Origin of the sequence: Sphingomonas mollis, assembly GCF_016427505.1 — a bacterium.
Classification (GTDB): Bacteria; Pseudomonadota; Alphaproteobacteria; order Sphingomonadales; family Sphingomonadaceae; genus Sphingomonas; species Sphingomonas mollis.
Genome location: NZ_JAELXS010000006.1, coordinates 168,316 through 278,188 on the forward strand (window position 1 = coordinate 168,316; position 109,873 = coordinate 278,188).

General features: G+C 67.1%; 113 protein-coding genes, 1 tRNA gene and 2 pseudogenes (2 of these 116 running past the window's edge). 58 read left to right on the top strand and 58 right to left on the bottom strand.

Annotated features, from left to right (window positions below):
• Both JAO74_RS12160 and JAO74_RS12165 read right to left on the bottom strand, forming a co-directional pair.
• A protein-coding gene (locus tag JAO74_RS12160; RefSeq protein ID WP_199038261.1) for a rhamnogalacturonan lyase crosses the window boundary here: on the bottom strand, nt 1–1,301 show its 5' portion. 577 nt of this gene lie to the left of the window's left edge; 1,301 of the gene's 1,878 nt are visible here — the first part of the coding sequence; the start codon lies at nt 1,299–1,301; its stop codon lies beyond the left edge, outside the window.
• Between the two features lie 106 nt (nt 1,302–1,407).
• Nucleotides 1,408–2,019: a flavin reductase family protein gene (locus JAO74_RS12165; RefSeq protein WP_199038263.1), complete on the bottom strand. Its 612-nt coding sequence runs from the start codon at nt 2,017–2,019 to the stop codon at nt 1,408–1,410.
• 26 nt (nt 2,020–2,045) lie between these two features.
• On the opposite strand from JAO74_RS12165, the gene JAO74_RS12170 reads away from it, so the two are divergent.
• From JAO74_RS12170 to JAO74_RS12185, 4 genes are all read left to right on the top strand, one after another.
• Nucleotides 2,046–2,771 (top strand): cytochrome b/b6 domain-containing protein, encoded by a 726-nt coding sequence (locus JAO74_RS12170; RefSeq protein ID WP_199038265.1) that lies wholly within the window; start codon nt 2,046–2,048, stop codon nt 2,769–2,771.
• Nucleotides 2,768–3,523 carry a molybdopterin-dependent oxidoreductase gene (locus JAO74_RS12175; protein WP_199038267.1) on the top strand — a complete coding sequence of 252 codons (756 nt, stop codon included), beginning with the start codon at nt 2,768–2,770 and terminating at the stop codon, nt 3,521–3,523. Before JAO74_RS12170 ends, JAO74_RS12175 begins: the two co-directional genes overlap by 4 nt.
• 44 nt (nt 3,524–3,567) lie before the next feature.
• Nucleotides 3,568–4,791: an SAM-dependent methyltransferase gene (locus JAO74_RS12180; protein ID WP_199038269.1), complete on the top strand. Its 1,224-nt coding sequence runs from the start codon at nt 3,568–3,570 to the stop codon at nt 4,789–4,791.
• Between the two features lie 160 nt (nt 4,792–4,951).
• On the top strand, nt 4,952–7,339 hold the full coding sequence (locus tag JAO74_RS12185) for a TonB-dependent receptor (protein ID WP_199038271.1): 2,388 nt from the start codon (nt 4,952–4,954) through the stop codon (nt 7,337–7,339).
• A gap of 42 nt (nt 7,340–7,381) precedes the next feature.
• Here JAO74_RS12185 and JAO74_RS12190 read toward each other — a convergent pair whose 3' ends face one another.
• Nucleotides 7,382–7,780, bottom strand: a complete 399-nt coding sequence (locus tag JAO74_RS12190) for an EF-hand domain-containing protein (protein WP_199038273.1) — start codon at nt 7,778–7,780, stop codon at nt 7,382–7,384.
• 109 nt (nt 7,781–7,889) lie between these two features.
• Between JAO74_RS12190 and JAO74_RS12195 the strand changes: the two genes are divergently transcribed.
• Complete coding sequence (locus JAO74_RS12195) at nt 7,890–9,113, top strand: argininosuccinate synthase (protein WP_199038275.1); 1,224 nt, start codon at nt 7,890–7,892, stop codon at nt 9,111–9,113.
• A gap of 92 nt (nt 9,114–9,205) precedes the next feature.
• On the top strand, nt 9,206–10,819 hold the full coding sequence (locus tag JAO74_RS12200; RefSeq protein ID WP_199038277.1) for a hypothetical protein: 1,614 nt from the start codon (nt 9,206–9,208) through the stop codon (nt 10,817–10,819).
• On the opposite strand, the gene JAO74_RS12205 is transcribed toward JAO74_RS12200, so the two are convergent.
• The 4 genes from JAO74_RS12205 to JAO74_RS12220 form a co-directional block, all read right to left on the bottom strand.
• Nucleotides 10,783–11,913 carry a GNAT family N-acetyltransferase gene (locus JAO74_RS12205; RefSeq protein WP_233150941.1) on the bottom strand — a complete coding sequence of 377 codons (1,131 nt, stop codon included), beginning with the start codon at nt 11,911–11,913 and terminating at the stop codon, nt 10,783–10,785. The genes JAO74_RS12200 and JAO74_RS12205 overlap by 37 nt on opposite strands.
• Nucleotides 11,914–12,147: 234 nt before the next feature.
• Nucleotides 12,148–12,621, bottom strand: a complete 474-nt coding sequence (locus tag JAO74_RS12210) for a RidA family protein (RefSeq protein WP_199038279.1) — start codon at nt 12,619–12,621, stop codon at nt 12,148–12,150.
• 56 nt (nt 12,622–12,677) lie between these two features.
• Complete coding sequence (locus JAO74_RS12215) at nt 12,678–13,313, bottom strand: HAD family hydrolase (protein WP_199038281.1); 636 nt, start codon at nt 13,311–13,313, stop codon at nt 12,678–12,680.
• The gene (locus tag JAO74_RS12220) at nt 13,310–13,582 is read right to left on the bottom strand and encodes a DUF3572 domain-containing protein (RefSeq protein WP_199038283.1); all 273 of its coding nucleotides are present in this window, start codon (nt 13,580–13,582) and stop codon (nt 13,310–13,312) included. The genes JAO74_RS12215 and JAO74_RS12220 overlap by 4 nt, the downstream gene beginning before the upstream one ends.
• A 36-nt stretch (nt 13,583–13,618) precedes the next feature.
• Between JAO74_RS12220 and JAO74_RS12225 the strand changes: the two genes are divergently transcribed.
• Entirely contained in the window at nt 13,619–13,993 is a 375-nt protein-coding gene (locus JAO74_RS12225; RefSeq protein WP_199038285.1) for a response regulator, read from the top strand.
• 139 nt (nt 13,994–14,132) lie between these two features.
• Here JAO74_RS12225 and rpmG read toward each other — a convergent pair whose 3' ends face one another.
• Nucleotides 14,133–14,300, bottom strand: coding sequence for a 50S ribosomal protein L33 (gene rpmG, locus JAO74_RS12230; RefSeq protein WP_017977469.1), 168 nt, complete (start codon nt 14,298–14,300; stop codon nt 14,133–14,135).
• Between the two features lie 200 nt (nt 14,301–14,500).
• On the opposite strand from rpmG, the gene JAO74_RS12235 reads away from it, so the two are divergent.
• The 3 genes from JAO74_RS12235 to JAO74_RS12245 all read left to right on the top strand — a co-directional run bounded on the left by JAO74_RS12235 (nt 14,501) and on the right by JAO74_RS12245 (nt 15,592).
• Complete coding sequence (locus JAO74_RS12235; protein ID WP_199038287.1) at nt 14,501–14,839, top strand: hypothetical protein; 339 nt, start codon at nt 14,501–14,503, stop codon at nt 14,837–14,839.
• A 66-nt stretch (nt 14,840–14,905) separates the two neighbouring features.
• On the top strand, nt 14,906–15,403 hold the full coding sequence (locus JAO74_RS12240) for a Dps family protein (protein WP_199038289.1): 498 nt from the start codon (nt 14,906–14,908) through the stop codon (nt 15,401–15,403).
• A 12-nt stretch (nt 15,404–15,415) separates the two neighbouring features.
• Nucleotides 15,416–15,592, top strand: coding sequence for a DUF1328 family protein (locus JAO74_RS12245; protein WP_199038290.1), 177 nt, complete (start codon nt 15,416–15,418; stop codon nt 15,590–15,592).
• Here JAO74_RS12245 and JAO74_RS12250 read toward each other — a convergent pair.
• On the bottom strand, nt 15,589–16,383 hold the full coding sequence (locus JAO74_RS12250; protein WP_233150943.1) for a metallophosphoesterase: 795 nt from the start codon (nt 16,381–16,383) through the stop codon (nt 15,589–15,591). The two genes, JAO74_RS12245 and JAO74_RS12250, sit on opposite strands and share 4 nt — an antisense overlap.
• A 92-nt stretch (nt 16,384–16,475) precedes the next feature.
• Between JAO74_RS12250 and JAO74_RS12255 the strand changes: the two genes are divergently transcribed.
• A complete protein-coding gene (locus JAO74_RS12255; RefSeq protein ID WP_199038293.1) occupies nt 16,476–18,050 on the top strand; it encodes a cisplatin damage response ATP-dependent DNA ligase in 1,575 nt (524 codons plus the stop codon).
• On the opposite strand, the gene JAO74_RS12260 is transcribed toward JAO74_RS12255, so the two are convergent.
• The 3 genes from JAO74_RS12260 to JAO74_RS19085 all read right to left on the bottom strand — a co-directional run bounded on the left by JAO74_RS12260 (nt 18,043) and on the right by JAO74_RS19085 (nt 20,877).
• Nucleotides 18,043–19,017, bottom strand: a complete 975-nt coding sequence (locus JAO74_RS12260; RefSeq protein WP_199038295.1) for a glutathione S-transferase family protein — start codon at nt 19,015–19,017, stop codon at nt 18,043–18,045. The two genes, JAO74_RS12255 and JAO74_RS12260, sit on opposite strands and share 8 nt — an antisense overlap.
• A gap of 67 nt (nt 19,018–19,084) precedes the next feature.
• Nucleotides 19,085–19,885, bottom strand: coding sequence for a glutaminyl-peptide cyclotransferase (locus JAO74_RS12265; RefSeq protein ID WP_233150944.1), 801 nt, complete (start codon nt 19,883–19,885; stop codon nt 19,085–19,087).
• Between the two features lie 128 nt (nt 19,886–20,013).
• A complete protein-coding gene (locus tag JAO74_RS19085) occupies nt 20,014–20,877 on the bottom strand; it encodes a cold-shock protein (protein ID WP_199038302.1) in 864 nt (287 codons plus the stop codon).
• A 332-nt stretch (nt 20,878–21,209) separates the two neighbouring features.
• Here JAO74_RS19085 and JAO74_RS12275 point away from each other — a divergent pair, with 332 nt between their 5' ends.
• From JAO74_RS12275 to JAO74_RS12300, 6 genes are all read left to right on the top strand, one after another.
• Nucleotides 21,210–21,830: a ribonuclease D gene (locus JAO74_RS12275; RefSeq protein ID WP_199038304.1), complete on the top strand. Its 621-nt coding sequence runs from the start codon at nt 21,210–21,212 to the stop codon at nt 21,828–21,830.
• Complete coding sequence (gene lptC, locus JAO74_RS12280; protein ID WP_199038306.1) at nt 21,823–22,461, top strand: LPS export ABC transporter periplasmic protein LptC; 639 nt, start codon at nt 21,823–21,825, stop codon at nt 22,459–22,461. The genes JAO74_RS12275 and lptC overlap by 8 nt, the downstream gene beginning before the upstream one ends.
• 6 nt (nt 22,462–22,467) lie before the next feature.
• Nucleotides 22,468–23,022: an LptA/OstA family protein gene (locus JAO74_RS12285; RefSeq protein ID WP_199038308.1), complete on the top strand. Its 555-nt coding sequence runs from the start codon at nt 22,468–22,470 to the stop codon at nt 23,020–23,022.
• Between the two features lie 162 nt (nt 23,023–23,184).
• Nucleotides 23,185–23,958, top strand: a complete 774-nt coding sequence (gene lptB, locus JAO74_RS12290; RefSeq protein WP_199038310.1) for an LPS export ABC transporter ATP-binding protein — start codon at nt 23,185–23,187, stop codon at nt 23,956–23,958.
• Nucleotides 23,959–23,973: 15 nt separating this feature from the next.
• Nucleotides 23,974–25,452 carry an RNA polymerase factor sigma-54 gene (gene rpoN, locus JAO74_RS12295; RefSeq protein ID WP_199038312.1) on the top strand — a complete coding sequence of 493 codons (1,479 nt, stop codon included), beginning with the start codon at nt 23,974–23,976 and terminating at the stop codon, nt 25,450–25,452.
• Nucleotides 25,449–26,285: an endonuclease/exonuclease/phosphatase family protein gene (locus tag JAO74_RS12300; protein ID WP_233150945.1), complete on the top strand. Its 837-nt coding sequence runs from the start codon at nt 25,449–25,451 to the stop codon at nt 26,283–26,285. Before rpoN ends, JAO74_RS12300 begins: the two co-directional genes overlap by 4 nt.
• 120 nt (nt 26,286–26,405) lie before the next feature.
• Here the strand turns inward: JAO74_RS12300 and JAO74_RS12305 are convergent, their stop codons facing one another.
• Nucleotides 26,406–28,049, bottom strand: a complete 1,644-nt coding sequence (locus JAO74_RS12305; RefSeq protein WP_199038314.1) for a S10 family peptidase — start codon at nt 28,047–28,049, stop codon at nt 26,406–26,408.
• Nucleotides 28,050–28,208: 159 nt separating this feature from the next.
• Between JAO74_RS12305 and JAO74_RS12310 the strand changes: the two genes are divergently transcribed.
• Nucleotides 28,209–29,042, top strand: coding sequence for an SPOR domain-containing protein (locus tag JAO74_RS12310; RefSeq protein WP_233150946.1), 834 nt, complete (start codon nt 28,209–28,211; stop codon nt 29,040–29,042).
• Nucleotides 29,043–29,176: 134 nt separating this feature from the next.
• Here JAO74_RS12310 and JAO74_RS12315 read toward each other — a convergent pair whose 3' ends face one another.
• The 3 genes from JAO74_RS12315 to JAO74_RS12325 form a co-directional block, all read right to left on the bottom strand.
• On the bottom strand, nt 29,177–29,416 hold the full coding sequence (locus tag JAO74_RS12315) for a hypothetical protein (RefSeq protein WP_199038316.1): 240 nt from the start codon (nt 29,414–29,416) through the stop codon (nt 29,177–29,179).
• Entirely contained in the window at nt 29,413–29,685 is a 273-nt protein-coding gene (locus JAO74_RS12320) for a DUF1488 family protein (protein ID WP_199038318.1), read from the bottom strand. Before JAO74_RS12320 ends, JAO74_RS12315 begins: the two co-directional genes overlap by 4 nt.
• 72 nt (nt 29,686–29,757) lie before the next feature.
• Entirely contained in the window at nt 29,758–30,756 is a 999-nt protein-coding gene (locus JAO74_RS12325) for a ligase-associated DNA damage response exonuclease (RefSeq protein WP_199038320.1), read from the bottom strand.
• Between the two features lie 79 nt (nt 30,757–30,835).
• On the opposite strand from JAO74_RS12325, the gene JAO74_RS12330 reads away from it, so the two are divergent.
• The 3 genes from JAO74_RS12330 to JAO74_RS12340 all read left to right on the top strand — a co-directional run bounded on the left by JAO74_RS12330 (nt 30,836) and on the right by JAO74_RS12340 (nt 34,681).
• The gene (locus tag JAO74_RS12330) at nt 30,836–31,189 is read left to right on the top strand and encodes a hypothetical protein (RefSeq protein WP_199038322.1); all 354 of its coding nucleotides are present in this window, start codon (nt 30,836–30,838) and stop codon (nt 31,187–31,189) included.
• A gap of 71 nt (nt 31,190–31,260) precedes the next feature.
• Nucleotides 31,261–33,666 carry a ligase-associated DNA damage response DEXH box helicase gene (locus tag JAO74_RS12335; RefSeq protein WP_199038324.1) on the top strand — a complete coding sequence of 802 codons (2,406 nt, stop codon included), beginning with the start codon at nt 31,261–31,263 and terminating at the stop codon, nt 33,664–33,666.
• Nucleotides 33,667–33,718: 52 nt separating this feature from the next.
• A complete protein-coding gene (locus tag JAO74_RS12340; protein WP_199038326.1) occupies nt 33,719–34,681 on the top strand; it encodes an aspartyl protease family protein in 963 nt (320 codons plus the stop codon).
• A gap of 301 nt (nt 34,682–34,982) precedes the next feature.
• Here the strand turns inward: JAO74_RS12340 and JAO74_RS12345 are convergent, their stop codons facing one another.
• On the bottom strand, nt 34,983–35,363 hold the full coding sequence (locus tag JAO74_RS12345) for a hypothetical protein (protein WP_199038330.1): 381 nt from the start codon (nt 35,361–35,363) through the stop codon (nt 34,983–34,985).
• A 146-nt stretch (nt 35,364–35,509) separates the two neighbouring features.
• On the opposite strand from JAO74_RS12345, the gene JAO74_RS12350 reads away from it, so the two are divergent.
• Nucleotides 35,510–36,904: a M20/M25/M40 family metallo-hydrolase gene (locus JAO74_RS12350; RefSeq protein ID WP_199038333.1), complete on the top strand. Its 1,395-nt coding sequence runs from the start codon at nt 35,510–35,512 to the stop codon at nt 36,902–36,904.
• Here JAO74_RS12350 and JAO74_RS12355 read toward each other — a convergent pair.
• Nucleotides 36,885–37,244, bottom strand: a complete 360-nt coding sequence (locus tag JAO74_RS12355) for a hypothetical protein (RefSeq protein ID WP_199038337.1) — start codon at nt 37,242–37,244, stop codon at nt 36,885–36,887. The genes JAO74_RS12350 and JAO74_RS12355 overlap by 20 nt on opposite strands.
• Nucleotides 37,245–37,377: 133 nt before the next feature.
• Here JAO74_RS12355 and pdeM point away from each other — a divergent pair, with 133 nt between their 5' ends.
• Complete coding sequence (gene pdeM / locus JAO74_RS12360) at nt 37,378–38,040, top strand: ligase-associated DNA damage response endonuclease PdeM (protein ID WP_199038340.1); 663 nt, start codon at nt 37,378–37,380, stop codon at nt 38,038–38,040.
• Between the two features lie 277 nt (nt 38,041–38,317).
• Here the strand turns inward: pdeM and msrA are convergent, their stop codons facing one another.
• From msrA to JAO74_RS12390, 6 genes are all read right to left on the bottom strand, one after another.
• On the bottom strand, nt 38,318–38,923 hold the full coding sequence (gene msrA, locus JAO74_RS12365; RefSeq protein WP_233150974.1) for a peptide-methionine (S)-S-oxide reductase MsrA: 606 nt from the start codon (nt 38,921–38,923) through the stop codon (nt 38,318–38,320).
• Between the two features lie 52 nt (nt 38,924–38,975).
• Complete coding sequence (locus tag JAO74_RS12370) at nt 38,976–39,119, bottom strand: hypothetical protein (protein WP_199038346.1); 144 nt, start codon at nt 39,117–39,119, stop codon at nt 38,976–38,978.
• A 332-nt stretch (nt 39,120–39,451) separates the two neighbouring features.
• The gene (locus JAO74_RS12375; protein ID WP_199038349.1) at nt 39,452–40,651 is read right to left on the bottom strand and encodes a pyridoxal phosphate-dependent aminotransferase; all 1,200 of its coding nucleotides are present in this window, start codon (nt 40,649–40,651) and stop codon (nt 39,452–39,454) included.
• 38 nt (nt 40,652–40,689) lie between these two features.
• Nucleotides 40,690–42,456, bottom strand: coding sequence for an aminodeoxychorismate synthase component I (gene pabB / locus JAO74_RS12380; protein WP_332908803.1), 1,767 nt, complete (start codon nt 42,454–42,456; stop codon nt 40,690–40,692).
• The gene (locus JAO74_RS12385; RefSeq protein ID WP_199038353.1) at nt 42,453–43,214 is read right to left on the bottom strand and encodes an SDR family NAD(P)-dependent oxidoreductase; all 762 of its coding nucleotides are present in this window, start codon (nt 43,212–43,214) and stop codon (nt 42,453–42,455) included. The genes pabB and JAO74_RS12385 overlap by 4 nt, the downstream gene beginning before the upstream one ends.
• A gap of 74 nt (nt 43,215–43,288) precedes the next feature.
• Nucleotides 43,289–44,695 (bottom strand): sigma-54-dependent transcriptional regulator, encoded by a 1,407-nt coding sequence (locus tag JAO74_RS12390; RefSeq protein ID WP_199038356.1) that lies wholly within the window; start codon nt 44,693–44,695, stop codon nt 43,289–43,291.
• Between the two features lie 143 nt (nt 44,696–44,838).
• Here JAO74_RS12390 and JAO74_RS12395 point away from each other — a divergent pair, with 143 nt between their 5' ends.
• The 7 genes from JAO74_RS12395 (at nt 44,839) to JAO74_RS12425 (ending at nt 49,409) form a co-directional block, all read left to right on the top strand.
• On the top strand, nt 44,839–44,976 hold the full coding sequence (locus tag JAO74_RS12395) for an aa3-type cytochrome c oxidase subunit IV (protein WP_233150947.1): 138 nt from the start codon (nt 44,839–44,841) through the stop codon (nt 44,974–44,976).
• A 7-nt stretch (nt 44,977–44,983) separates the two neighbouring features.
• Nucleotides 44,984–46,105 (top strand): NAD(P) transhydrogenase subunit alpha, encoded by a 1,122-nt coding sequence (locus tag JAO74_RS12400; protein ID WP_199038357.1) that lies wholly within the window; start codon nt 44,984–44,986, stop codon nt 46,103–46,105.
• A gap of 56 nt (nt 46,106–46,161) precedes the next feature.
• Complete coding sequence (locus tag JAO74_RS12405) at nt 46,162–46,569, top strand: endonuclease domain-containing protein (protein WP_199038358.1); 408 nt, start codon at nt 46,162–46,164, stop codon at nt 46,567–46,569.
• Nucleotides 46,566–46,877, top strand: a complete 312-nt coding sequence (locus JAO74_RS12410) for an NAD(P) transhydrogenase subunit alpha part 2 (RefSeq protein ID WP_199038359.1) — start codon at nt 46,566–46,568, stop codon at nt 46,875–46,877. Before JAO74_RS12405 ends, JAO74_RS12410 begins: the two co-directional genes overlap by 4 nt.
• A complete protein-coding gene (locus JAO74_RS12415) occupies nt 46,870–48,303 on the top strand; it encodes an NAD(P)(+) transhydrogenase (Re/Si-specific) subunit beta (protein ID WP_199038360.1) in 1,434 nt (477 codons plus the stop codon). The genes JAO74_RS12410 and JAO74_RS12415 overlap by 8 nt, the downstream gene beginning before the upstream one ends.
• Before the next feature lie 57 nt (nt 48,304–48,360).
• Entirely contained in the window at nt 48,361–49,263 is a 903-nt protein-coding gene (locus JAO74_RS12420; protein WP_233150975.1) for a MarR family transcriptional regulator, read from the top strand.
• 70 nt (nt 49,264–49,333) lie between these two features.
• A tRNA-Val gene (locus JAO74_RS12425) sits at nt 49,334–49,409 on the top strand.
• A gap of 12 nt (nt 49,410–49,421) precedes the next feature.
• Here JAO74_RS12425 and JAO74_RS12430 read toward each other — a convergent pair.
• The gene (locus tag JAO74_RS12430) at nt 49,422–49,979 is read right to left on the bottom strand and encodes a helix-turn-helix domain-containing protein (RefSeq protein ID WP_199038362.1); all 558 of its coding nucleotides are present in this window, start codon (nt 49,977–49,979) and stop codon (nt 49,422–49,424) included.
• Nucleotides 49,980–50,064: 85 nt separating this feature from the next.
• Between JAO74_RS12430 and JAO74_RS12435 the strand changes: the two genes are divergently transcribed.
• From JAO74_RS12435 to JAO74_RS12445, 3 genes are read left to right on the top strand one after another with little or no spacing between them, the layout of a single operon-like run.
• A complete protein-coding gene (locus JAO74_RS12435) occupies nt 50,065–50,514 on the top strand; it encodes a DUF6456 domain-containing protein (RefSeq protein WP_199038363.1) in 450 nt (149 codons plus the stop codon).
• Nucleotides 50,515–50,538: 24 nt separating this feature from the next.
• Entirely contained in the window at nt 50,539–51,486 is a 948-nt protein-coding gene (gene dapF, locus JAO74_RS12440) for a diaminopimelate epimerase (RefSeq protein WP_199038365.1), read from the top strand.
• 26 nt (nt 51,487–51,512) lie between these two features.
• Nucleotides 51,513–52,331, top strand: a complete 819-nt coding sequence (locus tag JAO74_RS12445; protein WP_233150948.1) for an oxygenase MpaB family protein — start codon at nt 51,513–51,515, stop codon at nt 52,329–52,331.
• A gap of 154 nt (nt 52,332–52,485) precedes the next feature.
• Here JAO74_RS12445 and JAO74_RS12450 read toward each other — a convergent pair whose 3' ends face one another.
• The 7 genes from JAO74_RS12450 to JAO74_RS12480 all read right to left on the bottom strand — a co-directional run bounded on the left by JAO74_RS12450 (nt 52,486) and on the right by JAO74_RS12480 (nt 59,058).
• A complete protein-coding gene (locus tag JAO74_RS12450) occupies nt 52,486–53,184 on the bottom strand; it encodes a GIN domain-containing protein (RefSeq protein ID WP_199038367.1) in 699 nt (232 codons plus the stop codon).
• 78 nt (nt 53,185–53,262) lie between these two features.
• A complete protein-coding gene (locus JAO74_RS12455) occupies nt 53,263–53,994 on the bottom strand; it encodes a head GIN domain-containing protein (RefSeq protein WP_199038369.1) in 732 nt (243 codons plus the stop codon).
• 117 nt (nt 53,995–54,111) lie between these two features.
• Nucleotides 54,112–54,645 carry a CarD family transcriptional regulator gene (locus tag JAO74_RS12460; RefSeq protein ID WP_199038371.1) on the bottom strand — a complete coding sequence of 178 codons (534 nt, stop codon included), beginning with the start codon at nt 54,643–54,645 and terminating at the stop codon, nt 54,112–54,114.
• 208 nt (nt 54,646–54,853) lie between these two features.
• Nucleotides 54,854–55,882, bottom strand: coding sequence for a proline iminopeptidase-family hydrolase (locus JAO74_RS12465; protein WP_199038373.1), 1,029 nt, complete (start codon nt 55,880–55,882; stop codon nt 54,854–54,856).
• Nucleotides 55,883–55,889: 7 nt separating this feature from the next.
• The gene (gene fdxA / locus JAO74_RS12470; protein ID WP_199038375.1) at nt 55,890–56,231 is read right to left on the bottom strand and encodes a ferredoxin FdxA; all 342 of its coding nucleotides are present in this window, start codon (nt 56,229–56,231) and stop codon (nt 55,890–55,892) included.
• A gap of 51 nt (nt 56,232–56,282) precedes the next feature.
• Nucleotides 56,283–56,594 carry a S4 domain-containing protein gene (locus tag JAO74_RS12475; RefSeq protein ID WP_199038377.1) on the bottom strand — a complete coding sequence of 104 codons (312 nt, stop codon included), beginning with the start codon at nt 56,592–56,594 and terminating at the stop codon, nt 56,283–56,285.
• Nucleotides 56,587–59,058 carry a helicase-related protein gene (locus JAO74_RS12480; RefSeq protein WP_199038380.1) on the bottom strand — a complete coding sequence of 824 codons (2,472 nt, stop codon included), beginning with the start codon at nt 59,056–59,058 and terminating at the stop codon, nt 56,587–56,589. Before JAO74_RS12480 ends, JAO74_RS12475 begins: the two co-directional genes overlap by 8 nt.
• Nucleotides 59,059–59,267: 209 nt before the next feature.
• On the opposite strand from JAO74_RS12480, the gene JAO74_RS12485 reads away from it, so the two are divergent.
• Nucleotides 59,268–60,740, top strand: coding sequence for a M23 family metallopeptidase (locus JAO74_RS12485; RefSeq protein ID WP_199038383.1), 1,473 nt, complete (start codon nt 59,268–59,270; stop codon nt 60,738–60,740).
• Between the two features lie 3 nt (nt 60,741–60,743).
• Here the strand turns inward: JAO74_RS12485 and JAO74_RS12490 are convergent, their stop codons facing one another.
• Nucleotides 60,744–61,874 (bottom strand): DUF1176 domain-containing protein, encoded by a 1,131-nt coding sequence (locus JAO74_RS12490; RefSeq protein WP_199038386.1) that lies wholly within the window; start codon nt 61,872–61,874, stop codon nt 60,744–60,746.
• A gap of 70 nt (nt 61,875–61,944) precedes the next feature.
• On the opposite strand from JAO74_RS12490, the gene JAO74_RS12495 reads away from it, so the two are divergent.
• Nucleotides 61,945–62,814, top strand: coding sequence for a 3-hydroxybutyryl-CoA dehydrogenase (locus JAO74_RS12495; RefSeq protein ID WP_199038587.1), 870 nt, complete (start codon nt 61,945–61,947; stop codon nt 62,812–62,814).
• 172 nt (nt 62,815–62,986) lie between these two features.
• Here the strand turns inward: JAO74_RS12495 and JAO74_RS12500 are convergent, their stop codons facing one another.
• The gene (locus JAO74_RS12500) at nt 62,987–63,685 is read right to left on the bottom strand and encodes an EF-hand domain-containing protein (protein WP_199038389.1); all 699 of its coding nucleotides are present in this window, start codon (nt 63,683–63,685) and stop codon (nt 62,987–62,989) included.
• Between the two features lie 188 nt (nt 63,686–63,873).
• Here JAO74_RS12500 and JAO74_RS12505 point away from each other — a divergent pair.
• The 3 genes and pseudogenes from JAO74_RS12505 to JAO74_RS12510 form a co-directional block, all read left to right on the top strand.
• A pseudogene (locus tag JAO74_RS12505) lies at nt 63,874–65,052 on the top strand (esterase-like activity of phytase family protein); the annotation flags it as partial.
• A 186-nt stretch (nt 65,053–65,238) separates the two neighbouring features.
• Nucleotides 65,239–65,340: pseudogene (locus JAO74_RS19270) on the top strand (PEPxxWA-CTERM sorting domain-containing protein); the annotation flags it as partial.
• Between the two features lie 89 nt (nt 65,341–65,429).
• Nucleotides 65,430–65,981, top strand: coding sequence for a fasciclin domain-containing protein (locus JAO74_RS12510; RefSeq protein WP_199038395.1), 552 nt, complete (start codon nt 65,430–65,432; stop codon nt 65,979–65,981).
• 37 nt (nt 65,982–66,018) lie between these two features.
• Here JAO74_RS12510 and JAO74_RS12515 read toward each other — a convergent pair whose 3' ends face one another.
• Nucleotides 66,019–66,783, bottom strand: coding sequence for a MerR family transcriptional regulator (locus JAO74_RS12515; protein ID WP_199038398.1), 765 nt, complete (start codon nt 66,781–66,783; stop codon nt 66,019–66,021).
• A 45-nt stretch (nt 66,784–66,828) separates the two neighbouring features.
• Nucleotides 66,829–68,088, bottom strand: a complete 1,260-nt coding sequence (locus tag JAO74_RS12520) for a NupC/NupG family nucleoside CNT transporter (protein WP_199038400.1) — start codon at nt 68,086–68,088, stop codon at nt 66,829–66,831.
• A 163-nt stretch (nt 68,089–68,251) separates the two neighbouring features.
• Between JAO74_RS12520 and JAO74_RS12525 the strand changes: the two genes are divergently transcribed.
• The 6 genes from JAO74_RS12525 (at nt 68,252) to JAO74_RS12550 (ending at nt 72,041) form a co-directional block, all read left to right on the top strand.
• Entirely contained in the window at nt 68,252–68,920 is a 669-nt protein-coding gene (locus JAO74_RS12525) for a queuosine precursor transporter (RefSeq protein WP_199038403.1), read from the top strand.
• Between the two features lie 51 nt (nt 68,921–68,971).
• Nucleotides 68,972–69,886 carry an acetylglutamate kinase gene (gene argB / locus JAO74_RS12530; RefSeq protein WP_199038406.1) on the top strand — a complete coding sequence of 305 codons (915 nt, stop codon included), beginning with the start codon at nt 68,972–68,974 and terminating at the stop codon, nt 69,884–69,886.
• A gap of 86 nt (nt 69,887–69,972) precedes the next feature.
• Nucleotides 69,973–70,275 (top strand): YggT family protein, encoded by a 303-nt coding sequence (locus tag JAO74_RS12535; RefSeq protein WP_056532381.1) that lies wholly within the window; start codon nt 69,973–69,975, stop codon nt 70,273–70,275.
• 7 nt (nt 70,276–70,282) lie between these two features.
• Nucleotides 70,283–70,564, top strand: a complete 282-nt coding sequence (locus JAO74_RS12540) for a DUF167 domain-containing protein (protein ID WP_332908804.1) — start codon at nt 70,283–70,285, stop codon at nt 70,562–70,564.
• Nucleotides 70,561–71,427, top strand: a complete 867-nt coding sequence (gene folD, locus JAO74_RS12545) for a bifunctional methylenetetrahydrofolate dehydrogenase/methenyltetrahydrofolate cyclohydrolase FolD (RefSeq protein WP_199038408.1) — start codon at nt 70,561–70,563, stop codon at nt 71,425–71,427. Before JAO74_RS12540 ends, folD begins: the two co-directional genes overlap by 4 nt.
• Complete coding sequence (locus tag JAO74_RS12550) at nt 71,424–72,041, top strand: MarC family protein (protein WP_199038411.1); 618 nt, start codon at nt 71,424–71,426, stop codon at nt 72,039–72,041. Before folD ends, JAO74_RS12550 begins: the two co-directional genes overlap by 4 nt.
• A gap of 18 nt (nt 72,042–72,059) precedes the next feature.
• On the opposite strand, the gene JAO74_RS12555 is transcribed toward JAO74_RS12550, so the two are convergent.
• From JAO74_RS12555 to JAO74_RS12565, 3 genes are all read right to left on the bottom strand, one after another.
• Nucleotides 72,060–72,239 carry a hypothetical protein gene (locus tag JAO74_RS12555; RefSeq protein ID WP_199038414.1) on the bottom strand — a complete coding sequence of 60 codons (180 nt, stop codon included), beginning with the start codon at nt 72,237–72,239 and terminating at the stop codon, nt 72,060–72,062.
• A 140-nt stretch (nt 72,240–72,379) separates the two neighbouring features.
• On the bottom strand, nt 72,380–73,171 hold the full coding sequence (locus JAO74_RS12560) for a sialate O-acetylesterase (protein ID WP_199038416.1): 792 nt from the start codon (nt 73,169–73,171) through the stop codon (nt 72,380–72,382).
• 101 nt (nt 73,172–73,272) lie between these two features.
• A complete protein-coding gene (locus JAO74_RS12565; RefSeq protein ID WP_416194309.1) occupies nt 73,273–75,054 on the bottom strand; it encodes an AcrB/AcrD/AcrF family protein in 1,782 nt (593 codons plus the stop codon).
• A 78-nt stretch (nt 75,055–75,132) separates the two neighbouring features.
• On the opposite strand from JAO74_RS12565, the gene JAO74_RS12570 reads away from it, so the two are divergent.
• Nucleotides 75,133–75,552: a GtrA family protein gene (locus JAO74_RS12570; protein WP_199038419.1), complete on the top strand. Its 420-nt coding sequence runs from the start codon at nt 75,133–75,135 to the stop codon at nt 75,550–75,552.
• Between the two features lie 3 nt (nt 75,553–75,555).
• On the top strand, nt 75,556–76,284 hold the full coding sequence (locus JAO74_RS12575; protein WP_199038422.1) for a class I SAM-dependent methyltransferase: 729 nt from the start codon (nt 75,556–75,558) through the stop codon (nt 76,282–76,284).
• Here JAO74_RS12575 and JAO74_RS12580 read toward each other — a convergent pair.
• From JAO74_RS12580 to JAO74_RS12595, 4 genes are all read right to left on the bottom strand, one after another.
• Nucleotides 76,186–77,274 (bottom strand): glycosyltransferase family 2 protein, encoded by a 1,089-nt coding sequence (locus JAO74_RS12580; RefSeq protein ID WP_199038425.1) that lies wholly within the window; start codon nt 77,272–77,274, stop codon nt 76,186–76,188. The two genes, JAO74_RS12575 and JAO74_RS12580, sit on opposite strands and share 99 nt — an antisense overlap.
• Nucleotides 77,275–77,319: 45 nt before the next feature.
• A complete protein-coding gene (locus JAO74_RS12585; protein ID WP_199038428.1) occupies nt 77,320–78,744 on the bottom strand; it encodes a M48 family metalloprotease in 1,425 nt (474 codons plus the stop codon).
• A 617-nt stretch (nt 78,745–79,361) separates the two neighbouring features.
• Nucleotides 79,362–80,273 (bottom strand): chymotrypsin family serine protease, encoded by a 912-nt coding sequence (locus JAO74_RS12590; protein WP_199038431.1) that lies wholly within the window; start codon nt 80,271–80,273, stop codon nt 79,362–79,364.
• Nucleotides 80,274–81,527: 1,254 nt separating this feature from the next.
• Entirely contained in the window at nt 81,528–81,686 is a 159-nt protein-coding gene (locus tag JAO74_RS12595) for a hypothetical protein (RefSeq protein WP_199038434.1), read from the bottom strand.
• A 261-nt stretch (nt 81,687–81,947) separates the two neighbouring features.
• On the opposite strand from JAO74_RS12595, the gene JAO74_RS12600 reads away from it, so the two are divergent.
• Nucleotides 81,948–83,360, top strand: a complete 1,413-nt coding sequence (locus JAO74_RS12600; protein WP_199038436.1) for a hypothetical protein — start codon at nt 81,948–81,950, stop codon at nt 83,358–83,360.
• A gap of 55 nt (nt 83,361–83,415) precedes the next feature.
• On the opposite strand, the gene JAO74_RS12605 is transcribed toward JAO74_RS12600, so the two are convergent.
• The 3 genes from JAO74_RS12605 to JAO74_RS12615 form a co-directional block, all read right to left on the bottom strand.
• Entirely contained in the window at nt 83,416–85,515 is a 2,100-nt protein-coding gene (locus tag JAO74_RS12605; RefSeq protein ID WP_199038439.1) for a RelA/SpoT family protein, read from the bottom strand.
• A 104-nt stretch (nt 85,516–85,619) separates the two neighbouring features.
• On the bottom strand, nt 85,620–85,889 hold the full coding sequence (locus tag JAO74_RS12610; RefSeq protein WP_199038443.1) for a DUF2061 domain-containing protein: 270 nt from the start codon (nt 85,887–85,889) through the stop codon (nt 85,620–85,622).
• A 124-nt stretch (nt 85,890–86,013) separates the two neighbouring features.
• Entirely contained in the window at nt 86,014–87,222 is a 1,209-nt protein-coding gene (locus tag JAO74_RS12615; protein ID WP_199038446.1) for an LL-diaminopimelate aminotransferase, read from the bottom strand.
• Nucleotides 87,223–87,360: 138 nt separating this feature from the next.
• Here JAO74_RS12615 and JAO74_RS12620 point away from each other — a divergent pair, with 138 nt between their 5' ends.
• From JAO74_RS12620 to clpS, 3 genes are all read left to right on the top strand, one after another.
• Nucleotides 87,361–89,088, top strand: a complete 1,728-nt coding sequence (locus JAO74_RS12620) for a PHA/PHB synthase family protein (protein WP_199038449.1) — start codon at nt 87,361–87,363, stop codon at nt 89,086–89,088.
• A gap of 85 nt (nt 89,089–89,173) precedes the next feature.
• Nucleotides 89,174–90,001 carry a phasin family protein gene (locus JAO74_RS12625; RefSeq protein WP_199038452.1) on the top strand — a complete coding sequence of 276 codons (828 nt, stop codon included), beginning with the start codon at nt 89,174–89,176 and terminating at the stop codon, nt 89,999–90,001.
• A 161-nt stretch (nt 90,002–90,162) separates the two neighbouring features.
• Nucleotides 90,163–90,495 carry an ATP-dependent Clp protease adapter ClpS gene (gene clpS, locus JAO74_RS12630; RefSeq protein WP_056532357.1) on the top strand — a complete coding sequence of 111 codons (333 nt, stop codon included), beginning with the start codon at nt 90,163–90,165 and terminating at the stop codon, nt 90,493–90,495.
• Nucleotides 90,496–90,660: 165 nt separating this feature from the next.
• Here clpS and JAO74_RS12635 read toward each other — a convergent pair whose 3' ends face one another.
• Nucleotides 90,661–91,410, bottom strand: coding sequence for a Crp/Fnr family transcriptional regulator (locus JAO74_RS12635; protein WP_332908805.1), 750 nt, complete (start codon nt 91,408–91,410; stop codon nt 90,661–90,663).
• A 127-nt stretch (nt 91,411–91,537) separates the two neighbouring features.
• Here JAO74_RS12635 and murA point away from each other — a divergent pair, with 127 nt between their 5' ends.
• The gene (gene murA / locus JAO74_RS12640; RefSeq protein WP_199038455.1) at nt 91,538–92,821 is read left to right on the top strand and encodes a UDP-N-acetylglucosamine 1-carboxyvinyltransferase; all 1,284 of its coding nucleotides are present in this window, start codon (nt 91,538–91,540) and stop codon (nt 92,819–92,821) included.
• Nucleotides 92,821–94,608, top strand: coding sequence for a bifunctional metallophosphatase/5'-nucleotidase (locus tag JAO74_RS12645; RefSeq protein ID WP_199038458.1), 1,788 nt, complete (start codon nt 92,821–92,823; stop codon nt 94,606–94,608). The genes murA and JAO74_RS12645 overlap by 1 nt, the downstream gene beginning before the upstream one ends.
• Nucleotides 94,609–94,707: 99 nt before the next feature.
• On the opposite strand, the gene JAO74_RS12650 is transcribed toward JAO74_RS12645, so the two are convergent.
• The 8 genes from JAO74_RS12650 to lgt are packed head-to-tail and all read right to left on the bottom strand — an operon-like array spanning nt 94,708 to nt 101,065.
• Nucleotides 94,708–95,247 carry a hypothetical protein gene (locus tag JAO74_RS12650; RefSeq protein WP_199038461.1) on the bottom strand — a complete coding sequence of 180 codons (540 nt, stop codon included), beginning with the start codon at nt 95,245–95,247 and terminating at the stop codon, nt 94,708–94,710.
• Nucleotides 95,244–95,759, bottom strand: a complete 516-nt coding sequence (locus JAO74_RS12655; protein WP_199038464.1) for a phosphoribosyltransferase — start codon at nt 95,757–95,759, stop codon at nt 95,244–95,246. Before JAO74_RS12655 ends, JAO74_RS12650 begins: the two co-directional genes overlap by 4 nt.
• Nucleotides 95,759–97,072 (bottom strand): cystathionine gamma-synthase family protein, encoded by a 1,314-nt coding sequence (locus JAO74_RS12660; RefSeq protein ID WP_199038466.1) that lies wholly within the window; start codon nt 97,070–97,072, stop codon nt 95,759–95,761. The genes JAO74_RS12655 and JAO74_RS12660 overlap by 1 nt, the downstream gene beginning before the upstream one ends.
• Before the next feature lie 58 nt (nt 97,073–97,130).
• Nucleotides 97,131–97,835, bottom strand: a complete 705-nt coding sequence (locus tag JAO74_RS12665) for an HPP family protein (RefSeq protein ID WP_199038469.1) — start codon at nt 97,833–97,835, stop codon at nt 97,131–97,133.
• A gap of 23 nt (nt 97,836–97,858) precedes the next feature.
• Nucleotides 97,859–98,632, bottom strand: coding sequence for a peptidoglycan editing factor PgeF (gene pgeF, locus JAO74_RS12670; RefSeq protein WP_199038472.1), 774 nt, complete (start codon nt 98,630–98,632; stop codon nt 97,859–97,861).
• A complete protein-coding gene (locus tag JAO74_RS12675) occupies nt 98,632–99,138 on the bottom strand; it encodes a GNAT family N-acetyltransferase (protein ID WP_199038475.1) in 507 nt (168 codons plus the stop codon). The genes pgeF and JAO74_RS12675 overlap by 1 nt, the downstream gene beginning before the upstream one ends.
• Complete coding sequence (locus JAO74_RS12680; protein WP_416194307.1) at nt 99,135–100,286, bottom strand: class I SAM-dependent methyltransferase; 1,152 nt, start codon at nt 100,284–100,286, stop codon at nt 99,135–99,137. The genes JAO74_RS12675 and JAO74_RS12680 overlap by 4 nt, the downstream gene beginning before the upstream one ends.
• A complete protein-coding gene (lgt, locus tag JAO74_RS12685; protein WP_233150951.1) occupies nt 100,187–101,065 on the bottom strand; it encodes a prolipoprotein diacylglyceryl transferase in 879 nt (292 codons plus the stop codon). Before lgt ends, JAO74_RS12680 begins: the two co-directional genes overlap by 100 nt.
• Nucleotides 101,066–101,130: 65 nt before the next feature.
• Here lgt and JAO74_RS12690 point away from each other — a divergent pair, with 65 nt between their 5' ends.
• From JAO74_RS12690 to phbB, 4 genes are all read left to right on the top strand, one after another.
• Entirely contained in the window at nt 101,131–102,825 is a 1,695-nt protein-coding gene (locus tag JAO74_RS12690; RefSeq protein ID WP_199038481.1) for a class I adenylate-forming enzyme family protein, read from the top strand.
• Between the two features lie 147 nt (nt 102,826–102,972).
• Entirely contained in the window at nt 102,973–105,180 is a 2,208-nt protein-coding gene (locus tag JAO74_RS12695; protein ID WP_199038484.1) for a xanthine dehydrogenase family protein molybdopterin-binding subunit, read from the top strand.
• A gap of 121 nt (nt 105,181–105,301) precedes the next feature.
• Complete coding sequence (gene hemH, locus JAO74_RS12700; protein WP_199038487.1) at nt 105,302–106,309, top strand: ferrochelatase; 1,008 nt, start codon at nt 105,302–105,304, stop codon at nt 106,307–106,309.
• 32 nt (nt 106,310–106,341) lie between these two features.
• Nucleotides 106,342–107,064 (top strand): acetoacetyl-CoA reductase, encoded by a 723-nt coding sequence (gene phbB, locus JAO74_RS12705; RefSeq protein WP_199038490.1) that lies wholly within the window; start codon nt 106,342–106,344, stop codon nt 107,062–107,064.
• A gap of 51 nt (nt 107,065–107,115) precedes the next feature.
• On the opposite strand, the gene JAO74_RS12710 is transcribed toward phbB, so the two are convergent.
• The gene (locus JAO74_RS12710) at nt 107,116–107,607 is read right to left on the bottom strand and encodes a hypothetical protein (RefSeq protein ID WP_199038493.1); all 492 of its coding nucleotides are present in this window, start codon (nt 107,605–107,607) and stop codon (nt 107,116–107,118) included.
• Nucleotides 107,608–107,803: 196 nt separating this feature from the next.
• Complete coding sequence (locus tag JAO74_RS12715; RefSeq protein ID WP_199038599.1) at nt 107,804–108,133, bottom strand: glycine zipper 2TM domain-containing protein; 330 nt, start codon at nt 108,131–108,133, stop codon at nt 107,804–107,806.
• 163 nt (nt 108,134–108,296) lie between these two features.
• On the opposite strand from JAO74_RS12715, the gene JAO74_RS12720 reads away from it, so the two are divergent.
• Nucleotides 108,297–109,307 carry an esterase-like activity of phytase family protein gene (locus JAO74_RS12720; RefSeq protein ID WP_199038496.1) on the top strand — a complete coding sequence of 337 codons (1,011 nt, stop codon included), beginning with the start codon at nt 108,297–108,299 and terminating at the stop codon, nt 109,305–109,307.
• Between the two features lie 38 nt (nt 109,308–109,345).
• Here the strand turns inward: JAO74_RS12720 and rpmB are convergent, their stop codons facing one another.
• Nucleotides 109,346–109,648, bottom strand: a complete 303-nt coding sequence (gene rpmB, locus JAO74_RS12725) for a 50S ribosomal protein L28 (RefSeq protein WP_056532328.1) — start codon at nt 109,646–109,648, stop codon at nt 109,346–109,348.
• Nucleotides 109,649–109,786: 138 nt separating this feature from the next.
• Here rpmB and JAO74_RS12730 point away from each other — a divergent pair, with 138 nt between their 5' ends.
• Nucleotides 109,787–109,873, top strand: the beginning of a protein-coding gene (locus JAO74_RS12730) for a hypothetical protein (protein WP_199038499.1). The gene runs 132 nt beyond the window's last position; only the first 87 of its 219 coding nucleotides appear in the window; it begins with the start codon at nt 109,787–109,789; its stop codon lies beyond the right edge, outside the window.

The following is a 109,873-nucleotide window of genomic DNA, read 5'->3' on the forward strand; positions in this document are numbered from 1 at the left end:
AAGTCCTCATGTACGCCGAACCGTTCCAGGCCGGGGCGATTGGGGTCGAGGTCGCCGACGTGGAGGGCGTCGCCATGGCCGACCTTGATGTTGTTGACCTTGGCGGTCCACAGCGCCGTGCCGTTGTCGTCGATCGCCATCGATCCGTAGATCACCTCGTCACGGCCGTCGCCATCGACATCGGCGATGCTGAGATTGTGGTTGCCCTGACCGGTATAGTTGCTGGGCACACCCTGCGCCGAGGAATCGAAGAACCAGCGTTGCACCAGCTGGCCGTTCCGGAAATCCCACGCGGCCACGGTCGAGCGGGTGTAATAGCCGCGACCCATCACGATGCTGGGGCGCGCGCCGTCGAAATAGGCGGTGCCGGCGAGGAAGCGATCGACGCGGTTGCCGTAATTGTCGCCCCAGATCGCGCTGAGCTGGGCGCCGGTCGGGTTCTCGGTATTGGGATGGCGGCCGGGGACATACTTCACCGTGCTGAGCGCGCGGCCGGTGGCGCCCTGAAACGCGGTCAGATATTCGGGGCCGGCCAGGACATAGCCGGCGCTGTTGCGGAAATCGGCGGCGGCGTTGCCGATCACCCGGCCCTCGCCATCGACGGTGCCGTCGGCGGTCTTCATCACCACCTCGGCGCGGCCGTCACCGTCGTAATCCTGCACCTGGAACTGCGTGTAGTGCGCGCCGGCGCGGATGTTGCGGCCGAGATCGATCCGCCACAGACGGCGACCGTCGAGCGTATAGGCGTCGAGCAGCACCGGACCGGTATAGCCGGACTGCGAATTGTCCTTCGAGTTGGTCGGGTCCCACTTCAGCACGATCTCGTACCGGCCATCACCGTCGAGGTCGCCGACGCTCGCGTCGTTGGCGGTGTAGGTATAGGCGACGCCGTCGGGCGTGGTGCCGCCGGCGGGTTGCTGGATGGGGATCGTGCCATATCCCGCCGCCCAGACGCGCGCGGTGAAGGCGCGGTCCTGCTCGCGGCCGTTCACGACCACCTTGATCGCATAGGTCGATGTCGCCGTGCCGCCGTCGTCGCGGAAATTGGTCGCGCCGGTCAGCGGTGCGGCGTTCAGCTTCACGCCGTCACGATACAGGTTGAAGCCGGTGGCGGCGGCGTCGGTCGACAGCAACCGCCAGCTGACCAGGATGCCGGTGCCGCCGATCGCCGGTACCGCCGTGACGCCGCGATCGAGCCGTTCGATCTGTCGCGCGCCGATCGCCGGGGCGGCGACCACCCATGTCGTTGCGATCGCGACGATCGATGCCCGTGCCGCGACTCTCCAAAGGCCTTTGCTCATGCTCATCCTCTCCCTGCCGCCGTGTTCGGTCGACCGGGCAATGATGCAGTCATATTCTGAGTCGATCAATAGATGATTTATTATTCCATATAGCGAGAACCGGTGTTCAGTCCGGTCGTCTCAGGCGGAACAGCGCATCCTCGCGCGTCTCGAAATAATCGGCCGGACCGCCGCCGCGCGAGATCGGCCGGGCACGGGCGGTCTGGTAGATGCCGTCTTCCAGCAGGGCGGCATCGATATGGATGCCGACCGCCTCGCCGATCACCAGCCATTGGTCGAGCGCGCGGCCTTCCTTCGTCTCCAGCCGGATCAACTGGGTCAGCCTGCATTCGAACGCGACCGGGCTGGCCGCGACGCGCGGCGGGGCGACGAGGCGGGAGGGGGTGGCCTCCAGTCCGGCCAGCGTGAATTCGTCGTCGTCGGTCGCCGCCGAACTGGCGTTCATCGCCTCCGCCAGATCGCGGGTGGCGAGGTTCCAGACGAACTCGCCCGTCGCCTCCGCATTGGCGACCGAATCCTTCCAGCCCATCGAGGAAAAGCCGATCAGCGGCGGCCGGTAATTGAACAGGTTGAAGAAACTGTAGGGCGCGAGGTTGCGCTTGCCCGTTGCGGACACGGTGGAGATCCAGCCGATCGGTCGCGGCGCGACGATCGCGTTGAGGGGGTCGTGCGGCAGGCGATGGCCCGCCGCAGGTTCGTAGAAATGCCACTCGATCATGGCGGCATAACTGCTAAGGCGCGGATATGGTTACAGAGCCAGTCGACGATATTGCTGCCCCCGGCACCCTGATCCGCCGCCACGGGCTGGTCACGCGGATATGGCATTGGGTGAATGCGGTGGCGATCTTCGTGCTGCTCGGCTCGGGACTGGGGATCTCGAACGCGCATCCGCGCCTGTACTGGGGGCGGTATGGCGCCAATTTCGATCATGCGTGGCTGCAACTGCCGCGCTTTCCGGCGTGGATCACGATTCCGGCGAGCTATAACCTCGCCATCTCGCGGCGGTGGCACCTGTTCTTTGCGCTGGTGCTGGGGTTCGGGTTGCTGGCGTATATGATCGGCAGCCTGCTGAACCGCCATTTCCGGCGCGACCTGACGCTGCGGCGCACCGAGTTGACGCGTCGGCATCTATGGGCGGATTTCCGCGCGCACCTGAATTTCCGGTTCCACGATCCCGAACGGCCGCGCGACTATAATATCTTCCAGAAGCTGTCGTACATCGTCGTGCTGTTCGTGATGCTGCCGCTGGTGATCCTGACCGGCATCGCGCTGTCGCCCGGCATGGATGCGGCATGGCCGTGGGTGCTGGATGTGCTGGGCGGCCGGCAATCGGCGCGGTCGGTGCATTTCATGATGGCGACGCTGATCGGGCTTTTCACGATCGTGCATCTGGTGCTCGTCATCCTGGCGGGGGCGGGCAATGAGGTGCGGTCGATGATTACCGGGCGCTGGCGGGTGCCGGCGGAATGATCCGGCCGGATTTTTCGCGACGGTCGCTGCTGGCCGGGGGGGCGGGATTGCTGCTGGCCGGGTGCGACCGGGTGATCCAGATCCCCGCGGCCCGGAAGATCCTGTTCGCGGGCGAGGATATGCAGCGCGGCCTGCACCGCGCGCTGCAGAACCGCGGTGCGCTGGCGCCCGAGTTCACGCCGGCCCAGATGTCGCCGGTGTTCCGGTCGAACGGCACGCGCGACCCGAATACGCCGGCGTACAAGGCGATGGTCGCGAACCGCTTCGCCGACTGGCGGCTGGCGGTGGGCGGGCTGGTCGATCGGCCGCTGTCACTGTCGCTCGCCGACCTGCGCGCACTGCCCAACCGCAGCCAGATCACCCGGCATGACTGCGTCGAGGGATGGAGCGCGATCGGGCAGTGGACCGGGCCGATGCTGGGCAATGTGCTGAAGGCGGCGGGGGTGCGCGAGAGCGCGCGTTATGTCGTGTTCACCTGCGCCGACCTGTACGGCGGCGCGCCATATTATGAATCGATCGATATGATCGATGCCTTCCACCCGCAGACGATCCTGGCCTGGGCGATGAACGGCCGTCCGCTCGACATCCCGCACGGCGCGCCGGTGCGGCTGCGCGTGGAGCGGCAACTGGGGTACAAGCACGCCAAATATCTGATGCGGATCGACGCGGTCGCCAGCCTGGACGGGATCGGCAAGGGCAAGGGCGGCTTTTGGGAAGATACCGTTGATTACGACTGGTACGCCGGAATCTGACGCGGGTGTTGGCAAGGATCGCCTGGCGACGTTAATAGCCCGGCATGGCGCTGATCGATCGTTTCTTCACTGCCCAGGTCAAGCGTGGGCAGCTTACCGTTACCCATGCCGATGGCATCACGCGAACCTTCGGGACCCCCGATCCCAAGCTGCCCGACGTGGCGATCCGCTTCACCGACCGGGCCGTGGTGGGCCGCATCGTCCGCCATCCGGCGCTGGGCGCGGCGGAGGCGTTCATGGACGGCCGGCTGGTGATCGATCGCGGCGACATCCGCGATCTGGTCAACCTGTTGAAGGGTAACTCGCCGTGGGAGCGGGGGAGCAGCCTGCGCCCTGCGGCGCCGATCCGCTTGCTGGGGCAGGTGGTCCACCGGCTCGACCGCATCAACATGGCACGCCGGTCGAAAAGGAACGTCGCGCATCATTACGACCTGTCCGACCGGCTGTACGACCTCTTCCTCGACGCCGATCGCCAGTATAGCTGCGCGTACTTCACCGATGCCGCCAACACGCTGGAACGGGCGCAGGCGGACAAGAAGGCACATATCGCCGCCAAATTGCTGCTGAAACCGGGGATGAAGGTGCTGGACATCGGGTGCGGCTGGGGCGGCATGGCGCTGTATCTGCATGCCAAGACCGGCGCCGAGGTGCTGGGCGTCACCCTGTCCGAAGAACAGTTGAAGGTCGCGCGGCGCCGGGCCGAGGACGCGGGCGTCGCCGACAAGGTGAAGTTCGAGCTGATCGATTACCGCGCCGTCACCGGCACATTCGACCGGATCGTGTCGGTCGGTATGTTCGAGCATGTCGGGCCGGCGCATTACGGCGCGTTCTTTCGCCAGTGCCGGGCGTTGCTGGCCGATGACGGCGTGATGCTGCTCCACACGATCGGGCGGATGGGCGGACCGGGCGTCACCGATACCTTTACCACCAAGTACATCTTTCCCGGCGGGTATAACCCCGCCCTGTCGGAGATCGTACGCGGGTATGAGGGCACCAAGCTGATCCCCACGGACATCGAGGTGCTGCGCCTGCATTACGCGCTGACCATCGACCAGTGGTACGACCGCACCGTCGCCGCGAGGGAGCAGATCGTGGCGCTGTACGACGAGCGTTTCTATCGGCTGTGGACCTTCTATCTCGCGGGCGCGGCGGCGGCGTTCCGGACGGGTGGCATGGTCAATTATCAGGTGCAGCTGTCGAAGAGCCGCCTGACGGTGCCGCTGACCCGCGATTACATCGCCGGGGCGGAGCGCCTGTTGCGCGAATGACACGGGCGTGGCGGCATTGTCGCGGCTGCCACAAACCGGTCACATATCGGGATTAGCCATCCGGTCTGGGGTATCCGCTTCTTCGCAGGGAGTGTGCCTTTGCCATCCGGCACGCGAAACGCGGCCGGGACGGCGGGACACGGGGTGACGGACGCCACCGATGACACCTGTTGGGGGATATACCGTGCCATTCCGTTACCTGAAGCCCGCCCTGTCGCTGGGCGCGGGGCTTTCCGCGCTGGCGTTCGCATCGGCTGCCGTCGCACAGACGCCGCCTGCCGCCGGGGCGCCCGATCCCGCGTCGACCCAGTCCGCCGCGCCCGCCGCAAGCGACGATGCGGGTCTGGAAGAGATCACCGTCACCGCCGAGCGTCGTTCGGAAAACCTGCAGCGCGTGCCGGTGTCGGTCGCGGTCGTCGCCGGTCAGGAACTGCGCGATTTCCAGTCGGGTGGTGAGGACATCCTGGCGCTCGCCGGTCGCGTGCCGGGCCTGTATGCGGAAACGACGACGGGGCGCATCTTCCCGCGCTTCTATATCCGTGGCCTCGGCAACATCGATTTCTATCTCGGCGCGTCGCAGCCCGTGTCGATCATTCAGGACGATGTCGTCCTCGAACATGTCGTTCTGAAATCGAACCCGGTGTTCGACGTCGATCAGGTCGAGGTGCTGCGCGGGCCGCAGGGTTCGCTGTTCGGCCGCAACACGACGGCGGGCATCATCAAGTTCGACACGATCCGCCCGAGCCAGACATGGCAGGGCCGCGCGCAGGCGTCGGTCGGCAGTTACTATACGACCAGCTTCGACATGGGCGTGGGCGGGCCGCTGGTCCGCGATCTCGTCGCGGTGCGGCTGTCGGCGCTGATCCAGCACCGCGCCGACTGGGTCGACAACGCCTTTGCCGGCACCAGCCCGGACGGCACTGCCACCCCGCGCAAGGATGCGATGGGCGGTTTCGACGAGCGTGACGTGCGCCTGCAATTCCTGCTGACGCCCACCGATCGCGCCTCGGTCCTCGTGTCCGGTCATGCCCGCTGGTATGACGGCACGTCGACGCTGTTCCACCGTGGGGCGCTGAAGCGGGGGTCGAACGACGCGTCTGCCGAACCGCGTGGGCGAGTGGCGTATGACGAGGGGCAGGACAATCCGCAGTCCTACGACACGCAGGGCGCGTCGGTGAATGCCAGCTATGATTTCGGCGGCGTCACGCTGACTTCGATCAGCGCGTGGGAGACGACCAGCGGGTATAGCCGCGGCGATACCGATGGCGGCGCGGCGGTGCTGTATCCGTTCAACGGCCGCGCCAACGGGTTCGGCCAGAGTCAGGGCCAGGTCCGCGATCTCGACCAGTATACGCAGGAGGTTCGCCTCGCGAGCGCGGCCGGCAATCGCTTCACGTGGCAGTTGGGCGGGTTCTATTTCAACTCGGCCGACACCACCGATTTCTATCAGCGCACGTTCTTCCTGCGCCAGCCCGACGCGCTTGGCACGGGCCGCAATCCGAACAACTGGGTGCGGTTGTTCAACACGAACCGCAGCTATGCGGGCTTCGCGCAGGCCAGTTACAAGCTGACCCCCGATTTCACGATCACCGCCGGCGGCCGCGTGACCGAGGACAGGAAGCGTACCCGCCTGCTGAAGAACGCCGGATCGGCCACCAATCCCTATCGCGGCCGCACCGACGTGACGCTGAAGGATACCAAGCCCAGCTGGGACGTCAGCGCGCTGTATCAGGTCGATCCCGACAACAGCATCTATGCCCGCGTCGCGCGTGGTTTCCGGGGGCCGACGATCCAGGGTCGCTCCGCCGTGTTCAACGCCGATTTCACGACGGCGGACAGCGAGACGGTGACGTCGTACGAGGTGGGCACCAAATCCAGCCTGTTCGACAACACCGTCCGCTTCAACACGTCGGTGTTCACCTACACCGTCAACGACATTCAGTTGAACGGCAATGATTCGAACGGCAATGGCGTGCTGTTCAACGCCGACAAGGTGCGGGCATATGGCATGGAGGCCGAACTGGAATGGCGGCCGGTGCGCGATCTGGCGTTCAGCCTGGGCGCCAGTGCGCTGTCGTCGAAGATCAGGGACAAGCGGGTGTTCGCGCAGACGTGCAGCCTGAACGGGGTGCAGACCTGCACCGTGTCCGATCCGTTCTTCACGCGCGGCACCGGCACCGGCCGGACCTACTTCGCGCAGATCGACGGCAATCCGTTGCCCAACGCGCCGCGCTGGAACCTCGACGCGGCGGTGCGGTACGACGTGCCGCTCGCCAATGACGGCAAGGTGTTTTTCGGCGCCGATGGCAATATCCAGGGCTACACCAACTTCGTCCTGTACCGGACGCGCGAATTTTACGCCGACGGCAATTTCGAGATCGGGTTGAAGGCCGGCTATGCCGCGCCGGACGACGCGTGGGAAATCGCCGCCTTCGCGCGCAACGTGACGAACGAGAAGAACCTGAAGGGCGTGATCGAGAACTACAACGCCGCCGTGTTCAACGAACCACGGATCATCGGCGTGTCGCTCAGCGGTCGTTTCAGGTAATTGCCGGACCCGGTGGCGCCGATCGCGCCACCGGGTTTCGCCTTATCGACCCTTGCTGATCCCGGCCTTCGCCGCCGCGCGTTCGTCGGTGCCGACCTTGCCGTCGCGATTCGCGTCATAGGCGTCGAAGGTCGCGGTCAGCAGCGCCTGCGCCTCTGCTTGCGTCACTTTCCCGTCCTTGTTGGCATCGGCGCGCGTGAACCACAGGTCGGACAGGCGTTTGGTGTGGACGGGATCGAGCTTCTTGTTGCCCGCCGCCATCGTGCCGATCCGTGCCTGCACCTCGGCGCGGGTCAGCACGCCGTCCTTGTTGGTGTCGGACGCCGCGAATTCGCGGGAGAATTTGGCGGCGGCCGATGCGCGGGTTTCCTGTGCCGACAGGGGAGCGGCGACGGCGATAATAACCAGGGCAGGGGTAAGGGCGGCGAAGACGAAACGCATGCAAATGATCTCCTGACGGGTGGCGCCGTCATAGCGACGGCGACTGCATCGGCGCTGAACGCATCACCGGACGGTTGCGCCCCGCGCGCCCAGCGCATAGGGGCGCGGCATGACCGACACGCCCGCGATCAACAAAGTCGTCCTCGCCTATTCCGGCGGCCTGGACACCAGCGTCATCCTGAAATGGCTGCAGCAGAATTACGGGTGCGAGGTCGTGACCTTCACCGCCGATCTAGGGCAGGGCGAGGAGCTGGAACCGGCCCGCGCCAAGGCCGAGTTGATGGGCGTGAAGCCGGAGAACATCTTCATCGACGACCTGCGCGAGGAGTTCGTGAAGGATTACGTCTTCCCGATGATGCGCGCCAATGCGCTGTACGAGGGGACGTATCTGCTCGGCACGTCGATCGCCCGGCCGCTGATCGCCAAGCGCCAGATCGAGATCGCACGTCAGGTCGGCGCCGATGCGGTCAGCCATGGCGCGACGGGCAAGGGCAACGACCAGGTCCGTTTCGAGCTGGGCTATTATGCGCTGGCGCCCGACATCAAGGTCATCGCGCCGTGGCGCGAGTGGGATCTGACCAGCCGTACCCGCCTGATCGAGTTCGCCGAATCGCACCAGATCCCGGTCAGCAAGGACAAGCGCGGCGAAGCACCGTTCTCGACCGACGCGAACCTGCTCCACACCTCGTCCGAGGGCAAGGTGCTGGAAGATCCGTGGGACGAGGTGCCGGAATATGTCTATTCGCGCACGGTGAATCCGGAAGATGCACCGGACGTGCCCGAGGTCATCACGATCGATTTCGAGCGGGGCGACGGTGTCGCGCTGAACGGCGAGGGGATGAGCCCGGCGACGCTGCTCGCGCGCCTGAACGACCTGGGTCGCGCGCACGGCATCGGCCGGCTCGATCTGGTCGAGAACCGCTTCGTGGGCATGAAGAGCCGCGGCATGTACGAGACGCCGGGCGGCACCATCTATGCGATGGCACACCGGGGGATCGAGCAGATCACGCTCGACCGCGGTGCCGCGCATCTGAAGGACGAGCTGGCGCCGCGTTATGCCGAGCTGGTCTATAACGGCTTCTGGTTCTCGCCGGAGCGCGAGATGTTGCAGGCCGCGGTCAACTACAGCCAGGAGAAGGTGACGGGCACCGTCCGGCTGAAGCTGTACAAGGGATCGTGCATCGTCACCGGCCGCAAGTCGCCGCATTCGCTGTACAGCGAAAAGGTCGTGACGTTCGAGGACGATCAGGGTGCGTACGACCAGCGCGACGCCGCCGGCTTCATCAAACTGAACGCGCTGCGCCTGCGTCTGCTCGGCCGGCGCGATCGCTGATTACGTCCGGGCGGACAGGTATGGAGTCCCCGGCCATGCCATATACCGCAACCACGTTGCGCGGATGAGTCGCGGCGCTTAAGGCATTCGTGATGGGGGAAAAGCTGCACTGGTGGCAGACGCGGTGGTTCGTGGCGGCGATGGCGATCGCGGTCACGATTCCGTTGTGGTGGCCGGAGATTCCACCGCTGGTCGATCTGCCCGGCCATATGGCCCGGTATCGCGTGCAGCTCGCGATCGGCGGCAATCCGTGGCTGAACCAATGGTATGATTTCCGCTGGTCGCTGATCGGCAATCTCGGCATCGACCTGCTCATCATCCCGCTCGCGCCGATCTTAGGGCTGGAACTGACGGTGAAGCTGATCGTGATGGCGATCCCCGCGCTGACCGTCACCGGCCTGTTATGGATATCGCGGGAGGTGCATGGCCGCATCCCGGCGACCGCGCTGTTCGCGCTGCCGCTGGCGTACAGCTATCCGTTTCAGTTCGGGTTCGTGAATTTCGCGCTGTCGATGGCGCTGGCGCTGAACATGTTCGCGTGGTGGCTCCGGCTCGCGCGGCTAGGCAGGTTGCAGTTGCGCGCGGTTCTCTTCCTGCCGCTGTCATGCGCGTTGTGGGTCTGCCACACCTTCGGCTGGGGTGTGCTCGGCGTCCTCGCGTTTTCGGCCGAGCTGATCCGCCAGCACGACCTGCGCAAGGACGGCCGCGGTGGCCATTGGCTGGAGGCGCTGGTGCGCGCCGGTCTCGGCTGCCTGCCGCTGGCGTTGCCAATGGCGCTGATGATCTTCTGGCGATCGGGCGACCATGTCACCGGCCAGACCGCCGACTGGTTCAACTGGCAGGCCAAGTTCAGCTGGGTCACGATGGTCCTGCGCGACCGCTGGCAGGTGTGGGACGTCGCCTCCGCCACGGTGCTGTTCCTGATCCTGGTGAAGGGCATGCGCGACCGGCGGATCGAACATTCGCGCAATCTCGCCCTCTCGGCGATCTTCCTGCTGGTCGTGTTCCTGATCCTGCCGCGGATCGTGTTCGGTTCGGCCTATGCCGATATGCGCCTCGCCCCGTTCGCGCTGGCGATCGCGGTGATCGGCCTGCGCCCGCGTGGTGGCCTGTCGTTCCGGGGGGCCGCGACCTTCGCGACGCTGGGCCTGATCTTCTTCGGCGCGCGGCTGGTGGGGACGACGTGGAGCTACTGGCTGTACGACCGCAGTTACGACCGGGCGCTGACTGCGTTGCAGTATATTCCCGATCGGGCGCGCGTCGTCAGCTTCGTCGGCCGGCGCTGTCGCGACGACTGGGCGTATAGCCGGCTGGAACATGTCCCCGGCCTGCTGCTGGAACGCAAGTTCGCCTATACCAACGATCAATGGTCGATGGCCGGCGCGCAACAGCTTACGACGCGGTATTATGCGGCGAAGGGCTTCGCGCATGATCCGTCACAGGTGGTGACCGACCGCCGCTGTCGCGGCGAGTGGTGGCGGCCGCTGAGCATGGCGCTGGCGACCTTCCCGCGCGATGCGTTCGATTATGTCTGGCTGCTCAACCCGCCACGGTACGACCCGGCGCTGGTGCGCGGGTTGACGCCGATCTGGCGCGATGGCCGCAACATACTGTTCCGCATCGACGACCGGCGTCCGCCGGCGGATATACCCCCCGCCCTGGTACAGCCTCAGCCGCGCTTGAACGGCGCCATCTCGGCCAGATAACCCGCCTCTGCCGCGACGCCTTCGCGCTCGCGGGTCAGGAAATCGGCGACCGCGCGGCGGAAATTCGGATCGGGGATATAATGCGCCGACCAGGTCGGCACCGGCACGTAACCGCGCGCCAGCTTGTGTTCGCCCTGCGCCCCCGCCTCGACCCGCGCTAGGCCACGCGCGATGGCAGCGTCGATCGCCTGATAATAGCATAGCTCGAAATGGAGGAACGGCACCTCCTCCGTCGAACCCCAGTACCGGCCGTACAGCGCATCGTCGCCGACCAGATTGAGCGCCCCCGCGATCGGCACACCGTCCCGTTCCGCCAGGATCAGCAGCACCCGGTCGCCCAGCGCCTCGCCCAGCAGCGGGAAGAACGACCGCTTCAGATAGGGTGTCCCCCATTTGCGGCTGCCGGTGTCCTGATAGAAGGCCCAGAACGCATCCCAATGTTCGGGCCGGATTGCATCGCCCGACAGATGCCGGATCGTCAGCCCCTCGACCGCCGCGGCGCGTTCCTTGCGGATCGCCTTGCGCTTACGAGACGCCAGCGCGGCGAGAAAATCGTCGAAGGTCGCATAACCATCATTCGCCCAGTGGAACTGCGTCCCCTGCCGGATCAGCCAGCCCGCCGCCTCGAACGCCGGCAACTGGTCGTCGGTGACGAAGGTGGCGTGGGCGGAGGACAGGCCGTTCTGGTCGACCACCGTCTCCAGCGCGGCGATCAGCGCCGGGGCTACTGCCGGATCGCGCAGCAGCAGCCGGGGACCGGGCACCGGGCTGAACGGCGCGGCGATCTGCAGCTTGGGGTAATAGTCGCCGCCCGCCCGTTGCCATGCATCCGCCCAGCCATGGTCGAACACATATTCGCCCTGGCTGTGCGACTTGGCATAGGCGGGGACGATGCCGGCGGGGCGGCCATCGGGGCCGTCGATGACGATCGGCAGCGGTTGCCACCCCGATCGCCCGCCGACGCTGCCCGATTCTTCCAACGCGGCGAGGAAGCCGTGGCTGACGAACGGGTTGCCGGCGCCGGCGCATGCATCCCAGTCCGCCGCCGCGATGGCACGGACCCCTTCGCACAGGCGCGCGGCGACGCCGGTCAAGATGTCGCCTCGGGGTCGCGGGTCGGGAAAGGTGGGCTGGCGGTGAACGTCATCGTCGCCTCATATAGGGGCGACGAGACGGACGGGCAGGGGTTCCTGCGGTGATCTTCAAAACCAGTCCAGTTCATCGGCGAAGGCCGGGGTCCAGTCGGGATGGCTGTATTGATCATTACGATCACTCACCCAACTGGACCGCGGCTTCCGCCGGGGAACGGAAGCTTGGAATGGTGTGCGTCAGGCGAGCGGTTCGCCGATCTCGACGATCGCGTCGATCTCCACCGCCGCGCCCAGCGGCAATACCGGCACGCCGACGGCGGAGCGGGCGTGGCGACCGGCATCGCCGAACAGCGCCACCATCAGTTCCGACGCGCCGTTGGCGACCTTGGGCTGGTCGGTGAAGTCGCTGGTCGAATTGACGAACACGCCCAGCTTCACGATCCGACGTACCCGCGACAGGTCGCCGAGGTGCTTCTTCAACTGGGCGACGATCATCAGGCCGCACAGGCGAGCGGCTTCCTGACCCTGTTCCAGCGACAGCGAGTCGCCCAGCCGGCCGGTGACCAGCGCGCCGTCCTTGAACGGCAACTGGCCGGACAGATGGACGAGGCCGTTCACCTCGACGACGGGGACATAGGCGGCGACGGGGGCCGCGGCCTCTGGGAGGGAGAGGCCGAGGTCGGCGAGCGTGCGGTCGATATGGTCGGTCATGGCACGGGGCGTGCCTCCACCGCCCCCGCCAGTCAAGCCGCCAGTCGACCCGCGTTTCAGGCGGCGGCCGGCCCCCCGGCGAATCGCGCCGCGATCCAGTCGCCGGCCGGTCGCCAGTCGTCGATCCGTGCGTGCGCCGCCGGTGCGGGGGGCATCGCCGCGGCGAGTTCGGGGTCGGAGATCATGTGCAACCGGTGGACGCCGGGGGCCGCCCGCGCGACCGAGTCGTGATGCACCGCCAGATCGTCGACGAACACCGTCACCGGGTCGCCATGCTCGGCGACGAGACGCGCGACGGGATCGCCCTTGCCGCCCTGGTTGCATTCCACGCGGTGCGCGATGCCGAACCGGGCGAGCTGGTCGATCCGTGCCTGCTGGCAATGATCCTGCAGGTTGGTGAGTACGACGATGTCCGCCCGTTCGGCCAGCATCGCCAGCGCTTCGGCGGCGTGCGGCACCAGCGTCTGGCGATCCATCTCGGCCGGGAAGAACCCGCCCAGCAGGCCCCACATCGCATCCTGATCGGGGGGCGGGCCGCCGTCGCGCCGGGTCAGGCTGCGCCGGAAATCGCCCGCGCCGATATCGAAATCGATGTCGTGCGCCTCGTCCAGCCAGTCGCGGAAATGCCGGACCATGTGCAGCAGCACCTCGTCGCAATCGGTAATCAGCAGCGGTCTTGCGGGGGGCGTCATGCCTGCTCCAGCCAGTAATGGGCGGCAACCAGCGCCTGCGGGGGGACCCCCAGCGCCGCGGCGCAGGCGATCAGATCAGGCTCATGCCCCTCCAGAAACCCGAGCGCCGCCGACAGGACGGCAGGCTCGCCGACGCGCGTCCGCAGGTCGTCCGGGTCCAGTCCGGTGACCGCCAGCAGGCGATCCGCGCGATCCGGTTCATTCAGGGTCCACACAAGCGCCTGTAACGCGAGGGAAATAGCGTCTTCGTTTGTAACGGGGCCGGGCATTGTCTACCGTCCGGTTGAGAAGGGATCATGCAGCGCGTGGCGAAAAAGGTGCTCGTTGTCGAGGACAACGAACTCAATCTGAAGCTCTTCTGCGATCTCCTGCGTGCGCATGAGTGGGAGGCGGAGCCTGTCCGCGACGGGCGAGAGGCGGTGGCCCGCGCGGCCGAGTTCAAACCCGACCTCATCATCATGGACATCCAGATGCCGCATGTGACCGGCTATGAGCTGATCCTGGCGTTGAAAAAGGACCCGGCGCTGCGCCGTATCCCGATCATGGCGGTGACCGCCTATGCCGGGCGCGACGACGAGGACCGCATCCGCGCCGCCGGGGCGGACGCGTATATCTCGAAACCGATCAGCCTTGCCCGGTTCATGAGCGCGGTGAGCGAGCTGGCCTCCGGCATGCGCTGACGGCCGGTTGCCGCCGCGGTCGCCGCGGCGGTCGTCGAGGCAATCGGTCGCGCCCACGACAAAAAGCCGCGAGGATCACCCGCGGCTGACTGCCCGATCGATCGTGGAAACGAGGGGCGGCTTCACGCCGCCCACCGGATCACTTGATCTTGGCTTCCTTGAACTCGACATGCTTGCGCACGACGGGATCGTACTTGCTGAAGCTCAGCTTCTCGGTCTTGGTCCGCGGGTTCTTCTTGGTGACGTAGAAGAAGCCGGTATCGGCCGTGCTGACGAGCTTGATCTTGACGGTGGTTGGCTTGGCCATGAGCCCTAATCCTGAAAAAGAAGAGAGCGGCCAGCCGTCAGGCCACCGCTCGATCAGTGGCGGCGCATGGCGCATGATGGCGGCCGAGTCAACCATCAGGGGCATTTCGCCCGTGTTTTAACCATGGGGTTCATCAGGCTTTAACAAAACCATGCGCAGGCTGATGCCACATCAAAACAATGATTTGGGGGACGGGCGTCATGGCATCGGTACACGCGCTGGCGCAGATGGCGGACCTGGATGCGGTTCGTGCCGACCTGAACGTCCGCATCGCCGCGATCGACGTACGGGCGCCCTATGCCCGCGCCCGAGAGATCGCGCCGGATGTCGATGCGATTCGGGTGATCGCGCATCGCAACGGCCTGAACCCCGCCGTCACCGTCGCGCATTTCCTCGATTCGGCGCTGTCGCGCGGCGAGTGCGGTGCGCTCGTCCATGGCTGGCTGTCGCTGCTTGCCGATGCGATCGGCAGCGATCGGCAGGATGTCGCCGCGTGCGAGACGTTTGCCGCCGCCTGCTCGGTCCGTCTCGCGGGATGAACGATTAGGCGGAGCCATTTTCCGGGCGGATCGTTGCGCATCCGAATCTGAACACCGGAGCTTGGCATGGCCGACATCAACCCCGCCCTCGAAACCCCCAGCGATCTCAATCGCAACGATACCCGCACCGTCGCCGACGCGCTGAATACCGCACTGGCGGATTGCTTCGCGATCTATCTGAAGACCAAGAATTTTCACTGGCACGTGTCCGGTCCGCATTTCCGCGATTACCACCTGCTTCTCGACGATCAGGCGGCGCAGATTCTGGGCGTGACGGACGCGATCGCCGAGCGCGTGCGCAAGACCGGCAACACCACATTGCGGTCGATCGGCGACATCAGCCGTCACCAGCAGATCGCCGATAACGATCGCGATTTCGTGCCACCGCACGAGATGCTCGCCGAACTGCGCGAAGACAATCTGAAGCTGATCGAAACGCTGCGCGACGCGCGCGAGCGGGCCGAGGCCGCCAAGGATACCGCCACCTCGTCGATCGCCGACGAATGGATCGATCAGGCCGAAGAGCGTGCCTGGTTCCTGTTCGAAGCCAGCCGTAAATCGTAAAAGGGAACCGTCATGCTCAAGCTCGCGATCATCTTCCTCCTCATCGGCCTCGTTCTCGGTGGCCTCGGCTTTGGCGGCATCGGCGGCGCGTTCGTCGGCATCGCCAAGATCCTGTTCTTCATCGCGCTGGCGCTGTTCGTGATCTTCCTCGTCCTGGGGCTGGTCGCGGGCAAGAAGGTACTGGATTAACCGCTCAGGCGCACCAGCCACAGATCGGCTGGTGCGCCGAGGCGTAGTGGCAGCACACTCGTCCCCAGACCGGCGCCGACGATCGTCGTCCGGTCGCCCTCTCGCACTACGCCACAACGATAGCGGTCGCCGAAGCGGGAGACATGGCCCAGCGCGCCGTAGAGGGGCAGCACGATCTGCCCACAATGCGTATGCCCCGCCATCAGCAGGGGCGCGTCATCCGGCAGGCCGGGCGCGATATCGGGTGAGTGTGCGACCATCACCGATGCACCGCCCAGCCGCCGCATCGCCGCAAGTGTGGCCGGCAATCGGTCATGATGCGTCGGCTGGTCGTCCAGTCCGCCGATCGCAAGCGGCCCGCGCTGGACCGCCTCGTTAGCGAGCACCGTCACCCCCGCCGCCCGTAATGTCGCCCTGACGCGGGACGGGTCCGTCCAGTAATCATGATTGCCGAGTACTGCGATCGTCCCCAGCCTTGGGGTCAATCGCCGCAGCGGCGCCAATTGTGGCGCAGCGCTCGCATCCGCCGGCGTATGACCGGCGATAAAGTCGCCTGCGATCACGACCAGATCGGGTTTCAGCCGATTCACCTGAGTAACGATGCGCGCCAGCCGCTCCGCATCCATCGCCGCGTTGCCGACATGTAGATCGCTCAGCAAGGCGACCGTCACGGGCGGCGCGTCCGCGGGCCAGCGGGGCAGCGCGACCGACGCTCGCCTCACCACCGGATCAGCCCGCGCCTGTCGATGAGCGACCGCCAGCACCCCGCCCGCCATCACTAGAGCGAACAACAAAAACGCTAGAAGACGACGGGCGATCATGCTGTCCGGCATATCGAAGCCGCCGCCGGGAGCGCAACGCCGATCCCGCGCGTTGCCCCATCATGCATGCCTTTGCCGCGCTCCTCGATTCGCTGATCTACACGCGGGGGCGCAATGCGAAGCTGAAGCTGATCGCCGATTACCTGCTCGCCACGCCCGATCCCGATCGCGGCTGGGCGATGGCGGCGTTGACCGGCGATCTCGATCTGAAGGGCGTGAAGCCCGCGTTGATCCGCGCGTTGATCGAGGAACGCGTCGATCCCGTGCTGTTCCGGATGAGCCGCGATTATGTCGGCGATACCGCCGAGACGGTGGCGCTGCTGTGGCCCGCACCCGTCGTGCCGGTCGATCCCGAACCATTGTCGATCACGCAGGTCGTCGATCGCCTGCGCCATCTGTCGCGTACCGAGGCGCCGGCGATGCTGGCGACGATGCTCGACCGCAGCGATGCCGAGGAACGCTTCGCACTGCTGAAGATGGCCACCGGCGCGTTGCGGATCGGTGTCTCCGCCCGCCTTGCCAAGACCGCCTTCGCCGACGCGTTCGGTCTGGATGTCGAGGCGGTGGAGGAGGTGTGGCACGGTCTGTCCGCGCCCTATCCCGAGTTGTTCGCCTGGGCGACCGGCACGGGCGCGCAGCCGACTGTCGCCGATGTCCCCGTCTTCCGGCCGTTCATGCTCGCGCACGGGCTGGAGGATGCGCGCGTCGATCTCGCCGATTATGCCGCCGAATGGAAATGGGACGGCATCCGCGTCCAGATCGTCCATGTCGCCGGTCAGACCCGCCTGTACAGCCGCACCGGCGACGATGTGACCGGCAGCTTTCCCGATGTCGCCGCCGCCTTTGCCGAAACCGGCGCGGTCGATGGCGAATTGCTGGTGAAGGGCGATGCGCAGGGCGGCGAGGCGGCGAGTTTCAACGCGTTGCAACAGCGGCTGGGGCGGAAAATGGTGTCGGCCAAGATGCTGGCCGACTATCCCGCCTTCGTCCGCCTCTATGACATACTGGTCGATGGCGACGAGGACCTGCGCGCGCTGAAATGGACCGAGCGCCGTGCGCGGCTGGAGGCGTTCGTGCCGCGGCTCGACCCAGACCGGTTCGATATCAGCCAGGTCATCGACGCCGCCGATTTCACCGCGCTGGAGGGCATCCGCGCCGGGTCGCGCGATGCCGCGATCGAGGGCGTGATGCTGAAGCGTCGCGATTCGCCGTACACCGGCGGTCGTCGTGCCGGGCTATGGTATAAATGGAAGCGCGATCCGCTGACCGCAGATTGCGTCATGATGTATGCGCAGCGGGGCAGCGGCCGGCGGTCGTCCTATTACAGCGATTACACCTTCGGTTGCTGGACGGAGGAAGGCGAGCTGCTCCCCGTCGGCAAGGCCTATTCGGGCATCACCGACGAGGAATTGCGCCAGCTTGACAAGTTCGTGCGCAATCACACCACCGGCCGGTTCGGGCCGGTGCGCGAGGTGGAGAAGACGCTGGTGCTGGAGATCGCGTTCGATTCGATCCACACCTCCACCCGGCACAAGTCGGGCGTCGCGATGCGCTTTCCCCGCATCGCCCGCATCCGCCTCGACAAGCCGGCCGCCGAAGCAGACCGGATCGCCACGTTGCAAAACCTGATTACCTGATCGGTTCGACCAGCCCGGCCCAGGGCAGCGCCGGCCCCACCGGCACGATCCCGCACGGGTTCAGATCGCGGTGGCTGGCATAATAATGCGTCTTGATGTGATCCAGATGCACCGTCGCGGCGATGGCGGGGATCGCCAGCATCCGTTCCAGATACGCCTCCAGCGTCGGGTAATCGACGATCCGCCGGATGTTGCACTTGAAATGCCCGACATAGACCGCATCGAACCGCACCAGCGTGGTGAACAGGCGGATGTCCGCCTCCGTCATCTGACCGCCGACCAGCCAGTCCGCACCGGTCAGCCGCTCCTCCAGCCGGTCGAGGGTCGCGAACAGCGGCTCGACCGCCTCTTCATACGCGGCCTGCGTCGTCGCGAAGCCGGCTTTGTATACGGCGTTGTTCACGTGATCGTAGACGTCGGCGTTGATCGCATCGATCTCGGGCCGCAGCGATGACGGGTAATAATCGCCCTCGGTCGCGCCCAGTTCGTCCCACGCGCCGGTCAGCATGCGGATGATCTCCGACGATTCGTTGCTGACGATCGTGTCGGTTTCACGGTCCCACAGCACCGGCACCGTCACTTTGCCGGTATAGTCGGGCCGCGCGCGGGCATAGAGTTGCCACAGATAGTCCGCGCCGTGCAGCGGATCGCCGGTGCCGCCATGATCGCGCGCGAAGGTCCAGCCATGGTCCAGCATCACCGGATCGACGACCGACACGCCGATCATGTCCTCCAGCCCCTTAAGCGCACGAACGATCAGCGTGCGGTGCGCCCATGGACAGGCATAGCTGACATATAGATGATACCGCCCCACCGCCGCCGGTCGCCCCGGCTGACCATCCGGCCCCGGCCCGCCGTCGGCGGTCACCCAGTCGCGAAAGCCCGCATCCTGCCGCTTGAAGGCGCCATCCGCCGCGTCTTCCGTCATTTTGCCGGCGTGCCACGTGCCGTCGATCATCCTGCCCATGCGTATCTCCCTTGCCTTGCGGCATACGCGTGAGGGGCGGTCAACGATCCGTGGCGGAAGCCCATGCCTATCGATCGCTCAGACGTATCTCGAACACCGTCGGCCATAATTTGCCCGTGACGAACAGCCGCTTCTTCGCCGCGTCATAGGCGATGCCGTTGGCCACCGCCTCCGGGTCGGTCGCGGCGATCTCCGCGACCAGTGGGCGCAGGTCGATGATCCGGGTCACGCGGCCGCTCGCCGGATCGATCCGCACCAGAAACGGCTGGTGCCAGATATTCGCCAGAATCGCGCCATCCACCCATTCCAGCTCGTTGATCTGGTCGAGCGGACGGCCGTTCAGCGTCACCGACACCTGTCGCCGGACCTTCAGCGTCGCAGGGTCGAGGAAGCGCAGCGTCGCCGTGCCGTCCGACTGGATCAGCGCGCGGCCATCGCCGGTCAGGCCCCAGCCTTCGCTGACATAGCGCGACTGGCCGTGGCGCTTCAGTGTCTTCGGGTCCCAGCGATGGGCGATACCGTCATGCCAGGTCAGGCTGACCAGTTCGTTCCGCCATGCCGCCAGCCCCTCGCCGAATTGCGCCGGCGGGATCGTGCCGCGCCGCTCGACCTTGCCATCGGCCAGCCGTACCCGGCGGACATCCGATTGCCCCTCCCGCCCAACGCTCTCGTACAGCGCGCCATCGTGCCAGATCAGCCCCTCGGTGAAGGCGGTCGCATCATGCGGATATCGCGCCACCACGGTGACGCCCGTCATCGGCACCCGCGTGGCGGCCGGAGCGGCGGCGGCGGGCCGCGCCTGTGCAAAGGCCATCGACGGCACCAGCATGGCGGCGGCCAGGAAGATAGCCGGTGCGCCGGTACGCAAGAGCCGACGAGGGGGGGGCGGGGTGCGGAAAGACATCCGCCATCCGTAAACGCAAACGGCCCGCCGGGCAAAAATGCCGGGCGGGCCGCTCGTCAGACGTCGGTCAGGCTAATCGGCGAAAAGCCGGATCAGCTACCCTGCGCCAGGTTCACTGCCGCGTACTTGCCGCGACGATCGACCTCAATCTCGAACTGCAGGCGGTCGCCCTCGTTCAGGCTGGCCATGCCAGCACGCTCGACGGCCGAGATGTGCACGAATGCATCGGGCTGGCCATCGTCGCGCTGAATGAAGCCGAAGCCCTTCATCGCGTTGAAGAACTTGACGGTGCCCGTCGCCTTCTCACCGGTCAGCTGACGCTGCGGTGCGCCGCCGGGCGCGCCGCCGAAGCCACCACGATCGCCGCCGCCCTGACGGGGCGCACGATCGCCGAAGCCACCCTCGCGGGGTTCGCGCGGCGGTGCACGGTCGGTGACGGCCATCGGCTCGCCATCGATCTTCAGCTCGGTCGCCGAAATACGGCCACCGCGATCGACGAGCGTGAAGCCCATCGGCTGACCTTCGGCCAGACCGCTGAGGCCGGCCTGCTCGACGGCCGAGATGTGAACGAACACGTCTTCGCCGCCATCATCACGGACGACGAAACCGAAGCCCTTCTGCGCGTTGAAGAATTTTACGACACCGGTGCCTTCGCCCACGACCTGGGGGGGCATGCCGCGACCACCGCCGCCGCCACCGCCACCGAAGCCGCCGCCACCGCCGCGGAAGCCACCGCCGCCACCGCCGCCGCCGAAGCCGCCACCACCGCCGAAGCGATCGCCGCCGCCGCCGAAGCTGCTGCCACCGCCAAAGCGATCGCCGCCGCCGCCGAAGCTGCTACCGCCGCCGAAACCGCCGCCGCCGAAGCCGCCGCCATTGTCATCGCCGCCGAAGCTGTCGCGCTTGTCGCGACCACGTCCGCCACGGTTACCGCGGCCGCCTTTATCGAAACCCATAAGCCCTGTTCGTCTTCCCGGTTCGCCCGTATGATGCATCCTCAAGAACACGAGCGCCGGACGAAGCTCTCACGATCCTTTGGCGCGAAACCTTCTGCGCCTGATTCGATATATAGCGGAACTCTACGGGCGCCGCGAACAAATTCGTCACCTTTATGGCGGGAACACGTACGGAAAACGGCGGAACGTTGCCCGGACGGCACAGAATGTGCGCCGATCATTTCCCGCAATCGATCGGCAACGGCCATGGCGGCCATAATGTGGCGGCGACTCGTGCCTTGCCACCGCCGCCGGCCATTGAGCGTTCACGCCCCAGCCGCTACGGCGAGCGGATGAGCGTATATTTCCACGAGGAAGACATTCCCGCCGGCCTGTTCGCGGGCGCCACCAGCATCGCCGTCGATACCGAGACGATGGGACTCATCACCCCGCGCGACCGGTTGTGCGTGGTCCAGCTGTCCGATGGCGGCGCGGACGAACACCTCGTCCGCTTCGGACCGGGCAGCGATTATGCCGCGCCGAACCTGCGCGCGCTGATGGCCGATACCGGGGTGTTGAAGCTCTATCATTTCGGCCGGTTCGATATTGCCGCGATCCGCCATTATCTGGGCGTCGTCGCGGCGCCCGCCTGGGACACCAAGATCGCGTCGCGGCTGGTGCGCACCTACACCGATCGGCACGGCCTGAAGGAACTGGTCCGCGAACTGCTGGCGCAGGATCTGTCGAAGGCGCAGCAATCGTCCGACTGGGGCGGCCCCGAACTTTCGGATGCGCAAAAGGAATATGCCGCATCCGACGTCCGGTACCTCCACCGGCTGAAGGCGGAGCTGGAGCGCCGGCTGACGCGCGAGGGGCGGATGGAACTGGCGCAGGCGTGTTTCGATTTCCTGCCGGTCCGTGCCGAACTCGATCTGGCCGGGTGGCCGGAACAGGACATCTTCGCCCATGTCTGATGTCGCGCGCCGGATGCGGTCGGCGCGGCAGGACTGGGCCGCGCCCGGCAGCCGGCACGACCGACTGGTCGGCATCGCCCGTGTCGTGCTGCCGATGGGCATCGGCGTGCTCGCCGCGTTCCTCGTCATGGCGCCGCTGACGGCGGCGGGCGACGTGTCGTTCGTGCTCGACAAGAACAAGGTCGAGGTGGCGCACGAACGCATGAAGATTCAGGCGGCGCGTTACCGGGGTCAGGATACCAAGGGCCAGCCGTTCGAACTCGACGCCGGTTCCGCGATCCAGCGCAGCTCCGCCGAACCCGTCGTGCAACTGCGCGATCTGCAGGCCGGTATCCAGCTGGCCGATGGACCGGCGCGGATCGTGGCGGGGCGGGGGCGATATAATATGGACAATGAGCGCGTCACGCTCGACGGGCCGATCGCGGTGCGCGCGGCGGGCGGTTACCGGCTCGATACGCGCGACGCGACGCTCGATCTGCAATCGCGCCGGATGCAGAGCACCGGCGCCGTCACCGGCACCGTGCCGCAAGGTGTGTTCAGCGCCGACCGGATGCGCGCCGATCTGGAAAGCCGTACCGTCACGCTCGACGGCAATGCCCGCTTGCGGTTCGACCCGCGAGGGGCGAAATAGCGCCGCATGCGCGTGTCCATCCTCATCCTGCCAGTTCTCTTGCCGGCCCTCCTGACGGGGCTCGCCACGACGGCCCCCGCGCAGCAGCGTCACAACACCAACGCGCCGATCGATTTCGGCGCGGACCATATCGAGTTGCAGGACCGCGCCAACCGCGCCGTGCTGACCGGTAACGTGTCGGTCAAGCAGGCGGAGATGACGCTGGACGCCACGCGGATGACGGTCGCCTATACCGGACAGGTGGTCGGCGGCAGTCCGCAGGTATCGCGGCTGGACGCGTCGGGCGGCGTCACCGTCCGCCGGCCGGACCAGATCGCGAAGAGCCAATATGCGATCTACGATCTGAACAAGCGCCTCATCACCATGCTGGGCGCCGTCAGCCTGACGCAGGGGGGCGGCAACACCGTCAACGGCGGTCGCCTGACGATCAACCTGGATACCGGTCGTGCGGTGATCGACGGATCGTCGGTCGCGGGCAGCAGCGGCGCGCCCGCCGGCACGGTGCAGCAGCGCGGCGGCCGGGTCACCGGCACCTTCTCGGTCCCGCAGCGGAACAACTGACGGGCGGCGGGATGCCGCCCCCATGCGTCGGTCGCCACGATCGGGGCTTCCCCGCGTCGATGCGCTGAGGCATAATCGGCCATGCATGTTTCCTGCCAGATCGGTGAAGCAGCCGGCCGACGCTAACCTTCTGGCAATCCTCTGCTGCGAGATGTCGACCCGATGGACGTGACCACCCTCGAAACCGCGCCGCCGATCGCCGAGCCGCCGGTCGCCCACGGATTGCAGGTCGTGTCGATCGCCAAATCCTATGACAAGCGCACCGTGCTGACCGACGTGTCCGTGTCGGTCGGTCGGGGCGAGGTGATCGGTCTGCTCGGCCCGAACGGCGCAGGCAAGACGACGTGCTTCTATTCGGTCATGGGTCTGGTGAAGCCCGATTCGGGCCGCATCATGCTGGACGGCGAGGATATCACCGGCCTGCCGATGTATCGTCGCGCGATCCTGGGCCTCGGTTATCTGCCGCAGGAGACCTCGATCTTCCGGGGCCTGTCGATCGAGAAGAACATCCTGACCGTGCTCGAACTGTCGGAGCCCGATCGCGACGCGCGCCAGGCCAAGCTCGACCGGCTGCTGGAGGAATTCGGGCTGACCCGCCTGCGCGCCGCGCCCGCCATGGCGCTGTCGGGTGGCGAGCGTCGCCGCGCGGAGATCGCCCGTGCGCTGGCCGCCGATCCGTCGATCATGCTGCTCGACGAGCCGTTCGCGGGCATCGATCCGATCTCGATCGCCGACATCCGCGATCTGGTGAAGGACCTGAAGCGCCGCGACATCGGCGTGCTCATCACCGACCACAATGTCCGCGAAACGCTCGACATCGTCGATCGCGCCTACATCATCTATGACGGCCGTGTGCTGTTCACGGGCAGCCCCGCCGAACTCGTCGCCGACGCCAATGTCCGCCGTCTGTACCTCGGCGAGACCTTTTCGCTTTAGGGTGGCGGGGTAGTCATGAGCCTCGCCCCCCGCCTCGACCTGCGCCAGTCGCAGTCGCTGGTGATGACGCCGCAGCTGCAACAGGCGATCAAGCTGCTGGCGTTGTCGAACCTGGAGATCGAGGGCTTCATCGCCGAGGAGGTCGAGCGCAACCCCCTGCTCGAAGCGTCGCAGACCGACGAGGTGGTGAAGCCCGAACGCATCGAGCGCGAAGAGCCGGCCGCCGCCGACGAACTGCTCGCCGGCACCGCCCCGGCCGAACCGATCGACGTCGATTACGCCACCGAAAGCCATCAGCAGGATTCGATCAGCGACGGCGGCGGCAGTTTCGATGGCGCGCTATCGGCGGGCGGATCGTCCGGCAGCGGCCAGATGCCGGAGGATGGCCCCGATCTCGATGCTTTCGCCGACACCAGCTATTGCCTCGCCGACCATCTGCTCGCGCAGGCCGGCACCACGGTATCGGCCATCGATTTCTTCATCGCCCAGCACCTGATCGACCAGATCGACGAGGCCGGGTATCTGACCGTCCCGTTGCTCGACATCGCCGGTCGCCTCGGCATTTCCCTCGCGCGGGTAGAGGGCGTGCTGGCGACGATCCAGACCTTCGATCCCACCGGCGTCGGCGCGCGCGATCTGGCGGAATGCCTGACGTTGCAGGCGAAGGAGGCCGATCGCTACGACCCGTGCATGGCGAAACTGCTCGCCAATCTCGATCTGCTCGCGCGCGGCGATCTCGGCCGGTTGAAGCGGCTGTGCCACTGCGACGACGAGGACATGGCCGACATGGTCCGCGAGCTGCGCGCCTATGATCCTAAACCCGGCTGTCGTTATGGCGGCGAGCCAGCGCAGGCCGTGGTCCCCGATCTGTTCGTGCGCGCGACCGGCAGCGGCTGGCTGGTCGAGGTGAACGGCGCCACGCTGCCCCGCGTCCTCGTCAACCGCCGTTATCATGCCGAACTGAGCCACGGCCCGCAGGACAAGGCGGCCAAGGCGTGGCTGTCCGATTGCCTCGCCAGCGCCAACTGGCTGGTGAAGGCGCTCGACCAGCGTCAGCGCACGATCGTGAAGGTCGCGACCGAGATCGTGAAGCAGCAACAGGCGTTCTTCCGCCACGGCGTCGCGCATCTGAAACCGATGACGCTGCGCCAGATCGCCGATGCGATCGAGATGCACGAATCGACCGTCAGCCGCGTGACGAGCAATAAATATCTCTCCTGCGCACGCGGCATGTTCGAAATGAAATATTTCTTCACCAGCGCGATCCAGGCCGCCGATGGCGGTGATGCCGTGTCGGCGCAGGCGGTGAAAAGCGCGATCCGGGCGCTGATCGCGGGGGAGGGCGCGAAGATCCTGTCCGACGACACGCTGGTCGAACTGTTGCAAGCCAAGGGCTTCGACATCGCGCGCCGCACCGTCGCCAAATATCGCGAGGCGCTGGGCATCGGCAGCTCGGTGCAGCGCCGCCGGCAGAAGACGCTGGAGGGAGCATGATCCGCGCGTTCCTGTTGGCGCTCGCGCTGCTGTTGACGCCGGGCATGGCGGTCGCACGCGATCTGCGCGTCATGACCTTCAATGTCCGCCTGCCGATCGCCAGCGACGGCCCGAACGAATGGGCGAACCGGCGCGATCTGTTCGCCGCCACGGTGGCGAAGGCCGATCCCGACATCATCGGCACGCAGGAACTGTTCCAGCGGCAGGGCGACGACGTCATCCGGCGCCTGCCGCGCTATGCGTGGTTCGGGCGCGACCGTCGCGGCGGCCATGGCGACGAGCATATGGGCATTCTCTATCGCGTGGATCGCCTGCGCCTGCTCGCCAGCGGCGATTTCTGGCTGTCGGATACGCCCGATACGGTGGCCAGCATCACCTGGGGCAACGTCCTGCCGCGGATGGTGACATGGGGCCGGTTTCGGGATCGTGCTGGCCGCCGCTTCGTGCTGCTGAACACGCATTTCCCCTATCGCGATCAGGACGAGGCGGCGCGGGAGAAGGCCGCGCGTCTGATCGCCGCACGCCTGCCCGCCATCGCCGGCACCGATCCGGTGGTGCTGACGGGCGACTTCAACACCACGCCCGACAGCCGCGCTCACGCGACGCTTGCCGCGACGTTGACGGATGTCTGGACCGCCGCCCCAGGTCGCACCGGGCCGGCGGAGACGTTCCACGACTTTACCGGCAAGCCGGACCGGCGGATCGACTGGATTTTCGTGCGTGGTTTTACGGTTCGCGGGGCAACGACGCTGACCGACCATGCGGGCGATCGCTATCCGTCGGATCATTTTCCGGTGGTCGCCGATCTGGGGTGGGCTTCCGCCAAACGCTGATCCGTCTTGCGTATAGTTCCGGCCGTCATTGCGAGCGGAGCGAAGCAACCCAGGGTTCCGGCCAAGACGCTCTGGGTTGCCGCGTCGCTTCGCTCCTCGCAATGACGGCCTCGACAGCCTTCAGTTGGGCGTATCTCCACCCGTGCTCGTCGTGGCGGGAACCGGCGGGGTCGCCGACCGGGCATCGCTCACCGCCTCGTCGTACCAGCCGGCCAGATCGGCCTTCATCCGGTGCAGCGCGTCGGGGTTCACATACGTCATGTGGCCGGCGGGATAGTAAGTGAAGCGCAGGTTCGCCTGTTGCGGGCGCTCCAGCATCATGTGGCCCAGATCGTTCTCCGTGCCGAAGAACGGCGTCGCCATGTCGTAATAGCCGTTCATCGACAGCACCTTCAGATACGGATTGGCCCGCATCGCCGCCGCCAGATCGATCGCCGTGTTGGGATTGTTCTGGCCACCGCCGCCCGAGCGCCCCGGCGCCTCGTGCTTCCAGTTCCACGACCATCCCGCCGCATCGCGCGCCGACAGGCGGTAGGGCAGCTCGGTTTTGTACCCCAGCGTGCTCGTCAGATAATCGGTGAACGAGGCGATGTACGCGCCCGAAATCGCGTCGGACGATGCATCCGTCTCCGGCCGTTCGCCCGCCGCATCGGTGTCGATCCCGGTGTAGCGCGAATCGAACCGGCCGATCGTGCGCGCCTGCCCGCGCAGCAATTCCTTCTGGAACCGGGGCAGGTCGATGCGCAGGTTCGCGCGCTTGATGAAATCGGGGCTGATTCCGATCAGTTGGCTCATCTGGTTCGCCACGGCATTTCGTTCCGCGTCGGAAATGCTCTGCCCCTTGGCGAGCGCGACCATGTACGGCCCTGTCGCAAAGGACCGCGCCTGCGCCACCGCCGTCGCCACGTCCGCCGGCCGGTTGGGCATCCGGTTGTGATACCATGCCGTCGCCGCATAGCTGGGCAGATAGTTCAGATAGACCTGGTCCAGCCCCGGCTGGCGATAACCGTAATTCATGATCGACGAGAGCAGCACGACGCCGTTCAGCGCCATGCCGCGTTCCTGCAACTGATACGCCAGCGCGCCGGAGCGCAGCGTGCCATAGCTTTCGCCGAACAGGAATTTGGGGCTGGTCCAGCGGCTGTACTTGGTGGCGTAGCGCAGGATCGCCTTGGCGAAGGCGTCCGCATCCTCGTCCGTGCCATAGAAGTCCGATGGCTTCATATCGCCCAGCGGCCGCGAGTAACCGGTGCCGACCGCATCGATGAACACCATGTCGGTCTTGTCGAGCAGCGTGTCAGGGTTCGGCCCGACGTCATACGGCGCCGGCCGGATGAATTCGGGGTTGGTCGTGCGGATGCGGATCGGCGCGAACGACCCCATGCGCAGCCAGAAACTGGGGCTGCCCGGCCCGCCATTGTAGAAGAACGTTACCGGCCGCTTGCTGCCCGGCTTCACGCCGTCGAGCGTATAGGCGGTGTAGAAGACGCTGGCCGTCGGCTTGCCCTCGATATCGCGGATCGTCAGCGTGCCCGCGCTGGCGGTATAGGGCAGGCGACGACCGCCCACCGTTACCGCGTCGCGGTGCTTCACCTCCTGCTCCTCGATCGGCGCGAGCGCCCAGGCGGCTTCGGCGTCCTGTTTGGCGATCTCGCTATGCGTCTTGCCATTGGCCGGTTTGGCGTCGGACTTCGCCTCTTGCGCGAAGGACGGCGCGGCGATGACGGAGGACAGCAGGAAGGGGATCAGCAGCTTCGACGGCAAGACGCATTCCTCGATAAATAGGGAAGGATACCTGCACTGTTCCCGCGTTCCGAACGACTTGGCAAGTCCCGCATCATGACGTCGGATCGCACGCCCCGCCGCAGCGTCGCTTTACGCCGACGACGAAGCGGGTAGGGGGAAACGGGTAGGGAAATCGCCATGGGGGCCATGTACATGCGCAAGACGATCGCCGGCACGACGCTGGCCCTGCTGATCGCCGGCTGCGCGCATCGCGACAAGCCTGCACCGCCGCCGCCGGTCGAACCACCCGTGCCGGTCGAGACGCCGACCCCGCCGCCGACCCCCACGATCAACAGCGATCTGGGACCGGAGGAAGCGGTCTGGCATCTGCGTGCGGCCCTGAACGTCGCGGCGCTCAGTTGCGGGCAGGGGCCGGCCGGTGCCGCGATCGTCACCCGCTACAACGCCTTCCTGACCGATCGGAAGGCGACGCTCGCTGCCGCCTATGCCGCCGAAAAGACACGCCATGGTAGTGACCCGGCCACGCTCGACCGGCACATGACGCAGCTTTATAATTTCTTCGCCGATCCGGCGGCGCAGCGCGGTTTCTGTACCGTCGCCGGCACCGTCGCCGAACGCACATCGGCGACCCCGGCCGATGCGCTCGCCACCTTCGCGCCGACTGCGTTGGTAGAACTCGAACAGCCCTATTTCACCAGCCGGCGCAATCCGGCCGCACGCATCGCCATGGCCGCGGCACCGGTAGCTACCACCAGCCTGCCCGGCGCGGCGCCATGGCGTATCCAGATCGGCGCCTTCACCGGCCGGCCGGCAGCGGAGGCCGCGTGGCAAAAGGCGCTGGCCCGTGTCCCGTCGCTGGCGGCGTATCAGCCTTCCTACGAGCAGGTGCCGGGCAAGCCGCTGGTCCGTGTCCGCGTCGGGGCGGCGTCGGATCGAGCTGGCGCCATCCGCCTGTGCGCGGCGGCGGCGGCCGGAGGGTTCGACTGCATGCCCATCGGCGGAACGCGGTAATCATATCGATTCGTCATTGTGAGCGTAGCGAAGCAACCCGGAGCGTCATGCGCGCGGCTCTGGGTTGCTTCGCTACGCTCGCGATGACGGGATGCCTTGCCAATTTTGCTCCCCGGCATCTGGCGGGCGACAGCTCAATCCAGCCGCTCCGCCAGCGCCCGGATCGCCATGCCGGCAAATGCCGCGACCGGCTCGCCGTCATCGACCGCCACCGGCCGTTCGGGCGTCAATAGCGCCCCGGCCTGCATCTCGCCGTCCAGCATCACCCATTCCCTGACCGCGCCGGCCAGACTGCTTACCTGTGCCAGTTCGCTGTCGCCGCGGGGCACGTTCTCCAGCGCCGCGCTCATCTGCCAGTCGATGCCCTCGGTCATGCCAGATCATTCTCGCTGACGACGACGATCGCCTGATCCTGATCGCGCGCCGCCGCCACGGCCGCTAGTTCTTGCACCCGCGGCAGATGCCGGTGGAACAGCGCCACCGCCCGGTCGTCCGGCGTCTCGGCGGCCAGCGCCTCCAGCAGATCATATTGCGCGGCGAAGGCACGGGGCTCGCCATCGATGGTGGCGGCGAATTCGACGCGGCGTTCATCGACATTGTCGAACACGGTGGCGGGGTCGATGGTCAGCCGGTGATCGGCCATGGGCTTGCTCCTGATGGGAGATTTAACAGCGAAAGACACGTGCGGATGTTCCCATAAGCCGTCGTTCCCGCCTCAATCGTCCTCGTCCTCGAAGCCCACCAGCGCCAGCGCGCGCGCCTTGATCTGGCGGGTCATGCACCAATGGACCAACGCATCCTCGCGGCCATGCGTCACCCACACTTCCTTCGGCGCGATCTCGGTCAGCGTGTCGGTCAGCTCGTCCCAGTCGGCATGGTCGGACAGGATCAGCGGCAGTTCGATATTCTTCTGCACCGCCCGTTGCCGCACCCGCATCCACCCGCTGGCCATCGCGGTGATTGGATCGGGCAGCCGCCGCGACCAGCGATCGTTCAGCGCGCCGGGCGGACACATCACGACATGCCCCGCCATTGCCGCCTTGGGCGTATCCGCCACCGGGATCAGCTCGCCCAGCCGCACGCCGTGTTCGGCATACAGATCGCACAGCCGTTGCAGCGCGCCGTGGATGTAGATCGGCGCCTCATGCCCGCGTTCGCGCAGTTCGGCGATCACCCGCTGCGCCTTGCCCAATGCATAGGCGCCGACGACGACGCAGCGATCGGGATTGGCGTGCAGCCGGGCGATCAGCTTGTCGATCTCGTCGCCGGTGTCGGGATGCCGGAACACCGGCAGCGCGAACGTCGCCTCGGTGATGAAGACGTCGCATTTCACTGGTTCGAACGGCGTACATGTAGGGTCCGGGCGGCGCTTGTAATCGCCCGACACGACCACCCGCTCGCCCCGGTAATCGAGTACGATCTGCGCCGATCCCAGCACATGGCCGGCGGGGACGAAGCCCACCTCGACCTCGCCCATCCGGATCGTCTCGCCGTAAGCAACCGGCTCACCGGTCTGCGGGCCATAGCGTGCGTCCATGATCGCCAGCGTTTCGGGCGTTGCCCATACCCGGCCATGGCCGCCCCGTGCATGGTCGGCATGGCCATGCGTCACCAGCGCGCGGGGGCTGGGTTCGGAAGGGTCGACCCACGCATCGGCGGGCCGCACATAGATGCCGTGCGGATGCGGTTCGATCCAGTCGCCGAGCTTTGCCATGTCCCCTCAACGCAGGGAACGGCGGGAGGATCATCCGGGTTCGATTGCCGACACCGATGCCGCGGGATAGGGGTGGGCGATGGCAAAGGCTGACCGACTTGAACGCCTCGACATCCAGCGGCTGGAACTGGAGGCGGAATACACCGCCGCGCTGGTCGAGGCGTTGCGCAGGACGGCGGCGGGAAAGATGAAACTGTTCGGTCACCAGAACGACCGTGCGTCCCGCGCCGCGATCGCCCCGACCATCGATAACCTGAACGACATCGGGGAGGCGATCGACGAGGCGAGGGATCGTCTCGGCCTGTCGCCGTTCGACCTTCACCGCCAATTCGCCGCGTCGCGCGGGCCGGTCGGACCGCAGGCGGTCGGCGAGCCGAAACAGGCGCAGGCCTGGCTGGATCGGCTGGCGGCGGCGACTGCATCCGACGCCTGATGCACGGATAGGGCGCAACCTCGCCTGATCGCGGTTATCGCCGCCGCCCGGCGACCCTACATAGCGTCCAGATGAATCTCCCCACCCCCCTGGCCGACTGGTTCGCCACCCGCGGCTGGCATCCCCGGCGTCATCAGCTCGACATGCTGGCCGAGGGACGGGCCGGGCATCACGCGCTGCTGGTGGCCACCACCGGGGCGGGCAAGACGCTGGCTGGCTTCCTGCCGACGCTGACCGAATTGATCGAGCATCCGACCGAGGGGCTGCACACCCTTTATGTCAGCCCGCTGAAGGCGCTGGCGGTCGATATCCAGCGCAACCTCGTCACCCCCGTCGAGGAAATGGGCCTCGACATCCGGGTCGAGACCCGCACCGGCGACACGCCGTCGGACCGCAAGGCGCGGCAGCGGGTGAAGCCGCCGCACATCCTGCTGACCACGCCCGAATCGCTGTCGCTGCTGCTCAGCTATCCCGACAGCGCGACGATGTTCGCCGGCCTGCGGACGATCGTGATCGACGAGGTCCATGCCTTCGCCACCGGCAAGCGCGGCGACCTGTTGTCGCTGTCGATGGCGCGGCTGCAGCGGATCGCGCCCGATCTGCGCCGCGTCGCGCTGTCCGCCACCGTCGCCGATCCCGACGGCTATCGGGCGTGGCTGGCGCCGGACGGCGATATCGACACCGTCAGCCTGGTGCAGGGCGAGGCGGGGGCCGATCCGGTGATCGACATCCTGTTGCCCGAGGACCGCGTGCCATGGGCCGGGCATTCGGGCCGTTATGCTGCGCAGCAGGTGATGCGGGAGATCGAGGCGCACACCACGACGATCGTGTTCTGCAACACCCGCAGCCTCGCCGAGCTGATCTTTCAGGACCTGTGGAAGGCGAACGATAAGGGTCTGCCGATCGGTGTTCATCACGGCAGCCTGTCGCTGGAGGCGCGGCGCAAGGTCGAAAGCGCGATGGCGGCGGGCAGGCTGCGGGCGCTGGTGGCGACGGCCAGTCTCGATCTGGGGGTCGACTGGGGCAATGTCGATTGCGTCATCCAGATGGGCGCACCCAAGGGATCGTCGCGGCTGTTGCAGCGGATCGGCCGCGCCAACCACCGGCTGGACGAGGCGTCGAAGGCGATCCTCGTGCCCGGCAACCGCTTCGAATATCTGGAGGCGCGCGCTGCCCTCGATGCGGTCGAGGCGGGGGAACTGGACCCCGACCTGTTTCGCCCCGGTGCGCTCGACGTGCTGGCGCAGCATGTGATGGCCTGTGCCTGCGCCGCGCCGTTCCAGCAGGCGGAACTGCTCGACGAAGTCCGTTCCGCGCTGCCCTATTCGGCGCTGACCGACGAGGTGTTCGACCGCGTGCTCGGCTTCATCCGCGACGGTGGCTATTCGCTTCGCGCCTATGACCGGTTCAAGCGGCTGGTGCAGGACGCCGATGGCAGCTGGCGTGTGGCGCATCCGAAATTTGTTGCGCAACATCGCCTGAACGCCGGTATCATCGTCGAGGCGACGATGCTGACCGTCCGTTTCCGCAATGGCCGCAATCTGGGCAAGGTCGAGGAGGGCTTCGCCGCCACGCTGAGCCATGGCGATACCTTTTTCTTTGCTGGCCTCAGTCTGGAGGTTGAGAAGATCGATACCGAGGACCTGATCGTCCGCGCCACCAGCCGCCCGGCGCGGGTGCCGAGTTACGGCGGCAGCCGGATGCCGCTGTCGACCAGCCTTGCCGACCGGGTGCGCGGGTTCCTGTCGAGTTCGGCGGAATGGTCGCGCTTTCCCGACGATGTCCGCGAATGGCTGGAGATCCACGAGCGCCGCTCCGTATTGCCGCGGCCGGGCCAGTTGCTGGTCGAGACCTTTCCACGGGAAGGGCGGTATTACATGGTCGCTTACGGCTTCGAGGGGTGGAACGCGCATCAGTCGCTGGGCATGTTGCTGACCCGGCGGATGGAGACGCAGGGGCTGAAACCGTTGGGTTTCGTCGCCAATGATTATGCAATCGCCTGTTTCGCGCTGGAGCCGATCACCGATCCGGCGTCGCTGTTCTCGGCCGATATTCTCGAACATGAGTTTGTCGAATGGGTGCAGCAATCGCATCTGCTGAAACGCGCGTTCCGCGAGGTCGCGGTGATCGGCGGGCTGGTCGAGCGGCAGCATCCCGGCAAGCGCAAGACCGGGCGGCAGGTGACGTTTTCGACCGATCTGATCTATGACGTGCTGCGCAAATACGAACCGTCGCATCTGTTGCTGCAGGCCGCGTGGGACGATGCGCGGGCGCGGATGACCGATGTCGGGCGACTCGCCAACCTGCTCGACCGGGCGGCGGGGACGATGCTGCATGTCGATCTGGACCGGGTGTCGCCACTGGCGGTGCCGGTGCTGGTCCTGATCGGTCGCGAGCGGATATCGACCAATGCGGGCGACGACGCGCTGCTGGTCGAGGCGGAGGTGCTGGCCGCCGAGGCGATGCGAATCGACTGAGCGCTTGCCAAGCGGCGCGGCGAGGCGCAGCTTTCTGCGCAGGATGGAGAGGATGTTCGCCTTGATGGCGGCGGCGGGGCTGTGGTGGACGGCACCCACGCTCGCGCAGATGCCGGTGCCGGGACCCTTGCCCGATGTGGCGGCCGCCTTACCCGCGGTGCCGCCCGATCCGGGTGACGAACTGGCGCTGGAAGAACTCGACCTGCGGATGACGGTGCCGGTGACGATCGCCGGCAAGGGGGCATGGCCGTTCGTGATCGATACGGGGGCCGAGCGGACGGTGGTGTCGACCGAACTGGCGGCCAGTCTGGGGCTGGAGCCGGGGCCGTTCGTTCGGGTGACGACGATGGCCAGCACGCTGTCGACGCCGACGGCGCGCATCCCGTTGCTGAAGGTCAGCCGCCTGTCGCCCGATCTGATCGAGGCGCCGGTCTATGCCCGCCGCTTCATCGGTGCGGCCGGGATGCTGGGGCTGGATGCGTTGCAGGGCCAGCGGGTAGTGATCGATTTCGACCGCAGCAACATGACGCTGACGCCGGCGCGACGCCGGATGCAGCGGGCGGCGGCGCCCGACGAGATCGTGATCGTCGCCAAATCGCGGTTCGGCCAGTTGATCGTCACCGATGCGCACTGGCGCGGCAAGCGGATTGCGGTGGTGATCGACACGGGATCGCCGGTGACGATCGCCAACAGCGCCTTGCTGCGACTGGCGAAGTCGTCGGTGCCGATCGGGCCGGTATCGATGATCGCGGCGAGCGGCGAGACGCTGGTCGCCGATGTCCATCAACTCGACCGGCTGGAGATCGGCGGCGTCACCTTTTCCGGCGTCGGCGTGGCGGTGGCGGATGTCGTTCCGTTTGGCCGGTTCGGGCTGGCGGACAAGCCGGCGCTGCTGCTGGGCATGGAAACGCTCAGGATGTTCCGGTCGGTCGAGATCGATTTCACCAACCGCACGATCCGGCTGGCCTTGCCGCGCAATGTCATGACGCGGGGAACGTCGTTTGCGGCACGGTGAGGCGGACGCGGAAAGTCGCTAAAGTCGCACCTCCCACGTGCGCGCGATCGTGCGCACGTGGGCGCGTACACGCGTGCGCGGGATTATAACGGGTGGTCGGCAGACCGTGAGAAAGAGCGATTGCGGACGAAGCCGTACGCCATCATGCCGCTGTAGGACAGCCCACCGCGCCGTGGTTCCGATGTTCGACAGCGGTGGCAGCGGGCGTGGGCCCGTTTGCGCCATTGCTGGTCACCTAAGCAGAACGTTACGGACGCCAAAAGCTGCTTTTCGCTCGCTCATAAGGTGAGCGTTGTCGCCTTTACAGGCCCACGCGGAGCTCCACGATTTCTCTATGAATGATGGTGTTATGGACATCTAACGCAATCCATGCTCGAACATCGGTTGCGCTGATAGCCGGTCGTGAAGAGACCAGCATTTCACAAACGTATATATGAGCAATTGGCAGATTGCTCCAAGGGCGAGACATGATGATATCTCGCTGGATATCTGCTGGAGCACGCCCGGCCTTGAATTCGGCCGCTCTCATATCCTTTATCAGGCGAGGTGTAAGACGATCGCCAACTCGAACATTGTTCTCGAGCCAGCTTCGGGCCCCCTCGACCTTCAAGGCTGGGTCTGGATAGAACGGCGCCGTTGCGGCTTCCCACACAAACCAAAGGGCGCGCAGGAAATTCTTCATCCGTTATTTGTACATCCAAAACGGTTAGCAAACCGTGTGCTGGATGGCGGCCATGATGCGATCCATCTCGGCGAAGCGGCCTCACGTCCCCGTTGCGTGGACGTCCGCGACACGCTCTACTGACGGTTCATAAAGAAGGAGCGGGCATGCGGTTGACGGGATGGGCGCTGGCGGGCGCGGTGATGGCGGCGACGCCGGCGATGGCGCAGGACCGGCCCGACCAGAAGGCGTTCTTCGACCTGTACAAGCAACTCGTCGAAACCAACACGACGCTGTCGGTCGGTAGCTGCACGCAGGCGGCGGCGCAGATCGCGACGCGGCTGAAGGCGGCGGGATTCGCCGATGCCGACCTGCATCCCTTCTCGATTCCCGATCATCCCAAGGAGGGTGGCCTCGTCGCGGTGCTGCCGGGCAGCAATGCGGCGGCCAAACCGATGCTGTTGCTCGCGCATCTGGACGTGGTCGAGGCCAAGCGTGAGGACTGGACGCGCGATCCGTTCACGCTGGTCGAGGAGGACGGTTATTACTGGGGCCGCGGCACCGTCGACGACAAGGCGCAGGCGGCGATCTGGGCCGATACGCTGATCCGGTTGAAACAGAGCGGGCCGAAGCCGAAGCGGACGATCAAGCTGGCGCTGACCTGTGGCGAGGAGACGACCTTCGCGTGGAACGGCGCGGAGTGGCTGGCCAAGAACAAGCCCGATCTGGTCGCGGCGGAATTCGCGCTGAACGAGGGCGGCGGCGGCCGGCTGGACGAGAATGGCAAGCGCCAGACGCTGGCGATGCAGGTCGGCGAGAAGGCGGCGCAGAACTACACCTTCCTGGCGACGAATCCTGGCGGGCACAGCTCGCAACCGGTGCCGACCAACGCGATCTATCAACTCGCCGATGCGGTGAAGGCGGTGCAGGGATATGAATTCCCGGTCCGCTTCACCGACACGACGCGGGCGTTCTTCACCGCGCAGGCCAAGGTCAGCGCACCGTTGATGGGCGACGCGATCGGCAAGTTGCTGGCCGACCCGACCGACAAGGCGGCGGACGCGACGGTGAGCGCGGACAAGGCGTATCACTCGACGCTGCGCACCACCTGCGTCGCGACGCTGCTGAACGCGGGCCATGCCGAAAACGCGCTGCCGCAGCGGGCGACCGCCAACGTCAATTGCCGCATCTTTCCGGGCGAGACGGTGGACGGCACGCTGGCCAAGCTGAAGGAACTGGCCGGACCGGCGGTGACGGTGACGGCGAACCAGCCGGTCCGCCCCGTCGCGATCCCGCCCAAGCTGACGCCGGCGATCATCGATCCGGCGCGCAAGCTGGCGGCGAAGCATTTCCCCGGCGTGCCCTTCGCCCCGTTCATGTCGACCGGCGCGACCGACGGCATCTTCCTGCAGGCGATCGGCATCCCGGTGTACGGCGTGCCGGGGATGTTCATCGACAAGGACGGCAGCGGCACCCACGGCCTGAACGAGCGGATTCGCGTCCGCTCGCTCTATGATGGTCGCGATTACCTGTTCGATCTGGTCAAGGCTTACGCGGGGTAGCGGCGGCAGGGGGGCGCGAGGCGGCGGCGAGGGAACTCAGCTCGGCGCCGCAGCGCTGGCTCTCCGGGCCGACGGGTACCTTTTGCGCGGCGGCGGTCTTGGCGGCGGCGTCGAGCACGGCGGGCAGGTTGACGTTCGGATTGCGGCCCCGCAGCTTGCCCAGATAATAGGCGGTGCCGTTCTTCACCGCCTCCATCTTGTCGGCGGGCATCCTCCCTTGCGTGCTGATGAAGCCGAGCATGACGACGCAGCGGGCGTCGGCCTGTTCGGGAGTCAGCCGGGCGGGCGCGGCGGCCGCGCCCTGAACGAGGGCGGCGGCGATCAGGATCGGAAGGGGCATCGGATTTCCTTGTTGCTCGGTGCCGAACATAGGGCCGATCCGGTGATCCTGCACCTGTCCTTTCTGTCAGCGAGTGGACGACCGCCGGCAACAAGCGCTTGCGAAGAAAGGGCATCATGGGCATGGGCGGTCCATGGTTCCCCTTTCGTTCGGCGGACACGAGTTTCTGGCACTGGCCGACGGTGCGCTTTACTGGCCGGCGCGGGCCGCGTTGCTGGTCGCCGACCTGCATCTGGAGAAGGCGAGCTGGTTCGCGGCGCGGGGGCAGTTGCTGCCCCCCTATGATTCGCAGGCGACGCTGGCGGCGCTGACGACGCTGGTCGCGCGAACCGGGGCGACCGAGATCTGGTGCCTGGGCGACAGTTTCCATGATGTCGAGGGATGCGACCGGTTGCCGGTTGCGGCGCAGGAGATGCTGCGCGGGCTGATCGCCGCGACGCGCTGGACATGGATCACCGGCAATCACGATCCCGCGATCCGCGACCGGTGCGGCGGCGACGTGGCGGAGGAGGTCGTGGTGGACGGCATCGTGATGCGCCACGAAGCCGATCCGCGCGAGACGCGGCCGGAATTGTCGGGACATTTCCATCCCAAGCTGCGCGTGCGGGTGCGCGGGCGGCAGGTGGCGCGGCGATGCTTCATCGGCAGCGGCACGAAGATCATCCTGCCCGCGTTCGGATCGCTGACCGGCGGGCTGGATGCGGATCATCCGGAGATCGTGCGGGCGGTGGGCAAGGCGGCGCAGGCATGGGTGCCGGTGGCGGATCGGTTGCTGCGGTTTCCGCTGGCGGCCTGAGGGCTGGCGGCCGGAATGGCCGTCGTTGCGAGCGCAGCGAAGCAATCCGGGGCAACGTGCGCTTAATCCGACCCGTTCGTGCTGAGCGAAGTCGAAGCACCTTGCGGATAGGTGGCCTTCGACTCTGCTCAGGCTGAACGGTCAGGGGATGGGTCCGATTTCACGCAATTTGCGTTAGGCAGCGCGCGGGGCTCTGGATTGCTTCGCTGCGCTCGCAATGACGACACTTGGGGCATGGCGCTCTCTCCCTCTCCTGGTGTGAGAGGGAAAGCTCGCGTCAGCGCGCCAGCGCGGGGTAGGCGGCGCGGAAGGCGGCCAGTTTCGGTTTGTCCCAGGCGACGATGTAGGGGTGGCCGGGGTTACGGTCGAAGAAATCCTGATGATAGGCTTCGGCCGGATAGAATTTGCCCTGTTCCAGCTTCGTCACGATCGGCTTGGGGAAGGCGTGGGCCTGACCCAGTTGCGCGATATAGGCGCGGGCGACGGTGGCCTGTCCGGGCGTCTGGGGGAAGATGGCGGAGCGGTAGCTGGGGCCGCTGTCGGGGCCTTGGCGGTTCAACTGCGTCGGATCGTGCGCGACCGAGAAATAGATGCGGAGCAGCGTCGCATAGCTGACCTGCCGGGGATCGTAGCTGATGCGGATCGCCTCGGCATGGCCGGTCGTCTCGGTCGAGACCTTGTCATAGGTCGCGGTGCCGGCAGCGCCGCCGGCATAGCCCGCGGTGACGGCCTTCACGCCCTTCATATGGCCGAACACCGCCTCCATGCCCCAGAAACAGCCACCGGCGAGTACGGCGGTCTGCAGGCCGGGGGTGGCGGGGACGTCGCTGCGCGCGGCGGGCACGGGGACGGCGCGTTCGGCCTGCGCGTGATCGACAGCCATGGTGGCGGCGAGCACGGCCAGCGTGCCGATCGCGATGCCCGCCGCCTTCATCTCAGCGAACCTGATGCGTGGGGGTGAAGCGGCTGGCCAGTTCGCGCGTCGCCTCGGCCGGCTGAAGCGCCACGAGGCCGATCGCGCCAAGCACGAAGCCGCCGGCGAACTGCCACACGAAGCTGGACTTGAGAAAGCTGATCATAATCCTTGAACCTAAAGAGCGTCACCGAACGTCCGGTGCAGCTACGTTGAATGCCATGTCGTGGATGCACCACGTCACGACAAGATGACTGTCCTGAAACATAGCGTTGCCGGAATGAACGCTCGCTGGGCGAGACGTTCATTCCGGCGTCAGGATCTGCGTAGAAGCAGAAGGCGAATATTTATTCCGTGCTCCTGCGAAAGCAGGAGCCCAGGGCCACAGGCTCACGAACTGTTATTCTGCGGGACCCTGGATTCCCGCGTTCGCGGGAAAACAGGCAGAGCATCGAAGATGCCGACTTTTACCCAGTCTCGCCTTCGCCGGGGAACAGGTCAGCGCAAGGCGGCGGTGGCCTCGGCGATGCGGTTGCAGGCTTCGGTCAGCAGCGCGTCCGAGGTCGCATAGCTGATGCGCAGTGCCGGCGAGAGGCCGAAAGCGGCGCCCTGCACCGCGGCGACGCGCGCCTCGTCGAGCAGATAGGCCACATAGGCCTCGTCGTCGGTGATCGTCACGCCCTTCGGCGTCACGCGGCCGATCAGCGGGGCGAACGACGGATAGACGTAGAACGCGCCCTCCGGCGTCGGGCAGGTCATGCCGGGGATCGCGTTGAGCGCCGAGACGACGAGGTCGCGGCGGCCACGGAACGCCTCGTTGCGTTCGGCGAGGAACGACTGGTCGCCGGTCAGCGCGGCGACGGCGGCGGCCTGCGCGATCGAGCAGGGGTTGGAGGTCGATTGCGACTGAAGCTTCGACATCGCCTTGATGAGCCATGGCGCGCCGGCGGCATAGCCGATCCGCCAGCCGGTCATCGCATAGGCCTTGGAACAGCCGTTCACGGTCAGCGTGCGCTCGTACAATTCCGGCACCACCTCGGCGATCGTCGCGAAGCGGAAACCGTCATAGACGATGTGTTCGTACATATCGTCGGCGAACACCCAGACATGCGGGTGGCGGAGCAGCACCTCGCCCAGCGCCTTCAGCTCGGCGACCGAATAGGCGGCGCCCGTGGGGTTGGACGGCGAGTTGAGGATCACCCACTTGGTGCGCGGGGTGATCGCGGCATCCAGCGCCTCGGGCGACAGCTTGTAACCCTGTTCGGGGCCGGCGGGGGCGATGACGGGGGTGCCGCCGGCGAACTGCACGACGTCCGGATAGCTGACCCAATAGGGGGCGGGGATCACGACCTCGTCGCCGGCCTGCACCGTGGCGACCATCGCGTTGAACAGCGTGTGCTTGCCGCCGACGTTCACGCTGACCTGGTTGGGCGTGTAGATAAGCGCGTTGTCGCGCGCGAACTTGGCGACGATCGCGTCCTTCAGCTCGGGTGTGCCGTCGACGTTGGTGTATTTCGTCTTGCCGTCGCGGATCGCCTTGATCGCGGCTTCCTTGACGAAATCGGGCGTGTCGAAATCGGGCTCGCCCGCGCCCAGGCCGATCACGTCGACCCCGGCGCGCTTCAGTTCCATCACCCGGCTGGTGATGGCGAGCGTCGGCGAAGGGCTGATGCGGTCGAGCGCGGCGGAGGTGTGCATGATCGGGCCTTATTGGCTGGGGGCGGCGGCGCTATAGCCTATTTCGGCGGCGCAACAAGACTGGCGGGCATCAGGCCGCGCAGGGCATTGCCGAGGAAGAAGCCGTTCATGAGATCGGCGACGCGGACATCGCCCTCGACCGCGCGGCCGGTGTCGATCAGTTCGGCGCGCAGGATGCCGGGCAGCAGCCCCGCCGGGCCGGCGGGCGTCACCAGCACGCCATCGGCGCGGGGGACGAACAGCGAGGTGAAGCTGCCCTCGGTCAACAGGCCGTCATGGACGAACACGACCTCGTCGGTGCCGGCGGCGCGGCGGGCGTTGTCGTAGAAGCGGCGGTCGGTGGTCTTGTGGCGCAGGCGCAGGTCGGCGGGCGGCACGGGTAGCGGCACGATCGCGACCGACAGCGGGCCGGGATGGGCAGGCGGCAGCGGCGACGTCTCGATCGCGATCGCGCCGGAGGGGGCGAGGAGCAGGCGGATGCGCCGCCCCTCGCGCAGGCGGAAGGTGGCGGCCTGCAACTCGTTGCGCGCGGTGTGGCGATCGAACGCGAAGCCGAGTCGCGCCGAGCTGTCACGCAGCCGGTCCATGTGCCGGTCGAGATGCATGATACCCTCTTCGGGATCGAAGGCCATCGTTTCGATCAGGTCGAACGCAGGCGTGCCGTCGCCGACGAAGCCGCCCTTGGCGAGGCATTCCTGCCACTCGGCGGCGGGGTCCGAATCGGCGACGATGCCCGCGCCCAGCGACAGCGTGGCGTGACCGGCGCCGGGTACGATCGCCCCAGGTACGATGGCCAGCGTGCGGATGGCGACGTTGAACTGCGCGTCGCCGCCGGCATCGATCCGGCCGATCGCGCCGGTATAGGCGCCGCGCGCCTCCCCCTCGATGGCGGCGATCGCCTGCATCGCGCGGACCTTCGGCGCGCCGGTGATCGAGCCGCAAGGGAAGGTGGCGGCAAGCACGTCGATCGCATCGCGGCCGGGGGCGAGCGTGGCGGTGACGGTGGACGTCATCTGGTGGATCGTCGGATAGGTCTCGACCGCGAACAGTTCCGGCACGGCCACACTGCCGGGCACCGCGACGCGCGACAGGTCGTTGCGCATCAGATCGACGATCATCAGGTTTTCCGCCTGATTCTTGGCATCGATGGCCAGCGCGGCGGCAAGCGCGGCATCGCCGGCGGCGGTCTCGCCGCGCCGGGCGGTGCCCTTCATCGGCCGGCAGGTCAGGCGGTCGCCGTCGAGGCGGAAGAAGAGTTCGGGCGACAGGCTGACCAGCGTATCGCGGCCGGTGGCGACCACGGCACCGTAGCCCGCCGCCGAACCACCGCGCAGGCGGGCATAGAGGGCGAGCGGATCGCCGACGAAGGGCACGGTCGCGCGGAAACTGAGATTCGCCTGATACAGGTCGCCGGCGGCGATCAGCGCGAGGATGTCGCGGACGCGGGCTTCATAGGTTTCCTGCTCGATCAGCGGCTGCGGCGTGCCGATCCATGCGCCGGCCGGGTCGGGCAGCCAATGCGTGGCGTCGACCGGCTCCCACGTTTCGAACAGGCCGAACCAGAGGAGCGGGGTGGGCGATGGCGGCGGTGGCGGCAGGCCGGGTTCGAACGCCGCCCCCGCCTCGTACGACAGGAAGCCGGCGGCGTGCAGACCGCCGGCGGTGGCGGCGCGGAGACGGTCGAGCGCGGCGGGGACGTCGTGCGGCGTCGTCGCCTCGACCGTCTCGACCGGCTGGCGATAGAGGCGCGCGGTGCCGCCGGGGCGGGCGTCGTCGAGCAGGACGTAAGGCGCAGGGCTGGTCACAACGTGTATCCGCCATCGACCAGCAGCACGCTGCCCGTCATCAACGCCGCATCGTCGGACAGCATGAAGGCGACCTGCCGCGCGACCTCCTCGGCGCTGGCGTAGCGGCCGAGCGGCGTCGCCAGCGCGGCGAGTTCGGCGAAGGCGGCATCGCGACCGATCGCGGCGGCGCGGTCCGCGAACATCGGTACGCTATCCCAGACGGGCGTCTCGACCCCGGCGGGGGCGATGGCGTTGACGCGGATGCGATCCGGCGCGCCTTCCTTTGCGGCGACGCGGACGAGCTGGATCAGCCCCGCCTTCGACGCGGCATAGGCGGCGATGCCGGGTTCGGCCTTGATCCCCGCGGCCGACGCCACCGCGACGATCGACCCGCCACGTGCCGCATCCCCCGCCATAATCGCGCGCATCGCCGCGCGCAGCGTCAGGAAGGCGCCGTCGAGGTTGACCGCCATGATCCGCCGCCACTCGGCGAATTCCAGCCTCGCGATGGCGCCGGCGCCCGCAACACCGGCATTGATGACGGCATGATCCAGCCGCCCGAGAAACGGCGCGGCACTATCCCAGAAGGCTTCGTCGGCCACATCGCCGGGCAGCAGGTCGACGGTGCAATCGAAGGTCAGCCGGACCAGCGCCTCCGCGTCGCGGTCGACCAGCACGAGTCGCGCCGCACCCGCGGCCGCCAGATGGCGCGCGGTCGCCAGACCGATGCCCGATGCGGCGCCCGTGACCAGGATGGTGCGATCGGTGAACGACATCCCCACCGATTAGGGCGCGCCAACTGACTTGTCTTCCTTTGGCCGTGCGATTCCGGTCGGTCGGCCGCAAAAAATCAGGCGGCGCTGTCGATTCCGAGCTCGCCCAGCTTGCGATAGAGCGTCGATCGGCCGATCCCGAGTCGGCGCGCGACCTCCGTCATGCGGCCGCGATAGTGACCGATGGCGAGGCGGATCACGTCCGCCTCGATATCCTCCAGCGGGCGCATATGGCCGTCGGGATTGAACAGGGTGACGCCGCCGCCCTCCGCCGCGCCGCCGCCACGGCGATGGCCCATCGCGGCGATCTGCGGGAAATCGCAGCGGGTCAGCGCCGACCCCTCGCACAGCACGGCGGCGCGGAAGAGCGCGTTCTGGAGCTGGCGGACATTGCCCGGCCATTCATAGGCGGCGAGCAGATCGAGCGCGTCGTCGGTGATGCCGAGCGGGCGCAGACCCGGCTGGCGGGCGATTCGCGCGAGCAGGTGGCGCGACAGCGCGGGGATGTCACCGATCCGTTCGCGCAAGGGAGGGATCGTGACCTGCACGACGTTCAGGCGATAGAACAGGTCCTCGCGGAAACGCGCGGCCTCCACCTCCTCGCTCAGGCGGCGGTTGCTGGCGACTATGACGCGGACGTCGACCGCCTGGCCATGACGGGCGCCGAGCGGCTGGATTTCGCCGGTCTGCACCAGCCGCAATAGCTTAACCTGCGCGTCGAGCGGCATCTCGCCGATCTCGTCGAGGAACAGCGTGCCGCCTTCCGCCTCGCGCACGCGGCCGATCTTGCGTTCGAAGGCGCCGGCGAAGGCACCTTTTTCATGGCCGAACAGCTCGCTTTCGACGAGGTTGGCGGGGATCGCGCCGCAATTGACCGACACCATCGGCTTGCGGCCACGGGGCGAGGCGGCGTGGATCGCCTTGGCCACCACTTCCTTGCCGACGCCACTTTCGCCTTCGAGCAGGACGGGGACGCGGGCGCGGGCGGCCTTGGCGGCGATCGCCAGCGCGGCGCGGAATTCGGGAGCGGAGCCGACGATCTCGTCGAACGCGAGGAGGGCGGGAATCTTTTCGGTCAGCGGGCGGAGTTCGCCGGCGCTGCTGCCCGCGACGGCGGCTTCCAGCGCGGCGAGCAGGCGTTCGGGGGCGAGCGGCTTGACCAGGAAATCGGTGGCGCCGCTGCGCATCGCGGCCACCGCCTGATCGGCGGAACCGTTGGCGGTGAGCAGCATGATCGGCAGCGCGGGACGCCGTTCGCGCAGTTCGGCGATCAGGCGCGTGACATCGGCATCGGCGGCGTGGTGATCGATCATCACCGCATCGAGCATCATGCCGTCCTGCGTACCCAGCGTGGCGATCGCCTGTTCGAAATCGCCCGCGAAGATCGAGCGCCATCCGCCCCGCGCCGCCAGCGCCGCGACGAGTCGGCGCTGCGCCGGTTCGTCGTCAATCAGGAGTAGCAATCGCTGTCCGTTGCGCGTCATTCGCCGAATCCGTCCCAGTTCGGTACGGTCGATAGGCAGCGGACAGTAAAGGTGGCCTTAAGCGCATCACCGGCGGCGTAGGGGTTGAGGTAGGGCGACGGGGTCGATAGGGTCTCGCTCGATACAGGATCGAGGATGCAACGATGGCCGGTAACGGATCTGGTAAGGGTGATCTGAACGCGCACGTTGCGACTTATGACCGAATGATCGGCATGATGAAATGGGGTGCGTTGGGGGTATTTCTGATCGCCGCGATCGTCGTCTGGCTGATCGCGGTCTGACCCGGCCATGAAAATCGCCATCCTCCGCGAACGGGCCGATGGCGAACGGCGGGTGGCCGCCACGCCGGAGACCGTGAAAAAATTCATCGGCCTGGGCGCGGATGTCGCGATCGAGGCGGGGGCGGGCGAAACGGCGGGCTATGCCGATGCCGCCTATGCCGATGCCGGCGCGACGGTGGGCGACCACGGGGCGACGCTGGCGGCGGCGGATATCGTGCTGGGCGTGCAGGGACCTGACCCCGCATCGCTGGGCGGCGCGGCGCCGGGGGCGTGGCTGGTCGCCAGTTTGAACCCGGTCGGCGAGCGGGCGCGGGTCGATGGCTATGCCGCCGCCGGGGTCGAGGCGCTGGCGATGGAATGGATGCCGCGCATCACCCGCGCGCAGTCGATGGACATCCTGTCGTCGCAATCGAACCTGTCGGGGTACAAGGCGGTGCTGGACGCGGCGGCCGAATACGGCCGCGCCTTTCCGATGATGATGACCGCGGCGGGCACGGTGGCGGCAGCGCGCGTGTTCGTGATGGGCGTCGGCGTCGCGGGATTGCAGGCGATCGCGACGGCGCGGCGACTCGGGGCGCAGGTGTCGGCGACCGATGTGCGGTCGGCGACGAAGGAACAGATCCAGTCGCTGGGTGCGAAACCGATCTTCGTCGAGAACGTCGCCGGGATCGAGGGTGAGGGCGCGGGCGGCTATGCCGGCGAGATGAGCCCGGAATATCAGGCGGCGCAGGCCGAACTGGTCTCCGCGCATATTGCCAAGCAAGACATCGTCATCACCACCGCGCTGATCCCCGGCCGTCCGGCGCCGCGGCTGGTGAGCGATGCGCAGGTCGCCAGCATGCGCGCCGGCAGCGTCATCGTCGATCTGGCGGTCGAACAGGGCGGCAATGTCGAGGGCGCGGTGGCGGGCGAGGTCGCCCTGCGCCACGGCGTGAAGATCGTCGGCCATCGCAATGTGCCGAGCCGGCTGGCGGCGGATGCCTCGGCATTGTTCTCGCGCAACCTGTATAATTTCCTGAGCGCGTTCTGGGACAAGGATGCCGGGCGACCGGTGCTGGATGCCGAGATCGGCGATGCGATTCGGCTGACGAAGGGTGGCGCGGTGGTGAACCCGAGGCTGGTTTCTTGATCCTCCCCGGCACGGGGAGGGGGACCGGCGCCGCCGGTGGAGGGGGGTCGCCCCGGATGCTCCGCCCCGAAGTGCCGCTCGCCCGTAAACTGCGGCGGACGATGAGTCTGCCGGAGGTGCTCGTATGGCAGCATCTGCGAGCGAAGCGCACCGGCCAGAAATTCAGGCGCCAGTATCCGGTCGGCCCCTATGTCGCCGATTTCTATTGCCGGCAGGCTGCGCTGATCGTCGAGGTCGATGGGGAGGCGCATAGACGGGGCGATCGACCGGCGCGCGATGCCGTGCGCGACGACTATTTCACCGGGAACGGGTACAGGGTGTTGCGCATCGCCGCTGCCGATGTGCTGAGGGACGTCGATGCGGTGGTGACGGCGATCGTCGCGACTGCGGCGAACCCCCTCCACCACTCGCCTGCGGCGAGCGGTCCCCCTCCCCGTGCCGGGGAGGATTGGGAGATATCATGACCTTCATCGCGGTTCTGTCGATCTTCGTCATGGCCTGTTTCGTGGGCTATTACGTCGTGTGGTCGGTCACGCCGGCGCTGCATACGCCGTTGATGGCGGTGACCAACGCGATCTCGTCGGTCATCATCGTCGGGGCGCTGGTGGCGTCGGCCGCGGCCGGATCGCCCGTTGCCAAGTGGCTGGGGCTGCTCGCGGTGGTGTTGGCGAGCGTCAACATCTTCGGCGGGTTCGCGGTCACCGCGCGGATGCTGGCGATGTACAAGAAGAAGGAGCGGCCCGCCGCGACGGAGGAGAAGCGGCATGCATGAGGTCGCGGCCAATCCGTGGGTGGCGCTGGCCTATCTGATCGCGGGCGTGTGCTTCATCCTGGCGCTGCGGGGGCTGTCGAGCCCGGCGACGAGCCAGCGGGGCAACCGGTTGGGCATGATCGGCATGGGCATCGCCGTCGTCACCACGCTGGTGACGCACGAGATCGCCTCGCTGCCCGAAATCCTGATCGCCATCGCGATCGGCGGCGGCATCGGCTTCGTTATCGCGCGCAAGATCGCGATGACGGCGATGCCGCAACTGGTGGCGGCGTTCCATTCGCTGGTGGGTCTGGCGGCGGTGCTGGTCGGGGTGGCGGCGTTCCTGAACCCCGATGCGTTCGGCATCGCGACGCTGATGGTGCCGCTGATCGGCGATCCGGTGGCGGTCATCCACACCGCCAGCCGGGTGGAGTTGTCGCTGGGTGTGGCGATCGGCGCGATCACCTTTTCCGGCTCGGTCATCGCGTTCCTGAAGCTGAACGGCACGATGGGCGGCAAGCCGATCCTGCTGCCGGCGCGGCACCTGTTGAACCTGGTCATCGGTGCGGCGATCCTGTTGCTGATCGTGTATTTCACGCAAGGCCAGAGCGCGTGGGCGTTCTGGGCGATCGCGGTGCTGGCATTCCTGATCGGGTTCCTGCTGATCGTGCCGATCGGCGGCGCGGACATGCCGGTCGTGGTCAGCATGCTGAACAGCTATTCCGGCTGGGCGGCGGCGGCGATGGGCTTCACGCTCGGCAATACGGCGATGATCATCACCGGCGCGCTGGTCGGGTCGTCGGGCGCGATCCTGAGCTATATCATGTGCCGGGCGATGAACCGCAGCTTCATCAGCGTGATCGCGGGTGGATTCGGCGCGGTGGCGGGGCCGAGCGGCGACGGCGCGGCGATCGACCGGCCGTGGAAGCGCGGATCGGCGGAGGATGCCGCGTTCCTGATGAGCCAGGCGGAACAGGTCATCATCGTGCCGGGATACGGCATGGCGGTGGCGCAGGCGCAGCACATCCTGCGCGAGATGGCGGACAAGCTGAAGGACGAGGGCGTCCGGGTGAAATACGCGATCCACCCCGTTGCCGGACGCATGCCGGGGCACATGAACGTGCTGCTCGCCGAGGCGAACGTGCCGTATGACGAGGTGTTCGAGCTGGAGGACATCAATTCGGAATTCGCGCAGACCGACGTCGCCTTCGTCATCGGCGCCAATGACGTGACCAATCCGGCGGCGAAGACCGACAAGACCTCACCCATCTATGGCATGCCGGTGCTGGACGTGGAGAAGGCGGGGACGGTGTTGTTCATCAAGCGGTCGATGGGCGGCGTCGGTTATGCCGGGGTCGACAACGAACTGTTTTACCGCGACAATACGATGATGTTGCTGGCCGACGCCAAGAAGATGGTCGAAGAGATCGTCAAGGCGCTGGGATAATCGGCGTAGTGCGGCGCGGGGACGCCGGCCAAGGGGGATTGTCGGCGCGTGCGTGAAATGTTCGATGTAGTGGTGCTGGCCGCCCCGGCGCGGCAGCGCGGGGCCGAAGATGCGGTGACGATGGCGGGCGGCCGGGTGGCGGCCACGCTGAACTGGGACGAGGCGGAAACGCTGATCGACCGCCAGCTCGGCAACCCCGTGCTGCTGATCCAGGCGGAGGGTATCGCGGGGGCGGTGATCGATGCCGCCCTGCCGCATATCGGCAGCGCCATCGATGTGCTGGCGCCGCACATCGTGGTCACGCTGGACCCGGACCAGATCGATCCCGTCGCCGCGGTGCTGCTGGGCACGGCGGCCGAACTGCTGTGCGATGCCGGTACGGGCCAGTTGGTCGCGATGCTGGCGGTCGCGGGGCGGTCATCGACCCGGTCCGGCCTGTCCGACCGGGTGCGTGAGGATGAGGGCGAGCGGCTGCAACGGCTGAACGGCGAGATCGCGCGGATTGCCGACCTGCTGGTCCGGCTGACCGATGGCGAACGCGGCCTGACGGGATCCGGCGACGGGGCGGTCGAGGCGCGGCGGTCGAGTTTCGGCGTGAAGCCGGCGAGCGAGGTCGCCGATCCGCAGATCATCCGTCAGGCGATCCGTGCGCGGCGGCTGCGCGATTCGTTCTTCGGCGACGGGCTGTTCGAGGACCCGGCGTGGGACATGCTGCTCGATCTGTATGCCGCGCATCTGGAGGGGAGCCGCGTGTCGGTATCCAGCCTGTGCATCGCCGCCGCCGTCGCGCCCACCACCGCGCTCCGGTGGATCACGCGGCTGACCGAGGCCGGGCTGGTCGAACGGCTGCCCGATCCCACCGACCGGCGTCGCGCCTTCATGACGCTGTCCGGGCGGGGGCTGGACGGGATGCAGGGCTATGTCGCGGCGGCCCGCCGGGCGGGCGTGCCGATCGCGTGACGCGGTCCTTGCGTTATCCGCCGGCAAGCCGCTAAAGGCATCGGACGCGGCGTTGCCGCGAGGGGCGCGCGGGCGCTTAGCTCAGTTGGTAGAGCATCTCGTTTACACCGAGAGGGTCGGCGGTTCGAGCCCGTCAGCGCCCACCACGCACCCCCTTTTCACAATGACCTGACCAACCGGACCGGCAAGGCGAGCCACGCCGGGTCGTCCACCTGCTCACGCGGGGATGCGGGTGGCAGCAAGCGGATCACGTCGCCCTCGATCGCCACCAGCCGCCCGAACGCGAAGCGACCGGCGGGGCGGGGGGCCAGCACGTCGCGGTCCAGCGCGCGGGCGAAGTCGGCGGGGGCCAGCGTCTCGCACCACAATATGTCACCCGCGCGGTAATCGCCGGTCGCTGCACCGACGGTGATCGCGACCATGCCCGGCAGCACCACGGGCGGGGCGGCGGTGGCGGGGCGACGCAGCGCATGGGCGCCGGTTTCGTCGAGTTGCGCGGCGACGGGCAGATCCTGGCGATCGGGCAGGCGGACCAGATCGGCGGCGGCTACGCCCAGCGCGGCGGCGATGCGGTTCAGCCAGTCGACCGACACGGTGCGCGTCCCCGTTTCCAGCCGGCCGATCGTCTGCGCGGTGGTGGGCGGCACGCATGCCTGCGCGACCTGATCGAGCGTCATGCCCTTGGCGCGGCGAACCTCCCGAATGGCGGTTATCATTGAAATTCTCCAACCGGATAGGTTCGCCGCTGTCCTACAGCCGTGCCGTTATGGCAAGCCCATGTCGTCGGACAGGAGATGACGGATGCGCGAACTGGTGGAACGGACCCTGGGAGGCGAGGATGGGTCGCGGGGGCGGCGGGTGATGGTGAACGTCGCCGAATCGCCTCTGAGCTGGTTGCGCGCGCGAGGATTGGTGAGCCCGCGCCAGTTCGAGGCGGGGGAGCGGTTGCGCGCCGATTACGAACGCGCCTCCCTCGGCCCCAGCGTGACGATGCAATGGAGCGCCCGCGTTGATGGATCGCGCGGTGGCACGGCGGACGACCCCGCCACCGCGCAACTGGCGGCCAAGCGCCGCTTCGACGCGGCGGTGGCGGCGGCGGGGCCGGGATTGGCGGACATCCTGTGGCGGGTGGTGTGCGCGGGCGAGGCGTTGCCGGCGGCGGAAAAGGCGATGGGATGGCCGGCACGGGCGGGGCGGCTGGTCCTGACACTGGCGCTGGACCGCGTGGCGTCCCATTATGGGGTCCACTGACACCTGTACCCGGACCCCATCCCCATGCGCCTGTCGATCGTCAAATGCCACGGATCGGGCAACGATTTCCCGCTGATCGACGCGCGCGGGCTGTCGCTGTCGGATGGCGAGTGGGCCGGCGTGGCGCGGGCGCTGGCGGACCGGGCGGGGCCGGTGGGGGGCGACGGCCTGTTGCTGTTGCTGGACGGCGATGCAACGCACCCGATCGGTTTCCGCATGTTCAACGTCGACGGATCGGAAGCGGAGACGTGCCTGAACGGCCTGCGCTGCGTCGCGCGGGCGGGGTTCGATGCGCTGGCGGTCGATCAGGCGGGGGTGCGGCTGGTCAACTCGCTGGCGACCGTCGCGCGCGATGCCGATATCGCGGCGTGGGTGTATACCGTGCGCGAGACGGCGGGGCCGGCGTCGCTGGATGTGACGCGCTGGCCGATGCATGTCGGGGCCAGCCGCATCGTCGATGCGCCCGTCGCGCCGCTCGGCGAGCGGCTGTTCACGGCGGTGGCGATCCCCAATCCGCATCTGGTGAGCTTCGTCGAGGCGATCGACGAGGCCGAACTGGTGCGGATCGGCGAGCAGTGCGAGGCGGCGCCCGACTGGTTGCCGAATCGCGGCAATGTCAGCTTCGTGGTGGTCGGGGCCGATTCGCTATTCGTGCGCACCTATGAACGCGGTGTCGGCCTGACCAACAGTTGCGGCAGCGCGATGGCGGCATCGACCTATGCTGCGTGCCTGACCGGCCGGTGGCGCTTCGGCGAGGCGGTGACGGTGCTGAACCGGGGCGGGCTGGTCCGGGCGGTGGCGGACGAGGATGCGATGGTGACGCTGTCGGGCAATGCGACGTTCGAATGGGCGGGCGAGGTGAGCGTCGATGCCGATGCCGGGGTCGCGAGCGATCTGGTGGTGACGGCGCGCTATCCGGCGGAGGTCGAGGCGTGGGCGGCGGTGGCGGCGCAGGCGGCCGCCTTTCGCTGACGGGTCCGGCTCCCCATAATTGATCGATGGATATACGACAGGCGATCGGTGGACGGGTCCGCGGGCTGGTGGGGTCCGGCGAGATGGACCTGTCGCGGCCGGCGGGCGATCCGGGCCTGTTCGGGCCGGGATCGGCGACCTGGGCGGTGCATGGCGACTTCACCAGCATGATGATCGGCGGGGTGTGTTCGCTGTTGGTGCAGATGCTGCATCCCGCCGCGCTGGCGGGGGTGTGGGACCATAGTGATTTCCGCCGCGACATGACCGGGCGGCTGAAGCGGACGGCGCAGTTCATCTCGACCACGACGTTCGGGTCCACGGAAGCGGCGGAGCGGATGATCGGGCGGGTGCGATCGATCCATGACCGGGTGGCGGGGACGCTGCCCGATGGCACGCCCTATTCGGCGAACGATCCCGACCTGCTGACCTGGGTCCATGCGGCGGAGATCGACAGCTTTTTGCGGGCGCATCTGCGCTATCGCGATCCGGCGATGCCGGTTGTGCGGCAGGACGCCTATGTCGCCGAGATGGGCGAGGTCGCGCGGCGGCTGGGCGCGGTGGATGTGCCGGCGACGCGGGTGGCGCTGACCGCGTATCTGACGGCGATGCGGCCGGCGTTGCGGGTCGATGATCGCACGCGCGAGATGGCGCGGCGGTTGGTGCGGCAGCCATCGCCCAGCTTGCTGAACGCCCCCGTCAACGCGGTGATGATGCAGGCGGGCGTCGACCTGATGCCGCGCTGGGCGGCGACGCTGCACGGGTTCGACGTGCCGGCGGCGGGCAAGCCGGCGATCCGGCTGGGGGCGATGGGGGTCGGCCGGCTGATGCGCTGGGCGCTACGCTAGAGCGTGATGACGTTGAGTAGAACCGTTCGTGCCGAGTAGGGACTGAGCTTGTCGAAGGCCCGTATCGAAGCACCTGCGGCGGTCCTTCGATACGCCGCTTCGACTAGCTCAGCGGCTACTCAGGATGAACGGTTCAACCTCATGTCATCAGAATCTAGCGGCCCGTTCCACAGGTGACGGGGCCATTGCTGCCGCGCCGGACGGTGCATTTGCCGTTGCCGGTCACCGTGACGCTGCCGACGCCGGTGTTCGATACCTGCGCCGTGTAGCGCGCGTGACCGGCGATGCTGCCGGTGCCGTCGAGCAGGACGATCAGGTCGCCCGCCTCCAGTCTGGCCGCGTCCAGCGTGGCCGGGCCGTTGGCGACGAGTCGCGCGCGCGTGGTGCGGCCGGCGACGGTGATGGTGCCGGCACCGACGATCGTCGCGTTCAGGTCGGTTCCGGTCGCCTGATCGACCGCCACGGCGCCGGCGCCGATGACCGACAGATCGATGCGGTCGCCCTTCGCGGCGGTGGCGGTGATGCGGGCGCCGGCCACCGACGAGATCGCGGCGAGGGAGGGGGTGCCGAGCGATACCGTGAGCGGCTCGCGATCGGTGGCGCCGCGTGGGCGCTCTCCCCAGGCGGCGGTGGTAGCCGGGCGGATGACGAGGGTGCGGCCGTCGAGGCGCACGTCGATCGCCTCGATCGCGTCGCGCCCGCCGGTGATCCGGGCGGCGGGGGACGCGCCGGTCGTGACGCGGACCTCGATCGGTCCGTCGACGCGCAGCCGGTCGAAGCTGCCGATGCCGACCGTCCGCTCGGCGCCAAGGGCCGGGTTGGCGATCAGCGCGAAGAGGAGGATGGCCCGCATCGGCCGACTGTCGCGCGGAGGTGCGCCGGGTGCAAGCCGCACCGTCACCCCGTCATGGCGTGACGGTGCGGCGGCGGATCAGCCGCAATGTACCTTGCCGGCGCCCATCTTGGTGACCGAGCATTTCGCGCCGCCGGTAATGGTGACGTCGCCCGACCCCATGATCGTCACGTCGGCATTGCGCAGCACGGTCGCCTGCACGTCGCCGGCACCGGCGATCGTCACCTCGGCGGTGTCGGCGCGCAGCGGCTGCGCGCGGACCTTGCCCGATCCGCCGATCGATATCTCCAGCGACCGGGCGGTGCCGGCGGCGGCGATGTCGCCCGATCCGCCGATCCCGAATTCGGCCTTGTCGACCTTCAGCCCGCGGATATCGAGTCGGCCGGATCCGCCGATATTGCCGTTGAACGACGGCCCCTCGACCCGGTCGACGACGATCGTGCCCGACCCGCCGATGTCAGCACCCTCGATGCGCGGCATGGTGACGAGGAAGCGGACCTTGTCGCCGCCACCCCAGGTGAAGCCCTTGCGACGCGACAGGTTCAGCGACTTGCCGTCGCGTTCGACCTTTATCTTGTCGAGCGCGGTGGGCGTGCCGATGGCCTTCACCGAGAAGGCGGGGCCGACCCGCACCTCGACATCGCCGGCCCCGCCCAGACCGATGCTGGTGAAATCGGTGACGGCATAGCTGCGCTCCGATCCGGTGCCGGATGCGGCGATGCCCTCATCGTCCGATCGGCCCATCGAACAGGCGGCGACCGGGATGGCGACTAGGGCGAGCAGGACGGACAGATAGTGCGAGCGGATCATGAAACATCTCCCCTTGTGTATTGGTGTATTAATACACAACATGGAGGAGCGCAAACGAGAAAGGGCGGCCCGTCGCCGGACCGCCCTTTCCCGAATCGACCTGCCGATGAACGCCGGTCAGGCGGCCGGCTTGTCCTTGTTATAGATCGCGGCGGCGGCGCGGAGGATCTCGAGAATCTTCTCCTGTGCGCGCGGCTCGTCGACCTCTTCCATCGCGGCCAGCTCGCGGGCGAGGCGGCTGGTGGCCGCTTCGAAGATCTGGCGCTCGGAATAGCTCTGCTCGGGCTGGTCGTCGGCACGGAACAGGTCGCGGACCACTTCGGCGATCGACACCAGGTCGCCCGAATTGATCTTCGCCTCATATTCCTGCGCACGGCGCGACCACATGGTGCGCTTGACCTTGGGCTTGCCCTTCAGCGTGTCCATGGCCTCCTGCATCGTCTTGTCGGACGACAGTTTGCGCATGCCCACGCTTTCGGCCTTGTTGGTCGGCACCCGGAGCGTCATCCGCTCCTTTTCGAACCGCAGCACATAAAGTTCGAGCGTCATGCCAGCGATTTCAGAGCGTTGCAGCTCGATCACGCGGCCGACGCCGTGCTTTGGGTACACGACATAATCACCGACATCGAAGGACAGTGCCTTGACAGCCATTTGCAAAGGGCCTTTCTGGATCAGATTCCGCGGGCGGTTGCGTGGCGGCGGGGGTGTCGCACACGAACCGAACGGGAATGATGGATCGAACGTCTCCAGGCGGGCGGTAATATATACCGCACCCGATGACGCAGTTTAACATGTCTGTAAGAAAATTACCAGCGACAGGAATCGTGTAACGCGACCGGCGACGGATTTTTCGTGGCCGTTACGCTTTGCGTGGATCGTGCCGCAGCAGCCACGGGCGCAATAGGCCCAGCGTTTCATCCGAGCGATCGCCGAACAGATGGTGCGATGCGCCCGGCACCACCGCGAATTCGGCGCCCGGAACCCGCGTCGCGAACGCTTCCGCCGTGTCGGGTCGGGCCTCGTCATACTGGCCGACGATGAACAGCGTGCGGGGGCCGTCCAGCCGGGCGAGCAGCGGTTCGCCGTCATATTCCTTCAGCGTGCCCGTCGCGACGAACTCGCTCGCGCCCCACATCGTCCGGTAGAGTTGTGGGTTGAAGCCGCCGCCCTGCCGTGACTGGCGGGCCGCCAATACAGCCGGGCTTGGCGGTTCGCGGCCATTGAACTGGCGATAGAAGGCGTCGGTGGCGGCGGTGCAGGCGGCGGTGGGTGGCGGCGTGGGTGAATCGCAGGCGGTCAGCGTCTTCTGCACCGTATCGGGCAGGCGGGTGCGGAGGATGTCGGCATCGGCGATCCAGCTGCGGGTCGAGATCAACGGGCTGGCCAGTACCAGTCCGGCCAGTGCCGCCGGCCGCCGCGCGCCATATTCCAGCGCGACCGTGCCGCCCCAGCTATGCCCGCAGACATGCCAGCGGGGGACGCCGAGCGCGGTGCGGATCGCCTCCAGCTCGTCGGTGAAGCGGGCGACGGTCCAGTTGGCGGGATCGTTCGGCCGGTCCGACCGGCCGCTGTCGAGCTGATCGTACAGGATGACGGCGCGGGGCGGACCCTGACGGGGATCGGCGAGCGTCAGCGCCTCCAGATAGCCGTCATGCGTGCCGCCCGGTCCACCGTGGACGAAGACGACGGGCGCTCGCGGACCGGCGAGGTCGCCATTGATGCGGACATAGACGCGGCCACCGGAGACGGGAACCATCAGTTCGCGCGTCGGTGCCGGGAAGCGATCGAATCGGGCCAGCGCCGGTGCCGCCAGCCCGGCCACGACGCCGCTCCCGATGCTGGCGCCGATCCCGACGAGCAGCGTGCGACGGTCGAGCGCGGCGGTCATCGGGCGGTCAGTCGCCGGCGCCGGGTTCCGGATTGAAATACTTCTCGAACTTGCCCTCGACACCCTTGAACTCGTCGGCATCGGGCGGCGTCTGCTGCGCGTTGCGGGTGACGTTGGGCCATTGCGCGGAGAAGGTGGTGTTCAGCTCCAGCCACTTCTCCAGCCCGTTTTCGGTATCGGGCAGGATCGCCTCGGCCGGGCATTCCGGTTCGCACACGCCGCAGTCGATGCATTCGGACGGATTGATGACGAGCATGTTCTCGCCCTCGTAGAAGCAGTCCACGGGACATACCTCGACGCAATCCATATACTTGCAGCGGATGCACGCGTCGGTGACGACGTAGGTCATGGGAAGCTCCGGAACATAACGCGGCGCTGCTATGCCGCATGGCGATAGACGTCAATCAAGCTGATCTTGCTGCGAGACGTTAGCAGCTTGCAGATCGATATAGCACCCCCTGGCTTCGGCCGGCGGGCCGCGCCGGTGCGGCAGCGATTCGATGCGCAGGACGCGGATCTGGCCGCCATGGCTGGCGAAGGTCAGGATGTTGCCGATGCGGACGCCGACATGCGCGCGGTCGATCGCACGACCGTTCAGGCGGAGGTGGCCGTCGCCGGCGATCGCCTTGGCTGCCTCGCGCGTTTTGGCCAGTCGTGCCCACCACAGGAAGCGGTCGAGGCGCATGGTCGCGGCGCCCGGCAGGTCAGCCATGGCCGAACAATCCCGCCAGTCCGGCAAAGGCGTTGTCGCTCGCCGGCACGACGACGGCGCGCCGGGCGGGCGGGCGGCCGCGCCAGACCCAGGCGTCGTTCGCGGGGCGGAAACCGAGTTCGGCCATCAGCCGTGCGAGCGTCCCCGGTTCCAGCCCGATCGAGGTGGCGAGCGCGGGATCGGGCAGGAACGGCTTGCGGCCGGCGCGGGCATCGTGCGCGGCGCGCGCGATGCGTTCGACCAGATCGACGCGCACCGCCTGCGTGCCGAGCGGGCGGAAGCCGGCGGCGACGCTGGCGCCCGGTGCGTCGCGTGGCAGGACGGTGGCGCCGGCGGGGGCCATGGCCGGCGGCGTCTCGCGTACCGCGAGGAGCGCGCGGCGCCATTCGGCGGCGGCGGGTTTCAGCAAGCGCGGGTCGAACAGGTCGAGCGCGCCGACGACGAGGCCGAACCCGCGCAATCGCCGTCGCTCCTCCGGCGCCAGCGCGTCGAGCGACAGGCGCAGCGGCAGACGCGGCACGATGCCGCCGGCCGACTCCACCGCCGCCGCGACCACCCGGAACGCGGACGTGGCGGCGGGATCGCGGGCGGCATCGGCCAGCGCGACGAGCGCCGGCACGCGGCGGCGGGCGGTATCGGCGAACCAGCGCGCCAGCCGGTCGGCGATCCGGTCGCGGGCGGTGCGATCGAGCGAGTCGAGCTCGCGGTCGAGCACCAGCCGGGGCCGGGCGAGCGATCGGCCAGCGGCGAGCGTCGCGACGCGGTGGCCGGTCCACAACACCTCGCCCGCCGCCAGCACGAACGCCGTATCGGGCGCGTCGACCAGCGCGGCGGCGCGGCGGCCACGTTCGGCGCCCAGACGCTTTTCGGCGGCGGCGAGCAGCAGGCGCTTGTCGCCGGCGCGGGCGCCGGGTTCCACGGTGAAGCGGAACCCGTCGAGGCGACCGATCGGGTGGTCCTCCACCGTCACCTCGCCTTCCAGCCCCACCACGACGGGCAGCGCACCGGCATCGGCACCGATCTGGCGGATCAGGGCGGTGGTACGCTTGTCGACGAAGCGTTGAGTTAGGCTTGCATGGAGGCCGTCGGACAGGCGTTCCTCGATCGCGGCGGTGCGCGCGGCCCATTCGGCGGGGTCGGCCAGCCAGTCGGGGCGCTGCGCGATATAGGCCCAACTGCGGATCGCGGCGAGGCGACCGGCCAGCGTCTCGACATCGCCGGCGATGGTGTCGAGCCGGGCGATCTCGTCCGCGAACCATTGGTGCGGGATATGGCCGCGACCCTCGGTCAGATGCTTGAACACGCGCTCGACGAAGCGGGTGTGCGGGTCGAGGCCGAGCTTGCGGAAATCGGGGATGCCGCACGCCGCCCAGAGCCGCCGGACCATCGCCGGATGACGGGTGCGGTCGCGGACCCACGGCTCGTCGGCGAGCCGCTTCAATACCAGCAGGTCGGTCGAGGCGGGGGGCGCGCGCAGCACGCCGGCGGGCGGCGGGCGTTCCAGACCGGCGATCAGCGCATCGACGCTGCCGGTGTCGGGGCTGCCATCGCGCCAGTACAGGTTTTCGAGGCGGGGGAAGCGGTGTTCCTCGATCGCGAAGACCTCTTCGGGCAGGAACGCGCCGGGGCCTTCGTCGACCAGTGCGCCGAACGTGCCGTCGCGCTGGTGGCGGCCGGCGCGGCCGGCGATCTGCGCCATCTCGGCCACGGTCAGGCGACGCTGGCGCTGACCATCGAACTTGTTGAGCGAGGCGAAGGCGACATGGGCGACATCCATGTTCAGGCCCATGCCGATCGCATCGGTGGCGACGAGGTAATCGACCTCGCCCGCCTGGAACATCGCCACCTGCGCGTTGCGGGTGCGGGGGCTGAGCGCCCCCATCACCACCGCCGCGCCGCCGCGCAGCCGGCGCAGCATCTCGGCGACGGCGTACACTTCCTCGGCGCTGAACGCGACGATGGCGGAGCGTTTGGGCAGGCGGCTGATCTTCTTCGCGCCGGCATAGCTGAGCGTCGAGAAGCGCGGGCGGCCGACGATTTCGGCATCGGGGACCAGCGCCTTCACCATCGGGCGCAGCGCCTCGGAACCGAGGATCATCGTCTCCTCGCGCCCGCGCATGCGGAGCAGCCGGTCGGTGAAGACATGGCCGCGCTCGCGATCCGCACCCAGTTGCGCCTCGTCCAGCGCGACGAAGGCGGCATCGTGATCGGCGGGCATCGATTCGGCGGTGCAGAGGAACCAGCGCGCCTGGGGCGGCACGATCTTCTCCTCGCCGGTCACCAGCGCGACGCTGGCCGCGCCCTTGATCGCGACGACGCGGTCGTAGACCTCGCGCGCCAGCAGACGCAGCGGGAAGCCGATGATGCCGCTGGAATGCGCGGTCATCCGCTCGATCGCGAGGTGCGTCTTGCCCGTGTTGGTCGGGCCGAGAACGGCGGTCACGCCGGAGACGCGGCTGGTCATGCCGGTAACATCGGGGCTCTTGCGTTGTTACGCAACGGTTTATCGACGGTTCCCCGTCCGATTGCGGGTCGGCGCGGGGGTGCCACCGCCCGTCGCAGCGGGGCGGCATCAGGCGGCGGGTTAATTTGACTTTAGCAAGTCGGGTGCACAATCCTGACGACCGACGCCGGGGGGAACGGCGGTATCACCCGTGTCGAGAGTGTCGCCCGTTGTATCTGAAAACCGATCAGGGTCTGGAATTCGCCGGCGGCACCAGCGCGCGTGGCTTTGGTCGCGCGGTGGCGGCTCCCGTCGTTAGCGACTGGCGCGCGCGGGCGGCGGCGATCGACTGGGTGCCCGATCTGGGCGCGCGGGTCGGCAGCCGCGACTGGTGGCGGGGGCTTGTCACCTGCACCGCGCTGTGTGCCGCGACGATCGCGCTGTCGCCGGGATTTCACCGGCCGCTGGTGGGGTCCGTCCCCGCGCGGCTGGGCGATGCCGAGCAGGAACAGGCACGCGCGCAGGCGATCGCGCCGCTGGCGCTGGGCAGCACCACCGGCCGGCGGATGGCGGCGAGCGACCTCGTCCGTCCGCTCGCCGAGGCACCCGAGCGGCCGCAGATCGATCTGTCCGCGACGCTGGGACAGGGGGATTCCTTTCAACGGGCGCTGGAACGCGCCGGGGTCGGGCGGCCGCAGGCGGACGAGGCGGCACGGCTGGTCGGCGGGGCGGCATCGCTGTCCGATATCCCCGCCGGTACGCGCATCGCGCTGACGCTTGGTCGCCGGTCGAGCCGGGCGATGCCGCGGCCGCTGGAGCAACTGTCGCTGCGCGCGCGCTTCGATCTGGCGGTGGCGGTGGTGCGCGACGGCAACGGGCTGCGGCTGGAGCGCAAACCCATCGCGGTGGATCACACGCCGCTGCGCATCCAGGGGCTGGTGGGATCGAGCCTCTATCGATCGGCGCGGGCGGCGGGCGTGCCGGCGCGCGCGGTCGAGTCTTATATCAAGGCGATGGCGACCCGGCTGTCGATCGGCCGCGACGTGAACGCCGCCGACAGTTTCGACATGGTGATCGAGCAGGATCGCGCCGCGACCGGTGAGACGAAGCTGGGCGACCTGCTGTTTGCCGGACTGGATCAGGGGCGCAAGGCGATCCGCCTGCTGCACTGGACCGGCAATGGCGAACGCGAGGCGGCATGGTTCGACGCGGCCGGGCAGGCCGAACGGCGCGGCACGATGGGGATGCCGGTGGCGGGGCGCGTAACGTCGAACTTCGGGATGCGGATGCATCCGCTGCTGGGCTTCATGCGGATGCACAAGGGGCTGGATATCGCCGCCCCTTATGGCGCGCCGATCCTGGCGGCGATCGACGGTGTCGTCGCCAGCGCCGGGCGCAACGCGGGTTATGGCAATTTCGTGAAGCTGAACCATGCCGCGGGGCTTGCCAGCGGGTACGGCCATATGAGCCGCATCGCGGTGCGACCGGGGCAGCGGGTGCGGCAGGGGCAGGTGATCGGCTATATCGGATCGACCGGCATGTCGACGGGGCCGCATCTGCACTGGGAAGTGTGGCGCAACGGCCAGTCGATCAACCCGCGCTCGATCTCGTTCAACAGCGTGGCGCGTCTGTCGGGCGAGAATCTGCGGGCGTTCAAGCGGCAGGTGGCGAACCTGCTGGCGGTGAGGCCGGGCGGGCGCTGACCGTCAGCGACGAACGACCTGCGCCCGCCATGTCGGAATGTAGTTGGGATTGCCGCGACACTCGCCCATCTCGCTCTGTTCGGACAGGCGCAGGCGAGTGCCGTCCCAAACGAAGGTTTGCGCGACGCCGCAATCGCCGAGGCCACGACCCTTGGCGAAGCTGCGCAATTCGCCGTCCTTCCACTCGCCGTTGACGACGCTCGATACCGCCGAATCGGGGCCGGCGGGGGTTTCGGAAAAGCCCGATGGCGCGTCGGTGAGGGCGGGTTCCACCTTGTCACCGCGCAGGACGAACATCGCCGCCGACAGGTTATACGCGCCCAGCGAGCAAGGCAGCAGCACCAGCGTCGCGCCGCCGCCCAGCGCATGGGTTTCCGGCCGGAACAGATCGCCGCTGTCGATCCGTGATGGCTCGCACTGCGCGCGGCGGCGCATCGCGGCAAGTTGCTGCTTGCCGGGGTTGGCGGCGGTGCCGCCAGCCATGACGGCCTCGATGACCGGGGCGGGCTGGCGCGCGGGCACGGTGGAAGCTGGTTTGTTGCCCTTCGCTACGAGGGCGGTGGTGGTGCCGACCCGGCCTTGTTGATCGTCGATCCAGCGCAGGGCCGCCGAAGCGCCCTTCAGCGACAGGCGCGCGCGGGGGTGGTCGCCGGCCTCGATCACGGCGAGTTCCTTTCCTGAGGCCATCGCCGTCACCGCCCTTGCCGCGTCGGCGCCGGTCAGGGTGGGCAAAGCGACCTGCCGGCCGTCGATCGCCAGCGCGACGGGTTTGACGGCAGGTCCGTCACCCAGCGGCGCGAAGGCGATCTCCATCGCGCCGTCCGGCCCCGGCTGGCGCATGACCGCCATCGTCACCGGTGGAAACTCGCCGCCATCGGGGCCGAGCGAGACGAGGGTGCAGAGGCGCGTGTTGTCGCAGCCGACCGCCCAGTCGCCGAACGTTTTCAGCGTCCCCGGCTTCACCGCAGTGGTCGCGACGGAGGGGGTGGGCCGAACGGACGCGGGGGTGCCGGTCGGCACGGGTGCGGGCGAGGCGGCGTTGGCGGCGGGGTCGGTCGCGGTCGGCTCGGTAGAGCAGGCGGCGAGAGCGGTGGCGGCCAACAGGGCGGCGGAGATCGTTACGCGCATGATCATGATAACCGCCGCCTAGCCGCCTCGTTCCCCGATCTGTATGCCGGCCCGCAAACGAGACGGAGAGAGCATGATGCAGACGATAGGCGTGATCGGGGCGGGGCAGATGGGCGCGGGGATCGCGCAGGTGTCGGCGCAGGCGGGCTTTCGCGTGCTGCTAGCCGATGTGTCGCTGGCACAGGCCGAGAAGGGTCGCGCCGGTATCGCCAGGGCACTCGACCGGCTGGTGACGAAGGAGAAGATCACCGCCGGGGCGCGCGACGAGACGCTGGCGCTGATCGATCCGGTCGAGAGCGTCGCGGCGATGGCCGACTGCACGCTGGTGATCGAGGCGGCGACCGAGCGGGAGGCGATCAAGCGCCAGATCTTCGCCGATGTCGGCAAGGTGCTGGGCGCGGATGCGGTGCTGGCGTCGAACACCTCGTCGATTCCGATCACGCGGCTGGCGCAGGCATCGCCCGATCCGGCGCGGTTCGTGGGGGTACATTTCTTCAACCCGGTGCCGGTGATGGGCCTGATCGAGCTGATCCGCGGTCTCGCCACCTCGGACGAGACGGTCGCAAAGGTCGAGGCCTACGCGCAGGCACTGGGCAAGCGGGTGGTGCGGGCCAATGACGCGCCGGGCTTTATCGTCAACCGCGTGCTGATGCCGATGCTGAACGAGGCGTGCTTCGCGCTGGGCGAGGGCGTGGCGACGATCCCGGATATCGATGCGGCCTGTCAGTTAGGGCTGAACCACCCGATGGGGCCGCTGACGCTGGCGGACTTCATCGGCCTCGACACCTGTCTGGAGATCACCCGCGTGCTGTTCGAGGGGACGGGCGATCCCAAGTTCCGGCCGGCGCCGCTGTTGGTGAAATATGTCGAGGCGGGCTGGTACGGGCGCAAGACCGGGCGCGGATTTTATGATTATTCGGGCGACGAGCCGGTGCCGACGCGGTGAGCTGTAGGAAGCCGTTTGACCTATTTTTCCGTTTGGCCTGAGCGCAGTCGAAGGCCACCTTTCCACAAAGTGCTTCGACTTCGGCGCTACGCGCCGAAGTTTATCCTGAGCGGCTGGCTTGCCAGCCAGTCGAAGGGCTCAGCACGAACGGTTGGTCCGGCTGCGCGCATCATCAATTCAGGCGGGGCAGTTCGCTGCGGGTGATCTTGCCATCGTGATCGGTGTCGAGCGTGGCGAAGCGTTGTTCGGCGGCGGCCTGCATCTCGGCGCGGTCGATGCCGCGGTTCATGTTGCGGTCGGCGGCGACAACGGGTTCGGGCAGGGCGAGATAGCCGTAGCGGGCGGCGCCCTGTAGCCCGGCGCGGGTCGGGGTAGCACCACCTGCCGGGTCGCGATCGCCGCCGCCCGGTGGGCCGCCACGGCCACCGCCGCCACCCGGGCCACCGCCGCCGCGTCCGTCCCTAGGCGATCCGCTGCGGCCGCCACCATTGCCGCCGCGCACGCGGATTTCCGGCGCCACCACGGTTTCGTAGCGATCGATGTCGGCCGGATCGATCTCGCCGTCGCCGCCCTGATCGAGCACCGCGAAAAACCGCATCGCATCGGCGACGAATTCGGCGCGTATCAGGTGGCCGTCGTCGTCGCGATCGGCGCCGGCGAACCAGCGTTGTTCAGGGTTGTGCGGGGCGCGGAACGGCTCGCCGGCCGGGCTGATGAACAGGCGATCGCCCGGTGCCGGTCCGAAGTCGGGCCCGCCCGGCGGTGGGCTATCGGGGTGATGGGCGCAACCGACGAGGCAAAGCGCGGTCAGCCCGAACAGCACGGCGGGGGCAAGGGCGAACGCGGGGCAGGACAGAACGCGGCGGGGCATCGACAAGGGCTCCATGAAGGCCCGCCGCCTCGGCGCGCCACGTTGCGTCCGTGTTTCAAAACGTAACAGCGGGGGAAACGGCGGCGCCGGCCGTCACGCGGCTGTCACCGAAATCCTGTTTATCGCGGATGATTAACAGGGGAATAACCATGCGCCATTCGTTCGCCGCCTCCGTGGCCGTTGCCGCCATGCTCGCCGCCGCACCCGCCGGCGCGGTGACGCTGGTATCGCAATTCAGCGTCGCCAACGGCACCGACCTGTCGGGCCTGACCGGTGCCGGATCGAACCGGCTGGGCGGTTTCGGATCGGACCTGAGCTATGATGCGGCGACCGGCATGTTCTGGGGCATGAGCGACCGGGGGCCGGGTGGCGGCGTATTGCCCTATGCGCCGCGGTTGCAGGGTTTCACGCTGGACATCGATAACAACAGCGGCGCCATCAACGGCTTCAACCTGCAGAGCACGGTGTTGTTCAAGCAGGCGAACGGCCAGGATTTCAGCGGTCTGAACCCACAGATCCTGAACGGCAGCGCGGCGACGCTGGGCGGGTCGCTCGATCCCGAAGGTCTGGCGCGGTTGCCCAACGGCAATCTGCTGGTGTCCGACGAATATGGTCCGTCGGTGTACGAGTTCACGCCCGCCGGCAATTTCGTCCGCGCCTTCGCGACGCCCGCCAATCTCGTGCCCAAGGATACGGGCGGCACGACCAATTACGTCGATGGCCGGTCGACCATCACCACGGGCCGGCAGGACAATCGCGGGTTCGAGGGACTGACGGTCAGCCCGGACGGCAAGACCGCCTATGCCGTGTTGCAGGACCCGCTGGTCGACGAGGGCCGGAACACCAACAACGGCACGACCAATTCCGAAGGCCGCTTCAGCCGCAACGTCCGCATCGTCGCCTATGACGTCGCGACGGGGACGGAGAAGGCGCAGTATATCTATCAGCTGGAAGCGGTCGCCGACATCAACGGGCGCATCCCCGGCACGGCCAATGATTTCAACATCAATGCGCAAGGCCGCTCGATCGGCGTGTCGGCGATCCAGGCGGTGAGCGACGGTACGCTGCTGGTGCTGGAACGCGACAATCGCGGGCTGGGCGTCGACGATCCCACGGCGGCGACGCCGGTGGGGTCCAAGCGCATCTACAGGATCGATCTGGCCGGGGCGACCGATGTCAGCAAGATCAGCCTGTCGGGCACCAACACGCTGCCCGCCGGGGTGAACCCGGTGGCGAAGACGGCGACGCCGTTCCTCGACATCGCCGCCGCGCTGCGCGCGATGGGCATGACCGTGCCGGAGAAGATCGAGGGCTTCGCGTTCGGACCGCGGCTGGCGGATGGCAGCTACACGCTGATCGTCGTGACCGACAACGATTTCTCGGTCACGCAGAGCGGCGCCGCCAACACCCAGTTCGACGTCTGCACCAGTGGCGTGGGCGGCACGAGCAGCCAGGTGGCGCTGGGCGCGGCGTGCCCCGCCGGCCAGTCGCTGATCCCGAACCTGATCTACAGCTTCAAGCTGAGCGAGGCGGAGTATCGCACGCTGACCGGCGCGGTGCCGGAGCCGACGACCTGGGCGATGATGGTGCTGGGTTTCGGCCTGGTCGGGGCGGCGGCGCGGCGCCGGTCGCGGGTGCGCGTCCGCTTCGCCTGATCGAGCCGCATCGGCTTTGCGTCGTTTTGCGGCGCGGGCCGTATCTCCTGTCGGCCGCCGCTGATGGCAGCCGACAGGAGACGATGTCCATGAGACGATCGATACGGACGATGATGCTGGCCGTCGCACTGGCCAGCGGCGGCGCGGTGATCGCGGCGCAGAAGAACCCGATGGTCGGCGGCGCGGCGATGTACCCGACGAAGACGATCGTCGAGAATGCCGTGAATTCGCGCGATCACACCACGCTGGTCGCCGCGGTGAAGGCGGCCGGGCTGGTCGACACGCTGTCGGGACCGGGGCCGTTCACGGTCTTCGCGCCGACCAATGCCGCCTTTGCGAAGCTGCCGGCCGGCACGGTCGACACGCTGCTGAAGCCGGAGAACAAGGATCAGCTGGTCGCCGTCCTGACCTATCACGTCGTGCCCGGCCGCATCACCGCCGCCGATATCGCCGCGAAGGCCAAGGCGAATGGCGGCAACGCGGTCTACACCACGGTGCAGGGTGAGCCGCTGACGTTCCACAAGGCCGGCAGCGGCTGGGCGATCATGGACGGCAAGGGCCATATGGGCCGCATCACCATCGCCAACGTCATGCAGTCGAACGGCATCATCCACGTGATCGATACGGTGGTCACGCCCTGACGGATGCGACGTGAGGCCGGTCTGGCCTCCCGTCCGGTCATCCGGCGCGGCGGAGGGCGCCGACGCTGGTGATGAAGGCCCAGACTTCGGGCGGGAAGGGCGGTTGCTGTTCGCCCTTCCAGCTATCCATGTCGTCGTACATGCGGGTGACGCCGGTCATCATCGCGGGCGTCGCGATGCTGGTGAACGGGGCGAGCAGCGCCTGCCATTCGTCGAAGAAGGCGCCGGCCCGATCGCTGGCGGGATCGAGCGGTAACGCCGCCTCGATCCGCGTGGCGAGGTCGGTCCACTGGGTGGAATAGGCCGCCTGATCGAACCCCTCGGGCATCGCCGGGGCGGTGCGGGCGAAATCGGCCCTGGCTTCGTCGGACAGATAGCGGTCGAATACCGCCTGCCAGTTCTGTTGGGTCATCGTCGTGTCTCCTTGTCTGATGAGCGAGCAAAGGGTCGCGACGTCGATCGGCTCGCGGCGATCGAGGCGGGACTGAACGGAGAGGAGGAGGGCGCGGGCCTCGGCGATCTCGGCAGCGCGCGTGTCGATCGCGGCCAGTTGCGCGGCGATCAGGCGGGCGAGATCGACGTGGCGGTCGCCGAGCAGGCCGGCGATCTGCGTCAGGGTAAACCCCGCCCGCTTCAGCGCGACGACGGCATGAAGCCGGGCAAGCTCGCCGCGGCCATAGATGCGGCGCCTGCCGGCGGTGCGCAGCGGCCGGACCAGCCCGCGCGCTTCGTAGAACCGCAGCGCGCGGGGGGTAAGGCCGGTGGCCGATGCCACTGCGGTAATGTCGATCGTCTCTGCCATGAAACGGTCGATAGCGGTTGACGCAACGTCAACCGCAAGCGGAATTCAGCTGATGAGCAATCCCGCCAGCGCCGCCGACATCAGGTTGGCGAGGCTGCCCGCCACCAGCGCGCGGATGCCCAGCCGGGCGATCTGCGGGCGCTGATTGGGGGCGAGGCTGCCTGTCACCGCCATCTGGATCGCGATCGACGAGAAATTGGCGAAACCGCACAGCGCGAAGGTGACGACTGCGACGGTGCGTGGCGACAGGACGGCGGCCTGTTTGCCGAGGTCGATATAGGCGACGAATTCGTTCAGGACGATCTTCTGGCCGAACAGGCCGCCGGCGATCCCCGCCTCGCTCCACGGGATGTTGAGGAGGAACATCACCGGCGCGAAGACATAGCCGAGCAGTCCCTGGAACGAGAGATCGGCGATCCCGAACCAGTGGCCGAATCCGCCGAGCAGGCCGTTGGCGAGCGCCACCAGCGCCACGAAGGCCAGCACCATCGCACCGACGGCGACGGCCAGCTTCACGCCGGTCTGTGCGCCTTGCGCTGCCGCCATGATGATGTTGGCGGGCTTTTCCTCGTCATGGCTCGCCTCGGCGATGGCGATCTTCTCGTCCTCGATATTGTCGCCGAGCGGCAACTGGCCTTCGGGCGTTTCGGCGCGGTCGGGCATGATGATCTTGGCCATCAGGATGCCGCCGGGCGCGGCCATGAAGCTGGCGGCGAGCAGATATTCGATCGAGATGCCCATCGATGCATAGGCGGCGAGGATCGTGCCGGCGACGCCGGCCATGCCGCTGGTCATCACCGTGAACAGCTGCGCCGGCGTCAGCCCCGCCAGATAGGGTCGGATGACGAGCGGCGATTCGGACTGGCCGACGAAGACGTTGGCCGCCGCGCAGAGCGATTCGACCTTCGAGACGCCGATCACCTTTTCGATGCCGCCGCCCAGCCAGCGCACGACCAGTTGCATGATGCCGAGATAATAGAGGATCGAGACGAGGGCGGCGAAGAAGATGATGACCGGCAGCGCCTGGATCGCGAAATTACGGCCGAGCGGATCGCTCGCCAGCGCCCCGAACAGGAACGAGGTGCCGGCATTGGCATAGCCGAGCAGATTGGCGACCCCGCCCGACATCCATTGCAGCACATGCTTGCCCCACGGCACGTAGAGCACGAGCACCGCGATCCCCGCCTGCAACGCGAAGGCCGAGCCGACGACGCGCAGCCGGATCGACCGGCGATCGACCGACAGGACATAGGCGATGCCGAGGATGACGAGAATGCCGGCGATGCCGATCAGGAAACGGCTCACCGGTGGCTTCCTGCCGAAAAGAAAGTCACGAAAGTCACGCCAAACGACCCCTTCTTCGGGCAAAACGCCCGTCCCATCCCCGGTTCAACCCGGCCACTCACCATAAAATGCGCAAAGAGGACAGCCGATTGTGCATCCGCGAAGCCGGCGCTAGCGTCCGGCGATGGAAACCCCCGCCGCGCCTGCGCCCATGATCTCCCGCTCGCTGTTCGTCTTTTCGGTCCTGTACGGCGGCATGGTGTGCATCGCCGGCGTGCTGGGCGTGAAGCAGGTCGCGCTGGGGCCGCTGGCAGTGGAGGCGGGTATCTTCGCGTTCCTGTTGCTGGTCGTCATGTCGAGCGCGATCGCCGAGCTGCATGGCCAGCGGACCGCGACGACGCTGGTGCGGCTGGGCTTCGTGCCGTTGATCGTGTCGGCCGTGCTGATCCAGATCGTGCTGGTCCTGCCGCACGATCCGGGCATGTACCCGCCCGCGATCGATGCGTTTCCGGTGGTGGTCGGGCAGAGTTCGCGGATGATGCTGGCGGGGCTGGTGTCGTACGGCATCTCGCAGACGCTGAACGTGCTGATCTTCGCCAAACTGTCCGGCGCGGGCGGCGCGGCGGGCGGCGGGCGGCTGGTGTGGCTGCGCGGGATGATCGCCAGCATCGTCAGCCAGGTCGTCGATACGGTGTTGTTCATCACCATCTCGTTTCTGGGCGAGCGGCCGATCGTGGGACTGATGGCCGGGCAGATGCTGACCAAGGTCGTGCTGTCGATCGTGCTGGTGCCGCCGGCGATCTATCTGTTCGTGGGCATCGGGCGGCGGCTGGATCGTACGCCATCAGCATAGTGCCGTGCAGGCGGGGTGACGGCGGGGGCGGGCACCGCTAAAGGCGCGGCCATGACCAGTCATGCTCCCGATCCGGCCCTCCTCGCCAAGGCGGAAACGCTGACCGAGGCGCTGCCGTACCTGCAACGCTATGCCGGCCAGACGTTCGTCGTGAAATATGGCGGCCACGCGATGGGCGACCCGGAATTGCAGCGCGATTTCGCCGAGGACGTGGTGCTGCTGAAGGCGGTCGGCATCAACCCCGTCGTCGTCCATGGCGGCGGCCCGCAGATCGGCGCGATGCTGAAGCGGCTGGGTGTCGAATCGCGCTTCGTGAACGGCCTGCGCGTGACCGACAAGGAAACCGCGCAGATCGCCGAGATGGTTCTGGCGGGATCGATCAACAAGGATATCGTCGGCTGGATCGGCCAGGCGGGTGGTCGCGCGGTCGGTATCTCCGGCAAGGACGCCGGACTGGTGCTGGCCGAGAAGGTCGGGCGGATGGACCCCGATCCGTTGCAGGGCATCGAGCGTCATGTCGATCTGGGCTTCGTCGGCGAGCCGATCGCGGTCGATCGCCGCATCCTCGATACGCTGTCGACCGCGGGCATCATTCCGGTGGTGGCGCCGGTGGGCATCGGTGCGGACGGGCATACGTACAACATCAACGCCGATACGATGGCGGGGGCGATCGCGGCGGCGATGGGCGCGTCGCGGTTCTTCCTGCTGACCGACGTGGCGGGCGTGCTCGACAAGCACGGATCGCTGCTGACCGCGCTCGATCCGGTTGCGGTCGCCAAGCTGCGTGCGGACGGGACGATCACAGGGGGGATGATCCCCAAGATCGAGACGTGCGTGGCGGCGGTGCAATCGGGCGTCGATGCGGCGGTGATCCTCGACGGACGCATCCCGCATGCGATGCTGCTGGAGATTTTCACGCGGGCGGGTGCGGGGACGCTGGTGAGCGCCAAGGCGCAGGCGCGTTAACCGGACGCGCACCTAATCCGGCGCAGGGCTTCTACGAGAGCCTCCGGCTCCCTATAAAGTCATCACGTCCCCACCGGAGTCATGCCTTGATCGCGCTTCTTCAGATCGTCCAGTTGCTGCTCAACATCGTGTGGTGGATCATCGTCGTCCAGGCGATCCTGTCGTGGTTGATCGCGTTCAACATCATCAACACGCACAGCGACTTCGTCCGCACCGTGTGGACCGCGCTCGGCCGGATGACCGAGCCGCTGTACCGGCCGATCCGCCGCATCCTGCCCGATTTCGGGGCGCTCGACCTGTCGCCGATGATCGTGCTGCTGGTGATCTATATCCTGGGGCAGATCGTGATCCCGAACATCGCGGCGAGCTATCTCAGCGCCGCTTATTGAGGTTCAGGTGGACGGCATCGTCGTCGGCATCCGGGTGACGCCGCGCGGCGGCCGTGATGCGATCGGTGGTGGCCGGGAGGGCCGGATCGTCACCCGGCTCGCCGCCGCACCGGTCGACGGCAAGGCGAATGCGGCGCTGGTCAGCCTGATCGCCGACGCGTTCGTCGTTCCCAAGCGAGCCGTGAGCATCATCAGCGGCGAAACCGGGCGGGTGAAGCGGCTCCGGATCGCCGGCGACGCCGCTGCGCTGGCGGAAATCGCGCGCACCCTCTATGCGGCGGCGCCATGACCGCTACGATCATCGACGGCAAGGCGCATGCCGCCCGCCTCCGCGCCACCATCGCCACTCATGTCGCGGCCTTTCGCGAGCAGGCGGGCCGCGCGCCCGGTCTGGCCGTCGTGCTGGTCGGCGAGGACCCGGCGTCGTCGGTCTATGTGAAGAGCAAGGGCCGCGCCACGCGCGAGGCGGGAATGGAGAGCATCGAGCATCGCCTGCCCGCCGATACCGACGATGCGACGCTACTGGCGCTGGTCGAGACGCTGAACGCCGATCCGGCGGTAGACGGCATCCTGGTGCAGTTGCCTTTGCCGAAGCATCTGGACACGCAAGCCGTGCTGCTGGCGATCGATCCCGACAAGGACGTCGATGGCTTTCACCCGGTCAATGCCGGGCGTCTCGCCACGGGGATGCCCGGCTTCGTGCCGTGCACGCCGCTCGGCTGTGTGATGTTGCTGAAGTCGGTGCTGCCCGACCTGACCGGGCTGGACGCGGTGGTGGTCGGCCGGTCGAACATCGTCGGCAAGCCGATGGCGCAGTTGCTGATCGCCGAAAGCTGCACCGTCACCGTCGCGCACAGCCGCACGCGCGATCTGCCGGCGCGGGTGCGGCAGGCGGATATCGTCGTCGCGGCGGTCGGCATCGCGAACTTCATCGAGGGCGACTGGATCAAGCCGGGCGCGACGGTGATCGACGTCGGCATCAACCGGACCGAGGCAGGGCTGGTCGGCGATGTCGATTTCGCCGAGGCGGTCGAGGTCGCGGGTGCGATCACGCCGGTGCCGGGCGGGGTGGGACCGATGACGATCGCCTGCCTGCTCCGCAACACCTATGTCTCGGCATGCCGCCGCGACGGTGTCGAGGCGGCGTTGTGATCGAACTCTATATCTCGTCGCTCATCACGTTCTTCGTGGTGATCGATCCGCCGGGCTGTGCGCCGATCTATGCCGGGCTGTCGGCGGGAGCGACGCCGACAGTGCGCCGGGCTATGGCGATCCGCGCGGTCGGCGTGGCGACGGCGATCCTGCTGGTCTTCGCGCTGTTCGGCGAGGATCTGCTGAAGGGCCTGGGCATCGAACTGGCCAGTTTTCGCATCGCGGGCGGCATCATGCTGTTCCTGATCGCGCTGGAAATGGTGTTCGAAAAGCGCACGCAACGCCGCGAGGACCGCGCCGCCAACCTGTCCGCCGACGAGGTCGAGGACGTGTCGATCTTTCCGATGGCGATGCCGATGATCGCGGGACCAGGATCGATCGCATCGGTGATGCTGCTGATGAGCCGCAACGACGGGATCGAGCGGACGGCGGTGGTGCTGGCCGCGCTGTTCACGATCCTGGCGCTGACGCTGGCGGCCCTGCTGGCGGCCGGGCCGCTGATGCGGCTGCTGGGGGCGAAGATCGAGGCGGTGATTACCCGGCTGCTCGGTGTGCTGCTGGCGGCGCTGGCGGTGCAGTTCGTGATCGACGGATTGGAAGCGACGCTGCGCTGAATTCCGGGCGCCGACCTGTCAATGGGCCGTCACCGGTGCCAGCGTGGTGGCGCCGATCAGTTGCTCAAGCGCACCGTTTAGCGAGATGCCGACCATGTCGAGTCCCAGCGTGTCGGCCAGATCGAGCGACTGGGCGATGAGACGGGCGAGCGCGCGGCGTTGATCGGGGCGTTGATCGGGATGGGGAAGGTCTTGCATGGCGTCGCCCTACGCAAAAGCGGATGGTTAAGGTCCAACGAGGTGGGAAACGAACTGTTTCCTTCCCTATGGGGTACCCGCCATGTGGGCCATCATCGACAAGGACCAGCTTCGGTGCGGTGCACCCCGCCATCGTCCGATCACGACGTGACGAGTGATCGTACCGTGTATGCAATCTGGTGGCCCAGCCAGGTCTGGGCGGCCGATGTCAGATGGCATCGATCATCCTGCCGTTTGTTCATGGGAATACGGTCGAGATCGGGACCGATCACGACTCCGGCATATTCCCGCGCCAACTGGTCGCGTGCATCGTCCAGCGGCTGCCATTTGGTCGGTGATTTCCGGCAGACGCTTTCACGCGTGATGATCCATGTAGCGGTCGGATCGACCGATATCAGCCGGCGAAGCTGGGCAAGATACCGGGCCGCCGGGTCCCGCAGCCCGGCGTTGGTTTCACCTTGCATGAATATGATGATCGGGTCGGGATAGCCCGTCGCCTTCATCGCGGCGAGTGTCCGACGAACCTTCGCCATCTGTTCGGACGTGGTCCATTGTTCGATGGCGGAACCCGAGATCGCGATATTGGCGATGACCGACGGGTGGCCAAGCGCATCGGCGAACGCGGGCCAGATCGATCCGCTGCGTCCGGTGGTTCCCGGCATGGGGTCCATCAACGAATAGCAGTCGCCGTCATCAAAGGCGTACGCCGTGGCGGTTGGCCGGTGACGCTCCACACCCGTATTCGATGCATGCGATTGACCGATGACCAGAAATGCCTGCGCCGATGACGGACACGGTACCGATACCTTTGGCAGGCCGGTAACGATCTGCGTCCAGCCACGGGTGGAAATCTGATATACCAGAAAGGCGACGAGCGAGAGTATGAACGCTCCAGCCAGCGTCAGCGCGACTGATTTGCGTGATACGATCATGTGAATGTCGGTATCACCTCGATGACCTGGTCATCGGAGAACAACATCCGGCGTGGATGGTTCAATTGCCGCATCGATCCGACATGATGCAGCGTTGCGGCTCAACTGATCCGATACAGCTTGTACGGTGCGCCGCGCGGCAGCGGCAACGGCGTCAGCCAGTCGAACGACCCCCGTCGCGCCAGTTGGTCGTAGAAGCCGCCGGGGTTGCGGGCGCGGTAGATCGTCGATTCGCTCATGTTCGGGCAGACCAGCAACAGGGTCGCGCGGTGCCGCTTCATAATGGCGTGCGCCTGATCCGGCGAGCGGCTGAAGGCGTGCTGCACGTCGAGGATCGCGTCGCCGTTGCGATGATAGGGGCCGGCGATCGCATCGTGATGCGTGATGGTGATAAGGCGCGGGCCGAGATCGACGAAGGTGAAGACGGTGGCGGCCGGATAGCGGTTGAGCGTCAGCAGGCGCGAGGTGCGCATGCACTCGCCCGTCGCGGCGTTGACGCGGCGGGTATAAGCGCTCGGCCGGTCGATCGGCAGCCAGCGGATGACCCAGCCGGCGAACAGGCCGGACACGAGCATGAACGCCGTCACGGTTCCCACTACCCGCACGACGGGCTTGGGATGGCCGAGCAGCCACGGCAGGATCAGGGCGGCCAGCGCCACCGCGCCAGGGATCGCCAGCAACGCCGCCGCCGGGCCGGCGCGCGCCTGCCAGAACAGCATGGCGACCGCGAAACAGGTGAACAGCGTCACCGCGACCCAGCCGATCAGCGCCGGCGTCCGCCGCGCGCGCCATGTGCCGACGAACGCGCCGATCAGGCCGATGACCGGCAGCGTGGCGATCGGGAATGCGACGCGGAAGGGATGGGCATAGAGCGGCTTGGCCTCGCGTACATTGGCGAGCCAGGTGCGGACGAGTTCGGGCGACACCTGTTCGGGCCGGCCGAGGCATTGCGGGAAAAACGATGCGAAGCCGACCGCGATGATCCCGCCCGCCGCCACGGCCAGCGCGAGCCGCACGATCACCGATCGCGGCGACAGATAGGACAGGACGAACAGCAGCACGCCGGCCGCGATCAGAACGCTCAGCCATACCGGCGTCAGCGCGTCGCAGCGCATTGCCCAGTTGGCGCGCGACGCGAACAGCGCGAACCCTGCCGCGCCGCCGCCGCCCAGCGTGATGGCGTAGATTTCCAGCCGCCGCTCCTCGCGCCGGTCCCATACCCAGCGCAGCGTCAGGATGGCGCCCGCCATCGCGCAATAGGGCAGCATCTCCAGCCCGATCGACAGCGACATCGCGCTGGCGAGGCCGACGAGCGCGCCGCCGCAACCGGTGCGCGGATCGCACAGGCCGGCGACGGTCACCGCCAGACAGGCGAGCTGCCAGCCGTGATGATCGATGCGTTCGGGCATGAACATCAGCATCGTCGTCGTGGCGCTCATCACCAGAAAGATCAGCGCCAGCGGCCAGGCGATCGGCCCGACCAGCCGGCGGACGGTGGCGGCCAGCGCCATCATCGCGACGCCCAGCGGCAACAGCGGTGCGATGCCGCAGGCCAGCCGCTCCGCCCAGCTCGGGGACATGAAGTGGCGGAACAGCAGGATCAGTCCCGCGATCGGCAGATCGACGATGTGGCTCCAGTGGATGTCGAAGCCGGCCGGCGGGTTCATCCGGTACTGGCGCAGGTCGTACCAGTCCTGCCCGGCCATCCACGCGCGCACCTGCATCAGGCGCATATTGTCGTCGGTGTCGCCCAGCGACAGCCAGCGGATCGCGCTCCAGCGGTCGAACACGAACCAGGCGGACACCGCGATCCACGCGATCAGCACGAACGCGACCCAGCGGCGATCCAGTTCCCGCTTCAGACCGGGGACACCATCCAGAATCAAAATGCTTTCCCCTTGTCCGTACGCGTTATAGACGCCGGGGCTCCGCTCTAGGGCGAGCGAGGCAAAGGGCAAGCGGTGGCGGCACTATCAAAGCTGGATGATTGGCGGCGCAGCGAGGTCTTCGGACAGCTGGTCCGCTTTGCCATCGCCGGGGGGATCACCACGGCGATCTACACGGTTGTCTATTCGCCGCTCGCCAAATACCGGATCACGTCCGAACAGGTGGCCAATCTGGCCGGGTATCTGGTCGCGATGGTCTCCGGCTATCTGATTCACAGCCGCTGGAGCTTTCGCGGACATGGCGCGGATGCGGGGCAGACGACGAAGCGGTTCTTCGCGGTGTCGCTGGTCAGTTACGGCGCCAACACGCTGTGGGTGTGGTTGCTGACCGACGACGCGATGCTGGCGGGGCCGTGGTGGTGGCCGCTGGTCCCGGTGCTGTTCGTGACGCCGCTCGTCACCTTCATGCTGAACCGCCTCTGGGTGTTTGCCTGAGCCATGGATCGCATCGTCTATGACCGGATGGCGGCGCATGATTCCACCCATTGGTGGTACCGGGCGCGGCGCGACATCCTGGCCGATTATCTGACGCGCTTCGGGGAATTGCCCAAGCAGGCGAAGATTCTGGAGATCGGGTGCGGGACCGGCCACAATCTGCCGATGCTGGCCCAGTTCGGCGAGATCGACGCGATCGAGATCGATCCGGCGGCGCGCGAGATCGCCAGCGAGCGGCTGGGCCGGCCTGTCGGCGCGGCGCCGTTGCCGGCCTTGCCCGGGGTGCCGCGGGGGCATTACGACCTGATCGCGGTGCTCGACGTGGTGGAGCATATCGAGGACGACGTCGCGGCGCTGGCGGCGATGGCGACGTGCCTGGCGCCCGGCGGCAAGATCCTGATCGCGGTGCCGGCGCATCAATGGCTGTGGAGCGCGCACGACGTGGTGAACCATCACCATCGCCGCTATTCCAAGAAGACGCTGCGCTCGGCGATCGAGCGGGCGGGGTTGAAGGCGGACAAGCTCGGCTATTTCAACAGCCTGTTGTTCCCGCTGGCGGCGAGTGCGCGGCTGCTGGGGCGGATGACGGGTCGGGACGACAGCGACGATTCGCCGCCGCCGCCGGTGGTCAATTCACTGTTCGAGACGATCTTCCGGCTGGAGCGCCACATGGTCGGGCGCGTGCCGATGGCGCCCGGCGTCTCGATCGTCACGCTCGCCCGGCCGGCCTGACGGCAAGGGTTCGGCGCGGAAGCCGAGCGTGGCGTGGCCCTGAATCGGTCCGGCGACGTCGGCGACGATGTAGAGCGGCCGCCGCTTCGATTCGATGTACAGCCGGCCGAGATATTCGCCGATCATGCCGAGCACGAACATCTGCACCGCGCCCAGCACGACGGTGACGAGCATCGTCGAGGTCCAGCCCTGCACCGCAGTGCCCGACAGCCAGCCGATCGCGATATAGACGATCAGGAGCAGCGACACGGCGGTCAGCGCGAGGCCGACATGGCTGGCGAAGCGCAGCGGCGCGGTGGAGAAGCCGGTGACGGCGTCGAAGGCGAGGCGGATCATCTTGCCGAGCGGGTAATTGGTCTCGCCGGCATGCCGCTCCGCCCGGTCATAGGGAAAGGGCACCTGCCGGAACCCGATCCACGCCACCATGCCCCGGATGAAGCGCGCCTGTTCCGGCAGCGACAGCAACGCATCGAGCGCGCGGCGGCTCATTAGGCGGAAATCGCCGGTGTCGAGCGGGATCGGCGTGTCGGTGACGCGGTCCAGGACGCGGTAGAAGGCGGCGGCGGTGGCTTTCTTGAACAGCGTCTCGCCTTCGCGCCTGCGGCGGACGGCGTAGACCACGTCGGCGCCCTGCGCGGCCATGGTGCGGCGCATGTCGGCGAGGAGTTCCGGCGGGTCCTGAAGATCGGCGTCGATGATGAGGATCTGGTCGCCGGCGCACAGGTCCAGCCCCGCGGTCAGCGCCAGTTGGTGGCCGTGGTTGCGCGACAGGTTGATCGCGACGAGGCGGGGGTCGGTTTCCGCCAGTTGCTGCATCGCTGCCCAGCTGTCGTCGCGGCTGCCGTCGTTGATGAACACGATCTCGTGATCGTCCCCCACCGCCGCCCGCGCGGCGGCGGATATGCGGGCGTGGAGCAGGTCGAGACACGCGGCCTCGTTATAGCAGGGGACGACGACGGACAGGGCAGGGCGATGGAGGGGACGATACATGAACCGGTGTTGTAGCGGCGCGGGGGCGGGGCGTCATGCGGGTTCTCACCCCGCCACCACCAGCTTCACCAGCGTACCGGGCGTCAGCGTCGCGCCGTCGCCGAGGCCGTTCAGCGTCACGAAGCGTTCGCGGCGATAATCGGGATAGGCCATGCGCGCCGCCAGCGTATCGACCGTGTCGCGCGGACCGACCGTGACGATGCGGATCACCTTGCCGCGCACCGCGGCGGCATCGGCGGCGGACAGCGGCGCGACGCTGGCGAGCAGCGGCTGGAACGGGCCGACGCCGCTGCCCGCCGGGGTGACCAGCGTGAAGGTATAGACCGACGAGGGGAAGCGATACGCGACGACGGTGGCATCGACCGCGCGGCCATTGGCGGCGGCGCGGATCGTACGCAGCGCATAGGACACGCCGTTGGCGCTGCCGGGCTGCGTTTCACCGTTGCCGGCCGCCGCGCCCAGCGCCTGAAAGCGCGCGGCGATCGCGGCGTCGAGGCTGGAAGCGGTCGAGGTCTGGAACTGCGCCTGGCCGCCCGACCCGGCGATCGTCACCGCGTCCGCGCCATTGGCCATGCGATAGCCGGCCGGCGCGGTGAAGCGGATGCGGAGTGCGGGATGGCGAAAGGTCTGGCCGTCGATCATGCCCTGCGCCGGGTCCTCGTCATAGGGCATGCCATCGAGCATCCGCAGGAAGGCGGTGTCCTGCGCCGGCGTGGTTTCGGGCTTGCCGGTGGCGGCGGCGAGCTGCGCGGCGCGGCGGACGCGTTCCTGACTGTTGGGATGGGTGGAGGCCCAGCCGGGGACGGCGTTCGCGTTACGCCCGGCGACCCGCGCGGACAGGTCGCTGGAGGCGGCAAGCGCGCTCAGCATGTCGGCGGCGGCATAGGGATCGTAGCCGGCGGCGGTCATGTAGCGGACGCCGAGGCCGTCGGCCTGATATTCCTGATCGCGACCATATTTCAGCGTGTAGAGCTGCGCGCCGCTGCCGACGAGTTGCGTCGCGAGACTGCTGCCGGTGACGAGGCCGGCGCCGGCGGCGAGGATCGATCCGATGGTGGAACGGGTGTTGCGGCCGGCGGCGTGGCGGGCGGCGACATGGCCGACCTCGTGACCCAGCACCGACGCCAGCTCCGCCTCGGAATTCATCAGCGCGAGCAACTGGCGCGTGACATAGACATAGCCGCCGGGGATCGCGAACGCGTTCTCGACGGGCGAATTGAGCGTGGTGATGGTGAAATCGCCGGTCGCGTTCGACAGGCCGGACTGCACCGCCACCCGCTTGCCCACCCGGTCGACATAGGCCGCCTGCGGCCTACGATAGGCGCCGCCATATTCGGCGATCAACTGCGGATTGGCCTGCGCCCCCTGTTGCCGGTCGGAGGCGGAGATCGAGCGCGTCTGCTGCGCCGCGACCGGCGCGGCGATGGTCGCGGTGGCCAGCAACAGGCCGGCGGACAGGCGGATGGTCATCGGTGTCGTTCCCCTTCGAGCAAGGGAAAAAGCACCGATGCGGGCATGGTTCCCGGTGACGGTCGTCGGGGCCGGCGGCGACGGAAAGTCCCGAAAGTCACACCCTCGCATACGCGCGATCGTGCGCGTGGGTGAAAGTCAGGGGAAACTGTCATGGCTCGGTGGCATGGGGAATGGGGCTGTCCTCATGCGGCCACCTTCTGTGCTGCACTTCGACTTGGAACCTCACGGAAAACCAACGCGCTGTAGCTGCCGCCCCGCCAGCAGAAGCGGCGGGACGGCAAAGTAAGGTTATGCTCGTTCAGCAGCGTCAACAGGAGCACGTCACCCCGATTGGCAGATTGTTGCTACCCCAAGCGCGAATTGGCGTAAAATACATGTTAGTGTGTGGGCCGGGAATGTATCCCCCATCCCGGCCGTGAACTTGGCCTATCGCGAGCGATCCGAAATAGACCGGTCCGCCGCTATCGCCCTCGATTGATTGCTTCGGAAAATTCTCGTTCCAGTTCATGCGTGGAAAGTCGCCATATGGCGAATCAGTATACATGTAGGAATCGATGGTCCCACAGGTTTGGAGCGTCGTCAGTCCAAATTTGCATGCATACATCCCGGGCGTCTCATAGCTTCCTCCGGTAACTGTTATCATAGATGTTCCATTGTAGAACTTTGGAACTAGGAGGTAAGCCTGACCTCCGGAAAACGTCGACCATTGACTGTCCAGACCATTGGTCGTCCATTCTTGCTTGAATGCGAGTGTTTTTTCCTGTCGGCCCATCGGTGCCGCTGTTATCACAGTGACCCGCAGTTGATATTCCGTAAAGGGAACCGTTTATCTGTTTTACGTTGAAGCCACGTGTACATTTATACGTGGGGCCATCGTATAGTTGGCCGCCCGGCACCTCTGTAGCGGTGGTAAAAATACCGTCGAAATGCTCGATCCGCGTTCCAACAGTTGCACGAAGCGCCCCATCGACTAGACCCATGAGCGTCGCGGTGGAATCCTTTACGAGCAACTTTGTCTGTCCGGTTCGTGCGTTCGACGCGATCACAGCCTCGATCCCGTTGGCCCGCAGTCCGGCTAGTTGGAGCTTGGCGGAGGCGGATATAGCCGCGGCGGACGTGGGCGCTGAGCGAAAATCAAGAATCTGGCCAAGCTCGCTGGAACTGGAGATTTCCCGGGATGTCTTCTCGATTGCTCCTATCGCGTCTCGTACTCCGTAGACAGCCACCCGGAACCCCCGGCCACCGACGACTTCCACGCCAGAGACTGTATCAGGATATCGGACCTGCAGTTGGTAAGCCAGCCGCGCGGCTTCGCTCATGAGCCGCAAGCGCCTCGTCGCCTCCGAGATCGTAAGCTCTTCCGTCATTGCATAGGCGCGTGCCGTTTGCTCACCTGGATCAGCGAAAGGCTCCGTCATCTTTGCCACACCATAATTCTCGGAAGCGAAAGATTGGCTTGATGGCAAAATGACACCGATCGCTAAAACGAGGGCTGAAAAGCTAATTTTCCCAAACATACTTCTCATCTTCCGATCTCCTCGATATATGAAGTAATGATGTAAGGCCGTCCGCATCGTGAGAGCTTCTTGAATGTGATGACTTCATTACGCAAAAAATTGATCGACCCGTCACCACCCTGTGCTCGGATCAGGGCATCATTCTTGAGAACGCTCCCGATGGGTGAGGCGACACCTCCAAGCTCGGCGCTCCATCGATACCCATCGGGCCAGATGATTGTATATCGTCTCCCTGCGGCGCGAAGGTAGGTGCAGCCGTTCTGGATCGACAACTGACCTTGCCGATGTTCCGGGACAACAATCTGGCTTGTAGGCCTTGACGCCACAATAGGCTGGGCACCAGTGCATCCAGTGATCGCGAAAATCTGCGCAATCGCAACTAGATGATGTATATTAATGTGCCCGTCTCTCCGATCGATGTAAGATGACATATTTACGCTCCTGTCACCCGAGCCACTAACCGACTAAACGAAAGTCTTAAAGGGGCATCGGAAACCACCGTGTAAACGGGGTGTTCGTCGGGCTGCAGTCCGATTTTGCTAAGTTTGGCGTTTATGTCGGAGCCTGTCAGGCGACCCAAAGTAGAACGTAGATTGCTCTTGCTAATCCCGGATAGTTCCCCGGTAATTTCGCAGCCGCTCGATCGACAATCGACGGTGACTGGCAAAGCCCAACCCGAAGTGGCAAACGCAGCTTTGATCGTCTGCTCAGCCTGAGGCGCCCATGCCAGATCACGCTGCTCAGTACCGAGTGCTGTCCGCGTACGCTCGGGGTCGCCGCTAATGTCCAAGCGCGGTGTCCGCGTTTCCGGTGGAAGTTGACGAGTCCCTGATGATTGCCTCGCTGCGGCAGCATTATTGGGATTCATCGTACTTGCCACCACGCGAACTGCAAAAGTCTCATATGGTTGAGATATTTTCTGCTGAGTGATATGAAAAGTTACAAGGAAAATTAGTATCAAGAGACCCATAAGAACGGCGGTAGTCTTGACACGTATCATTACGTAATCTCCGGATAATAATAGGTCTTAATGGATGCAAATTTTCTCACATCGCTTTCCGTCAACGACAATCAATTATAGATCTATAATTACAATAATGTTACAGGCGTATCGAGATACGTCATTTAGTTCGAGATTTTAAAGTCTAATTTATTTCAACGTAGAGATTACGTTGTGCGCTCTCTCTTTCGATCCTTTTGGGAATGGCGGTAACGCCACGTAAGGTATCGATTACTGTCATTTTATTCTTAAACCCGTTATCCTCAAACCCGCTCCACCGCATTCACCGCGTCCAGCGCCCGCAGGGCGGCGATCAGGTGCAGCAGTTGCTGGATGTCGTGGACCTCCACGTCGGTCGCATTGGTGTGGACGCGGGCGTCGCGGCGCAGGTTGATGATGTGGGTGCGGTGCCGGGCGATCATGGTCGCCAGCAGGCCGGGGACGCCGGGCGTTCTTTACCGTGACCGGGAGGCGCGCGAGAGCGCGGGGACGGACGCCGTTTCCCGGCGTGACCTGAAAGAGTTGCGAAGTCTTCTCTTTCGGCCCGGATGTTTCTCTGTCCGGCACACTCCCCCTCCCATCATCCCCAGTCCGTATAGTGACTGGATGCGGGAGTTGAGATAGCCAGTGTCTTCAGTGATGCCGGATCTGGGGCGCCGACATCATCCTGACAGGGGGATCGAATGGCGAATGGCAGTGGGGCTGTGCATGCGGCCGGGGTCGGTACATGGTTCCGCCGGCCGTGGATTGCGATCGTCGTCGGCATCACATCCTTCTATGTCTTCGTTACGGTCATTGCCCGTTACTCGGCAAATCCAAGTCCGTTGCCGCGCACCTTCAATTCGATGCTCGATCACCTGCTTCAGGGGCGATTCGATGTCGATCCCATGGTCATCGGCGGTGAGGGCTTTGCGCGCAACGGCCTGGTCTATGCCTATTGGGGGGTGATGCCCGCTGTGCTGCGATTGCCGGTCACGGTGCTGCCCCATTGGCGCGACGTCAACTTCACGATCGCCTATTGTCTGCTGGCGTTGCTGATGATGGGCGTGACCAAGCTCTGGACCGTGCACTACATCGTGCGACACCATGTCGCGATCCCGCGCTATCTGGCGCGGGCCGCGTATCTGGTGGTCGCGCTGTCCGGTGCGCAGATGTGCTTCGTTCGACCGAGCCTGTTCCAGGAGGTGTGCCTGTGGGCCGGTCTGTTCGCCGCCATCTTCGTCGCGGCGGCCATCGTGGCGCAACATCGCGGTCTGGGCGAGCGCGAACGGGTGGTCATGGCGGTGGCGGCGGGGGCCGCGCTGCTGACCCGTGTATCGACGGGCATCGGCCTCGTCGCGGCGTTCGGACTGCTTCTGGGCGTTACCGTGATGGACGATCGCCGCAACTGGCGTGGTCAGTTGCGGCAATCCTGGCGGGCGCTGGCGATCCTGACGGTGGCGGGGATCGCGACGGCCGGCGTCAATTATGGCCGATGGGGCAATCCGCTGACGTTTGCCGATTACCAATATTATATTCTCAACATCGAATTTCCGGATCGCTTGCGGCGCACCGCCGAATATGGCCTGTTCAATATCGAGCGGATACCGTTCGGCCTCGTCTATTACCTGTTCCCGGTCTGGGTATTGCGGGGCGGTGACGGCCAGTTGCTGTTCGATACGACCCGACTTCGCCTGATCGATGCGGCCGAACTGCCGCCCAGCAGTTTCCTGCTGACCGATCCGTTGCTGCTGTTGCTGGGTGGCATGGCGGTGATCCAGTGGCTTCGGGTACGGGGGCCGGCCGGGCGGCAGGGGGGCGCCATCGCCGCCGGTCTGGCGGTGTCCGCCTTGCTGATGCTGTGCGCCATCAGCATGTGCTTTCGCTATCGGATCGATTTCTATCCGGTGATCGAGTTTCTCGGCTTTTCCGGGCTGGCGATGGCCGGTCGAAGCGGCTGGTCGTTGAAACCCGGACTGGTCTGGACGCTGACGATCATCTCGATCGGTGCGTCGGTCGCGGTCAGCATCGCCTATCTTCTCACGACGTTCGGACCGGGGCAATTATGGATCGAGCAAGGGGTCGGCCAATTCTATCTGGGGAAAATCGGCCTTTAGTAACGGCGCGATCCCGGTCGGCTATGGTCTGGTGATGTCGGCTGGCCCCGACCCGTCAAACCCGTTCCACCGCATTCACCGCGTCCAGCGCACGCAAGGCGGCGATCAGGCGCATCAGTTGCTGGACGTCGTGGACCTCCACGTCGATCGCGTTGGTGTGGAAGCGGGCGTCGCGGGTGTCGAGGCGCAGGTTGATGATGTTGGCGCGGTGCTGGCCGATCACGGTCGCGAGCAGGCCGAGGACGCCGGGTTCGTTCTTCACGGTGACCGAGATGCGCGCGACGGCGCCCTCGGTGCGTTCTCCCCATGACACGTCGACCCAGTCGGTCTCGCTGTCCGATCGGTCGGCGAGTTCGGTCAGGACGACGCAGTCGATCGCGTGCACCTCGATCCCCGCATCGGGACGGCGCAGGCCGACGATGCGGTCGCCCGGCACCGGGTGGCAGCATTGGGCGAGGTCATAGGCGACGCCGGGGGTCAGGCCCTTGATCGACAGGGCGCTGGATTGCGGGGCGATGGCGGCGATGTCGGCGCCGGCGGAACCGGGCATCAGCGCCTCCATCACCGCCGCGTCGGACAGCGTGCGCCGCGCGATGGCGACCATCAGCGAACCTTCGTCGGGCAGCTTCAACCGCTTGAGCGCCTGTTTCATGGCGTCCACGCCCAGCGCGGCGGGCAGGCGGGCGACGATGTCCTCGTACAGTTTCTCGCCGAGCGTCACCTGTTCGGCGCGCTCGGTCTGGCGCAGGTGGCGGCGGATCGCGGCCAGCGCCTTGCCGGTCACCGCGACGTTCAGCCAGCCGGGTTGCGGCGTCTGGCCGGCGGAGCGGAGGATCTGCACCTGATCGCCATTCTCGATCACGGTCGACAGGGGCACGACGCGGCCGTTGATCTTGGCGCCAACCGCCTGATCGCCGAGATCGGTGTGGACGGCGTAGGAGAAATCGATCGGCGTCGCGCCCTTGGGCAGCTGAATCAACTCCCCCTTGGGCGTGAAGGCGAAGATGCGATCCTGGTACATCGCCATGCGGGTGTGTTCGAGCAGCTCCTCGGGACTGTCGGCGGTGTCGAGGATCTCGACGAGGTCGCGAATCCAGCTGACCTGCGCATCGTGACGTTCGGCCTGTTTGTAGGTCCAGTGCGCGGCGAGGCCGAAATCCGCCTCCGCATGCATCGCCGGCGTGCGGATCTGGATTTCGATGCGGGTCTGTTCGGCGGTGATGACGGTGGTGTGCAGCGAGCGATAGCCGTTGCGCTTGGGGGTGGAGATGTAATCCTTGAACCGGCCCGGCACCATCGGCCAGCGGCGATGGATGACGCCCAGCGCCCGGTAGCAATCCTCCTCGGTCGGGACGAGCGCGCGGAAGGCCATGACGTCGGACAGTTGTTCGAAGCTGATGTGCCGCTCGTTCATCTTGCGGAAGATCGAGTAGGGATGCTTTTCGCGGCCGGTGACGTCGGATTCGATGCCGCCGCGCGACAGCAGCAGCTTCAGGCCCGATGCGATGCGGGCGATCCGGTCGCCGCCGCCCAGCTTCAGCTGTTCGAGGCGGCGGGTGATGCTTTCATACGCTTCGGGTTCGAGTTGCTGGAAGGCGAGCGTCTGCATCTCCTTCATGAATTCGTACATGCCCACCCGCTCGGCCAGGGGGGCGTAGATATCCATCGTCTCGCGCGCGATCCGCCGCCGCTTTTCGGGCTTGGCGATGTGATGCAGCGTGCGCATGTTGTGCAGGCGGTCGGCGAGCTTCACCAGCAGCACGCGGATGTCGTCGGACATGGCGAGCAGGAACTTGCGCAGGTTCTCGGCGGCGCGCTCGTTGTCGGTCTGCGCCTCGATCCGGGACAGCTTGGTGACGCCGTCGACGAGGCGCGCGACGTTGGGGCCGAACAGGCGCGCGATCTCTTCCGGGGTGGCGACGGTATCCTCGACCGTGTCGTGCAGGATGGCGGTGACGATCGTTTCCGCATCCAGCCGCAGGTCGGTGAGGATGCCGGCGACCTCGATCGGGTGGCTGAAATACGGGTCGCCGGAGGCGCGCTTCTGGCTGCCATGCGCGTGCATCGAAAAGACATAGGCGCGGTTCAGCAATGCCTCGTCCGCGTCGGGATCGTAGTCGAGGACCCGATCCACCAGTTCATATTGTCTCAACACGGCCCCAAGATGGCGGTTAGGTGCGCTGCTTTGCAACAGAATTGATCCGTTGGCCGTGATCGGCGCAGTCGATGGCGATGCCGGCCGCCATCCCGGACGGCTGGTCAGCCGATGGGGGCGGCGCCCTCGCCGGACTGATCCGGGGCCACGACGGCGGGGCGGCGGCCCCAGTGGACGAGCGACCAGGCACGTTCGTGGAAGTAGAACAGCGCGATCTTGGTGATGACCTCGGTCCCCGCGATCGATCCGGCGACCTTGGCGTCGCCGGAGAAGATCATGCCAAGGATGAACGTGTCGATCGACCCGACCGTGCGCCACGATACCGCCTTCACGAACGAGCGCGGGTGGCTTTCCAGACCGTTGAACAGGAACATGCGGCATCCTCCTGATGCGCCGATACGGGCGCTTTGGCCGGGATGCGAGCAAGAGCGGCGATGGGGCGGTCAAGATAATCCATCGCCGCCCGCGTGTTCAGCCCGCCCCCATCACCCCGCCCATTCACCCCGATCCTTGCGCCGGGGTGTTGACGCCCATCGATTGCAGGTAGCGCTTCACGTTGCGCGCGGCCTGGCGCAGGCGCTGTTCGTTCTCGACCATGGCGATGCGGACATAGCCCTCGCCATTCTCGCCGTAACCGACGCCGGGGGCGACGGCGACCTTGGCCTCGGTCAGCATCTGCTTCGAGAATTCGAGGCTGCCGAGATGGGCGAGCGCGGGGGGCAGCGGTGCCCAGGCGAACATCGAGGCGCGGGGGCTGGGGATGTCCCAGCCGGCGCGGCCGAAGCTTTCGACCAGCACGTCGCGGCGCTTGTGATAGAGCAGGCGATTGCGCTCGACGATATCCTGCGGGCCGTTCAGCGCGGCGCAGGCGGCGGCCTGGATCGGGGTGAAGGCGCCGTAATCGAGGTACGACTTAACCCGCGTCATCGCCGCGATCAGTTTCCTGTTGCCGACCGCGAAGCCGATGCGCCAGCCGGCCATGCTGTACGTCTTGGACAGCGAGGTGAATTCCACCGCGACGTCCTTGCCGCCCTTCACCTGCAGGATCGACGGCGTCGGGTTGCCGTCGAAATACAGTTCCGAATAGGCAAGGTCGCTGAGGATCCACAGCCCCTGCTCCTTGGCGAACGCGACGAGGCGTTCGTAGAAGGCGAGATCGACCGTCTCGGCGGTCGGGTTCGACGGATAGTTCACGACCAGCACCGACGGGCGCGGGACGGTGAAGGCCATCGCGCGTTCGAGGCTTTCGAAATACGCCTCGTCCGGGGTCGTCGGGACGGCGCGGATGGTGGCGCCGGCGATGATGAAGCCGAAGGTATGGATCGGATAGGACGGGTTGGGCGCGAGCACGACGTCGCCGGGCGCGGTGATCGCGGTGGCAAGGCTGGCCAGCCCCTCCTTCGACCCCATCGTCACCACGACCTCGGTCTCGGGATCGAGATCGACGCCGAAGCGGCGGCCGTAATAATTGGCCTGCGCGCGGCGGAGACCGGGAATCCCCTTGGACTGGGAATAGCCGTGCGCGTCGGGCTTGCGCGTGACCTCGATCAGCTTTTCGATGACATGGTCGGGCGGGGGCAGATCGGGATTGCCCATGCCCAGATCGATGATGTCCTCGCCGCCCGCGCGCGCCGCCGCCCGCATCGCGTTCACTTCGGCGATGACATAGGGGGGCAGGCGCTTGATGCGGTAGAACTCGTCGGACATGTCTGTTGGGCCTTCGATGGAAACCATGCCCGCCTTACGCCGATTAACGGTGCGGCGAAAGCAGTGAGGGCTCGGATGTCGGACGTTGGCCGGGACGATGGGTTCGGGTAGAACCGGCCCGTAACCAGAGAGGATGTCATGGCAGATACTTCCGCCAAGCCAGAGAACGCCGGGTCGCGTCCCGACATGCCCCCGCTGGAGGACCTGCAGCACTGGACCTGGGTGATGGGCCGGGCGCAGCAGATGATGATGGAGCAGGGGCTGGCCGCCACCCCGGCGTTTACCGTACCGGGCATCAACGATCCCGCCACCCTGGAGCGCGCGCGCGATTTCTGGGTGGACAGCATGGCGATGTGGAGCCGCTTCCTGACGCCGGGCGAGGCGCCCGCTGTGGAAGCGCCGACCGATCGCCGGTTCCGCAGCGAGGCATGGCGCGAGCCGGTGTTCGATCTGGTCCGCCAGAGTTACCAGACGATCGCCGACCATATGCTGCGCGGGGTCGAGGCGGTGGAGGGTGTCGAGCCGAAGCAGAAGGAGCAGTTGCGCTTCGCGACGCAGGCGTTCGTCGATGCGATGAGCCCGACGAACTTCGCCTGGACCAATCCGGAGGTGATCGAGCGGACGATCGAGACGCGCGGCGAGAACCTGTTGAAGGGTCTGCAGAACATGGTCGCCGACATGGGGCGCGGCCAGATCACGCATACCGACGGCACGTCCTTCGCGCTCGGCCGCAATCTGGCGATGACGCCGGGGCAGGTGGTGAAGCGCACCGACCTGTACGAGCTGATCCAGTATTCGCCGACGACGGACACGGTGATGGCGACGCCGCTGGTGATCTTTCCGCCGTGGATCAACCGGTTCTACATCCTGGACCTGACGCCGGAGAAGAGCTTCATCCGCTGGGCGGTGGAGCAGGGGATCACGGTGTTCATGGTATCGTGGCGCTCCGCCGACGCATCGATGAAGGACGTGGTGTGGGACGATTACGTCGCCGCGCAGGTCGATGCGGTCGATACGATCCGGGCGCTGCTGGACGTGCCGTCGGTGCATACGATCGGGTATTGCGTGGCGGGCACGACGTTGGCGGCGACGCTGGCGCTGCTGACCGCGCGGGGTGAGGCCGAAAAGGTGGCGAGCGCGACGTTCTTCACCGCGCAGGTCGATTTCGCGGAGGCCGGCGACCTGCGCCATTTCGTCGATGACGAGCAGTTGAAGATGCTGAAGCAATTGTCGCCCGATGGCTTCCTCGACGGGCGATACATGGCGGCGACGTTCAACCTGCTGCGCGGGCGCGACCTGATCTGGAATTACGTCACCAACAACTATCTGATGGGCAAGGATTACGCGCCGTTCGACCTGCTGCACTGGAACGGCGACACGACCAACCTGCCGTCGCGCTGGCACCTGTCGTACCTGACCGACCTGTACCGGGACAATCTGCTGGTGAAGCCGGGGGCGATGACGGTGGACGGCACGCCGCTCGACCTGTCGATCGTCAAGACGCCGAGCTATGTCCAGGCGGGGCGCGAGGATCATATCGCGCCGGCCGAGAGCGTGTGGAAGCTGACCGACCATTTCACCGGGCCATTGCGATTCGTGCTGGCCGGATCGGGGCATATCGCCGGCGTCGTGAACCACCCGGCGGCGGGCAAATACCAGTATTGGACGAACGACGATGCCGTCGCCTCGCTGGCGGATTTCGTCGCCGGCGCGAAGGAAACCAAGGGCAGCTGGTGGCCGGACTGGCGGGCATGGCTGGCCGAGCGCAATAGCGGCGAGGTGCCGGCCACCGGGCCACGCGTGCCGGGGGAGGGTTCGCTGCCCGCGCTGGAGGCTGCGCCGGGGTTGTACGTCCGCACTCGCTAAAATTTGTTGCACTGCACAAAAATGGTCTTGAACGTCGTGTCGAGGTTCTATATTGTGCAGTGCAGCAGAGGAGTGGAGGCGGCTTATGGCTATGTCAGGGGGCAAGCGCCCCGGGCGCAAGGTTAACCCGGCAACGGCGACCAAGGCCCCGTCCCCGATTCCTGCCGCGCTCGCCAATCCGGCTTTGGCCGCGAAGACGGTCGTTGCGCCGGCACCCGTCGCCAAACCGAAGCCCGTCGAGATCACCAAGGCACCGGCCCCCAAGCCGGTTGCGGCGAAGGTTCCCGCCAAGCCGGTCGAGCCGCCCGTCGCTGCCACGCCGGCACCGGTCGTGACGCCGCCTGTTGCCGTGCCGATGCCGGCCGTCGCGGCGCCCGTCGCCGACGCGGCCGCCGTGGTCGCAGCCAGCATCGAACCGGCCACTTCCACGCTTATCGATTCCGTTCAAACCGCCGAAGAGGACATCATCATGGACGCCACGACCGCCACCAACACCGCCGCCGAGAAGACCCAGGCGCTGTTCGCCGAAGCCAACGACCGCACCAAGGGTGCCGTCGAGAAGAGCACCAAGTTCTTCCAGGAAGTGACCGAGTTCAGCAAGGGCAACGTCGAGGCGCTGGTCGAATCGTCGAAGATCGCGGCCAAGGGCCTCGAGTCGATGGGTCAGGACGCGGCTGCCTATGCCAAGACGTCGTTCGAGAGCGCGTCGGAAGCGCTGCGCACGATGGCGTCGATCAAGTCGCCGACCGAGTTCCTGAAGTTCCAGAGCGACTATGTCCGCTCGGTCTTCGACGGTCTGGTCGCCCATACGTCGCGCGGCACCGAAGCGTCGCTGAAGCTGGCCGGCGAGGTCGCGCAGCCGATCTCGAACCGCGTCGCGGTGGCGGCCGACAAGATGAAGGTGGTCGCGTAAGCGATCCCCTGCCGCCCGTCCGGGCGGTGAGGTGAAGGGGCGGTTCGCGGCGACGCGGATCGCCCTTTTCCGTTTTGCACGGGTTTTGGCGCGTATCGGTACTTGCCCCGCGCGATGCACGTGCCATATTTCGGCGACACATGCAGAGGCGAACGATTTTCATGGCCGAGCGCCGCGATGGCGACGGGACCGATGGCGGCACAGGGACCGGTATCGCCACCAAGACCCGTACCCGCACGAAACAGCCGACTCCGTACCGCGTCCTGATGCTGAACGACGATTACACGCCGATGGAATTCGTGGTGCTGTGCCTGCAACGATTCTTCCGGATGGACATGGAAGAAGCGACGCGGGTGATGCTGCACGTCCACCAGCGCGGCGTGGGCGTGTGCGGCGTGTTCTCGTACGAGGTCGCCGAGACGAAGGTCGGGCAGGTGATGGACTTCGCGCGGCAGAACCAGCATCCGCTGCAATGCACGCTGGAGAAGGCGTAGGGCGGTCGGACGCCCGATGTTAAGACGCAGCCTGAGTTAAGCCCTGCCCCCTACCGTTCGGCCTGAACGCAGTCGAAGGCCCGCTATCCCCAAAGTGCTTCGACTTCGCTCAGCACGAACGGATCAGGCAGGTGCCGGGTATTTGGGTGCGTTGGCCCAAGCGCCCTATCGCGGCTGGGGCAACCAGCCGAAATCCAGCCCGGCATATCGATCGACATAATTGGCGGTGCGCGCCAGCCGCGCGTCGTCGAGTACCGTGAAGCGGCCGCCGTCGCGGGCGAGCAGGCCGTCATCCTCCAGTTGTCGCAGCATCCGGTTCACATGGACGGCGGTCAGGCCCGTGGCGTCGCCGATCTCCTCCTGCGTGATGCCGGGGGAGAAGCTGGCCGGCGCGGCGCCCTTTGCCAGGCTGTTGCCCGCCGCGCGCAGGCGGTGGCGGAGTTCCAGCAGCAGGCCCGCGACGCGCGCCTTGGCCGAGGTGCGGCCGATCGCGGCGAGGCGATCGGTCATCGCCACACGCTCCATCTGTTCCAGCGCGGTGATCGCCGCCGCCAGTCGCGGGTGGTGATCGAACAATCCGGCCATCACGCTGCGGTCGAACGGGCAGACGATGCTGTCGGTCAGCGCCATCAGCGTTTCGGGCGACGTGCCATAGGCGAGCGCGGCGGTGGCGAGGAAATCGCCGGGAAACATGAAACGCAGGATCTGCCGGCGCCCGTCGTCGAGCAGCACATAGCTCATCATCATGCCCTGTTTCAGCACGAACAACTCGGTCAGCCGGTCGTTCTCGCTGAGCAGCACGGCGTTGCGGCGCAGGCGTCGCTCACGCTCGCCCAATGCCGCCAGTGCCGCCTTCTCCCCGGGCGTCAACGCAATCAGATCGCCGACGCGGTCGGCGAAGCAACTATCCGGCACGTGCGCGATGATCCCCCGTCAGAAGGCCGATTATGCGCCAACTGTAAAAAAGCGCATTAAAGTCGATCAACCAACAGCTTCTGTGCCGACGCTTGCACGATACGCCGGGGTCGATAGGGAGGAGTGCATGGATCGCATCATCATCCGCGGCGGCAATCGCCTGACCGGTCGCCTGCCCATTTCGGGTGCCAAGAACGCGGCGCTGACGCTGATGCCGTGCGCGCTGCTGACCGACGAGCCGCTGACGCTGCGCAATCTGCCGCGGCTGGCGGACGTGGACGGCTTTGGCCACCTGCTGAATCAGCTGGGCGCATCGACATCGATCGAGGGGACGCGGCCGGAGGATTTCGGCCGGGTCATGACGATCCGGGCGGGCAAGCTAACCTCGACCGAGGCGCCGTACGATATCGTGCGCAAGATGCGCGCGTCGATCCTGGTGCTGGGGCCGGTGCTGGCGCGGGCGGGCGAGGCGCGGGTGTCGCTGCCCGGCGGCTGCGCGATCGGCAACCGGCCGATCGACCTTCACCTGAAGGCGCTGGAGGCGATCGGCGCGGAGCTGGAGATGGCGGCGGGCTATGTCCGGGCGACGGCACCGGGCGGGCGGCTGGCCGGGGGGCGTTATCGCTTCCCGATCGTGTCGGTCGGCGCGACCGAGAATGTCGTGATGGCGGCGGTGCTGGCGAAGGGGCCGAGCCGGATCGAGAACGCCGCGCGCGAGCCGGAGATCGTCGACCTGTGCCGTTGCCTGGTCGCGATGGGCGCGCGGATCGAGGGGATCGGCACCGAGACGCTGGAGATTGAGGGCGTCGAGCGGCTGCACGGCGCGACCTATGCGGTTATGCCCGACCGGATCGAGGCGGGCAGCTATGCCTGCGCGGCGGCGATCACCGGCGGCTCGCTGGAACTGACCAACGTGTCGGCCGACGACATGGGCACGACGCTGGCGGCGCTGACCGAGGCGGGGGTGAAGGTCGAGGCGCGGGCCAATTCGGTGCTGGTATCGGCGGACGGTCCGCTGAAGCCGATCACGCTGACGACCGCGCCGTTCCCCGGCTTCGCCACCGACATGCAGGCGCAGTTCATGGCGATGCTGTGCAAGGCGGATGGCGCCAGCATGTTGACCGAGACGATCTTCGAGAACCGGTACATGCACGTGCCGGAACTGGCGCGGATGGGTGCCGACATCACCGTCAGCGGGCGGACCGCGGTGGTGCGCGGCGTCGACAAACTGGTCGGCGCACCGGTGATGGCGACCGACCTGCGCGCGTCGATGAGCCTGATCCTGGCCGGGCTTGCCGCCGAGGGCGAGACGCAGGTCAGCCGCATCTATCACCTCGATCGCGGGTATGAGCGGCTGGAGGAGAAGCTGTCGGCGGTGGGGGCGGATATCCAGCGGCTGGGCGACGGCTGATGCGCGGCCTCGCGGCGCTGGTCGCTGCGGCGTTGCTGGCCGGGTGCGCGGGGCGGACGGCTGCGCCGATAGCCGGCGGGGCGGCGGGGCCGGTAGCCGGCGGGGCGGCGGGGCCGGTAGCTGGCGCGGCGGCGGGGCCGGTCGAGGTCCATGTCATCGCCTTCAACGATTTTCACGGCAATCTGGAACCGCCCAAACTGTCGATCGACGTCGCGGGGGCGGATGGCAAGCCGGTCGCGGCGCCGGCCGGTGGTGCGGCGTATCTGGCCTCGGCGATCGCCGGGCTTCGGGCACAGGCGGCACATTCGATCACGGTGTCGGCGGGAGACATGACGGGGGCCAGCCCGATCGTGTCGTCGCTATTCCTCGACGAGCCGACCATCGCCGCGATGAACCTGATCGGCGTCGACCTGAACGCGGCGGGTAATCACGAATTCGATCGCGGCATCGATGAATTGCGGCGCTTGCAGAATGGCGGCTGCGCGAAGACGGGCAACGGCGAGCCGTGCCGGCTGGACCGGTTCGCAGGCGCACGTTTTGCGTATCTGGCGGGCAATACGATCGAGGCGTCGGGGCATAGTGCCTTTCCGGCCACCGCGATCCGCGAGTTTCGCGACGGCGCGCGGGTGGTCAAGATCGGTTTCATCGGCCTGACGACGCGGACGACGACGACATTGGTCAATCCGGCGGGCATCCCCGGCATCCGGTTCGCGGACGAGGCGGACACCGCCAATGCGCAGATCGCCGGGCTGCGCGCGGGCGGCGCGGATGCGATCGTGCTGCTGATCCATGAGGGCGGCGCGGCGGAGGGCGGACCGAACGACTGCACCGCATTGTCGGGCGCGATCAGGCCGATCCTCGACCGGCTGGATACGCGGGTCGATCTGGTCGTGTCGGGGCATACGCACCGGTCGTATATCTGCGGTTACGCCGCCTATGACCCCGCGCGGCCGTTCCTGCTGACCAGCGCGGGCAGATACGGGACGCTGGTGACGGATGCGGTGCTGGCGATCGATCCGGCGACGCACCGGGTGGTGGGCAAGCGGGCGCGCAACATCGTCGTGCAGAATGAGGGGTATGTCGGCGCGGACGGTAAAACGGTTGCCCCGTCCGACCTCACCATGCGCTATGCGCCGGAGCCGAGGGTCGGGGGGCTGGTGGCGCGCTATACCGCCGCCGCCGCGCCGCTCGCGTCGAAGCCGGTCGGTCTGCTGACGGGGCCGCTGGTCAAGGCAAAGGAGGGCGGCGGGATGACCGAGACAGCGCTCGGCAACCTGATCGCCGATTCGCAACTGGCGGCGACGCGGGTCAGCGGCGCGCAGATCGCGCTGATGAACCCTTATGGCATCCGAACCAGCCTGAACCCCGCGCCGGATGGCAGCATCACCTATGCCGATCTGTATGCGGTGCAGCCGTTCGGCAACACGCTGATGGTGCGGGCCTATACCGGTGCGCAGGTGCGGGCGGTGCTGGAACAGCAGATCGACCGCAAGATCGTGATGAGCGTCGCGGGCATGACCTATGCCTATGATCGCTCGCGGCCGGCGGGATCGCGGATCATGGACGCGCGGGTCGGGACTGCGCCGCTGGACGATGCGGCGACGTACCGGGTGACGGTGAACAACTTCCTGGCCTTTGGCGGCGATGGTTTCTCGACGTTGACGGCGGGGCGTGACGTGGCCGGGGGGCCAAGCGATCTCGATGCGCTGGTGGCGCATCTGGCGACGGGCAAGCCGGTCGGGCCGCCGGCCACCGGGCGGATCGTGGATCGTACGCCGGTGCGGTGATCCATATCTGATCGGCCCATGCTTCTGCGGACGCAGGAGCACTGAGCCATGTGCGGTTCGCTCGTGACCCTAGGTTCCTGCGTGCGCAGGAACACAATCTTATTTCAGGCGGAGGGTCGCCAGTGCCCGGTCCATCGCCGCCGCCGCCATAGCCTGCGCCGGTAGACCGCGCGGGGTGTCCATCGCCTTTACCGCATAACCGATCCGGGCGACCGCGTAGCAGCGGTTGCGATAGACGGTGCGTAGATCGGTGGCGGTGATCTGCTGGCTCATGCCGGCGTCGCCGTTCGACCATGCGGTCCAGCGGCGACCGTCGATCAGGCGATCGGGGAGTTTACGCGCACTACCACCGCGCAGTCCCCGCGTCAGGCAATCGCGGGCGCTGCCCGGTTTGCCGATGCCGATCTGAAGCATCTCGTCGACCACGCCGACGCCATCGGTCGGCCGCGCGCGGATCGTGAAACGGACGACGTCGTTGCCCGGTCCGGCGGGCTTGCCGTCCCACATCAGCCGCCAGCCGGCCGCCATCAACGATCGGCCGTCGAGCGTCCGCGACACCTGCGCGCCGGCGGGGCGCTCGATCCGCAGGTGATCGGCGGCGCTGGTGAAGGGGGCGGCGGCGAGCATGAGGGCGATCATGCGATCCGCTCCGGTACCTCCGCGGCGTCATCTGCGATGGCGGCGGGCGGCGCGACCGCTTCCCATGGGAACACGAACCAGTCCTTGGTGGTGCGGCGGTCGATGGTGCGGTGGCGGTAATCGACGCGTTCCGCCGAGCTTTCGTTATCGATCAGGGTCGCGAAGCGTACCGCACCCGGCACGGCACCGGCCGTCGCCAGCGCGGTGCGCAGATGGGTGATCGTGCGGCCGGAATCGTTGATGTCGTCGAGGAACAGCAACCGTTCGCCGTCACGGGTGCGCGCGGCCAGCTTGACCAGCGGTTCGTCGGCGAAGTCCTTTACCTGGCTGGAATAATCGACCGACAGCGTCGGCAGGCCGCTCGCATGGCTGAGGAAGACCGCCGGCACCAGCCCGCCTCGACCGACGCCGATGATGAAGTGCGGCGTCCACATATCCGCCGCCAGTTGGGCGGCGAGATCGTGGATCGCGGTCAGGAAATCGGCCTGCGGGATATCGGTGAAGACCGGCATCAAATGGCGTCCAGCGCTTGCGTGAAATCGGCGATCAGGTCGTCGGCGTCCTCGACCCCGATCGAGATGCGGACCAGATTGTCGGTGATGTCGAGCGCCGCCTTGCGCTCGTCCGACACCGACAGGTGCGTCATGCCGGCGGGGTGGCTGGCGAGCGTCTCGGTGCCGCCGAGCGACACCGCCAGCTTGGCGATGCGCAGTGCGTCGAGGAACGCGAACGCCTCCGCCTCGCCGCCCTTCAGGTAGAGCGAGAAGGTGGAGCCGGCGCCGGTGCAGTGGCGGGCATAGATATCCGCCTGACGATCGTCGCGGGGGAAGCCGAGATAGCCGACGCGTTCGACCTTGGGATGATCGCGCAGATAGGCACAAACCCTGGCCGCATTCTCGCCGGCGCGGCTCATCCGCAATTCCAGCGTCTCCAGCGACCGAAGCAGCATCCACGCGGTGTTGGGATCGCAGATCGTGCCGATCGTGTTGCGCATCGCCCGGATCGTATCGATCTGCGCCTTCGTCCCCAGCACGCCGCCCGCCACCAGATCGGAATGGCCGCCGGCATATTTGGTCAGCGAATAGACGACGATGTCGGCACCGTGGCGCAGCGGCTGGTGCCAGAGTGGGCCGAGAAAGGTGTTGTCGATCGCGATCGGCGGCTTGTCGGGCGATGTACCGAAGATCGCGTCGCGGCTGGCGGCGACCGCCTCGACATCGACCAGCACGTTGGTGGGGTTGGCGGGGCTTTCGAGATAGATCAGCGCGACGCGGCCGGTCGCGGCCTTCGTCATCACCGCGTCGATTTCTTCCCGCGTCGCGCCGGCGGGGAAGTCGAGCCATTGCACGCCGAAGCGGCCGAGCACGCGGGCGATCAGCGTCTCGGTTGCGGCATAGAGCGGGCCGGAATGGACGATGGTGTCGCCGGGCTTGACCATCGACAGGAACAGCGTCGCGATCGCCGACATGCCGGACGAGAAGGCGAGCGCGTCCTCCGCTTCCTCCCAGATCGCCAGCCGGTCTTCGAGGATTTCCTGATTGGGGCCGTTGAAGCGCGAATAGACGAGGCCCTCGGCCCCGCCGGGGCGCTTGCCGGTCACGCCCTCGAAATGCCGCTTGCCCGCCGCCGCAGAGGGAAAGACGAAGGTGGAGGTGAGGAAGATCGGCGGCTTCAGCGATCCTTCCGACAGAGCGGGGTCATAGCCGTGACCCATCATCAGCGTGGATGGCTTCAGCTTGCGCCCCGCGATCTTCTCGACCGGCGGCTTGGGGCTGATCCGGCGTTCGACGCCGGTGAGATCGGCTTCCGTCTTGTCGCCTGGCATGTTCTGTCTCCTTGTCGGAGACGGATGTAGGACGGCGGCGGCGGATTGGCGATGCCCGTCAGCGATCCTGACGCGGTGGACGGGTCATGCGCCGGGTCGCGGCGTGATGTTCGGCGCGGGCGAGCAGGAGGTCGAGGTCTTCGCGACCGATGTCGAAGCTGTCATGCATGTCGGCCAGCGCGGCGTCGATATCGTCGCTATGTAGCTTGATGTCCGGCTGCGGTTCTACCGGGCCGGGCGCGATCATCGGCTGGTGGGGATAGTTGCGCGCGGTCATCCGGTGGAAGACGGTGGCGAGCGACACCAGCGCGATCGAATTGATCCCGACGGGCGCGAAGGCGAAGGCATAGCCGGCGTCGTGGATGCCATGGCTGCCGATCACCGCCGTCAGCGCGGCGGCGCCGCCGGGCGGATGCAGGCAGCGGAGCAGCGACATGACGAGGATCGCGCCACCCACCGCGATGCCGGCGGCGATCGTCACCTGCGGAATGGCGTGAAACGCGGCCACGCCGATCAACGTCGAGATGATGTTGCCGCCCACCACCGGCCAGGGCTGGGCGAGCGGACTGGCGGGAACGGCGAAGACCAGCACGGCCGACGCACCGAGCGGTGCGACGATGATCGGCAGGTCGCCCGTCGTCAGCGGCAATTGCGCACAGACGACCATGGTCAGCGTGATGCAGACCGCCGCGCCGATACAGGCCAGCAATCGGTCGGGAAACTGCGCGCCGGCCAGGATGGGCCGGAAGAGGTTGCGGGGCATGGGGGTGATCCTTGGCCGACGCGTCAGGCCAGCGCGATGATCGCGATCTGGCGGCCATAGGACGGTTCGTGCCGATGGGTGGCGCGGCGATAGCTGAAGAAGCGGGCCTCGTCGGCATAGGTGTCGAGCCCCAGCGCCTCGATCCGGGCGATGCCGGCGGCGGCGAGGCGGTGGGTGACATAGGCTTCGAGGTCGAAGCGGTAATGATCCACTCGGCCATCGGCGAAGAAGCGTTCGTTGGCGGGATCGGCCTCGGCAAACCGGCGGAAGAAGGCGGCGTCCACCTCGTAGGAGGCGCGCGCGATGCAGGGGCCGATCGCGGCGGCGATGCGCTCGCGACGGGCGCCGAGCGCCTCCATCGCGGCGATCGTCGCATCGGTAACGCCGGCGATGGCGCCCTTCCAGCCGGCATGGGCGGCGCCGACGACGCCCGCCTCGCGGTCGGCGAGGAGGACGGGCGCGCAGTCGGCGGTGAGGATGCCGAGCGCGAGGCCGGGCCGGTCGGTGACGAGCGCGTCGGCGTGCGGACGGTCGGCCAGCGGCGCGGTGACGGTGACGACGTCGGCGGAGTGGATCTGGTAGAGCGTGACGAGGTCGGCACCCGGCGCGACGGCGGCGAGGGCGCGGCGGCGGTTTTCGGTGACGGCATCGGCGTCGTCCTCGGAACCGAGGCCGACGTTCAGGCCGTCATGGATACCCTGAGACACGCCGCCGCGCCGGCCGAGAAAGCCATGGGGTACGCCGGCCAGGGCGGCGGCGCGGATCGGGTCGATCGTATCGGTCGTCACGTCGGTCATCACAGGGCGAGCCTCATCAGATCGTCCTCGTCCGCCTGATTGCCGACCATGAATGCATAGGTGCCGATGCGCTCGAACCCGTAGCGGGCGTAGAAGCGCTTTGCCCGTTCGTTGTCGATGAAGACCGACAGATAGAGGTCGGCGGCCCCCTGCGCGCGGGCGGTGGCGATCGTCCAGTCCATCAACGTGACCGCGACACCGGCACCCTGCCATGGTGCGAGGACATAGAGCTGGCGCAGTTCCGCCGATGGTCCGCGCGGTTCGAACGGCAGCGAGGGCGGGCCGAGCTTGGCGAAGCCGGCGGCGACGCCGTCATCCTCCGCCAGCCGGATCGTGAAGCGCGGATCGGCCAGTTCGGCGGCCCATGCCGCCTCGCTCAGGCGATCGAGGAAGGCGGCGAGATCGTCGGGGCGATAGAGGTGGCCGAACGTCTCGGTAAAGGCGCGGCGGCTGACGGCGGACAGCGTCGCGGCATCGGCCGGCCCGGCATCGCGATACGCGATCATGCGAAGGCCGCCGGGGTCGGCCAGCCGGGGGCGGTGATCGCCAGCGCCTTGAACAGCGCGCCCATGTCGCCGACCAGCCGCACGCGTTCGGCGGCGATGGCGTCGCCGCGATCGGGGGTGGCGCGGGCGAGCGCGGCGGCGCGGTGGTCGATGCCCAGTTTCACCAGCCATTCTCCCTGTTCGATCGGTCCCCATGCGACCGCACCGGCACTCTGTGCGGCAGCGGTAAGGGTGGTGAAATCGACATGCGCGGTCAGGTCCTGTTCGCCGGGTGCCTCGAAGGGGTTGGCGAAGGCGTGGGCTTTCACGGCCTGCAGCGTGTCGCCGAGCGCGGGGCCTTCGTAACCGTAATCGATCGCCAGCATCGCGCCGCCCTGTCGCGCGATCCGGGCGGCGAGCGCGCGCATCACGCCGATGGCGGCGGGCGCGACTTCGAGGATCGATCCGGCGGGGGCGTCGCGCAGGGGTTCGGGGACGATCGCGTCGGGCACGGGCTTGCCGGCGATCGGCAGGAACAGCGTGTCCTGACACGCGACCAGCCGCTCGCGCCACTGCGCGCCGCGCAGCAGCTGGCGGATCGGCAGCGCGTCGAAGAATTCGTTGGCGACGACCAATAATGCGGCATCGTCGGGCAGGGATTCGACCGAATCGTGGAAGGTCGCGCCCGGTACGGCGGTGGCCTGCGCGGCGCGGAGGACGGGGCTGGTCTCGACGAAATGGACCGCCGGTTCGAAGCCCGCCTTCGCCATCGCGCGGCGGGCATCGGCGGCGAGCGTGCCGCGGCCGGGGCCGAGTTCGACCCAATGCGTCGTCGGGCGGCCGGCGCGGTCCCACAGGTCTGCGCACCACAGGCCGACCAGTTCGCCGAACATCTGACTGATTTCGGGCGCGGTGGTGAAGTCGCCGGTCGCGCCGAGCGGATCGCGGGTCGCGTAATAATGGCCGTTGGCGGCGGCCATGTATTGCGACACCGGGATCGGCCCGCCCAGCGCGATGGCGCGGGCGAGGCGTTCGGCCAGCAGCGGTTCGGCCGGGTTCGGAAGGTCCGTCAGGCGACGCTCTCCGTACCGGCGAACGGCTCCACCCGGCGGCGACGGCGCGCGGAGGTGGCGATCAGGAAGACGCCGCCGGCGATCATCGGCACGCACAGCCACTGGCCCATGTGGAGCCCGGTCGCCTCGGCAAAGGCGCGCAACTGGCTGTCGGGTTCGCGGAAGAATTCGACGGTGAAGCGGGCGAGGCCGTAACCGGTCAGGAAGAGGCCGACGAGCTTGCCCGGATCGTAGCGCGCCTTCGTCCGCCAGAAGGCGAACCACAGGATGGCGAAGAGCAACAGGCCCTCCAGCCCCGCCTCGTACAGCTGGCTGGGGTGACGCGCCGGATCGACGAGCGGGAAGGGGACGGTGCGCGGGAAAACGATCGCCCATGGCACGTCGCTGGGCTTGCCCCAGAGTTCGCCGTTCACGAAATTGGCGAGCCGGCCGAAGAACAGGCCGAAGGGGACGCAGCAGGCGACGAAATCGTGGATGCGCAGCCAGTCCAGCCGGTGCTTGCGCGCGAACAGGATGATGCCGAGCGACGTGCCGATGACGCCGCCATGGAACGACATGCCGCCATCCCACAGTTTCAGGATCATCAGCGGGTGAAGGAACATCTCCGGCGCGTAGAAGATCACATAGCCGAGGCGTCCGCCAAGGATGATGCCGAGCGTGGCGTAGAAGACCAGATCGTCGGCATGGCGCTTGGCCATCGGCGCGCCTGGCTGGGCCAGCAGCTTCAGCAGATACCACCAGCCGAGGACGATGCCCGAGATATAGGCAAGGCTGTACCAGCGGAGCGTGAAGAAGCCGATCGAGAATATTTCCGGGTGCAGGCCCAGATCGGCGAACCGGATATGGCCCGGTGCCGCTGCAAGGTATTGGATCAAGGCTTTCCCCCCGTCATTCCCGCCTCCATAGTGGCGCAAAACAACAAGACCAAGTGGAGAGAAGGATGCGGACCGAGCTCGACCGGCGAATGGACGAGACATTGGCGAAGGTGACGGGGCCGGGCGGCCCCCTGCCGCTGGGTTCGATCGCGCGCTGGGGGACGGAACTGCCGACGATCGCCGCCGCGCCGCCCTCGCTGACGCAGTATTTCGCGCATTATTGTACGCAGCATGGCGACCTGCCCTTTCTGGTGGCGGGCGAGGAGCGGTTGAGCTTCGCCGAGACGTTCGCGGCCGCCGCCGGGGTGGCGCGGGCGCTGGTCGGGCGCGGCGTGGCGCGTGGCGACCGGGTCGGGATCGCGGGGCGAAACTCGCCGGCGTGGGTCGTCACGTACATGGGTATCGTGATGGCGGGCGGGGTCGCGACGCTGTTGAACGGTTGGTGGCAGACGGACGAACTGGCCGCCGCGATCGCGGATGTCGATTGCTCGCTGATCGTCGCAGATGGCCCGCGCGCGAAGCGGCTGGCGCGGATCGCGGGGCTGGCGGTGCCGGTGATCGAACTGGACGATACCGCGCCGCTCGCCACCGCCATCGCGCCGCTGCTGGCCGGCGCGCCGGGCGAGTTGCCCGATCTGGGGCCGGACGATCTGGCCACGATCCTGTTCACCTCCGGATCGACGGGTAAGTCGAAGGGGGCGCTGTCGGATCACCGCGCGGTGATGGGCGGGACGCTGAATTTCCTGGCGCAGGCGATCACGATGCTGGGCATCGCGACCGAGGACGGGAAGGCGCCGGTCGGCCAGCCGGTGACGATGCTGACGATCCCGCTGTTCCATGTGACCGCCGAGATCACCGTGTTGTTGCAAAGCTTCGCGATGGGCCGGCGGATCATCCTGATGCCGAAATGGGATGCCGAAGAGGCGATGCGGCTGATCGAGGCCGAGAAGGTGACGTATTTCGTCGGCGTGCCGCTGATGAGCTTCGAGATACTGAACCATCCGGATCGCGCGAAATACGACCTGTCGTCGGTCACCGACTTCGCGGCGGGCGGTGCGCCGCGACCGGTGGAGCATGTCCGGCGGATCGACGCGGAGATGGGCGGATCGGCGCCGCTGATCGGATATGGCCTGACCGAGACCAACGCGGTCGGCAGCGGCAACTGGCGGACCAACTATCTCGCCAAGCCCGATTCGGCGGGGCGGCCGTCGCGTCCGCTGGTCGAGATCGCGATCGTCGACGATGCCGGCGTGCATCAGCCGCAGGGCGGGCGCGGCGAGATCGGCATCCGGTCGATCTGCAATTTCCGCGAATACTGGAACAACCCGGCGGCGACGGCGGCGGCGTACACGGCGGACGGATATTTCCGCACCGGCGACATCGGCTATCTGGACGAGGACGGGTATCTGTTCATCGTCGATCGCAAGAAGGACATCATCATCCGCGGCGGCGAGAACATCAGCTGTCAGGAGGTCGAGGCGGCGCTCTATGCCCATCCGGCGGTGCATGAGGCGGCGGTATTCGGCCTGCCGCACGAAAAGTTCGGCGAGGTGCCGGTGGCGGTCGTCTATGTCGATGGCGAGCCGGTCGGGGCGGACGCGCTGGCGCTGTTCCTGGCCGAGCATATCGCGGCGTTCAAGATTCCGGCGCGGATCTGGATGGCCGATGCGCCGCTGCCCCGGCTGGGGACGGAGAAGATCGACAAGGTGGGTTTGAAGGCGACGTACCGGGCGATGGCAGGCCACGCGGTGGCCGCATGAATCCTTTCCCCGGCGCAGGCCGGGGTCCAGTTGGAGAGGTGGTCGTAATGGATCGGTGCGTGCCGTTACCGCTGCCGCCCAACTGGACCCCGGCCTGCGCCGGGGAACAGGGGTGACTTTCGCCGTCGGCCGCCGGTAGAGCGGGGCATGGCAGGGATCACGAGGCGCGGGGTGTTGATCGGCGGTGGCGTCGGCGTCGGGCTGATCGCGGCGTGGGGGCTGTGGCCGCGCGATTATGCGCCGACGCTGGTGGCGGGGCCGGGCGAGCATGCGTTCGGCGCGTGGCTGACGATCGGCAATGACGGCCGCATCACCGTGGCGGTGCCGCAGGCCGAATATGGGCAGGGCAGTTGGACGGGGCTGGCCCAGATCGTCGCGGACGAGCTGGGCGCGGACTGGCGCACGGTGGGCGTGGAGCCGGCGCCGCTCAATCCGCTCTATGGCAATCCGTTGGGGTTGAACGACCTGCTGGAGGGGATGCCGGCGATCCTGCCGGAAGATGTCCGGAGTGGTGTCGGCGCATGGCCGGCGCCGATGCTGACGGCGGCGTCGAGTTCGATCCGGATGTTCGAGGAGCCGACACGCGCCGCCGCCGCCGCGGCGCGGGCGGTGCTGTGCATGGCGGCGGCGGCGCGGTGGGATGCGGTGTGGACCGATTGCGCGACGGCGGCCGGCTTCGTCACGCATGCGGGCAAGCGGTTGCGCTTCGGCGATCTGGCGGCGGAAGCGGCGGGGCTGTCACCGCCCGATCCGTTGCCGATCGGGGTCGGCGGGGCGGGCAAGCTGATGGGGCAATCGCTGCCCCGGCTGGATGCGCCGGCCAAGGTCGATGGCTCGCTGAACTATGCAGCCGATGTGCGATTGCCGGACATGGTCCATGCCGCGATCCGGCAGGGGCCGCCGGGCGATACCAGGGTGGTGGGCATCGACCGCGCCGCCGCCGGGCGGGTACGCGGGATGATCGCGGTGGTGGAGCGGCCTGGCTGGGTCGCGACAGTGGCGATCACCGGATGGACGGCGCAGCGGGCGCTCGATGCGCTGGCGCCGCGCTTCGCCACCAAGGGGCCGGTGATCGACGATGCGGCGATCGAGGCGGCACTGGCGGCGGCGCTGGAGGCGAAGGGCCAGCGGATCGCGAGCGTGGGCGATATCGATGTGGCGTTTCGCGGCGGGCGGCCGGTCAGCGCGACGTACCGGGCGAGAGCCGCGGTTCATGCCGCGATCGAGACGCCGGCAGCGGTGGCGTCGTTCGACGACGGGCGGTTGCAGCTATGGTTGCAGACCGAGGCGCCGGGCGTCGCGCGGGCGGCGGTGGCCGCCGCGACGGGGTTGGGCGAGCAGGCCGTGACCGTCCATCCGATGACGCTCGGCGGATCGTTCGGTTTCGGCCTGGAACATGAGGCGGGCATTCAGGCGGCGCAGATCGCGATCGAGGTGAAGCGGCCGGTAAGCCTAGTCTGGTCTCGCGGCGAATCATTGCTGCATGATCGGTATCGGCCGCCGGCACTGGCGCGGATGGAGGCGCGGCTGGGGGCGAATGGCGCGATCCTCGGCTGGCGGGCGGCGCTGGCGACGCCGGCAACCGGCCGTGCGCTGGCGGACCGGCTGTTGCCGGGGCCGGGAATCGCGACGGCGTTGCGGATCGATCCGGCGGATCGCTATGCGGCGGGGGGCATGACCCTGCCGTACCGGGTGCCGGCCTGTGCGATCGATCACCATGCCATCGCCACGGCGCTGCCGACCGGGCATCTGCGCGGCGGGGCGCATGGTTATGGCTGTTTCTTCACCGAGTGTTTCCTCGACGAACTGGCGCATGTCGCGCAGTCGGAGCCGGTGTCGTACCGGATCGGCATGCTGGGCGGCGAGCCGCGGCTGGCCCGCTGTCTGTCGACCGCCGCCTCGCTGGGCGGATGGGAAGGCGGCGTGCCGGGGAGCGGGCAGGGGATCGCCGCGCACGCCTTTCGCGGCAGTTACATCGCGGTGATGGCCGAGGCGCGGGGCGGCGCGGACGGGCGGCCGGTGGTGGAGCGGCTGGTCGCGGCGGTCGATTGCGGGCGGGTGGTGAATCCCGACCTGGTGCGCCAGCAGATCGAGGGTGGGCTGATCTTCGGGCTGGCACAGGCGCTGGGCGCGGCGACCGGCTTCACGCGCGGGCTGGCCGATGTGCGTGGGTTCGACACGCTGTGGCTGCCGCGGCTGGCCGATACGCCCGACATCACGGTCGAGCTGATCCCGTCGGACGACGCACCGGGCGGAGTCAGCGAGCTGGCGGTGCCGCCGGTCGCGCCGGCGATCGCCAATGCGATGCAGGCGGCGACGGGGCAGCGGATGCGGATGCTGCCTTTGACGCGGTGACGGTGCGGTCGTGTATCCTGCCAACGGCGCCATGGCGTCGGCGGGGACAGGGACTTATGTCGGGTTGCGACGTTACAGCGTCGATGGACGATATTCGCGCGTCTTCAGGAAACACCATTCGATGAATCTGCCCCCCGGCCATCCCGTCATCCCGGCCCCGAAGATCGGCGTGCTGCTGATGAACCTCGGCACGCCCGATGGCCCCGATGTGAAGTCGGTGAAACGGTATCTGGGCGAATTCCTGTCCGATCGTCGCGTCGTGGAATTGCCGGCGATCGCATGGCAGCCGATCCTGCGCGGGATCATCCTGAACACCCGGCCCAAAAAGTCCGCGCACGCCTATAGCCAGGTGTGGCGCGACGACGGGTCGCCGCTGGCGGCGTTCACGCGGTTGCAGGCGGCGGGGCTGGCGGACGCGTTCGGGCCGGGCGTGCTGGTCGACTGGGCGATGCGATATGGCAGCCCGGCGATCGCCGACCGGTTGCAGGCGATGAAGGACGCCGGGTGCGAACGCATCCTGCTGGCGCCGCTATACCCGCAATATTGCGCGGCGACGACGGCGACTGCGAACGACCGGGCGTTCGCGCATCTGGCGACGATGCGCTGGCAGCCGGCGATCCGCACCCTGCCGCCCTATCACGACGATCCGCTGTATATCGGCGCGCTTAAAGATTCGGTCGAACGGTCGATCGCGGCGCTGTCGTTCGAGCCGGAAGCAATCATCGCCAGTTTCCACGGGATGCCGAAACGGACGCTGGAATTGGGCGATCCGTATCACTGCCACTGCCAGAAGACGGCGCGGCTGTTGCAGGCGGCGCTGGGGCGGCCGGTGACGATCGCGTTCCAGTCGCGCTTCGGTCCGGCCAAGTGGCTGGGGCCGGCGACCGACGAGACGCTGGTCGAGATGGCAAAGGCCGGGACGCGCAAGGTGGCGATCTTCGCGCCGGGGTTTTCCGCCGACTGCCTCGAAACGCTGGAGGAACTGGCGATCCGGGGGCGCGAATCGTTCGAGGAGGCGGGCGGGACCGACTTCGCCTATCTGCCGTGCCTGAACGACGAGGACGTCGGCATTGTTATGTTACAGAAAATCCTCTCGCGCGAACTTGAAGGCTGGATACGCCTGCCGTAGCGTCCTCCGAAACTAGGAGAGGGAGATACTGAATGGCACGGGTGGCAATCGTCACGGGTGGAACGCGTGGGATCGGCGAGGCGATCAGCCTGGCGTTGAAGGAGGCCGGCTTCACCGTCGCGGCGAATTACGCCGGTAACGACGAACGCGCCGCCGCCTTTACCGAGCGCACCGGGATCAAGGCGTACAAGTGGGACGTGTCGGATTACGACGCCTGCCAGACGGGCTGCGCGAAGGTCGCCGAGGATCTGGGGCCGATCGATGTCGTCGTCAACAATGCCGGCATCACCCGCGACGGCACCATCCTGAAGATGTCGTACGAGGCGTGGAAAGAGGTGATCGACACCAATCTGGGCGGTTGCTTCAACATGGCCAAGGCGACGTTCGCGGGCATGCGCGATCGCAAATGGGGGCGGATCGTCAATATCGGGTCGATCAACGGGCAGGCCGGGCAATATGGCCAGGTGAACTACGCCGCCGCCAAGTCGGGCATCCATGGCTTCACCAAGGCGCTGGCACAGGAAGGCGCGCGCGCCGGCGTGACCGTGAATGCGATCGCCCCTGGCTATATCGACACCGACATGGTCGCCGCCGTGCCGCCGGAAGTGCTGGAGAAGATCGTCGCGAAGATTCCCGTCGGCCGGCTGGGTCAGGCGCATGAGATCGCCCGCGGCGTCGCGTTCCTGTGTTCGGAGGATGGCGGTTTCGTCACCGGATCGACGCTGAGCATCAACGGCGGCCAGCATATGTATTGATCGACCGGCCGGCATGGCGGCGGCTGATTCGCGCGCCGCCATGCCGGTCGTTCAGGCGCGCGCGCGAAAGGCGGGCAGGATGATCGCGCGGTTGTCCAGCAGCAGCGTGATGATGGCGCGGCGCTGATCGATCAGGCCGCGTTCGACCCGGTCGAGGATCGCGATCGTCTGGGCACGATGATCCGCCCATGCCGTGCCGGCGCTGCCGTTGCTCCACCGCGTGACGAAGGCGCGGACGTCGGCGCCCAGTTGCGCGCAATCCTCCTTCAACGCGCTCGCCTGCGCCTGTTGCGGCGGCGTGCCGAGGCGGATGACGGGATCGAAGATGTCGCGGTGCTTGAACAACTGGAACTCGACCAGCGTGCGCAGCAAGGCCCAGCGGATGCGGGCGAGCGCCGGCAGGTCCGCCTCGCCCCGGGGATCGAGGAGCGGGCGCATCTGGCGGAACAGCGTGACGGAACGCGCATGATGATCGTCGAACCGATCCAGTATCCATGCCGCCACCATCCGATCACCTCGCCCCGATCCTTGTGCGGACGACATGGCGGCACGGATCGTTAAGCGAAACTTACCAAACCGGTACGGCGATCGATGTCGCCCGCTGCAACCGGAATGGGGCAGAAAGGGTGGCCCCGACGAACAAGGGGGCCGATGCCAACAAGGCACCGACCCCCCGCCCTCGTTACGCTACGCGAGGGAACTGGTGGCACACCGGGCGCATGGCCCGGCGGCAATTAGATCAGCGGCGGCAATAGCCGGGCCGGTTGGAACGCTCGACCGCGCGGCCGGCAAGGCCGCCGGCACCGGCGCCGAGCAGCGTCCCCATCGTCCGGTCGCCCCGGGTATCGATGGTGCGACCCAGCAGGCCGCCGGCGATCGCGCCGATGATGGCGCCGGTCGAGCCGTCCTTGCACTGGCGGGGCCGATAATCGCGACGATCACGGTATGCGCGCTGCGAATACCCGTCGTCGCGATAGTAGCGACGCTGGGCATCGGCGGCGCTCACCGGCACCAGGGTCGAGGCGCCCATCGCGAGAGCGGCGGCGGCGAGTGATATCTTCTTGAACATTCTCATTCTCCCGGTCCTGGCTCGTCGGCGGGATGGTCGGCCCGTCGTCGATGCCCATCGTCGATGAAAGTGTTCTGGACGATTCGCGTTGAGCCGACCCTGAATGCGGATGTTATCGCCCGTTCAGCCTTTCGGTTTGGTTACCATGGCGTAAGCGAGGGCGATGAAACGCAGTGTCGTGTGGCTGACCGTGATGGCGATGCCGTTGTTCGTGGGGGCCGGATGGTCGGGTGATGCGCGGTTGAGCCTGTTGGGGGACGACGCGCGGATGACCGCCCGGCCGGTGATGCTCGACCCGAACGACCCGGCACGGCGACGGGCGGGATCGCTGACCTTCATGGGCGGGGTGGTGCTCACCAGTCCCGATCCGGCATTCGGCGGTTATTCGGCGATGGCGCTGGACGGCGACCGCTTCACGCTGCTCAGCGACGACGGCAATATCGTCCGGTTCCGGTTGCGATCCGACTGGCGCATTGAGGATGTGCGATTCGCCGCATTGCCCGCCGGGCCTGCGACGGGCTGGACGAAGCGGTCGCGTGATTCGGAATCGATGGTGATCGATGCTGCGGGCAACCGGGCGTGGGTGGGCTTCGAGCAGTTCAACCAGATCTGGCGATATGATGCGACGCTGACGACGGCGCAGGCGGGCGTGGCGCCGGACGCGATGGCGAACTGGCGCAGTAATGGCGGCATCGAGACGATGGCGCGGCTGGCGGATGGCCGCTTCGTCGCAATCAGCGAATCGAAACCCCATGGCGAATCATTGCGGGTCGGATTGGTGTGGGCGGCCGATCCGGTCGATGATCCGGTGCCGGCGTTCCGCTTTCGCTATCGGCCGGCGCCGCGATTCGATCCGGCGGATATGACGCAATTGCCGGATGGCCGGCTGATCGTGCTGGAACGGCGGTTCGACCTGCCGTTCCGCTGGTCGAATCGGCTGGTGCTGATCGATCCGCGCGCGCTCGCGCCCGATTCGATCGTCGAAGGGCGTGAGATCGCACGGCTGGCATCGCCGTTGATCCATGACAATTTCGAAGGGATCGCCGCCCGCCGCGAGGGGGCAGCCACCGTCATCTGGCTGGTATCGGACGACAACCGCCTGCCGCTGCAACGATCGTTGCTGCTGAAGTTCCGGCTGGACGACCGACATGACGAACCATCCGCCGGTCGATGACCGGCGGATGGTTCGTCAACGACACCTGATAAGAGGTGTTACGCCGCGACGGTGGCGGTGGCGGCGCGCTTCTTCAGCACGTCGCGCTTCAGGCGACGGCAACGCAGCGACAGCTTGTCGTTGCTGGTCTTGGCCAGCCAGTTGTCCAGGCCGCCATTATGTTCGACCGAACGCAGCCCGTGCGTCGACACGCGCAGGCGCACGCTGGTTTCGAGAGCGTCGGACAGCAACGTCACGTTCTGCAGATTCGGCAGAAAGGTACGCTTGGTCTTGTTGTTGGCGTGCGAAACGTTGTTTCCCACCTGCCGGCCCTTGCCGGTCAGCTCGCAAATACGCGACATGATCGATTATCCTGGTTCGGGGGAATGCCCGGAAAGGCCGCGCGACTAGCCCTTGCCGGCGGGGACGTCAAGCTTTGGCGTATGCAACGGAGCCGCTACCACGACGTTGTTACGGTAACGAACCATAGGGAGAAGATGATGCGCACGCTGTTGGTATTGCTGGCCGTGGTTGCCCTGATCGTGGCGGCGCTGATGTATTTCGGCTTCATCTCGATCGATCAGGTG

Bases quoted from the DNA above. Each gene is read 5' to 3' on its own strand.
- JAO74_RS12165 (WP_199038263.1), bottom strand. From the start codon at position 2,019: ATGATCGAGTGGCATTTCTACGAACCTGCGGCGGGCCATCGCCTGCCG.
- JAO74_RS12170 (WP_199038265.1), top strand. From the start codon at position 2,046: ATGGTTACAGAGCCAGTCGACGATATTGCTGCCCCCGGCACCCTGATC.
- JAO74_RS12175 (WP_199038267.1), top strand. From the start codon at position 2,768: ATGATCCGGCCGGATTTTTCGCGACGGTCGCTGCTGGCCGGGGGGGCG.
- JAO74_RS12180 (WP_199038269.1), top strand. From the start codon at position 3,568: ATGGCGCTGATCGATCGTTTCTTCACTGCCCAGGTCAAGCGTGGGCAG.
- JAO74_RS12185 (WP_199038271.1), top strand. From the start codon at position 4,952: ATGACACCTGTTGGGGGATATACCGTGCCATTCCGTTACCTGAAGCCC.
- JAO74_RS12190 (WP_199038273.1), bottom strand. From the start codon at position 7,780: ATGCGTTTCGTCTTCGCCGCCCTTACCCCTGCCCTGGTTATTATCGCC.
- JAO74_RS12195 (WP_199038275.1), top strand. From the start codon at position 7,890: ATGACCGACACGCCCGCGATCAACAAAGTCGTCCTCGCCTATTCCGGC.
- JAO74_RS12200 (WP_199038277.1), top strand. From the start codon at position 9,206: ATGGGGGAAAAGCTGCACTGGTGGCAGACGCGGTGGTTCGTGGCGGCG.
- JAO74_RS12210 (WP_199038279.1), bottom strand. From the start codon at position 12,621: ATGACCGACCATATCGACCGCACGCTCGCCGACCTCGGCCTCTCCCTC.
- JAO74_RS12215 (WP_199038281.1), bottom strand. From the start codon at position 13,313: ATGACGCCCCCCGCAAGACCGCTGCTGATTACCGATTGCGACGAGGTG.
- JAO74_RS12220 (WP_199038283.1), bottom strand. From the start codon at position 13,582: ATGCCCGGCCCCGTTACAAACGAAGACGCTATTTCCCTCGCGTTACAG.
- rpmG (WP_017977469.1), bottom strand. From the start codon at position 14,300: ATGGCCAAGCCAACCACCGTCAAGATCAAGCTCGTCAGCACGGCCGAT.
- JAO74_RS12235 (WP_199038287.1), top strand. From the start codon at position 14,501: ATGGCATCGGTACACGCGCTGGCGCAGATGGCGGACCTGGATGCGGTT.
- JAO74_RS12240 (WP_199038289.1), top strand. From the start codon at position 14,906: ATGGCCGACATCAACCCCGCCCTCGAAACCCCCAGCGATCTCAATCGC.
- JAO74_RS12245 (WP_199038290.1), top strand. From the start codon at position 15,416: ATGCTCAAGCTCGCGATCATCTTCCTCCTCATCGGCCTCGTTCTCGGT.
- JAO74_RS12255 (WP_199038293.1), top strand. From the start codon at position 16,476: ATGCATGCCTTTGCCGCGCTCCTCGATTCGCTGATCTACACGCGGGGG.
- JAO74_RS12260 (WP_199038295.1), bottom strand. From the start codon at position 19,017: ATGGGCAGGATGATCGACGGCACGTGGCACGCCGGCAAAATGACGGAA.
- JAO74_RS19085 (WP_199038302.1), bottom strand. From the start codon at position 20,877: ATGGGTTTCGATAAAGGCGGCCGCGGTAACCGTGGCGGACGTGGTCGC.
- JAO74_RS12275 (WP_199038304.1), top strand. From the start codon at position 21,210: ATGAGCGTATATTTCCACGAGGAAGACATTCCCGCCGGCCTGTTCGCG.
- lptC (WP_199038306.1), top strand. From the start codon at position 21,823: ATGTCTGATGTCGCGCGCCGGATGCGGTCGGCGCGGCAGGACTGGGCC.
- JAO74_RS12285 (WP_199038308.1), top strand. From the start codon at position 22,468: ATGCGCGTGTCCATCCTCATCCTGCCAGTTCTCTTGCCGGCCCTCCTG.
- lptB (WP_199038310.1), top strand. From the start codon at position 23,185: ATGGACGTGACCACCCTCGAAACCGCGCCGCCGATCGCCGAGCCGCCG.
- rpoN (WP_199038312.1), top strand. From the start codon at position 23,974: ATGAGCCTCGCCCCCCGCCTCGACCTGCGCCAGTCGCAGTCGCTGGTG.
- JAO74_RS12300 (WP_233150945.1), top strand. From the start codon at position 25,449: ATGATCCGCGCGTTCCTGTTGGCGCTCGCGCTGCTGTTGACGCCGGGC.
- JAO74_RS12310 (WP_233150946.1), top strand. From the start codon at position 28,209: ATGGGGGCCATGTACATGCGCAAGACGATCGCCGGCACGACGCTGGCC.
- JAO74_RS12315 (WP_199038316.1), bottom strand. From the start codon at position 29,416: ATGACCGAGGGCATCGACTGGCAGATGAGCGCGGCGCTGGAGAACGTG.
- JAO74_RS12320 (WP_199038318.1), bottom strand. From the start codon at position 29,685: ATGGCCGATCACCGGCTGACCATCGACCCCGCCACCGTGTTCGACAAT.
- JAO74_RS12325 (WP_199038320.1), bottom strand. From the start codon at position 30,756: ATGGCAAAGCTCGGCGACTGGATCGAACCGCATCCGCACGGCATCTAT.
- JAO74_RS12330 (WP_199038322.1), top strand. From the start codon at position 30,836: ATGGCAAAGGCTGACCGACTTGAACGCCTCGACATCCAGCGGCTGGAA.
- JAO74_RS12335 (WP_199038324.1), top strand. From the start codon at position 31,261: ATGAATCTCCCCACCCCCCTGGCCGACTGGTTCGCCACCCGCGGCTGG.
- JAO74_RS12340 (WP_199038326.1), top strand. From the start codon at position 33,719: ATGTTCGCCTTGATGGCGGCGGCGGGGCTGTGGTGGACGGCACCCACG.
- JAO74_RS12345 (WP_199038330.1), bottom strand. From the start codon at position 35,363: ATGAAGAATTTCCTGCGCGCCCTTTGGTTTGTGTGGGAAGCCGCAACG.
- JAO74_RS12350 (WP_199038333.1), top strand. From the start codon at position 35,510: ATGCGGTTGACGGGATGGGCGCTGGCGGGCGCGGTGATGGCGGCGACG.
- JAO74_RS12355 (WP_199038337.1), bottom strand. From the start codon at position 37,244: ATGCCCCTTCCGATCCTGATCGCCGCCGCCCTCGTTCAGGGCGCGGCC.
- pdeM (WP_199038340.1), top strand. From the start codon at position 37,378: ATGGTTCCCCTTTCGTTCGGCGGACACGAGTTTCTGGCACTGGCCGAC.
- msrA (WP_233150974.1), bottom strand. From the start codon at position 38,923: ATGGCTGTCGATCACGCGCAGGCCGAACGCGCCGTCCCCGTGCCCGCC.
- JAO74_RS12370 (WP_199038346.1), bottom strand. From the start codon at position 39,119: ATGATCAGCTTTCTCAAGTCCAGCTTCGTGTGGCAGTTCGCCGGCGGC.
- JAO74_RS12375 (WP_199038349.1), bottom strand. From the start codon at position 40,651: ATGCACACCTCCGCCGCGCTCGACCGCATCAGCCCTTCGCCGACGCTC.
- JAO74_RS12385 (WP_199038353.1), bottom strand. From the start codon at position 43,214: ATGTCGTTCACCGATCGCACCATCCTGGTCACGGGCGCCGCATCGGGC.
- JAO74_RS12390 (WP_199038356.1), bottom strand. From the start codon at position 44,695: ATGACGCGCAACGGACAGCGATTGCTACTCCTGATTGACGACGAACCG.
- JAO74_RS12395 (WP_233150947.1), top strand. From the start codon at position 44,839: ATGGCCGGTAACGGATCTGGTAAGGGTGATCTGAACGCGCACGTTGCG.
- JAO74_RS12400 (WP_199038357.1), top strand. From the start codon at position 44,984: ATGAAAATCGCCATCCTCCGCGAACGGGCCGATGGCGAACGGCGGGTG.
- JAO74_RS12405 (WP_199038358.1), top strand. From the start codon at position 46,162: ATGCTCCGCCCCGAAGTGCCGCTCGCCCGTAAACTGCGGCGGACGATG.
- JAO74_RS12410 (WP_199038359.1), top strand. From the start codon at position 46,566: ATGACCTTCATCGCGGTTCTGTCGATCTTCGTCATGGCCTGTTTCGTG.
- JAO74_RS12415 (WP_199038360.1), top strand. From the start codon at position 46,870: ATGCATGAGGTCGCGGCCAATCCGTGGGTGGCGCTGGCCTATCTGATC.
- JAO74_RS12420 (WP_233150975.1), top strand. From the start codon at position 48,361: ATGTTCGATGTAGTGGTGCTGGCCGCCCCGGCGCGGCAGCGCGGGGCC.
- JAO74_RS12430 (WP_199038362.1), bottom strand. From the start codon at position 49,979: ATGATAACCGCCATTCGGGAGGTTCGCCGCGCCAAGGGCATGACGCTC.
- JAO74_RS12435 (WP_199038363.1), top strand. From the start codon at position 50,065: ATGCGCGAACTGGTGGAACGGACCCTGGGAGGCGAGGATGGGTCGCGG.
- dapF (WP_199038365.1), top strand. From the start codon at position 50,539: ATGCGCCTGTCGATCGTCAAATGCCACGGATCGGGCAACGATTTCCCG.
- JAO74_RS12445 (WP_233150948.1), top strand. From the start codon at position 51,513: ATGGATATACGACAGGCGATCGGTGGACGGGTCCGCGGGCTGGTGGGG.
- JAO74_RS12450 (WP_199038367.1), bottom strand. From the start codon at position 53,184: ATGCGGGCCATCCTCCTCTTCGCGCTGATCGCCAACCCGGCCCTTGGC.
- JAO74_RS12455 (WP_199038369.1), bottom strand. From the start codon at position 53,994: ATGATCCGCTCGCACTATCTGTCCGTCCTGCTCGCCCTAGTCGCCATC.
- JAO74_RS12460 (WP_199038371.1), bottom strand. From the start codon at position 54,645: ATGGCTGTCAAGGCACTGTCCTTCGATGTCGGTGATTATGTCGTGTAC.
- JAO74_RS12465 (WP_199038373.1), bottom strand. From the start codon at position 55,882: ATGACCGCCGCGCTCGACCGTCGCACGCTGCTCGTCGGGATCGGCGCC.
- fdxA (WP_199038375.1), bottom strand. From the start codon at position 56,231: ATGACCTACGTCGTCACCGACGCGTGCATCCGCTGCAAGTATATGGAT.
- JAO74_RS12475 (WP_199038377.1), bottom strand. From the start codon at position 56,594: ATGGCTGACCTGCCGGGCGCCGCGACCATGCGCCTCGACCGCTTCCTG.
- JAO74_RS12480 (WP_199038380.1), bottom strand. From the start codon at position 59,058: ATGACCAGCCGCGTCTCCGGCGTGACCGCCGTTCTCGGCCCGACCAAC.
- JAO74_RS12490 (WP_199038386.1), bottom strand. From the start codon at position 61,874: ATGATCATGCGCGTAACGATCTCCGCCGCCCTGTTGGCCGCCACCGCT.
- JAO74_RS12495 (WP_199038587.1), top strand. From the start codon at position 61,945: ATGCAGACGATAGGCGTGATCGGGGCGGGGCAGATGGGCGCGGGGATC.
- JAO74_RS12500 (WP_199038389.1), bottom strand. From the start codon at position 63,685: ATGCCCCGCCGCGTTCTGTCCTGCCCCGCGTTCGCCCTTGCCCCCGCC.
- JAO74_RS12510 (WP_199038395.1), top strand. From the start codon at position 65,430: ATGAGACGATCGATACGGACGATGATGCTGGCCGTCGCACTGGCCAGC.
- JAO74_RS12515 (WP_199038398.1), bottom strand. From the start codon at position 66,783: ATGGCAGAGACGATCGACATTACCGCAGTGGCATCGGCCACCGGCCTT.
- JAO74_RS12525 (WP_199038403.1), top strand. From the start codon at position 68,252: ATGGAAACCCCCGCCGCGCCTGCGCCCATGATCTCCCGCTCGCTGTTC.
- argB (WP_199038406.1), top strand. From the start codon at position 68,972: ATGACCAGTCATGCTCCCGATCCGGCCCTCCTCGCCAAGGCGGAAACG.
- folD (WP_199038408.1), top strand. From the start codon at position 70,561: ATGACCGCTACGATCATCGACGGCAAGGCGCATGCCGCCCGCCTCCGC.
- JAO74_RS12555 (WP_199038414.1), bottom strand. From the start codon at position 72,239: ATGCAAGACCTTCCCCATCCCGATCAACGCCCCGATCAACGCCGCGCG.
- JAO74_RS12560 (WP_199038416.1), bottom strand. From the start codon at position 73,171: ATGATCGTATCACGCAAATCAGTCGCGCTGACGCTGGCTGGAGCGTTC.
- JAO74_RS12575 (WP_199038422.1), top strand. From the start codon at position 75,556: ATGGATCGCATCGTCTATGACCGGATGGCGGCGCATGATTCCACCCAT.
- JAO74_RS12580 (WP_199038425.1), bottom strand. From the start codon at position 77,274: ATGTATCGTCCCCTCCATCGCCCTGCCCTGTCCGTCGTCGTCCCCTGC.
- JAO74_RS12585 (WP_199038428.1), bottom strand. From the start codon at position 78,744: ATGACCATCCGCCTGTCCGCCGGCCTGTTGCTGGCCACCGCGACCATC.
- JAO74_RS12590 (WP_199038431.1), bottom strand. From the start codon at position 80,273: ATGAGAAGTATGTTTGGGAAAATTAGCTTTTCAGCCCTCGTTTTAGCG.
- JAO74_RS12595 (WP_199038434.1), bottom strand. From the start codon at position 81,686: ATGATCGCCCGGCACCGCACCCACATCATCAACCTGCGCCGCGACGCC.
- JAO74_RS12600 (WP_199038436.1), top strand. From the start codon at position 81,948: ATGGCGAATGGCAGTGGGGCTGTGCATGCGGCCGGGGTCGGTACATGG.
- JAO74_RS12610 (WP_199038443.1), bottom strand. From the start codon at position 85,889: ATGTTCCTGTTCAACGGTCTGGAAAGCCACCCGCGCTCGTTCGTGAAG.
- JAO74_RS12615 (WP_199038446.1), bottom strand. From the start codon at position 87,222: ATGTCCGACGAGTTCTACCGCATCAAGCGCCTGCCCCCCTATGTCATC.
- JAO74_RS12620 (WP_199038449.1), top strand. From the start codon at position 87,361: ATGGCAGATACTTCCGCCAAGCCAGAGAACGCCGGGTCGCGTCCCGAC.
- JAO74_RS12625 (WP_199038452.1), top strand. From the start codon at position 89,174: ATGGCTATGTCAGGGGGCAAGCGCCCCGGGCGCAAGGTTAACCCGGCA.
- clpS (WP_056532357.1), top strand. From the start codon at position 90,163: ATGGCCGAGCGCCGCGATGGCGACGGGACCGATGGCGGCACAGGGACC.
- murA (WP_199038455.1), top strand. From the start codon at position 91,538: ATGGATCGCATCATCATCCGCGGCGGCAATCGCCTGACCGGTCGCCTG.
- JAO74_RS12645 (WP_199038458.1), top strand. From the start codon at position 92,821: ATGCGCGGCCTCGCGGCGCTGGTCGCTGCGGCGTTGCTGGCCGGGTGC.
- JAO74_RS12650 (WP_199038461.1), bottom strand. From the start codon at position 95,247: ATGATCGCCCTCATGCTCGCCGCCGCCCCCTTCACCAGCGCCGCCGAT.
- JAO74_RS12655 (WP_199038464.1), bottom strand. From the start codon at position 95,759: ATGCCGGTCTTCACCGATATCCCGCAGGCCGATTTCCTGACCGCGATC.
- JAO74_RS12660 (WP_199038466.1), bottom strand. From the start codon at position 97,072: ATGCCAGGCGACAAGACGGAAGCCGATCTCACCGGCGTCGAACGCCGG.
- JAO74_RS12665 (WP_199038469.1), bottom strand. From the start codon at position 97,835: ATGCCCCGCAACCTCTTCCGGCCCATCCTGGCCGGCGCGCAGTTTCCC.
- pgeF (WP_199038472.1), bottom strand. From the start codon at position 98,632: ATGACCGACGTGACGACCGATACGATCGACCCGATCCGCGCCGCCGCC.
- JAO74_RS12675 (WP_199038475.1), bottom strand. From the start codon at position 99,138: ATGATCGCGTATCGCGATGCCGGGCCGGCCGATGCCGCGACGCTGTCC.
- JAO74_RS12690 (WP_199038481.1), top strand. From the start codon at position 101,131: ATGCGGACCGAGCTCGACCGGCGAATGGACGAGACATTGGCGAAGGTG.
- JAO74_RS12695 (WP_199038484.1), top strand. From the start codon at position 102,973: ATGGCAGGGATCACGAGGCGCGGGGTGTTGATCGGCGGTGGCGTCGGC.
- hemH (WP_199038487.1), top strand. From the start codon at position 105,302: ATGAATCTGCCCCCCGGCCATCCCGTCATCCCGGCCCCGAAGATCGGC.
- phbB (WP_199038490.1), top strand. From the start codon at position 106,342: ATGGCACGGGTGGCAATCGTCACGGGTGGAACGCGTGGGATCGGCGAG.
- JAO74_RS12710 (WP_199038493.1), bottom strand. From the start codon at position 107,607: ATGTCGTCCGCACAAGGATCGGGGCGAGGTGATCGGATGGTGGCGGCA.
- JAO74_RS12715 (WP_199038599.1), bottom strand. From the start codon at position 108,133: ATGTTCAAGAAGATATCACTCGCCGCCGCCGCTCTCGCGATGGGCGCC.
- JAO74_RS12720 (WP_199038496.1), top strand. From the start codon at position 108,297: ATGAAACGCAGTGTCGTGTGGCTGACCGTGATGGCGATGCCGTTGTTC.
- rpmB (WP_056532328.1), bottom strand. From the start codon at position 109,648: ATGTCGCGTATTTGCGAGCTGACCGGCAAGGGCCGGCAGGTGGGAAAC.